Source organism: Allobosea sp. (genome assembly GCF_035999205.1).
Lineage (GTDB): Bacteria > Pseudomonadota > Alphaproteobacteria > Rhizobiales > Beijerinckiaceae > Allobosea.
Window position 1 is genome coordinate 1 of record NZ_DASYHA010000018.1, and the last position, 112,652, is coordinate 112,652.

At 67.8% G+C, this 112,652-nt stretch carries 105 protein-coding genes and 1 tRNA gene (1 of these 106 running past the window's edge); 48 read left to right on the forward strand and 58 right to left on the reverse strand.

Annotated elements, in window-relative coordinates:
- From VGN82_RS06055 to rimP, 7 genes are all read right to left on the reverse strand, one after another.
- Window positions 1-1,344, reverse strand: a 1,344-nt coding sequence (locus VGN82_RS06055; protein WP_327526100.1) for a hypothetical protein, incomplete at its 3' end; no start/stop codon positions are given.
- A gap of 154 nt (window positions 1,345-1,498) precedes the next feature.
- Complete coding sequence (truB, locus tag VGN82_RS06060) at window positions 1,499-2,446, reverse strand: tRNA pseudouridine(55) synthase TruB (RefSeq protein WP_327526101.1); 948 nt, start codon at window positions 2,444-2,446, stop codon at window positions 1,499-1,501.
- Window positions 2,439-2,867 (reverse strand): 30S ribosome-binding factor RbfA, encoded by a 429-nt coding sequence (rbfA, locus tag VGN82_RS06065; protein WP_327526102.1) that lies wholly within the window; start codon window positions 2,865-2,867, stop codon window positions 2,439-2,441. The genes truB and rbfA overlap by 8 nt, the downstream gene beginning before the upstream one ends.
- Before the next feature lie 157 nt (window positions 2,868-3,024).
- Window positions 3,025-5,877 (reverse strand): translation initiation factor IF-2, encoded by a 2,853-nt coding sequence (gene infB / locus VGN82_RS06070; protein WP_327526103.1) that lies wholly within the window; start codon window positions 5,875-5,877, stop codon window positions 3,025-3,027.
- Window positions 5,874-6,641, reverse strand: coding sequence for an RNA-binding protein (locus tag VGN82_RS06075; RefSeq protein ID WP_327526104.1), 768 nt, complete (start codon window positions 6,639-6,641; stop codon window positions 5,874-5,876). Before VGN82_RS06075 ends, infB begins: the two co-directional genes overlap by 4 nt.
- 20 nt (window positions 6,642-6,661) lie before the next feature.
- Complete coding sequence (gene nusA, locus VGN82_RS06080) at window positions 6,662-8,263, reverse strand: transcription termination factor NusA (protein WP_327526105.1); 1,602 nt, start codon at window positions 8,261-8,263, stop codon at window positions 6,662-6,664.
- A gap of 5 nt (window positions 8,264-8,268) precedes the next feature.
- The gene (gene rimP / locus VGN82_RS06085) at window positions 8,269-8,955 is read right to left on the reverse strand and encodes a ribosome maturation factor RimP (RefSeq protein WP_327526107.1); all 687 of its coding nucleotides are present in this window, start codon (window positions 8,953-8,955) and stop codon (window positions 8,269-8,271) included.
- Between the two features lie 340 nt (window positions 8,956-9,295).
- Between rimP and VGN82_RS06090 the strand changes: the two genes are divergently transcribed.
- The gene (locus tag VGN82_RS06090) at window positions 9,296-10,384 is read left to right on the forward strand and encodes a DUF2336 domain-containing protein (RefSeq protein ID WP_327526108.1); all 1,089 of its coding nucleotides are present in this window, start codon (window positions 9,296-9,298) and stop codon (window positions 10,382-10,384) included.
- Here the strand turns inward: VGN82_RS06090 and trmB are convergent.
- The 22 genes from trmB to VGN82_RS06200 all read right to left on the reverse strand — a co-directional run bounded on the left by trmB (window position 10,359) and on the right by VGN82_RS06200 (window position 33,224).
- Complete coding sequence (gene trmB / locus VGN82_RS06095) at window positions 10,359-11,051, reverse strand: tRNA (guanine(46)-N(7))-methyltransferase TrmB (RefSeq protein ID WP_327526109.1); 693 nt, start codon at window positions 11,049-11,051, stop codon at window positions 10,359-10,361. The genes VGN82_RS06090 and trmB overlap by 26 nt on opposite strands.
- Window positions 11,052-11,215: 164 nt before the next feature.
- The gene (gene metK / locus VGN82_RS06100) at window positions 11,216-12,421 is read right to left on the reverse strand and encodes a methionine adenosyltransferase (RefSeq protein WP_327526110.1); all 1,206 of its coding nucleotides are present in this window, start codon (window positions 12,419-12,421) and stop codon (window positions 11,216-11,218) included.
- A gap of 163 nt (window positions 12,422-12,584) precedes the next feature.
- Window positions 12,585-12,998, reverse strand: coding sequence for a helix-turn-helix domain-containing protein (locus VGN82_RS06105; protein WP_327526111.1), 414 nt, complete (start codon window positions 12,996-12,998; stop codon window positions 12,585-12,587).
- Between the two features lie 109 nt (window positions 12,999-13,107).
- The gene (gene lnt / locus VGN82_RS06110) at window positions 13,108-14,703 is read right to left on the reverse strand and encodes an apolipoprotein N-acyltransferase (protein WP_327526112.1); all 1,596 of its coding nucleotides are present in this window, start codon (window positions 14,701-14,703) and stop codon (window positions 13,108-13,110) included.
- Window positions 14,703-15,674, reverse strand: a complete 972-nt coding sequence (locus VGN82_RS06115; RefSeq protein WP_327526113.1) for a hemolysin family protein — start codon at window positions 15,672-15,674, stop codon at window positions 14,703-14,705. The genes lnt and VGN82_RS06115 overlap by 1 nt, the downstream gene beginning before the upstream one ends.
- A complete protein-coding gene (gene ybeY, locus VGN82_RS06120; RefSeq protein ID WP_327526114.1) occupies window positions 15,671-16,285 on the reverse strand; it encodes an rRNA maturation RNase YbeY in 615 nt (204 codons plus the stop codon). The genes VGN82_RS06115 and ybeY overlap by 4 nt, the downstream gene beginning before the upstream one ends.
- A complete protein-coding gene (locus VGN82_RS06125) occupies window positions 16,282-17,379 on the reverse strand; it encodes a PhoH family protein (protein ID WP_327526468.1) in 1,098 nt (365 codons plus the stop codon). The genes ybeY and VGN82_RS06125 overlap by 4 nt, the downstream gene beginning before the upstream one ends.
- A gap of 228 nt (window positions 17,380-17,607) precedes the next feature.
- Entirely contained in the window at window positions 17,608-19,023 is a 1,416-nt protein-coding gene (gene miaB, locus VGN82_RS06130) for a tRNA (N6-isopentenyl adenosine(37)-C2)-methylthiotransferase MiaB (RefSeq protein ID WP_327526469.1), read from the reverse strand.
- A 135-nt stretch (window positions 19,024-19,158) separates the two neighbouring features.
- Window positions 19,159-19,977, reverse strand: a complete 819-nt coding sequence (locus tag VGN82_RS06135; RefSeq protein WP_327526115.1) for a lysophospholipid acyltransferase family protein — start codon at window positions 19,975-19,977, stop codon at window positions 19,159-19,161.
- A gap of 16 nt (window positions 19,978-19,993) precedes the next feature.
- Window positions 19,994-20,491 (reverse strand): GNAT family N-acetyltransferase, encoded by a 498-nt coding sequence (locus VGN82_RS06140; RefSeq protein ID WP_327526116.1) that lies wholly within the window; start codon window positions 20,489-20,491, stop codon window positions 19,994-19,996.
- A gap of 129 nt (window positions 20,492-20,620) precedes the next feature.
- On the reverse strand, window positions 20,621-21,304 hold the full coding sequence (gene tsaB / locus VGN82_RS06145; RefSeq protein ID WP_327526117.1) for a tRNA (adenosine(37)-N6)-threonylcarbamoyltransferase complex dimerization subunit type 1 TsaB: 684 nt from the start codon (window positions 21,302-21,304) through the stop codon (window positions 20,621-20,623).
- 36 nt (window positions 21,305-21,340) lie between these two features.
- The gene (locus VGN82_RS06150; protein ID WP_327526118.1) at window positions 21,341-21,901 is read right to left on the reverse strand and encodes a NifU family protein; all 561 of its coding nucleotides are present in this window, start codon (window positions 21,899-21,901) and stop codon (window positions 21,341-21,343) included.
- Window positions 21,902-22,016: 115 nt separating this feature from the next.
- Window positions 22,017-22,511, reverse strand: a complete 495-nt coding sequence (locus tag VGN82_RS06155) for a universal stress protein (RefSeq protein ID WP_327526119.1) — start codon at window positions 22,509-22,511, stop codon at window positions 22,017-22,019.
- A 106-nt stretch (window positions 22,512-22,617) separates the two neighbouring features.
- Window positions 22,618-23,667 (reverse strand): tryptophan--tRNA ligase, encoded by a 1,050-nt coding sequence (gene trpS / locus VGN82_RS06160; RefSeq protein WP_327526120.1) that lies wholly within the window; start codon window positions 23,665-23,667, stop codon window positions 22,618-22,620.
- Window positions 23,668-23,715: 48 nt separating this feature from the next.
- On the reverse strand, window positions 23,716-25,323 hold the full coding sequence (gene murJ / locus VGN82_RS06165) for a murein biosynthesis integral membrane protein MurJ (protein ID WP_327526121.1): 1,608 nt from the start codon (window positions 25,321-25,323) through the stop codon (window positions 23,716-23,718).
- Window positions 25,320-26,630 carry an ATP-dependent protease ATPase subunit HslU gene (hslU, locus tag VGN82_RS06170; protein WP_327526122.1) on the reverse strand — a complete coding sequence of 437 codons (1,311 nt, stop codon included), beginning with the start codon at window positions 26,628-26,630 and terminating at the stop codon, window positions 25,320-25,322. The genes murJ and hslU overlap by 4 nt, the downstream gene beginning before the upstream one ends.
- 47 nt (window positions 26,631-26,677) lie before the next feature.
- Complete coding sequence (locus tag VGN82_RS06175) at window positions 26,678-27,763, reverse strand: hypothetical protein (protein WP_327526123.1); 1,086 nt, start codon at window positions 27,761-27,763, stop codon at window positions 26,678-26,680.
- Window positions 27,760-28,329 carry an ATP-dependent protease subunit HslV gene (gene hslV, locus VGN82_RS06180; protein WP_327526124.1) on the reverse strand — a complete coding sequence of 190 codons (570 nt, stop codon included), beginning with the start codon at window positions 28,327-28,329 and terminating at the stop codon, window positions 27,760-27,762. Before hslV ends, VGN82_RS06175 begins: the two co-directional genes overlap by 4 nt.
- Window positions 28,330-28,455: 126 nt before the next feature.
- A complete protein-coding gene (gene hemA, locus VGN82_RS06185) occupies window positions 28,456-29,667 on the reverse strand; it encodes a 5-aminolevulinate synthase (protein WP_327526125.1) in 1,212 nt (403 codons plus the stop codon).
- An 86-nt stretch (window positions 29,668-29,753) separates the two neighbouring features.
- Complete coding sequence (locus VGN82_RS06190; protein WP_327526126.1) at window positions 29,754-31,013, reverse strand: allantoate amidohydrolase; 1,260 nt, start codon at window positions 31,011-31,013, stop codon at window positions 29,754-29,756.
- A 70-nt stretch (window positions 31,014-31,083) separates the two neighbouring features.
- Window positions 31,084-31,830 carry an SDR family NAD(P)-dependent oxidoreductase gene (locus tag VGN82_RS06195; protein ID WP_327526127.1) on the reverse strand — a complete coding sequence of 249 codons (747 nt, stop codon included), beginning with the start codon at window positions 31,828-31,830 and terminating at the stop codon, window positions 31,084-31,086.
- Between the two features lie 122 nt (window positions 31,831-31,952).
- Window positions 31,953-33,224: a lipopolysaccharide biosynthesis protein gene (locus VGN82_RS06200; RefSeq protein WP_327526128.1), complete on the reverse strand. Its 1,272-nt coding sequence runs from the start codon at window positions 33,222-33,224 to the stop codon at window positions 31,953-31,955.
- Between the two features lie 212 nt (window positions 33,225-33,436).
- Here VGN82_RS06200 and VGN82_RS06205 point away from each other — a divergent pair, with 212 nt between their 5' ends.
- Window positions 33,437-35,818, forward strand: a complete 2,382-nt coding sequence (locus tag VGN82_RS06205; protein ID WP_327526129.1) for an exopolysaccharide transport family protein — start codon at window positions 33,437-33,439, stop codon at window positions 35,816-35,818.
- Between the two features lie 27 nt (window positions 35,819-35,845).
- On the opposite strand, the gene VGN82_RS06210 is transcribed toward VGN82_RS06205, so the two are convergent.
- Window positions 35,846-36,964: an AbrB family transcriptional regulator gene (locus VGN82_RS06210; protein ID WP_327526130.1), complete on the reverse strand. Its 1,119-nt coding sequence runs from the start codon at window positions 36,962-36,964 to the stop codon at window positions 35,846-35,848.
- A 331-nt stretch (window positions 36,965-37,295) separates the two neighbouring features.
- Between VGN82_RS06210 and VGN82_RS06215 the strand changes: the two genes are divergently transcribed.
- The 6 genes from VGN82_RS06215 to VGN82_RS06240 all read left to right on the forward strand — a co-directional run bounded on the left by VGN82_RS06215 (window position 37,296) and on the right by VGN82_RS06240 (window position 43,457).
- Window positions 37,296-38,375, forward strand: a complete 1,080-nt coding sequence (locus VGN82_RS06215) for a DMT family transporter (RefSeq protein ID WP_327526131.1) — start codon at window positions 37,296-37,298, stop codon at window positions 38,373-38,375.
- Window positions 38,376-38,493: 118 nt separating this feature from the next.
- Window positions 38,494-39,537, forward strand: a complete 1,044-nt coding sequence (locus VGN82_RS06220; protein WP_327526132.1) for a GMP reductase — start codon at window positions 38,494-38,496, stop codon at window positions 39,535-39,537.
- A gap of 3 nt (window positions 39,538-39,540) precedes the next feature.
- Entirely contained in the window at window positions 39,541-39,930 is a 390-nt protein-coding gene (locus VGN82_RS06225; protein ID WP_327526133.1) for a VOC family protein, read from the forward strand.
- Window positions 39,931-40,021: 91 nt separating this feature from the next.
- Window positions 40,022-41,053: an amino acid ABC transporter substrate-binding protein gene (locus tag VGN82_RS06230; RefSeq protein WP_327526134.1), complete on the forward strand. Its 1,032-nt coding sequence runs from the start codon at window positions 40,022-40,024 to the stop codon at window positions 41,051-41,053.
- 194 nt (window positions 41,054-41,247) lie between these two features.
- Window positions 41,248-42,411, forward strand: a complete 1,164-nt coding sequence (locus VGN82_RS06235; protein ID WP_327526135.1) for an amino acid ABC transporter permease — start codon at window positions 41,248-41,250, stop codon at window positions 42,409-42,411.
- Window positions 42,408-43,457, forward strand: coding sequence for an amino acid ABC transporter permease (locus VGN82_RS06240; RefSeq protein WP_327526136.1), 1,050 nt, complete (start codon window positions 42,408-42,410; stop codon window positions 43,455-43,457). The genes VGN82_RS06235 and VGN82_RS06240 overlap by 4 nt, the downstream gene beginning before the upstream one ends.
- 66 nt (window positions 43,458-43,523) lie before the next feature.
- Here VGN82_RS06240 and VGN82_RS06245 read toward each other — a convergent pair whose 3' ends face one another.
- A complete protein-coding gene (locus VGN82_RS06245; RefSeq protein ID WP_327526470.1) occupies window positions 43,524-44,084 on the reverse strand; it encodes a GcrA family cell cycle regulator in 561 nt (186 codons plus the stop codon).
- A gap of 545 nt (window positions 44,085-44,629) precedes the next feature.
- Between VGN82_RS06245 and VGN82_RS06250 the strand changes: the two genes are divergently transcribed.
- The 4 genes from VGN82_RS06250 to VGN82_RS06265 are packed head-to-tail and all read left to right on the forward strand — an operon-like array spanning window position 44,630 to window position 48,563.
- Entirely contained in the window at window positions 44,630-45,850 is a 1,221-nt protein-coding gene (locus tag VGN82_RS06250) for an aspartate aminotransferase family protein (RefSeq protein WP_327526137.1), read from the forward strand.
- A 35-nt stretch (window positions 45,851-45,885) separates the two neighbouring features.
- Window positions 45,886-46,806: an ornithine carbamoyltransferase gene (gene argF, locus VGN82_RS06255; RefSeq protein WP_327526138.1), complete on the forward strand. Its 921-nt coding sequence runs from the start codon at window positions 45,886-45,888 to the stop codon at window positions 46,804-46,806.
- Entirely contained in the window at window positions 46,806-47,813 is a 1,008-nt protein-coding gene (locus VGN82_RS06260) for an Hsp33 family molecular chaperone (protein ID WP_327526139.1), read from the forward strand. Before argF ends, VGN82_RS06260 begins: the two co-directional genes overlap by 1 nt.
- Window positions 47,814-47,843: 30 nt before the next feature.
- Entirely contained in the window at window positions 47,844-48,563 is a 720-nt protein-coding gene (locus VGN82_RS06265) for an HAD family hydrolase (protein WP_327526140.1), read from the forward strand.
- A gap of 22 nt (window positions 48,564-48,585) precedes the next feature.
- On the opposite strand, the gene argE is transcribed toward VGN82_RS06265, so the two are convergent.
- Together argE and apaG are read right to left on the reverse strand one after the other, a co-directional pair.
- A complete protein-coding gene (gene argE, locus VGN82_RS06270) occupies window positions 48,586-49,761 on the reverse strand; it encodes an acetylornithine deacetylase (protein ID WP_327526141.1) in 1,176 nt (391 codons plus the stop codon).
- Window positions 49,758-50,150 carry a Co2+/Mg2+ efflux protein ApaG gene (apaG, locus tag VGN82_RS06275; RefSeq protein ID WP_327526142.1) on the reverse strand — a complete coding sequence of 131 codons (393 nt, stop codon included), beginning with the start codon at window positions 50,148-50,150 and terminating at the stop codon, window positions 49,758-49,760. The genes argE and apaG overlap by 4 nt, the downstream gene beginning before the upstream one ends.
- A gap of 227 nt (window positions 50,151-50,377) precedes the next feature.
- Here apaG and VGN82_RS06280 point away from each other — a divergent pair, with 227 nt between their 5' ends.
- Together VGN82_RS06280 and VGN82_RS06285 are read left to right on the forward strand one after the other, a co-directional pair.
- Window positions 50,378-51,466 (forward strand): 2'-deoxycytidine 5'-triphosphate deaminase, encoded by a 1,089-nt coding sequence (locus VGN82_RS06280; RefSeq protein ID WP_327526143.1) that lies wholly within the window; start codon window positions 50,378-50,380, stop codon window positions 51,464-51,466.
- Between the two features lie 104 nt (window positions 51,467-51,570).
- Window positions 51,571-51,645 (forward strand) — tRNA-Gly (locus VGN82_RS06285).
- Between the two features lie 69 nt (window positions 51,646-51,714).
- Here the strand turns inward: VGN82_RS06285 and VGN82_RS06290 are convergent.
- From VGN82_RS06290 to VGN82_RS06335, 10 genes are all read right to left on the reverse strand, one after another.
- On the reverse strand, window positions 51,715-52,917 hold the full coding sequence (locus VGN82_RS06290; protein WP_327526471.1) for a BaiN/RdsA family NAD(P)/FAD-dependent oxidoreductase: 1,203 nt from the start codon (window positions 52,915-52,917) through the stop codon (window positions 51,715-51,717).
- 135 nt (window positions 52,918-53,052) lie between these two features.
- Window positions 53,053-54,036, reverse strand: coding sequence for a substrate-binding domain-containing protein (locus tag VGN82_RS06295; protein WP_327526144.1), 984 nt, complete (start codon window positions 54,034-54,036; stop codon window positions 53,053-53,055).
- Window positions 54,033-55,802: a thiamine pyrophosphate-binding protein gene (locus tag VGN82_RS06300; protein WP_327526145.1), complete on the reverse strand. Its 1,770-nt coding sequence runs from the start codon at window positions 55,800-55,802 to the stop codon at window positions 54,033-54,035. Before VGN82_RS06300 ends, VGN82_RS06295 begins: the two co-directional genes overlap by 4 nt.
- A gap of 67 nt (window positions 55,803-55,869) precedes the next feature.
- Window positions 55,870-57,369 (reverse strand): tripartite tricarboxylate transporter permease, encoded by a 1,500-nt coding sequence (locus tag VGN82_RS06305; RefSeq protein WP_327526146.1) that lies wholly within the window; start codon window positions 57,367-57,369, stop codon window positions 55,870-55,872.
- A 7-nt stretch (window positions 57,370-57,376) separates the two neighbouring features.
- Complete coding sequence (locus VGN82_RS06310) at window positions 57,377-57,874, reverse strand: tripartite tricarboxylate transporter TctB family protein (RefSeq protein ID WP_327526147.1); 498 nt, start codon at window positions 57,872-57,874, stop codon at window positions 57,377-57,379.
- A 55-nt stretch (window positions 57,875-57,929) separates the two neighbouring features.
- The gene (locus VGN82_RS06315; protein ID WP_327526148.1) at window positions 57,930-58,901 is read right to left on the reverse strand and encodes a tripartite tricarboxylate transporter substrate-binding protein; all 972 of its coding nucleotides are present in this window, start codon (window positions 58,899-58,901) and stop codon (window positions 57,930-57,932) included.
- A gap of 89 nt (window positions 58,902-58,990) precedes the next feature.
- Window positions 58,991-60,517: an aldehyde dehydrogenase family protein gene (locus tag VGN82_RS06320; RefSeq protein ID WP_327526149.1), complete on the reverse strand. Its 1,527-nt coding sequence runs from the start codon at window positions 60,515-60,517 to the stop codon at window positions 58,991-58,993.
- A gap of 148 nt (window positions 60,518-60,665) precedes the next feature.
- Window positions 60,666-61,568 carry an NAD(P)-dependent oxidoreductase gene (locus VGN82_RS06325; protein WP_327526150.1) on the reverse strand — a complete coding sequence of 301 codons (903 nt, stop codon included), beginning with the start codon at window positions 61,566-61,568 and terminating at the stop codon, window positions 60,666-60,668.
- A 39-nt stretch (window positions 61,569-61,607) separates the two neighbouring features.
- Window positions 61,608-62,216 (reverse strand): malonic semialdehyde reductase, encoded by a 609-nt coding sequence (locus VGN82_RS06330; RefSeq protein WP_327526151.1) that lies wholly within the window; start codon window positions 62,214-62,216, stop codon window positions 61,608-61,610.
- 99 nt (window positions 62,217-62,315) lie between these two features.
- Window positions 62,316-63,296, reverse strand: a complete 981-nt coding sequence (locus VGN82_RS06335; protein ID WP_327526152.1) for a LysR substrate-binding domain-containing protein — start codon at window positions 63,294-63,296, stop codon at window positions 62,316-62,318.
- A gap of 221 nt (window positions 63,297-63,517) precedes the next feature.
- Between VGN82_RS06335 and VGN82_RS06340 the strand changes: the two genes are divergently transcribed.
- The 12 genes from VGN82_RS06340 (at window position 63,518) to VGN82_RS06395 (ending at window position 74,815) form a co-directional block, all read left to right on the forward strand.
- Entirely contained in the window at window positions 63,518-64,423 is a 906-nt protein-coding gene (locus tag VGN82_RS06340; RefSeq protein ID WP_327526153.1) for a LysR family transcriptional regulator, read from the forward strand.
- Window positions 64,424-64,602: 179 nt separating this feature from the next.
- Window positions 64,603-65,586: a Bug family tripartite tricarboxylate transporter substrate binding protein gene (locus VGN82_RS06345; protein ID WP_327526154.1), complete on the forward strand. Its 984-nt coding sequence runs from the start codon at window positions 64,603-64,605 to the stop codon at window positions 65,584-65,586.
- A gap of 4 nt (window positions 65,587-65,590) precedes the next feature.
- Window positions 65,591-66,700 (forward strand): 4-oxalomesaconate tautomerase, encoded by a 1,110-nt coding sequence (locus tag VGN82_RS06350; RefSeq protein WP_327526155.1) that lies wholly within the window; start codon window positions 65,591-65,593, stop codon window positions 66,698-66,700.
- A 27-nt stretch (window positions 66,701-66,727) separates the two neighbouring features.
- Entirely contained in the window at window positions 66,728-67,453 is a 726-nt protein-coding gene (locus tag VGN82_RS06355) for a PIG-L deacetylase family protein (protein ID WP_327526156.1), read from the forward strand.
- Window positions 67,450-68,133, forward strand: coding sequence for a 4-carboxy-4-hydroxy-2-oxoadipate aldolase/oxaloacetate decarboxylase (locus tag VGN82_RS06360; RefSeq protein WP_327526157.1), 684 nt, complete (start codon window positions 67,450-67,452; stop codon window positions 68,131-68,133). Before VGN82_RS06355 ends, VGN82_RS06360 begins: the two co-directional genes overlap by 4 nt.
- A gap of 49 nt (window positions 68,134-68,182) precedes the next feature.
- Entirely contained in the window at window positions 68,183-69,358 is a 1,176-nt protein-coding gene (locus VGN82_RS06365) for an ABC transporter substrate-binding protein (protein ID WP_327526158.1), read from the forward strand.
- Between the two features lie 34 nt (window positions 69,359-69,392).
- Window positions 69,393-70,250 carry a branched-chain amino acid ABC transporter permease gene (locus VGN82_RS06370; RefSeq protein WP_327526159.1) on the forward strand — a complete coding sequence of 286 codons (858 nt, stop codon included), beginning with the start codon at window positions 69,393-69,395 and terminating at the stop codon, window positions 70,248-70,250.
- The gene (locus tag VGN82_RS06375; RefSeq protein ID WP_327526160.1) at window positions 70,247-71,254 is read left to right on the forward strand and encodes a branched-chain amino acid ABC transporter permease; all 1,008 of its coding nucleotides are present in this window, start codon (window positions 70,247-70,249) and stop codon (window positions 71,252-71,254) included. The genes VGN82_RS06370 and VGN82_RS06375 overlap by 4 nt, the downstream gene beginning before the upstream one ends.
- Window positions 71,251-72,003, forward strand: coding sequence for an ABC transporter ATP-binding protein (locus tag VGN82_RS06380; RefSeq protein WP_327526161.1), 753 nt, complete (start codon window positions 71,251-71,253; stop codon window positions 72,001-72,003). The genes VGN82_RS06375 and VGN82_RS06380 overlap by 4 nt, the downstream gene beginning before the upstream one ends.
- Window positions 71,996-72,721 carry an ABC transporter ATP-binding protein gene (locus VGN82_RS06385; protein ID WP_327526162.1) on the forward strand — a complete coding sequence of 242 codons (726 nt, stop codon included), beginning with the start codon at window positions 71,996-71,998 and terminating at the stop codon, window positions 72,719-72,721. Before VGN82_RS06380 ends, VGN82_RS06385 begins: the two co-directional genes overlap by 8 nt.
- Before the next feature lie 22 nt (window positions 72,722-72,743).
- On the forward strand, window positions 72,744-73,853 hold the full coding sequence (locus VGN82_RS06390) for a 5-methyltetrahydropteroyltriglutamate--homocysteine S-methyltransferase (RefSeq protein WP_327526163.1): 1,110 nt from the start codon (window positions 72,744-72,746) through the stop codon (window positions 73,851-73,853).
- On the forward strand, window positions 73,850-74,815 hold the full coding sequence (locus VGN82_RS06395) for a catechol 2,3-dioxygenase (RefSeq protein ID WP_327526164.1): 966 nt from the start codon (window positions 73,850-73,852) through the stop codon (window positions 74,813-74,815). Before VGN82_RS06390 ends, VGN82_RS06395 begins: the two co-directional genes overlap by 4 nt.
- A gap of 28 nt (window positions 74,816-74,843) precedes the next feature.
- Here VGN82_RS06395 and VGN82_RS06400 read toward each other — a convergent pair whose 3' ends face one another.
- The 3 genes from VGN82_RS06400 to VGN82_RS06410 all read right to left on the reverse strand — a co-directional run bounded on the left by VGN82_RS06400 (window position 74,844) and on the right by VGN82_RS06410 (window position 77,611).
- Window positions 74,844-76,538: an AMP-binding protein gene (locus VGN82_RS06400; RefSeq protein WP_327526165.1), complete on the reverse strand. Its 1,695-nt coding sequence runs from the start codon at window positions 76,536-76,538 to the stop codon at window positions 74,844-74,846.
- Window positions 76,539-76,734: 196 nt separating this feature from the next.
- Window positions 76,735-77,271 carry a general stress protein gene (locus VGN82_RS06405; RefSeq protein WP_327526166.1) on the reverse strand — a complete coding sequence of 179 codons (537 nt, stop codon included), beginning with the start codon at window positions 77,269-77,271 and terminating at the stop codon, window positions 76,735-76,737.
- Window positions 77,272-77,311: 40 nt separating this feature from the next.
- Complete coding sequence (locus VGN82_RS06410) at window positions 77,312-77,611, reverse strand: PepSY domain-containing protein (RefSeq protein ID WP_327526167.1); 300 nt, start codon at window positions 77,609-77,611, stop codon at window positions 77,312-77,314.
- 177 nt (window positions 77,612-77,788) lie between these two features.
- On the opposite strand from VGN82_RS06410, the gene VGN82_RS06415 reads away from it, so the two are divergent.
- Together VGN82_RS06415 and VGN82_RS06420 are read left to right on the forward strand one after the other, a co-directional pair.
- Window positions 77,789-77,980 carry a hypothetical protein gene (locus VGN82_RS06415; RefSeq protein ID WP_327526168.1) on the forward strand — a complete coding sequence of 64 codons (192 nt, stop codon included), beginning with the start codon at window positions 77,789-77,791 and terminating at the stop codon, window positions 77,978-77,980.
- Between the two features lie 43 nt (window positions 77,981-78,023).
- The gene (locus VGN82_RS06420) at window positions 78,024-78,620 is read left to right on the forward strand and encodes an SCO family protein (protein WP_327526472.1); all 597 of its coding nucleotides are present in this window, start codon (window positions 78,024-78,026) and stop codon (window positions 78,618-78,620) included.
- On the opposite strand, the gene VGN82_RS06425 is transcribed toward VGN82_RS06420, so the two are convergent.
- The 3 genes from VGN82_RS06425 to VGN82_RS06435 form a co-directional block, all read right to left on the reverse strand.
- Window positions 78,611-80,470, reverse strand: coding sequence for a glycosyltransferase (locus VGN82_RS06425; protein WP_327526169.1), 1,860 nt, complete (start codon window positions 80,468-80,470; stop codon window positions 78,611-78,613). The genes VGN82_RS06420 and VGN82_RS06425 overlap by 10 nt on opposite strands.
- Window positions 80,471-80,624: 154 nt before the next feature.
- A complete protein-coding gene (trpB, locus tag VGN82_RS06430; RefSeq protein ID WP_327526170.1) occupies window positions 80,625-81,872 on the reverse strand; it encodes a tryptophan synthase subunit beta in 1,248 nt (415 codons plus the stop codon).
- Window positions 81,869-82,555, reverse strand: coding sequence for a phosphoribosylanthranilate isomerase (locus VGN82_RS06435; RefSeq protein WP_327526171.1), 687 nt, complete (start codon window positions 82,553-82,555; stop codon window positions 81,869-81,871). Before VGN82_RS06435 ends, trpB begins: the two co-directional genes overlap by 4 nt.
- A 114-nt stretch (window positions 82,556-82,669) precedes the next feature.
- On the opposite strand from VGN82_RS06435, the gene VGN82_RS06440 reads away from it, so the two are divergent.
- The 3 genes from VGN82_RS06440 to VGN82_RS06450 all read left to right on the forward strand — a co-directional run bounded on the left by VGN82_RS06440 (window position 82,670) and on the right by VGN82_RS06450 (window position 86,629).
- On the forward strand, window positions 82,670-83,971 hold the full coding sequence (locus VGN82_RS06440) for a TAXI family TRAP transporter solute-binding subunit (RefSeq protein ID WP_327526172.1): 1,302 nt from the start codon (window positions 82,670-82,672) through the stop codon (window positions 83,969-83,971).
- Window positions 83,972-84,221: 250 nt separating this feature from the next.
- Window positions 84,222-86,045: a translational GTPase TypA gene (typA, locus tag VGN82_RS06445; RefSeq protein WP_327526473.1), complete on the forward strand. Its 1,824-nt coding sequence runs from the start codon at window positions 84,222-84,224 to the stop codon at window positions 86,043-86,045.
- A gap of 35 nt (window positions 86,046-86,080) precedes the next feature.
- On the forward strand, window positions 86,081-86,629 hold the full coding sequence (locus VGN82_RS06450; RefSeq protein ID WP_327526173.1) for an ATP-binding protein: 549 nt from the start codon (window positions 86,081-86,083) through the stop codon (window positions 86,627-86,629).
- Between the two features lie 22 nt (window positions 86,630-86,651).
- On the opposite strand, the gene VGN82_RS06455 is transcribed toward VGN82_RS06450, so the two are convergent.
- Complete coding sequence (locus tag VGN82_RS06455; protein ID WP_327526174.1) at window positions 86,652-87,491, reverse strand: universal stress protein; 840 nt, start codon at window positions 87,489-87,491, stop codon at window positions 86,652-86,654.
- 135 nt (window positions 87,492-87,626) lie between these two features.
- On the opposite strand from VGN82_RS06455, the gene VGN82_RS06460 reads away from it, so the two are divergent.
- From VGN82_RS06460 to VGN82_RS06495, 8 genes are all read left to right on the forward strand, one after another.
- The gene (locus VGN82_RS06460) at window positions 87,627-88,031 is read left to right on the forward strand and encodes a hypothetical protein (protein ID WP_327526176.1); all 405 of its coding nucleotides are present in this window, start codon (window positions 87,627-87,629) and stop codon (window positions 88,029-88,031) included.
- Between the two features lie 39 nt (window positions 88,032-88,070).
- A complete protein-coding gene (locus VGN82_RS06465; RefSeq protein WP_327526177.1) occupies window positions 88,071-88,916 on the forward strand; it encodes a universal stress protein in 846 nt (281 codons plus the stop codon).
- A 107-nt stretch (window positions 88,917-89,023) separates the two neighbouring features.
- The gene (locus tag VGN82_RS06470) at window positions 89,024-89,956 is read left to right on the forward strand and encodes an aldo/keto reductase (protein WP_327526178.1); all 933 of its coding nucleotides are present in this window, start codon (window positions 89,024-89,026) and stop codon (window positions 89,954-89,956) included.
- Window positions 89,957-90,148: 192 nt separating this feature from the next.
- Window positions 90,149-93,190, forward strand: coding sequence for a DNA polymerase I (polA, locus tag VGN82_RS06475; RefSeq protein WP_327526179.1), 3,042 nt, complete (start codon window positions 90,149-90,151; stop codon window positions 93,188-93,190).
- A gap of 96 nt (window positions 93,191-93,286) precedes the next feature.
- The gene (locus tag VGN82_RS06480) at window positions 93,287-94,423 is read left to right on the forward strand and encodes an AI-2E family transporter (RefSeq protein ID WP_327526180.1); all 1,137 of its coding nucleotides are present in this window, start codon (window positions 93,287-93,289) and stop codon (window positions 94,421-94,423) included.
- A 135-nt stretch (window positions 94,424-94,558) separates the two neighbouring features.
- Window positions 94,559-94,921: a DUF883 C-terminal domain-containing protein gene (locus VGN82_RS06485; RefSeq protein ID WP_327526181.1), complete on the forward strand. Its 363-nt coding sequence runs from the start codon at window positions 94,559-94,561 to the stop codon at window positions 94,919-94,921.
- A 4-nt stretch (window positions 94,922-94,925) separates the two neighbouring features.
- Window positions 94,926-95,378 (forward strand): hypothetical protein, encoded by a 453-nt coding sequence (locus VGN82_RS06490; RefSeq protein ID WP_327526182.1) that lies wholly within the window; start codon window positions 94,926-94,928, stop codon window positions 95,376-95,378.
- 102 nt (window positions 95,379-95,480) lie between these two features.
- Complete coding sequence (locus VGN82_RS06495) at window positions 95,481-96,851, forward strand: sensor histidine kinase (protein WP_327526183.1); 1,371 nt, start codon at window positions 95,481-95,483, stop codon at window positions 96,849-96,851.
- Window positions 96,852-96,934: 83 nt separating this feature from the next.
- On the opposite strand, the gene VGN82_RS06500 is transcribed toward VGN82_RS06495, so the two are convergent.
- The 6 genes from VGN82_RS06500 to VGN82_RS06525 form a co-directional block, all read right to left on the reverse strand.
- Window positions 96,935-97,399 carry a GNAT family N-acetyltransferase gene (locus VGN82_RS06500; RefSeq protein WP_327526184.1) on the reverse strand — a complete coding sequence of 155 codons (465 nt, stop codon included), beginning with the start codon at window positions 97,397-97,399 and terminating at the stop codon, window positions 96,935-96,937.
- Complete coding sequence (gene cysK / locus VGN82_RS06505; protein WP_327526185.1) at window positions 97,396-98,382, reverse strand: cysteine synthase A; 987 nt, start codon at window positions 98,380-98,382, stop codon at window positions 97,396-97,398. Before cysK ends, VGN82_RS06500 begins: the two co-directional genes overlap by 4 nt.
- Window positions 98,383-98,478: 96 nt before the next feature.
- Window positions 98,479-98,931: an RrF2 family transcriptional regulator gene (locus VGN82_RS06510; RefSeq protein WP_327526186.1), complete on the reverse strand. Its 453-nt coding sequence runs from the start codon at window positions 98,929-98,931 to the stop codon at window positions 98,479-98,481.
- The gene (gene dut, locus VGN82_RS06515; protein WP_327526187.1) at window positions 98,928-99,437 is read right to left on the reverse strand and encodes a dUTP diphosphatase; all 510 of its coding nucleotides are present in this window, start codon (window positions 99,435-99,437) and stop codon (window positions 98,928-98,930) included. The genes VGN82_RS06510 and dut overlap by 4 nt, the downstream gene beginning before the upstream one ends.
- A complete protein-coding gene (locus tag VGN82_RS06520; RefSeq protein ID WP_327526188.1) occupies window positions 99,434-100,711 on the reverse strand; it encodes a phosphopantothenoylcysteine decarboxylase domain-containing protein in 1,278 nt (425 codons plus the stop codon). The genes dut and VGN82_RS06520 overlap by 4 nt, the downstream gene beginning before the upstream one ends.
- 122 nt (window positions 100,712-100,833) lie before the next feature.
- Window positions 100,834-102,288, reverse strand: coding sequence for an AMP nucleosidase (locus tag VGN82_RS06525; RefSeq protein WP_327526189.1), 1,455 nt, complete (start codon window positions 102,286-102,288; stop codon window positions 100,834-100,836).
- A 179-nt stretch (window positions 102,289-102,467) separates the two neighbouring features.
- Between VGN82_RS06525 and VGN82_RS06530 the strand changes: the two genes are divergently transcribed.
- The 3 genes from VGN82_RS06530 to VGN82_RS06540 are packed head-to-tail and all read left to right on the forward strand — an operon-like array spanning window position 102,468 to window position 104,001.
- Window positions 102,468-103,022 carry an SRPBCC family protein gene (locus VGN82_RS06530; RefSeq protein WP_327526190.1) on the forward strand — a complete coding sequence of 185 codons (555 nt, stop codon included), beginning with the start codon at window positions 102,468-102,470 and terminating at the stop codon, window positions 103,020-103,022.
- A gap of 38 nt (window positions 103,023-103,060) precedes the next feature.
- The gene (locus VGN82_RS06535; RefSeq protein WP_327526191.1) at window positions 103,061-103,540 is read left to right on the forward strand and encodes a DUF1579 domain-containing protein; all 480 of its coding nucleotides are present in this window, start codon (window positions 103,061-103,063) and stop codon (window positions 103,538-103,540) included.
- Window positions 103,541-103,569: 29 nt separating this feature from the next.
- Window positions 103,570-104,001: a VOC family protein gene (locus tag VGN82_RS06540; RefSeq protein WP_327526192.1), complete on the forward strand. Its 432-nt coding sequence runs from the start codon at window positions 103,570-103,572 to the stop codon at window positions 103,999-104,001.
- 174 nt (window positions 104,002-104,175) lie between these two features.
- Here the strand turns inward: VGN82_RS06540 and ubiB are convergent, their stop codons facing one another.
- Both ubiB and ubiE read right to left on the reverse strand, forming a co-directional pair.
- Window positions 104,176-105,732 carry a 2-polyprenylphenol 6-hydroxylase gene (gene ubiB, locus VGN82_RS06545; RefSeq protein ID WP_327526193.1) on the reverse strand — a complete coding sequence of 519 codons (1,557 nt, stop codon included), beginning with the start codon at window positions 105,730-105,732 and terminating at the stop codon, window positions 104,176-104,178.
- A 16-nt stretch (window positions 105,733-105,748) separates the two neighbouring features.
- A complete protein-coding gene (gene ubiE / locus VGN82_RS06550) occupies window positions 105,749-106,510 on the reverse strand; it encodes a bifunctional demethylmenaquinone methyltransferase/2-methoxy-6-polyprenyl-1,4-benzoquinol methylase UbiE (protein WP_327526194.1) in 762 nt (253 codons plus the stop codon).
- A 114-nt stretch (window positions 106,511-106,624) separates the two neighbouring features.
- On the opposite strand from ubiE, the gene mutM reads away from it, so the two are divergent.
- The 6 genes from mutM to dnaN all read left to right on the forward strand — a co-directional run.
- The gene (gene mutM, locus VGN82_RS06555; protein WP_327526195.1) at window positions 106,625-107,527 is read left to right on the forward strand and encodes a bifunctional DNA-formamidopyrimidine glycosylase/DNA-(apurinic or apyrimidinic site) lyase; all 903 of its coding nucleotides are present in this window, start codon (window positions 106,625-106,627) and stop codon (window positions 107,525-107,527) included.
- Between the two features lie 95 nt (window positions 107,528-107,622).
- The gene (locus VGN82_RS06560; RefSeq protein ID WP_327526196.1) at window positions 107,623-108,396 is read left to right on the forward strand and encodes an enoyl-CoA hydratase; all 774 of its coding nucleotides are present in this window, start codon (window positions 107,623-107,625) and stop codon (window positions 108,394-108,396) included.
- Window positions 108,397-108,445: 49 nt separating this feature from the next.
- A complete protein-coding gene (locus VGN82_RS06565; protein WP_414644227.1) occupies window positions 108,446-109,435 on the forward strand; it encodes a threo-3-hydroxy-L-aspartate ammonia-lyase in 990 nt (329 codons plus the stop codon).
- 181 nt (window positions 109,436-109,616) lie between these two features.
- Window positions 109,617-109,883, forward strand: coding sequence for a 30S ribosomal protein S20 (gene rpsT / locus VGN82_RS06570; RefSeq protein WP_327526198.1), 267 nt, complete (start codon window positions 109,617-109,619; stop codon window positions 109,881-109,883).
- An 844-nt stretch (window positions 109,884-110,727) separates the two neighbouring features.
- Complete coding sequence (gene dnaA / locus VGN82_RS06575) at window positions 110,728-112,191, forward strand: chromosomal replication initiator protein DnaA (protein ID WP_327526199.1); 1,464 nt, start codon at window positions 110,728-110,730, stop codon at window positions 112,189-112,191.
- A 181-nt stretch (window positions 112,192-112,372) separates the two neighbouring features.
- Window positions 112,373-112,652, forward strand: the start of a protein-coding gene (gene dnaN, locus VGN82_RS06580; protein WP_327526200.1) for a DNA polymerase III subunit beta. The gene runs 836 nt beyond the window's last position; only the first 280 of its 1,116 coding nucleotides appear in the window; the start codon lies at window positions 112,373-112,375; its stop codon lies off the right edge, out of view.

The window sequence follows — 112,652 nt, forward strand, 5'->3', positions numbered from 1 at the left end:
GCGCTGCATCTGCTCGTCGGCCTCGTCGATCTTCAATCGCGCCGAGAAATCTCCCGCCGCCGCAGCCGCCACCACCTCGCCGACATCCGAGACCACCGCCTCCATCGACTGCGCCCGCGCCAGACGCGCCGCAGCGGCGGCGCGTTCCTGCTCCTCGAGCGCCCGGACGCGCAGCAGGTTGGCCTGGAAATCGTCGAGCGCATGGCTGATGGCATCGACCTCGACCATGCCGACCTTGGCCGGGATCTTGGCGTCTTCGGCGCCGCTGAGCATCAGCCCGACCGAGTTGGCGAGCTGGCCGAGCGGCCGGACCACGCCGCGGTGGAACAGCGTCACCACGCCGATGACGACGCCCGTCACCACGAGGATCGCGAGGACCGCGAGCGCGAGCCGCCACCCGGCAATCGAAAGATCCTCGTCGATCTCGACCCTGGCCTGTTCGAAGGCAGCGTCACGCATCTGCAGGATCGTCGCGAGCGACTTCTGGGTCCAGGCGCGCCAGTCGACGAGGCTCATCCCGGCCGGCTTGCCGTCGCGCGCCGCTTCGTACATCGCGCTGTAGGTCTTGCTCTCCTCGTCGCGGAAGCCCGTCTTGACGGCCTCGACGGCAGCACGGAGCTGCGCGGTGGGCTGCGTCTGGGCCAGAGCCTGGTCGACCAGCAGCCAGAGCTGCTCGACGCGCCCGCTGAGCCGGTTGACCTGCGATACCGCCTCCGGCGCGAGCTTCGTGCCGCTGCCGACATACTGGGTGAAATGCACCGAGCGGCTGCCGGCTGCCTCGCGCACCGTTGTGGCGAGCTCGCCCAGCGTGACGGTGTTGCTGAGGTCGGGGTTGAGGCTGCCGATGGTCGCGCCGATCCGGCGCTGCAGGGCGGATTGCTCTGTCAGGAGGGCAAGCACCGTGTTGCTGAAGACCTGCGCGGCCTTGGGATCGCGCTGGGCGAGCGGCTTGGCGCTCTCGGCTTTGGCAGCCTGGCGGGCGTCGGCCATGCGCTGGCCAAAACCGTTGACATGCGTCGCCACATTGGGAAGCGCGAAGAGCGAAGTCCCGGCGACGTCCTTGCGCATCTGCGCGATGCGGGCGTCGGTATCCTGGGCCGCTGCGGCCGCCGCAGCGGCGAGCTTGCCGTCCGGATCCTCCGCCAGGATCAGCTGGGTGATGGCGCCGCGCTCGATCGCGCCGCGCTCGATCACGCGGCTGGTGCTCTCGGAAGCCATGACGAGGTTGCGCGCCTCGCGCGCCGTCGAAAGCGCCTGCATCTGCGTGTAGGCGAAGTAACCGCTGGCGAGGATCGCGGCGCCGCCGGCCGCGATGGTGCAGATCAGAAAATGCGTGACGCGCATGGCATCATGTCCCTCACGGCCGCCGCCGATAATCCGGCATGCAAGCCATGCCGCATGCCGGCGGCGAGACCGAGGAGATGCTGGAGCGTTGTCAGGAAGACATAACGAGCTGCCGTTAACGCGAACTTTCAAATCGGCCGCGAAGCCGCGGAAATCACAGGTTGAACACCCGGTGCGGCACGAATTCGCCCTGCTCGATGCTGCCCGTGGCGATCAGGATGCCTCCTGAGGTTGCATAGACGGCCTGGCTCTCGACAGGCGCGTCGCGCCCGCGCAGGAGGACGCTCTGGCCGCGCTTCAACCGGGCCGCCGCATCGCGATGGACCGGCAGTTCCGGGATCAGCGACAGTGCCGCCTTGACCGGCAGCAGAGCGGCGGCTGCGCTCTCGGCACTCTCGCGCAAGGTTTCGACGCTGGCCGCGTCCGCGACGCTGAAGGGTCCGACGCGGGTGCGCCGGAGATGGGCGACATGGCCGAGGCAGCCCAGCGCGATGCCGAGATCGCGGGCGATGGCCCGGACATAGGTGCCCTTGCCGCATTCGGCTTCGAAGGTTGTGGTGGCGCCGTCATGCGAGACGATCCGCAGCGCGTCGATCTCGACGGGCCTGGCCTCCAGAACGACCTCCTCGCCCTCGCGGGCGAGATCATAGGCGCGCTCGCCGGCGATCTTGATGGCCGAGAACTTCGGCGGCACCTGGCTGATCGTGCCGGTGAAGCGCGGCAGCAGCGCCGCGATCGCGGCCTCTTCCGGGCGGGCATCGGAGGTGGCGATGACCTTGCCCTCGGTGTCGTCGGTATCGGTCTGCGTGCCCCAGGCGACCGTGAACTGATAGGCCTTGCGGCCATCCATGACGAAAGGCACGGTCTTGGTCGCCTCGCCCAGCGCGATCGGCAGCAGGCCGGAAGCGAGCGGATCGAGCGTGCCGGCATGTCCGGCCTTCTTCGCGGAGAAGGCGCGCTTGACCACGGCGACCGCATGGGTCGAGGTCATGCCGACAGGCTTGTCCAGCACGATCCAGCCATGGACGTCGCGCTTCTTCGGCCGTGGCGCGAAGCCCTGCCCCTGCGGCTCAAGAACGTTCGGGGAAGTGGGTTCAGTCATCGTCCTGGTCGTCCGGCTGGATCCGCAGCGGCTGCTTCAGGATGTCCTGGCGCACCTTGTCGGAATAGAGGATGGCGTCGACGCGCTCGGCCTCGGCGAAGCTCTCATCCTGGAGAAAGCGGATGTCGGGCGCGAATTTCAGGTTCACGCGATGGGCGATCTCGCCGCGGATATAGCGCTTGTGGTCGTTCAGCGCCTTGAGCACGGGCTTCGCGTCGGCGCCGCCGAGCGGCATGATGAAGCAGGTCGCAAGCTTCAGATCCGTCGAGAGACGGACCTCAGGCACGGTGATGACGTGCTTGGCCAGGACCTCGTCATGGATGTCGCCACGCGCGAGCATGTCCGCGAGCGCGTGTCGGATGACCTCGCCGATGCGCAGCTGCCGCTGCGACGGGCCGGATGGTTTGGACGGTCTTGCCATGGTTCTCGTTCTCCGGGATCGGACCGGAACAAACGTCATGATCGGGCCTGGCCCGATCATCTCTCGCAGGATGAGGCGCCTTGGACAGCGCTCTGTTCACGACGGGATGGCCGGGGCGAGCCCGGCCATGACGCGCTGGTTATGAAAAGCGATCGCCTTACAGCGTGCGCTTGATTTCCTCGACGCGGTAGCACTCGATCACGTCGCCGACACGCATGTCCTGGTAGTTCTCGAAGGACATGCCGCATTCCTGGCCGGCCACCACTTCCTTGGCGTCGTCCTTGAAGCGCTTGAGCTGGGCGAGCTTGCCTTCGTGAACCACGACGCCGTCGCGGATCAGGCGGACATTGGCGCCGCGCTCGATCGTGCCGTCGGTGACGCGGCAGCCGGCGATCTTGCCGACCTTCGAGACCGCGAAGATCTCGAGGATCTGCGCATTGCCGAGCATGGTCTCGCGCAGCGTCGGGGCGAGCAGGCCCGACATCGCCGCCTTCACGTCATCCATCAGGTTGTAGATGATGTTGTAGTAGCGGATTTCGACGCCGGCCCGTTCGGCTGCCTCGCGCGCTTCCTTGTGGGCGCGCACGTTGAAACCGATCACGGCTGCGCCCGAAGCCTGGGCGAGCGTGATGTCCGACTCGGTGATGGCACCGACGCCCGACTGCAGGACACGCGCCCGAACCTCGTCGTTGCCGACCTTCTCGAGCGAGCCCACGATGGCTTCGACGGAGCCCTGCACGTCACCCTTGATGACGAGCGGGAACTCCTTGCGGCCGGCACCTTCCTTGAGCTCGCGCATCATCTCGGCGAGCGAACGGCCGGCGCCCGAGGACGCGCCGCGGGCAGCCAGGCGGTCGCGCCGCTGACGCTCGCGATAATCTGTGATCTCGCGGGCGCGCGCCTCGGATTCGACGACCGCGACGCGGTCGCCGGCCTCGGGTGTGCCGTTGAAGCCGAGGACCTCGACCGGCATGGAGGGCGGCGCCTCCTTGATCTGCGCGCCGGTGTCGCCGATGAGGGCGCGCACGCGGCCCCATTCGGCGCCCGCCACGACGATGTCGCCGGTGCGCAGCGTGCCGCGCTGGACCAGCACGGTCGCGACCGGACCCCGGCCACGGTCGAGCTTGGCCTCGATCACGGTGCCTTCGGCGGCGCGGTCGGGATTGGCCTTCAGGTCGAGCAGTTCGGCCTGCAGCGCGATCGCCTCGAGCAGCTTGTCGAGGTTCTTGCGCGTCTTGGCGGAGACCTCGATCTCCAGCGTCTCGCCGCCGAGCGACTCGACCTGGATCTCGTATTGCAGCAGCTCGGAGCGGACCCGGTCCGGATTCGCGTCGGACTTGTCGATCTTGTTGATCGCCACGATCAGCGGCACGTTGGCCGCCTTGGCGTGGTTGATGGCCTCGACCGTCTGCGGCATGACGCCGTCATCGGCCGCGACGACCAGCACGACGACGTCCGTCACCTTGGCGCCACGGGCGCGCATCGCCGTGAAGGCGGCGTGGCCGGGCGTGTCGATGAAGGTCACCTTGGACCCGGACGGCGTCGTCACCTGATAGGCGCCGATATGCTGTGTGATGCCGCCAGCCTCGCCCGAGACCACATGGGTCTGGCGGATCGCGTCGAGCAGCGAGGTCTTGCCGTGGTCGACATGGCCCATGATGGTCACGACCGGCGGCCGCGGCAGCAGGGTCTCGTCGGTATCCGGCGTATCGAACAGGCCTTCCTCGACGTCCGATTCCGCCACGCGCTTGACGGTGTGGCCCATTTCCTCGGCCACGAGCTGTGCGGTGTCGGCGTCGATCACGTCGGTGATCTTGTGCATCGCGCCCTGCTTCATCAGCAGGCGGATGACGTCGACGCCCCGCTCGGTCATGCGGTTGGCGAGTTCCTGGATGGTGATCGTCTCGGGGATGATCACCTCGCGCATCACGCGCTCCTTGGCGACGTCCGAGGCACGGTGCCCGGTCATGCGCTGGACGCGGCGACGGAAGGCCGCAACAGAACGGGTGCGCTCCTCGTCGCCGCCGGTGGCGTTCGACAGCGTCAGGCGACCGCGCGGCTTTTCGCCAGCCTTGGGAACCTTGGGCGCGGGAACCGGCGCGCCACGCGGCGGGCCGCCGGCGCCGCCGCCCGGGCGGCGGAAAGCGGGCCTTGCCTCGCCGTCGTCAGGCCGGCTGCGCGGCGTGGCGGCGGAAGGCGCCTGGCGCGTCGGGCGACTAACGGCGGGCTCGGCCGGAGCAGAGGCATCGACACGCGGGGGGCGGGGAGAATCGAGACGCGGAGGCCGCGAGTCGAGACGCGGCGGGCGCGCGCCGACATCGCGCATCGGGCTGCGCGGGGCGAAATCCGGGCGCGGGCCCGAGGGCGCCGGGCGCGGAGCCGGGGAATAGGTCGGTGCCGGAGCCGGCGTCGGTGCCGCGCTGCGCTCGGGCTGCTGAGGCGCAGGCGTAGGTTCGCGCGGCGGCTGCGGCGGGCGGGCAGCCTGCGGCTCGTCCACACGCTGACGCGCGGCGCTTTCGGCACGACGCTTGCGCTCTTCCTCCTGGCGGCGACGCTCTTCTTCCTCGCGCTGGCGGGCAAGGGCCGCCTCGCGCTCCTGCCGCTCACGCTCCGCGGCGAGGGCACGCTGGCGCGCCTCGTCCTCGGCGACGCGGCGGGCCTCGGCCTCGCTGCTGCGGGCATCGGCGAGGGCGCGCTGGCGGGCGTCCTTCTCATCCTCGGAAAGCGTGCGGAGCAGCATGCCCGAGGCGGGCCGCGACGGGGGTGTCGGGGCGGGCGGAGCCGGGCGCGGGGCTGACTGCTGGACCTGCGGCGCCGGAGCGCGGGCGGCCGGCTGATCCTTGACCTCGGGGCCGGCGACACGCCGCTTGACCTCGACGACGACCTGCTTGGAGCGCCCATGCGAGAAGCTCTGCCGGACAGTGCTCTGCTCGACAGGACGCTTCAACGTCAGGGTCTTCGGGGGGCTGACGGTCAAAGTCTTGTCGCCCGGGGTCTTGGTATCGCTCATTCTGTGTTCGGTCCTGCCGCGTTCGGTCCAGCCGGTTCGGTCGTTCGTTGGTCTACGGAATCGTCGTCTGCGGAGCCGGCGCTGGTCGGCTCCTCCGGGTGGATTGCGCCGGCATCGCCCGTCCGGTAGCGAACGAGCCGACGCCAGCGGGAGAGGAAACCCTCGGCCGCCGGTCCCGGAGCAAGCGCCGCATGTATCACATGTGCGCGCCCCAACGCCAATTCCAAATCTTCGCCCGAGAAGATTGCCACGACGGGCACTCTTCTCGGCTTCAGGCCAGCCTCCTCGCGGGCGAGTTCCACCCGCCGCAGGGCCTGTCCGATCTTGCGGCGGCCATCCTCGGCGCCGTCACTGGCCTCGATCACCGCCGCGCAACGCCCTGAGCCGATCACCGCCTCGACCTTGGCGAAGCCGGCCTGGACCAGCCCCGCCTTGTTCGACATGGCGAGCGCCTGGCGGGCGTCCGTCAACATCAAGGCGTCGATCATAGCAACCAAATCGGGCGGTACGACGACCTTGGTCTTGAGCGAGCGCTCGAAGGCCCGGCGCTTGATCGCTTCAGCGACGATCGCGGCGCTGAGGCTGACCCAGACGCCACGTCCCGGCAGCTTGCGCCGCAGATCCGGCACGAGGGCCCCGTCGGGGCCGACGACGAACCGTATCAGCTCGTCGGGAGACCGCACGGTCCTCGTGACGACGCAGCTCCGCTCCGGACCATCCCTACGATCCAGACGCCTCTCGCGCCCGCCTTGCGCCGCGGCCATTTTCACCGCCGGCGCCCGGCTCAGGCCTCGGCCGCCTCGCCTTCGGCGGCTTCAGCCTCGTCAGCCTCCTCGGCGGGAGCCTCGATCCAGCCAGCCTGGACGCGGGCGGCCATGATGATCGCCTCCGCATCCTGACGCGACAGGTCGAAACCATCGAGATAGCCGGAATGACGGGTGGTCTCGCCATCCTTGCGCTCGGTCCAGCCGACGAGGTCGTCCGTGGCGCAGCCGGCGAGATCCTCGACCGTCTTCACGTCGTTCTCGCCAAGCGACACCATCATGGAAGTGGTGATGCCAGCGACATCGCGCAAGGCGTCCTCGACGCCGAGCGCACGGCGCTTCTCGTCGAACTCGGCCTCGACGGCCGCCAGGTAGTCCTGCGCGCGCGACTGGATCTCGGCGCCGGTGTCCTCGTCGAAGCCCTCGATCGAGGCGAGCTCGGAGGGGTCGACATAGGCGACCTCCTCGACCGTGCGGAAGCCTTCCGACGCCAGCAGCTGGCCGACCGTCTCGTCGACGTTCAGCGCATTCATGAAGATCTCGGTGCGGGCGACGAATTCCTTCTGGCGACGCTCCGATTCCTCGGCCTCGGTCAGGATGTCGATGTCCCAGCCGGTGAGCTGCGAGGCGAGGCGCACGTTCTGGCCGCGTCGGCCGATGGCGAGCGAGAGCTGCTCGTCGGGGACCACGACCTCGATCTTGTCGGCGTCCTCGTCGAGCACGACCTTGGCGACTTCCGCTGGCTGCAGCGCGTTGACGACGAAGGTCGCAATGTCCGGCGACCACGGGATGATGTCGATCTTCTCGCCCTGCAGTTCGCCGACGACGGCCTGCACGCGCGAACCCCTCATGCCGACGCAGGCGCCGACCGGGTCGATCGAGGAATCGCGGCTGATCACCGCGATCTTGGCGCGCGAGCCCGGATCGCGGGCGACCGCCTTCACCTCGACGATGCCGTCGTAGATCTCCGGCACTTCCTGGCCGAACAGCTTCGACATGAACTGCGGATGCGTGCGCGACAGGAAGATCTGCGGGCCGCGCGGCTCGCGGCGCACGTCGTAGACATAGGCGCGGGCGCGGTCGCCGACCTTGAAGGTCTCGCGCGGAATCATCTCGTCGCGGCGGATGATGGCTTCGCCACGGCCGAGATCGACGAAGACATTGCCGTATTCGACTCGCTTGACCGCGCCGTTGACGATCTCGCCGATGCGATCCTTGTACTCGTCATACTGCCGGTCGCGCTCGGCCTCGCGCACCTTCTGCACGATGACCTGCTTGGCCGACTGGGCGGCGATGCGGCCGAAATCGAAGGGCGGAAGCGGATCGGCGATGACATCGCCGACCTGGGCGGCGGGGTTGTGGCGCTTGGCTTCGTCGACGGTGATCTCGACGGCACCGTTCTCGACCTGGTCGACCACCTGAAGGTGCCGGGCGAGCCTGAGTTCGCCGGTCTTGGTGTTGATTTCGGCGTGAACGTCCGTCTCGGCGCCGTAGCGCGAGCGGGCAGCCTTGGCGATAGCATCCTGCATCGCATCGACGACGATCTGCCGGTCGATGGACTTCTCGCGGGCGACCGCGTCGGCGATCTGCAGCAGTTCGAGCCTGTTGGCGCTGACGACCATGACGCTCACTCCTCTTCGGTTGATTCTGGCGGAGTTTGTCCGCGGATCTTGTCGGGACGTGGCCCCAGCGATTTCTTTTTGCCCTTGGGCGGCTCGGCGATCTCGTCGGCGGCCGGCATCTCGGGCGGCAGCCCGGCTTTGCCGCGACGCAGCGATTCGGTGACGAGCGCGTCGGTCAGCACGAGGCGGGCATCGGCGATCATGTTCATGGGAATCGCGACGTCGCGCTCTTCCTCTGTCTTGGCATCGTCGCGCGCGAGCAGGGCGTTGCCGCCCTCGACACCACGCAGGATGCCGCGAAAGCGCTTGCGTCCGTTGACCGGAGCCTCGGTGTCGATCTTGGCGAGATGGCCGGCCCAGCGGGCGAAATCGCCAGCGCGCACCAGCGGCCGGTCGATTCCCGGCGACGAGATTTCGAGATGGTAGGCAGCCTGGATCGGGTCATCGACGTCGAGCGCCGGCGAGACCGCCTGGCTGACCTCTTCGCAACCCTCGACGGTCATCGTGCCGTCGGGTCGCTCGGCCATGATCTGGACGGTGCAGCCGTTCTGGCCGGTCACACGCACGCGCACCAGCCGATAGCCGAGATCGACGATCGCGGGTTCGATGATTGCGGCCACGCGCGCGGCGACGCCGCTTTCGACGACCAGGCGCCTGTCGTTGTCGTGGTCCGTCGCTGTCGGTTCGTTCATACTCGGGCTGCCTGCCTGTAAGCCGGACGGTGTCCGGCCGACCGAAGGGTTGGCGCATGGCACCGTCCAGGACAGGCCGCTGAAGGGCAGCCGCGTGCCGGCGTCATGCTCCAGCCCCGGCCGGGCTGCGGCCAATAAAAAAGAGCGGGCCTTCCGGCCCGCTCTTGATCATCGGCTGATACCGAAACCAGAGCTGTTGGCTGCTATTTAGTCCGCATCGGCGGCGCATGCAAGCGTCCTCGACCGGCCTGACCAAAGGGCAGGATTTTCGCTGGCCGCTAACCCGATGGTCATCCTTCTGCGCGATGGTGCGTGGCTGTGCGCCGAGTGGGGTCGAGGTATGAGTTCTGTCAGTACGCTGTTGCGCGATCTCGAGACGACGATGCTGCGCGGCTCGACCGACGAACGCACCCAGATTCTGTCGCGCCTGACCGATCTCTTTCTGAGCTCGGCCTCGGTCATGGACGAAGACCAGGTCGGCATTTTCGACGTCGTCATCGGCCGGCTCTCGCGTGCGATCGAGCTGCGCGCCCGCATCGAGCTGTCGGAACGGCTCGCTCCCGTCCCCAACGCGCCGACTGGTGTCGTGCGCCAGCTTGCGCTCGACGAGATCGCGGTTGCGCGCCCTGTCCTGGTCGGGTCGAAACGGCTGAGCGACCAGGATCTCGTCGCGATCTCGGCCGCCAAGGGGCGCGATCACATGCTCGCCATTACGGAGCGGCCCAATCTCGGCGAGCCGGTCACCGATTTCCTGATCCTGCGCGGCGGCCGGGTCGTCACGCATGCGATCGCGGCCAACCATACGGCCCGCTTCTCGCGGCACGGCATGGGCGTGCTCGTGATGCGCGCCGTCCAGGACGATGCGTTGCAGACGGCGCTCGGGGCCAGGCAGGACATTCCTGCCGAGCTTGCCGAGCAGCTCATGGTCGCCGCCAAGAATTCCGCCCGCCGCCGTCTCACGGCGAGCCTCGAGCCGTCGCTGGCCGGTGCCGTTGCCGGCGCCATCGAGCGCGGCGCGCAGGCCGTCGCCGCGGAGGCGCGGGTCGATGGCGATCTCGGCGCGGTCAACGAGGCGTTGGTCGAGGTCAACCGGCTTCACGAGGCCGGCGAGCTCACCGAGAGCAGTGTCGCCCGGTTTGCTACGGATGGCGCGACCGAGCATGCGATCTGTGCGGTCGCGGTTCTGGCCCAGCTCGGCCTGCCGGCGGCGGAGCAGATCGTCCTGGGCACCGATCGCGACGCGGTGTTGCTGGTGGCGCGAGGCCTTGGCTGGTCGTGGGAGACCACGTCGGCCCTCATCGGCTTGCGCAAGGACTTCGGCAAGTCAGCGCCGGCGGTCGAGCGCGCCCGACAGCATTTCCGCAACCTGGCGCAGCCCACGGCGCAGCGTGTCCTTGGCTTCCTCAGGATGCGCGACGCACAGCAGTGAGATAGCTCGGTATCCGCCCCGCCTTGACGGCCTTGGCCTCGTAGCGCGTGCGGATCCAGCCGGGATAGGGCTGGCGCCAGTCGTCGGCGCGCGCATCCGTCCAGTCGAAATCATCAGAGCGCGCCAGCCGCGCCAGGGTCCAGCCGACATAGTCGTCGATGTCGCTGGCGAAGCGGAAGCGTCCGCCCGGCCGCAGGGTCCGGGCGAAAAGCGCCAGCGTCCGGTCGGAGACGAAGCGGCGCTTGCGTTGGCGCCGCTTCGGCCAGGGATCGGGATAGAGCAGGTCGATCGCGTCGAGCGACCCCGCCGGCAGCCGCGGCAGCATCAGGGCAGCGTCGCCGTCCCAGATCCGGATATTGGTCAGGCCCTCGCGCTCGATCACGGCGAGCAGCTTCGCCATGCCGTTGATGAAGGGCTCGACGCCGATGAAGCCGATCTGCGGGCTTTCGCGCATGCGGCTGAGCAGGTGTTCGCCGCCGCCGAAGCCGATCTCGAGCCGCACGGCCGTCACCGCCTGGGGAAACAGCGCGCCGAGATCGGCAATCTCGCCCTCGGGCAGGCGCAGCCGCGGCAAGACGGTGTCGATCATCACGCTCTGGCCATCGCGCAGGGCCTTGCCCTTGCGCCGGCCGAAGAAGGCGCGGTCGGGATCGTAGTCGTTCGTCATGAGCGGTCTTCTGAACTGGTGGCGTCTCGATGCACGCGAACGGTCATCCCGGGTCAGCACTTCGCTGCGTCCGGGCTGACGGCGCGTCGATGAAGCCTGTAGCACAAAGAAAAAGGCCGGAGCGATCCGCTCCGGCCTGATCGGGTTACCCCAGAGCGTAAAGCTCAGGCGGCGGCCTTCTTGAGCGCGTCGACCAGATCGGTCTTCTCCCAGGAGAAGCTGCCGTCACGGCCGGCCTTGCGACCGAAATGGCCATAGGCGGCCGACTTGGCGTAGATCGGCTTGTTGAGGTTGAGGTGGGTGCGGATGCCGCGCGGCGTCAGATCCATCACCTCGCCGAGAACCTTCTCGAGCTTGGCTTCGTCGACCTTGCCCGTGCCGTGCAGGTCGACATAGATCGACAGCGGCTTGGCGACGCCGATGGCATAGGAGAGCTGGATCGTGCAGCGATCGGCGAGCTTCGCAGCCACGACGTTCTTGGCGAGATAGCGCGCCGCATAGGCGGCCGAACGGTCGACCTTGGTCGGGTCCTTGCCCGAGAACGCGCCGCCACCATGCGGAGCCGCGCCGCCATAGGTGTCGACGATGATCTTGCGGCCGGTCAGGCCGGCGTCGCCATCGGGGCCGCCGATCACGAACTTGCCGGTCGGGTTGACGTGCCAGACCGTGTCCTTCGAGATCCAGCCTTCCGGCAGGGTCGAGCGGATATAGGGCTCGACGATCTTGCGGACGTCGGCCGAGGACAGGCCCTCGTCGGTGTGCTGCGTCGAGAGAACGATCTGGGTCACGCCGACCGGCTTGCCGTTCTCGTACTTGACCGTGACCTGGCTCTTGGCGTCCGGGCCGAGCTTGGCGGCGCCGCCTTCCTTGGCGTGGCGGGCCTTGGCCAGCACTTCCAGGATCTTGTGCGAATAGTAGATCGGCGCCGGCATCAGCTCCGGCGTCTCGCGGCAGGCATAGCCGAACATGATGCCCTGGTCGCCCGCGCCTTCGTCCTTGTTGCCGGAGGCGTCGACGCCCTGGGCGATGTCGGCCGACTGGGCGTGCAGAAGCACGTCGATCTTGCACTTCTTCCAGTGGAAGCCGTCCTGCTCGTAGCCGATCGCCTTGATCGCCTTGCGCGCGGCCGACTTGACCTTGCTCTTCATCGCCTTCTCGTCGAGCGAGGTGCGAACCTCGCCGGCGATCACGACGCGGTTGGTCGTCGCCAGCGTCTCGCAGGCGACACGGACCTGGGCCGCATCCATGCCGGCCTTGGCGGCTTCCTTGAAGAACAGGTCCACGACCTCGTCCGAGATCCGGTCGCAGATCTTGTCGGGATGGCCTTCGCCGACGGATTCACTGGTGAAGAGGTAGTTCTGGCGTGACACGGTCAGGCAGCCCTTTTGCAGGGGTGAGACGGGTGACCAGCTCGGAAAAGGGGCCGATCGATGAAAGCGGCGATCCTCTTTGCAGCGGATGCGTTCGCCGTCAAGCACGACAATCCGTTTATCGGGAGTTTCGTTCGTCAGGACGAACAAGTGTTGCGCGAAATCACGCGATTCCGGCATCTTCCTCGGCAAGGGACTCGACGAGGTCGATGATCCGGCGCCTGACCTTGCCGTTCTTGATGCGAACGAAGGCCTTGGTCAGCTGGACGCCTTCGCTGCTCGACATGAAGTCGGAGACATAGGCGCTGGAGGCGGAATCGGAGAAGCCGCCGGTGGGCATGTCTCCGGTCGGGGCGCCCTCGAAGAAGAACGAGACGGGCACGTCGAGCATCTTGGCGATCTGCTGCAGCCGGCTGGCGCTGATGCGGTTCGAGCCCTTCTCGTATTTCTGCACCTGCTGGAAGGTCAGTCCGAGCGCATCCCCGAGCTTCTCCTGGCTCACGCCTGCGAGCATGCGGCGCATGCGCACGCGGCTGCCGACATGGCGGTCGATCGGGTTCGGGACTTTCTTCAGCATGGACGACAGCCTCGGCTCTTCTCGCCGCCCTCCGGATGGTTGATCTTCCAGAGCGGCGTAGTCAATTGGTTTAAGACGTACCCCTTCGGCGAACAAGTTCCAAATGGGATCAGTGGCGGCGCAGCAGCCACGACAGAAGCAAGAATCCTGCAAGCAGCGCTGCATAGATCAGGTTGCCGAATTGCGCGTAAATCGTGGCGGGCCCGGCACGTGGCAGGCCGGCATCGAGGACGCCTTGCGTGCCGAGAGGCAGGCTGGCGACGATCCGGCCATAGCCGTCCGTGACCGCCGAGATGCCGGTATTGGCGACGCGCACCAGCGGCAGGCCCTCTTCGATCGCCCGCAGTCGCGCCTGGGCGAAATGCTGGTAGGGGCCGCTGGTCTGGCCGAACCAGCCATCATTGGTCAGGTTGAGCATGAAGCCTGCTCGCGGCCCCTGCGGCATGACCTCGCCCGGGAAGATCACCTCGTAGCAGATCAGCGGCGCGGCCGGCGGCAGGCCGCGGATAGCGAGCGGAGTTCGGCGCGTACCGGCGGCAAATCCGCCCGGAACCGACACGAACTCCGACAGGCCGAGGCTGCGGATCAGAGTCTCGAGCATCGGCGGCAGGTACTCGCCGAACGGCACCAGATGCACCTTGTCGTAGCTCGAGACGATGGCGCCCTCGTCGTCCACGATCTGGATCGAGTTGAAGATCGGTGGCCGGCTCTCGCCGGGAAGCATTTCGCCGGCCCGCGCCGCGCCCGTGATCAGCGTTGTGTTAGGCGGCAGCAGCGCCGCGATGCGCGAGAGCGCCTGTGGGGTGCGCCCGAGCAGGAACGGGAATGCCGATTCCGGCCAGATCAGATGGGTGACGGCCTGCACGCCGGGCGTCGCCGGGCTCGTCGCGCGGTCGCTCAGCGTTAGATACTGGTTCAGGATCGCCTCGCCGTTGCGGGCGTTGAACTTGGCGTCCTGCGGCAGGTTCGGCTGCATCAGCCGCAGCTTGACGCCGGCGACCAGCGGTGCGGGCCCGGCCGGCATGCGCCAGTGGCCGAAGCCGACCAGCCCCGCTAGGACGAGCAGCGCCACGGCCGGGGCGCGCCAGCGCCCGGCGCCGGCTTCCGCCGTTCCCAGCGTCGCCGGTGCGGCGCCGATTGCGATCGCGACCAGCGTCAGGCCATAAAGCCCGGCGATCGAGGCGAACTGCGCGATCTGGGCCTGCCCCGCCAGCATCATGCCGTAGACGTTCCAGGGAAAGCCGGTCAGGACATGGCCGCGCAGCCATTCGCTGAGCGAGAGCACGATCGCCAGGATGAGGATGCGCCCCGCCCCCGCCGGCCAGGCAAGGCGGGCGCAGCCGAAGGCCAGCGCCGGGAAGAAGGCGAGGAATGCCGGCAACGCCACGACCCCGAGCGGCATCGCCCAGGCGAACTTGTCGGCCTCGACCAGGAAGGCCGCGCCCAGCCACCAGAGCCCGGCCAAGAAGAAGCCGAAGCCCCACCACCAGCCGACCATGGCGGCGGCGCGGAAGCGACCGGCTGTGCTCTTTCCCACTGCTCCGTCGATCAGCCAGACCGCGATCGTCATCGGCACCACGATCAGCGGCCAGAGGTCGAGCGGCGGCAAGGCGAGCGCGCCGCTCGCGCCTGCCGCGAGCGCGATCAATCGCTTGCGCCAGCCCCAGGCGAGGATGACGCTGTCGGCCAGCATCGCGAAACGCATCAGGCAGGCTCCGCCGGAGGCTCGGATGCGGCGGGCAGGCTGTGACGGATACTCAGGCGCTTCACGCGCCGCGGGTCGGCCTCGATGATCTCGAAGCTGAGACCTTCGGGGCCTTCGATGATCTCGCCTTGTGCCGGCACATGGCCGGCGAGCGTCACGATCAGCCCGCCCAGCGTATCGACATCCTCGGCGATCTGGGTTTCGGACAGGTCGATTCCGGTCGCTTCCTTCAACTCCAGGAGCGTGGCGCGTGCGTCGGCCGTGAAGCTGCCCTCGCCGTCCGGGGTGATCGTCGGCGCTTCCTCGAGATCGTGCTCGTCCTCGATGTCGCCGACGACGATCTCGATCAGGTCCTCGATCGTGACGAGCCCGTCCGTGCCGCCATATTCGTCGATGACGAGCGCGATATGCGTTCGTGTCGCCTGCATCCGCACCAGCAGGTCGACCGCCGGCATCGAGGGCGGCACGTAGAGGACCGGGCGCAGGATCTTGGTCTCCGCCAGCGTCGCCGTCAGATCGACGGCCGAGAGGTCGTGGAGGGCGGCCTCGGAGAGGCCCGCGGTCGGCTCCATCCTGGCCTCGCCGGCAATGAATTCGAGGAAGTCGCGGATATGGATCATGCCGCGCGGGTCATCGAGCGAATCGTCGAAGACCGGCAGCCGCGAATGCCCGGCGGTCCGGAACAGTGCCAGAAGCTCGTCGAGCGTGGCATCGGCCGGAACCGCGATGATGTCGGCGCGCGGAACCATGACGTCGCCGACGCGGCGCTCGCGCAGGCTCAGCACGTTGGAGAGCATGGCGCGCTCCTGCGCGCTCAGATCGGCGAGCTGGTCGCTGTCCTGGGCCAGCGCTTCAGTGATGTCCTCGCGGATGGTGCCGCCGCCGCGCAGGCCGAGCCTGTCGAGGAACTGGCTGAGCCAATGGGAAAGGCCGCGCCCGGCGGCCTCGGTCTGTCGACTGTCGTCGCTCATGATCTTGGGGGATGGTCCGGAGTTGCGGCTTGCGGAGAAGGTAGGGAAGGGTCGTGGGGACGCGCGATCAGCTCGCCGCCGGCATAGGGGTCGGCGATGCCGAGCCGGGCGAGGGCTGCGACCTCGAGCCCTTCCATGCGCTGCGCTTCCGCCTCGGTCTCGTGATCCTCGCCGAGCAGGTGCAGCAGGCCGTGGATGACGAGATGGCTGAAATGGTCGGTGAGGCTCTTGCCCTCGGCCTGGGCCTCGCGCTCCACCGTCTCAAACGCGATCACGATGTCGCCCAGCACAGGGCTCATGGCGATCCGTTCCGGCGGCGCGGCGGGAAAGGAGAGCACATTGGTCGCCTTGTCGAAGCCGCGCCAGTCGCGGTTGACGACGCGGATGCGCTTGTCGTCGGTCAGCAGCAGGCTGAGTTCGGCGCCGTCGCAGGGCTGGGCCGGCGCGACGGCCAATGCGGCCTGGGTGGCTTGCTGCGCAAGCGCGCGCAGGCTCGCGAGGTTGCCGAGCGCGCGCCACTGGCGAGATTGCGCCCGCAGCGCGATGGCAAGGCTGGGAGTCGGGGTCTCGGGGCGCGGCGCCGGACGCCGCGCGCGAGGTCGATCGGTCATCGCGGGCGCTCCCGCGACAGGGTCCGCCGCAGGCCTTCGGTCTCGCTCTCGATCGGAGCCTCGGGCACGGCGGCGCGCATCCGCTCCTCACGCTCCTCGCGCTCGCGGCGGGACGCGTTCTCATAGGCCATGACGATGCGACGGACGAGGTCGTGGCGCACGACGTCGCCCTCCTCGAACTTGGCATAGCCGACGCCCTCGACGCCGGACAGAAGCTTCACGGCCTCGATCAGCCCCGAGCGCTGGCCCGGCGGCAGGTCGATCTGCGAGGGGTCGCCGGTAATGATCATGCGCGAGCCCTCGCCGAGGCGGGTCAGGAACATCTTCATCTGGACCGAGGTCGCGTTCTGCGCCTCGTCGAGCAGCACGACGGCATTGGTTAGGGTCCGGCCGCGCATGAAGGCGAGCGGCGCGATCTCGATCATGCCGGTCTGCAGGGCGCGCTCGACATGGCGCGCCTCCATGAAGTCGTTGAGGGCGTCGTAGATTGGCCTGAGATAGGGGTCGACCTTCTCGCGCATGTCGCCGGGCAGGAAGCCGAGCCGTTCGCCGGCCTCCACCGCCGGGCGAGACAGGATCATCCGCTCGACCACGCCCTGCTCGATCAACGAGACGGCATGCCCGACGGCGAGCCAGGTCTTGCCGGTGCCGGCCGGGCCTTCGGCAAGCACCAGTTCGTTGCGCTTGAGCTGGCGCAGATAGGCGTCCTGCGCAGCGTTGCGGGCCCGCACGGGGCCGCGCTTGCGCGTCACGATCGCGTCAAAGGATGCCTTGCCTGCATCGGCCGCCGGGAACAGCGAGCGCTGGACATTGCTCTCCTCGATCGCGCCGTCGACCTCGCCCAGCGTCACCGAGGCGCCGGCCTTGGCCCGGGTATAGAGCGTCTTCAGCACGCGCCCGGCCTGTTCGGCGGTTTCGCGCGGTCCCTTGATCGTGGCGTGGTTGCCGTTCGGGCTGATCACGACGCCGAGCCGGCGCTCGAGATGCGCCAGGTTCTGGTCGTAATGCCCGAAGACGAGGCTCGCCAGACGATTGTCGTCGAAGGAGAGCAGAACCTCGGTCGCCGGCAACCCGTCACGGGTAAGGACTTCCATCTGCGCGGAGGCGAGCTCGCGCCGCGTTCCGCGTTCCGGTCTCGGATTCGTCGAGTCAGCCTGTGCCAAAAGCGTCGTCTCCCTGGCGCCTGTTCCGGCCGGACAGGAGCGTGAGGCCGGGTCGTCTAGCGGAATCGTCGTCGTTATCAGCAGTCGCGCGGGTTTCAGCCTGATGACAGGCCGTCACGGGCGCGTCGGGCGAGATCGCATCGGGTGCATGGGCTGCGCTCAAGCGGCCAACTCCTTCGAGGAAGCCGGCCTTGCGGAGGTTTCCGGCGTCGAAGGTCTCTGTACGGGCTCGTTCGGCGCCCCGGCCTTGCGGCCGAAGAGCGAGTTGGAACCCGCCCGCTCGATCACCACCTGCACCCTGTCGCCGATCTGATTCGCCTCCGTCTCGATCTGCACAGCCTGAAGGTAGGGCGACTTTCCCGCAAGCTGTCCGGGGTGGCGCCCGGCTCGTTCCAGCAGGACCTCGACGGTGCGCCCGACCATAGCATGGTTGAACGCCTGGCGGTGATGCTCGATGCGCGCCTGCAGCCGCTGCAGCCGCTCGTCCATCACGGCGGCCGGAACCTGCTGGCCGAGATCCGCGGCAGGCGTGCCCGGGCGCGGCGAATATTTGAAGGAATAGCTCGAGGCGAAGCCGATCTCGTCCACAAGGGCGACCGTATCCTCGAAATCGGCGTCGCTCTCGCCGGGGAAGCCGACGATGAAATCCGAGGACAGCGCGATGTCCGGCCGTGCCGCACGGATCCGCTCGATCAGGCGGCGGTATTCGTCGCCCGTGTGCTTGCGATTCATCGCCGCGAGAATGCGATCCGATCCGGCCTGCACCGGCAGATGCAGGAACGGCATCACCTGCGGCAGGTCGCGATGGGCGGCGATCAGATCGTCGTCCATGTCGCGCGGATGGCTCGTCGTATAACGGATGCGGTGGATGCCCGGCACCTCGGCGACGCGGTACATCAGCCGGGCCAGGCCCCAAATTCGGCCATCGGGCCCCTCGCCATGATAGGCATTGACGTTCTGGCCAATCAGCGTGACGTCCTGTACGCCGGCTGCCGCGAGCCGCTCGATCTCGGCCATGACCTGAGCCACCGGCCGCGAGAATTCGGCGCCGCGCGTATAGGGCACGACGCAGAAGGCGCAGAACTTGTCGCAACCCTCCTGCACCGTGACGAAGGCCGAGATGCCGCGCTGGCGGATCGCCTGCGGGCGCGGCGCCGGCAGATGGCCGAACTTGTCGTCGATGGGCAGGTCGGTATCGACGGTGCGGCGGGTTTTCGCCTGCTCCAGCAACTCCGGCAGGCGGTGATAGGCCTGCGGGCCGACGACGAGGTCGACCGCTGGCTGGCGGCGCTGAATCTCGGCGCCTTCCGCCTGCGCGACGCAGCCGGCGACGATGATGCGGGTATCCTGGCCCTCGGCCTTCTGGGCGTTCTTGATGTCGCGCAGCTTGCCAAGCTCGGTATAGACCTTCTGCACCGCGCGATCGCGGATATGGCAGGTGTTGAGCAGGATCAGGTCGGCGCCTTCGGGCGTCGCGGTTTCCTCGAAGCCCTGTTCGCCCAGGATGTCGGCCATGCGCTGGCCGTCATAGACGTTCATCTGGCAGCCGAAGGACTTGATGTGGACTTTCTTCATCGCGCCGGGTCTGATCTCCAAACCGTCTCCTTACTCCGGATCGCCGCCTGAGGAAACGCCCGGCAGGCTGATCCTTCGATCAAGCCGGGCTCTTCGACCAAGCAATGGCTGGGCCAAGCGCGTGCCTGGCGGGCCTCAGGCCAGCGGCCGACCGCTCACCGTCTCCTGGCGGGCCTTGCGGATGGCGGCCTCGGCCAGTCGTGTCGCCGCCTTGCGCGAGGTCTTCCGGCCCATCGCGATTGGCTCGCCCCAAACCAGCTCGACATCGATCGCCCCCATGGCGAGCACTGTCTTGAGATGGGGAGCGAGTTCGGTATCGCCATACCAGGCGAGGGTGCTGCGCTCGAACCGTCCGCCGGCCATGCCGTGGAAACCCGTATAGCTGATCGTGAGCGGGTAGATCGCGATGTCGGCTTCGCCATCCGCCTCCGCCGCGCCCTTGCCGAGGGCCTCATGGGCCGCTCCCAGCAGCGATGAGCGCAACGGCAGGAGGCGCGTGCCGTCGCCGGTGGTGCCCTCGGCGAAGAGCACGACGGCTTGCCCGTCGGTCAGGCGCGCCCCCATCTGCTGGGCGACCTCGGCGGTTGCGGACCGGCGCGAGCGGTCGATGAAGACGGTGCGCTGCAGGCTCGCGAGGAAGCCGATCACGGGCCAGCCGGAGACCTCGCTCTTGGCGACGAAGCAGACCGGCCTCTCCGCGCCGAGGACGGAGATGTCCAGCCAGGAGACGTGGTTCGCGACGATCAGGCCGCTGCTGCCCGGCGGCGGCGGCGCGCCCCGCACCTGCCGGCGTACGCCGAGGCAGCGGCAGGTGAGGCGGTGAAACAGGAGCGGGAGCATCGCGCTGCGCGAGGGCAGCAGGCGCATCACCAGGAGTTGTGCCGGCACCAGCGCGAGCGTTCCCAGCGCCAGCAAGGACAGGCGCAGGATCGCGCCGGGAGCGAGCCCCTTCACGAGTGCGGAACTCCGCTCACGCCAGATCGAGCCTCATCGCGACGGCCGTCGCACGGCTGCCGTCGGGCTTGGGATAGTAGCCCTTGCGCCGGCCGACCTCGCGGAAGCCGAGATGCCGGTAGAGCCGCTCGGCCGCGACATTGCCCTCCTCGACCTCGAGAAAGACCTGCGCTGCGCCACCGCCGGCGAGCCGCGACAGATGGGCGCCGAGCAGGCTCGCCGCCAGCCCATTGCGGCGATGGCCGGGCGCGATCACGATCGAGAGGATCTCGGCCTCGTCGGCCGCCTGGCGCGACATCACGAAGCCCGCCGGCTGTGATGCCTGGCCGGGAAAGACGCCGTCCGCCCTGACGCTTGCATCCGCCAGCAGGGCCGCGCATTCGCCGGGCTCCCAACCGCGTGCGAACCCGCCCTGGCTGTGCAGCGCGGCGACGTCGCGCGCATGACGCGCGTCGAGATGGCCGGTCCGCACCGGGCGGGCTTGGGGGTGCAGCAGTCGCCTGAGCCAGTCCATGGCGCTTGATGGCACAGCGGCGCCGGCTGGCAAATCCCCCGGGCCAATTTCGCGCGGCGGGGCCGGGCCCAGGTCAGGAGAATGCACCAAAACGATGACTTCGAGCTGCCGTGACCCACACGCCGCGAATCAGCGGCGCGGCAGCCGGGCGCGGTCCTGCGGCGTCGTCTCGGGCGCCTTGAGGTAGAGAGGGCGCGGCGGCGCGGATGCCGGATCGGCGATCATGCCGAGTCGCGCCACCCAGGTCACATCCGGCGCACGGGCATCGTCGATGACCAGCGCGTCGAGGCCGATCGCCCAGGCCTCGTTGGCGACTGCGAGCGCGGCCGATCCGACCAGGCTGACCGGGCCGGCGCCAATGGCGCGGGCAGCATCGCGATAGCTGACCTGGCGCAGGGCGACGATCTGCCGACCCTCCGAGCTCAGCGCCTGGAACCAGACCTGGCCGTGCTTGGCATCAAGCGCGGCGGCAATCACGCGGCCGCTTTCGCGCCCGACCAGCGGCGCCGCGCAGGCGGCGACCGTGGTGACGCCGACCGCGGGGATGTTCGCGGTCAGCGCTATGGCGCGTGCCGCGCTGACGCCGACCCGCAGACCCGTATAGCTGCCGGGGCCGACCGTGACGGCGACGCGATCGAGTGACGAGAAGCCGCCTTCGACCGCGTTCATGACGCGCTCGATCAGCGGCATCAGAGCCTCGGCATGGCCACGCTCCATCGCGACCTGCTCGATCGCGAGCGGCTCGGGCATGCCGGCTTCCAGCACGCAGGCGGAGCAGGCGCCGAGCGCGGTGTCGATCGCGAGGATGCGCATCGGCGGCGGGTCTCTATCCGTTGGAGGCGATCGGGCTCAGACGGCCTCGACCTCGCGCACATCCGGCAGGAAGTGGCGCAGCAGGTTCTGGATGCCGTGCTTCAAGGTCGCGGTCGAGGACGGGCAGCCGGAGCAGGAGCCCTTCATCGCGAGGTAGACGGTGCCGTCCTTGAAGCCACGGAAGGTGATGTCGCCGCCATCGCCGGCCACCGCCGGACGGATGCGCGTTTCCAGCAGATCCTTGATCGTCTCGACCGTCTGGGCGTCCTCGGGCGCGAAGAACTCGCCCTCCTCGATGACGTCGGCGCGCGAGCCGTCCGACAGCACCGGCGCGCCCGACATGAAATGCTCCATGATCGCGCCGAGAATCGCGGGCTTCAGATGGGGCCACTCGCCGCCCGATTTGGTCACGGTGATGAAGTCCGAACCGAGGAAGACACCGGAGACGCCGGAGACGCCGAACAGGCGCTGTGCCAGCGGCGAGCGCTCTGCCTGATCGGCATCGCGCAGTTCGAGGGTTCCTTCCGGCATGACGGCGCGGCCGGGCAGGAACTTCAGGGTGGCGGGATTGGGTGTCGCTTCGGTCTGGATGAACATCGTGGAATCTCCGGTCCCGGACGGTTCAAGGCCGCCGTTACAGTCTTCGATATAGGCGTCCGCGTGGAATCATTCCAGCGCCAACGCGCGCCGCCGGGTCCGCGCCTGAGCGCGCTCACGCCAAGGCGTCGATTTCCTCGTCTTCCAGGAACCCCGGCACGATCGCGACCGGAATCGGGAAGGTGCCGGCGGATTTGCCGGCGAGCGCGCTGACCAGCGGGCCGGGCCCCTCGCGCCCCGTGCCGGCCGCCAGCACGAGCAGCGAGATGTCCTCATCGGTCTCGATCAGCTTGACGACCTCGTCGGCCTTGTCGCCGGTGCGCACGACCCGCTCCGGCTCGAGCCCGGCGAGGCTTCGCACGGCCGCGGCCGCGGCTTCGACCAGCTTCTCGGCTTCGGCCTCGGCTTCCGCCTGCATGACCTCGCCGACGCCGAGCCAGGTCTCATGCTCCGGTGGGGTCACCACGCTGAGCAGCACCATCGCAGCGCCGACGCGCGCGCAGCGCCGGGCGGCGAAGCGAATGGCCTTGGCGCATTCGGTGCTCTCGTCCACCACCGCGAGAAATTTCGGGCGATGGCCCGTTTCATAGGACCGCCGTCGCTTCACCATGTCGTCTGCCCTGCCGCCGCCTCAGGAGCGCGCATCGTGGCCTGCGCCGCAACGTCAGCGCAAGTCCGCCTCGTCATGGTCATTGCGCGTCCGCAAGCAAGATTGATCACGTGCGCGAGACGAAGCCCACGATGTCCTTTACGTCGCGGATGATCGGTGCCGCGATCGCTTCGGCGCGGCCGGCTCCGTCGCCGAGGATCTTGTCGATGTGGCTGACATCGGCGAGCAGGCGGCGCATCTCGCCAGCAATCGGGCTGAGCTTGGCGACCGCGAGATCGACCAGCGCGCCCTTGAAGCCGGAGAACTGGCCGCCGCCGAACTGGCTGAGAACCTGCGCCTTGGTCTGGCCGTTGAGTCCGGCATAGATGCCCACCAGGTTTTCCGCCTCGGGCCGCCCTTCCAACCCCTTCTCCTCGGACGGCAGGGCTTCCGGATCGGTCTTGGCCTTGCGAATCTTGGTGGCGATCGTCTCGGCGTCGTCGGTCAGGTTGATGCGCGAATAGTCGGACGGATCCGACTTCGACATCTTCTTGGTGCCGTCGCGCAGGCTCATCACGCGCGGGGCCGGGCCCTGCGTCATCGGTTCGGGCAGCGGGAAGTAGCCGAGATCGCCGGTGCCGAGATCGCGCTCGGCGATCTGCGCCGCGAAGTCGTTGTTGAACTTCTGGGCGATGTCGCGGGTCAGCTCGAGATGCTGCTTCTGGTCCTCGCCGACGGGCACATGCGTCGCCTTGTAGAGCAGGATGTCGGCCGCCATCAGGCTCGGATAGGCATAGAGCCCGAGCGAGGCGTTCTCCCTGTCCTTGCCGGCCTTCTCCTTGAACTGGGTCATGCGGTTCATCCAGCCCAGCCGCACGACGCAGTTGGTGATCCAGGCGAGTTCGGCATGGCCGGAGACCTGGCTCTGGTTGAAGATGATGCTCTTCTTCGTGTCGATGCCGGCGGCGACGTAGGCCGCCGTGACCTCGCGGATCGAGCGCTTCAGGTCGGCCGGATCCTGCCACATCGTGATCGCGTGCATGTCGACGACGCAGTAGATGCACTCATGCGTGTCCTGCATCGCCACCCAGTTGGTCAGCGCGCCGAGATAATTGCCGAGATGCAGCGTCGAGGTCGGCTGCATGCCTGAGAAGACGCGCTGGTGAAAACTCGCCATCGGGGCGCTCCGTCGTCACGAACGGGGAAGGGAAGGGGGGCTTCTGGCTCAACCCCGCCGCTTGCGCAAGGGGTGGGCGTGCAGCCAGGCGAGCGGGCTTGGCAGCCGGAGCACGCCGAAGGCGCCCAGAAGCCAGCCCGCCGCGCCGTAGGCCGCAAGCCCGCCACCGCACAGGATAGCCAGCGCCAGCATCCTGCGGAGCGCGGTCTGGTCCGGCATCAACCAGCCGTCGAGAGCCTGTCCGAGTCCGGCAAGTGCCGCGAGCATGATGCCGCTGGCCAGCATGGCCGCTGCGACGGGGCGCAGCGCATCGGCGCGGGGCCGCCACAGCCCCTCGCGCGCCAGCATGGCCCCGAGCAGCGCCGCCTGCACGGCGAAGGCGAGGCTCGCCGCCAGCGCCGCCATCTGGGCCGCATGGCCGTTGCGTGCGAGCAGGAAACCGGCGCCGCCCGCCGCCACCACCGCGAGACCGCTGCCGATCAGCGGCAGTCTCGGCCTCTGCCGGGCGAAATAGATCTGTCCGAACACCTTTGCGACGACGGCGAAGGGCAGGCCGAGGGCGAGCGCCGATAAGGCCGCGGCAGTTCGCTCGCGGTCCTCCGCGCCGAAGCGGCCATGTTCGAACAGCACGGAAACGATCGGATCGGCCAGGGCGAGGAGCGCCGTAGCGGCTGGTAATGCGAGCGCCAGCCCCAGCGCCAGCGACCGCCCCAGCATCGCGTCCTGTTCGGCGGCCCTGGCTGCCGCCATCTCGGACAGCACCACCGTGCCCATCGCCACGCCGACGAAGCCGAGCGGAAGCTGGAAGACGCGGTCGGCATAGTAGAGCGCTGCCACGGATCCGGGTTCGGTCGAGGCGATCTGCGTCGCGATCAACAGCACGAGTTGCGCGCTCGAGGCAGCCAGCAGGGTGGCGCCGCCGGTCGCGACGAGGCGCGTCATCTCCGGCGACCAGCGCAAGCTCGGCTGCGGCAGCCCGATGCGGCGCAGGGCGAAGAGTATGAGCGCCAGATGCGCGATGCCCGTGGCGCTGACCGCCAGCGCCTGCCATTGCGCGGCCAACGCCGCCTCGCTGCCCTGAAGCAGTTGCACGCCGAGGATCGCGATCAGGATCGCATTCATCAGCGCCGGCGCCAGGGCAGCCATCGCGAAGCGCCGCTCGGCATTAAGCAGTGCGGCGAGCATGGCGGCGACCGTGGTCAGCAGCAGGAAGGGCAGCATGAGCCTGGTGTATTGCGCCGCCAGCGCTAGGGTCTGCGGCTCTTCCGCGAAGCCGCCGGCCAATCCGAGCACGACCCAGGGGGCGAACAGTTCGCCGAGCCCGACCAGAACCAGCAACAGCAGGGCGAGATGCCCGACCGCCTCTCCGGTGAAGCGACGAGCGGCTCCATTCCCGTGCTCCTGCTTGATGGCGAGATAAAGTGGCACGAATGGCGCGTTCAGCCCGCCTTCGCCGAGCACGCGCCGCACCAGATTGGGCAGGCGCAAAGCAGCCAGGAAAGCGTCCGCCACCGGGCCGGCGCCGAGCAGTCGTGCGATGAGCACGTCGCGCGCGAAGCCCAGCAGCCGCGACAGGATCGTGGCTGCGCCGACGATGAGGGAATCGCGGGCGAGGCGGGATTTTTCCGGCGCAGGGTCGGCCGGAGCCTGCCTCACAGGATGAACCGGCTCAGATCGGCATTCTTGGCGAGATCGCCGATGCGGGACTGCACATAGGGCGCGTCGATCGTCACCACCTCGCCCGATCTGTCGGGGGCCGTGAACGAGATCTCGTCGAGGATCCGCTCGATCACCGTCTGCAGGCGTCGCGCGCCGATATTCTCGACGGTGGAGTTCACGTCGACGGCGATGCGCGCGATGGCATCGATGGCATCGGGTGTGAAGGCGACCGTGACCTCCTCGGTCGCCATCAGCGCCACGGTCTGCTTGATCAGGCTGGCTTCGGTCTCGGTCAGGATGCGCTTGAAATCCTCCACGTCGAGCGGTGACAGCTCGACGCGGATCGGCAGGCGCCCCTGCAGTTCCGGCAGCAGGTCGGACGGTCGCGAGACGTGGAAGGCGCCCGACGCGATGAAGAGGATGTGGTCGCTCTTCACTGCACCGTGCTTGGTGGCGACGGTCGTGCCCTCGATCAGCGGCAGGAGGTCGCGCTGCACGCCTTCGCGCGAGACATCGGCGCCGCCCTTGCCCTCGCGGGCGCAGATCTTGTCGATCTCGTCGAGGAAGACGATGCCGTTGTTCTCGACTTCCCGGATCGCCGCCTGCACGATCGCCTCCTGGTCGATCAGCTTGTCGCTCTCCTCGGTCAGGAGCGGGCCATAGGCGTCCTTGACCAGAATGCGCCGCGGCTTGCCCTTCTGGCCGAAGGCCTTGCCGAACATGTCCGAGAGATTGATCGCGCCGATCGAGGCGCCGGGCATGCCGGGAACCTCGAACATCGGCGCGGTGGCGCCGCCGCCCGCTGCGATCTCGATCTCGATTTCCTTCTCGTCGAGTTCGTTGGCCCTGAGCTTCCTGCGGAACGAATCGCGGGTCGCCGGGCTCGCGGTCGCGCCGACCAGCGCATCGAGCACGCGCTCCTCGGCGGCGACATGAGCCTTCGCCTGCACATCCTTGCGGCGGTTCTCGCGCACCAGCCCGATCGCGATCTCGACGAGGTCGCGCACGATCGATTCGACGTCGCGGCCGACATAGCCGACCTCGGTGAACTTCGTCGCCTCGACCTTGAGGAAGGGCGCGTTGGCGAGTTTGGCAAGGCGTCGCGCGATCTCGGTCTTGCCGCAGCCGGTCGGGCCGATCATCAGGATGTTTTTCGGCGAGACCTCCTCGCGCAGCGGCCCGTCGAGCTGCTGGCGCCGCCAGCGGTTGCGCAGAGCGATCGCGACGGCGCGCTTGGCGTCGTTCTGGCCGACGATGAAGCGGTCGAGTTCGGAGACGATCTCGCGGGGGGAGAAACTGGTCATGGGGTCAGAACTTCCTGAAACATGGGTCGCCGGCCGGAGCCGGCGGGTCAGGCCGGGGTCGCGTCGATCGGAGGCAGCCTGTCGCGCCAGCGCCCGAGCGGCAGCGCCGGCAGCAGCGCGCGACGCAAGCTCCGCCAGCCGACCGAGAGCGCCAGCACCAGCACCGCCAGCCCAAGCAGCGCCAACGGCAGGCTCAGATCGGTCGAAACGCTCTGCGAGATCAGATAGGCGACGGCGATGCCGGCATAGCTCAACGCCGAGACGAGCAGCGCACGCCGGTCGATGACGAGCGCGACGACGCCGAGCAGGGCGAAGACGCCGAGAATGATCAGCGATGTCGCGGTACTGAAGCTGCCGGCCGCGCTCACCATGCCCCTGAAGATGGGATGCACGATGAGTCCGGCCGACAGCAGGTGGAGCCAGAATGCGGCATCGGAGCGTCGGGTCACACGTTCCGGGTCACGCATGTCGATGCGCAGCGCCAGAACGAAGACGGAAAGGCCGCAGAGCAGCAGGATCAGGTTGAGATAATCCTGTGCCGGCCCGGGTGCGGTCGCCGAGATCAGGGCCAGCAGCGCGCCGATGCCGCCGCCTGCCGCCAGCGCGATGTCGATGGGCACGCGAAAGCGCCAGTGATGCAGCAGCGCCGCCACCGTGAAGGCGATGGCGGCAGGGACCCAGCCGCCATAGAGAAAGGCCGGGAGCGCCCGGTCGCTCGTCAGTTGCGCCACCAGCAGGGCGGCGGCGGCACAGAACATCGCCGCCAGCAGGATCGAAGGCAAAGCGAGACGCATGCGCCGCGCGAAGATTTCGCTCAGGCCCCAGGCTGCCAGCAGCGCGATGACGGAAAACGCATCGCCAAACCCGACGACGCGGGACAGGCCCAGAAGAGCGCCGGCGAGCAGGCCGACGCCGATCGCGACGAAGACGTCGTTGAAGCCGCCGATCAGCCGGAATCGTTCGTCGTCCGGGTCGACCACGAGCCGGTCATCCGCAAGGACGCTCTCCCCCAGACGCGGCGGAGACGCCCGCGCTGCGAGCCGCAGCCGCGCCAGATGCGCGATCCGCACCGCCTGGGCCTGGTCGATGATGCCCTCGGCGACGGCGGCCTGGAGATCCTCCTCGGCGATCATGCGGTCTCCAGCGTCTCGATGACGAGGCTGTGGTTGGTGTAGACGCAGATGTCGCCGGCGATCTTCATCGCCTTGCGCACGATCGCTTCTGGATCGGCCTCGACATCGATCAGCGCGCGGGCCGCCGAAAGCGCGTAGTTGCCGCCCGAGCCGATCGCCATGACGGAGCCGTGCTCGCTGGCTTCCGGCTCCAGCACGTCGCCGGTGCCGGAAATCAGCAGCGAGACCTCCTTGTCGGCGACGAGCAGCATGGCTTCGAGCCGGCGCAGATAGCGGTCGGTCCGCCAGTCCTTGGCGAGCTCGACGCAGGCGCGCAGCAATTGCGTCGGATATTGTTCGAGCTTGGCCTCCAGCCGCTCGAACAGGGTGAAGGCATCGGCGGTCGCGCCGGCAAAGCCGGCGATCACCGCGCCCTTGGCGAGGCGGCGCACCTTCCTGGCATTGCCCTTCATGATGGTCTGGCCGAGCGAGACCTGGCCGTCGCCGCCGATCACGACCCGCCCGCCCTTGCGCACCATCAGGATGGTGGTCGCGTGCATTACGGGGGCGTTGCTGGTGTCGGACATGGCGAATCGGGCTCGGATGTTCGTTCGGCGGGAGCCGCCAACATGTTCAGCCCGGCGCGCCGTATCAAGGGGCGCGGGCCGGGCCGATTGCCCGACAACGAGGGATTCACGTGAAACGCGACGGCCTCAGGCCGCGCGCTTCAGCCCCACGCGTCCCCAGATCGCCGTCAGGCCATCGACGAGGTGTGCGATATCGGCGTCGGAATGCAGCGGCGACGGCGTGATCCGCAGCCGTTCCGTGCCGCGCGGCACGGTCGGGTAGTTGATCGGCTGGACATAGATGTCGAAGCGCTCGAGCAGCTGGTCGCTGACCGCCTTGCACAGCACGGGGTCGCCGACCATCACCGGCACGATATGGCTGGGATTGGCCAGATGCGGGATGCCGGCGGCATCGAGGCGCCGGCGCAGGGTCGCGACCCGGTCCTGATGGCGCTCGCGCTCGACCGTGCTCTGCTTGAGATGGCGGATCGCGGCGAGCGCGCCGGCCGCCACCGGCGGAGGCAGCGAACTCGAGAAGATGAAGCCCGAGGCAAAGCTGCGGACATAATCGCAGAGGGCCGCCGACCCTGCGATATAGCCGCCCATCACGCCGAAGGCCTTGGCCAGCGTCCCCTCGATCAGCGTCAGGCGCGAAGTCAGGCCGTCGCGCTCGCTGACGCCGCCACCGCGCGGGCCGTAGAGTCCGACCGCATGGACCTCGTCGATATAGGTCATTGCGCCGAATTCGTCGGCGATGTCGCAGAAGGTCTCGATCGGCGCGATGTCGCCATCCATCGAATAAACCGACTCGAAGGCGATCAGCTTGGGCCGGGCCGGATCGATGGCCTTGAGCTTGCGGCGCAGGTCGTCGGGATCGTTATGCGCGAAGATGTGCCGCTCGGCCCGCGAATGCCGGATGCCCTCGATCATCGAGGCGTGATTGAGCGCATCCGTCAGCACGACGCAGCCGGGAAGCCGCGATGCCAGCGTCCCGAGCGAGGCCCAGTTCGACATGTAGCCGGAGTTGAACAGGAGCGCAGCTTCCTTGCCGTGCAAATCGGCGAGCTCCTGCTCCAGCAGGACGTGATAGTGATTGGTGCCGCCGATGTTGCGGGTGCCTCCCGCGCCCGCGCCGCAAGCGTCGAGGGCTTCGTGCATCGCCGCCAGCACGGCCGGATGCTGGCCCATGCCAAGATAGTCGTTCGAGCACCAGACGGTGATTTCGCGTGGGCCGCGCTCGCCGTGATGGGTCGCGCGCGGGAACTGGCCGGCCTTGCGCTCGAGATCGGCGAAGACGCGGTAGCGGCCTTCGCGGCGCAAGCCGTCGAGCTCGTTGCGGAAGAATGTCTCGTAATCCATCGCCAGCCTCCTGCGGCGCGCGCTTTCTAAGCTTACGGCCAAGCAGGGAAAATGGCACGCGGTGTCGCGCCCCGGTTTGATCCGGATCAGCCCTCGCGCCGGGCCAACTCCAGGATCGCCTCGAGCAGGACCCGGATGGCGATGCCGGCATCGGCCTCGGTCATGTTTTCCAGCGGCGAATGGCTGATGCCCTTCTCGTTGCGCACGAAGAGCATCGCGGCGGGGCAGATCGCCGCCATCGCCATCGCGTCATGGCCGGCGCCCGAGGGCAGGCGGCGCGGGCTCGGATTGGCGCCCATGCGCGCGACGCCGATGCTGAGCGCGTCCTGCAGGCCGGGATCCATCGGCACGGCCGCGGCCCTCGCATAGATGTTGATCGAAAGCCCGACGCCGCGTCGTGCTGCGATCTCGGCGAAACGGGACTGGACTGCCGCCTCCATCTTCGCGAGCGTCTCGTTCGAGGGGCAGCGGAAGTCGATCGTGAACTCGACCGCGCCGGGCACGACATTGGTCGCGCCGGGATTGACCTGGAACACGCCGACCGTACCGACGCCCTGCTCATGCCCTGCTGCGATCGCTTCCAGCGCCAGTGCCATCTCGGCGCTCGCGGTCAGCGCATCCTTGCGCAGGTGCATCGGCACGGTCCCGGCATGGCCGGCCTCGCCGGTCACCCGGACGCGGGCGCGCCTTTGCGCGTTGATCGCGGTGACGATGCCGACAGGCTCGTTCTCGACCTCGAGCACCGGCCCCTGCTCGATATGCAGCTCGAGATAGGCCTTGATCGAGCCCGGCTTGCGCGCCAGCCCGGCGATGCCAGAGGGATCGCCGCCGAAGGCGACGAGCGCGTCGGCCAGGCGCGTCCCCTCGGCGTCGCGCGCATCCAGCCAGGCCGGCTCGTAGTCGCCGGCAAGCGCTCCGGACGTCGAGAGATGGGTCGGGAAGCGGACGTTCTCCTCGTCACCGAAGGCCACGACCTCGAGCGCGAAGGGCAGCACGATCCCGGCGTCGCGCAGGGCCTGCGCCGCCAGGATGCCGGCGACGACGCCGAGATTGCCGTCGAAGCGACCGCCATCCTTCACCGTGTCGATATGGGATGCGATCATCACGCAGGGACCGCCCGGCACGGGGCCTTCGCGGCGGCCCTGCACCGAGCCGGCGGCATCGATGAAGGCGGTGAGCCCCGCGACCTCCATTGCCCCCTTGGTCCATTCCGCGGCCTGTCGATGCGCCGGCGAGAGATAGAGCCGCGTCAGCTTGCCCGGCTCGTCGGTGAAGCGATTGAGACCCTCGAGCGCAGCGAAGGCACGCGCGCCGAGCACGGCAGCGGAGGGAAGCGATTGGGTCATGGGTCGACTTTGAAGCTTGCTGCGCAGGATTTGAAGCCGGGTCGCGGATCGCGACCCGGAGAAGTGAGGCTCAATAGGTCGCGCGGCCGCCCGAAAGGTCGAACACGCCGCCGGTCGTGAAGCTGTTCTCGGCCGAGGCGAGGAAGGCGACCATCGAGGCGACCTCGTCGGGCAGGAGGAAGCGCCCGCGCGGAATCTTGGCCAGCATGTAGCCGATATGCTCCTCGCTCATCTGGTCGAAAATGCGGGTGCGGGCGGCGGCCGGCGTGATGCAGTTGACCGCGATGTCCTGCGTCGCCAGTTCCTTGCCGAGCGACTTGGTCAACGCGATCACCGCCGCCTTCGAGGCCGAATAGGCCGAGGCGTTGGGGTTGCCCTCCTTGCCGGCGATCGAGGCGACCAGCACGAGCCGCCCGTAGTTGCGCTTGATCATGCCGGGCACCACCGCCTGGCAGCAATGCAGCGTGCCGTCGACGTTGAGCCGCATCACGCGCGCCCATTCGTCGAGCGGATACTCCCAGGTCTTGTGGTTGGCGCCGGCGATGCCGGCGCTGGTGACGAGGATGTCGATGCTGCCCTGCTTCGCCTCCAGCGCGGCGGCGGCGGCGTTCACCGCCTTCGCGTCGGTGACGTCGATGCCGAGCCCGGTCGCGCCGTGGCCGATCTCGGCTGCGGTCTTGGCGGCAAGCGCAGCGTCGAGGTCCCAGATCGCGACCGCGGCGCCGCTGGCGGCGAAGCGTTCCGCGACGGCGCGGCCGATGCCCTGCGCCCCCCCGGTGACGATGGCGGTTCTTCCCTGAAGATCGATCTGGTTCATTGTCGGCCCCTGACGCGTTGGACCGGCACCCTAGAGGGTGTCGGGGAAGATGGACAAGGTTTGGGACCTGTGTGCCGTGCCGATGCGTCACGCCCTGGGCGCGGCGGTTACGGCCCGGCGGTTCAGCGGGAGGCGGCCCGCCCCTGGTGCAAGGAGGGGCGCGGCACCGATGCCTGCACCAGCAGCCGGTAGGTGACGGCGGCCGAAAGCACATAGACCAGCCCGAAGACCAGGTTGAGCCAGGGTGCCCAGGCGTCGGCGGCTGCGAAGCGGGTCATCACCCAGGACAGCAGCGCCGCCTTGAGAAGGGCGATCGCGCAGAGCAGCGAAATGCGCGCGCCGGTGCGTTCACGCGCATAGAGCAGCTCGGCATGATACTCGACGAGGTTGCGGAAGGCCGGCACCAGCAGCATGGGTGCGAACAGATAGGCCGCTTCCGAAACGTTGCGGCCGAGCAGGCCCGGGAAGGGTACCAGGGCCAGGATCACGGCCGCAAGGCCGGCGACCGAGACTGCCGCGATGCCGAGCTCGACCATGGCCAGCCTCGCCGGCCCGCCGGTGAAGCCGCGCTCTTTCATGATCTTTTGGACCAGCATCTGGTTGAAGCTGCGCACCGGCATGGCGGTGAGGTCGATGACGCGCATCGCGATCGTGTAGAGGCCCGCCGTTCGTTCGCCCGCCAGCGCCAGCATCAGCAATTTGTCGAGCTCCGCCTGGACGTAGAACACGATCTCGGCGGCGCCGGCATAGACGGCATCGGCCATGCGCCTCGGATACAGCCGCCTGTCGAACCGCAGCCGCAGCGGCGGCAGGAAGAAGGCCAGCGCCACGACGAGCCCCGCCAGCGTTGCTGCGAGATAGGCCCAGGCCCAGACCTCAAGGCTGCGCTGCCCGAAACCGGCGAACAGCAGTGCCGCAAGCGTTCGCAGCGCCGAACCGATGATGACGAGCATCGCCGCCTGCCGGAAGCGCCGCAGGCCGTTGTTGACGATGGCGACGACCTCGACCAGCCGCCAGCACAGGGCCTCGGCCACCAGGATCATCGCGAAGGGCAGGGCCGCGAGCCGATCCGCGAACAGCACGAGGTAGGAGACTGCCGCGGCAAGCCCGATCACGGGCAGGGAGAGCAGGCCGAGCCCGACGAACCCGCCGAGATAGGCGCCGAGCAGGCGCGGTTTCACGGTCGCGATCCGATAGACCGGCGAGACGAAGCCGAAGGCGAGCAGGCGCGACAGGATCAGCCCTGTCGCCGAGGCGGTGGCGAACAGACCGAATTCGCCGAGGGTCAACGTATTCGCAACGATGAGGAAGTAGACAAGGGAGATGACGAGCCGGCCGGCAGAGCCGCTCAGGATGGTGAGGTAGGCGAGGATGGCGGCGCGGTCTGGCAGCATGGGGTCCGTTCTTGCGTCGCGGCTCTCGCGTCACGGGCTGGCCCGGAGCGTGCCTGCCCCGTGTCGCCTGTCGTCATCTTCTAGCCGAGAGGCGTTGAGCGACCCTAAACGAAACGGAACCGTGTCTGCCCACGCGACCGCCTGAACCGGACCGAGACGATCATGCCCGTGCCGCGACGGATCCGTCGCGCCGGCGGGCGAGGACTTGAAGAGTGAAGCGTAGCGTCATGTTCACCACCGAGACCGCTGCCAGCGAGCCGGAACAGAGGCAGGAGCGCCGCGAGCGGCGCGCCGAGCCCGTTGCGGCGCCGGCCGGAATGGCGCTGCTGACCGATCCCGCCTGGCTCTTCCGGACCTTGTGGGCGCGCAAGGGCCTGATCGTGCTGACGACGATCCTTGGCGCGGTTCTCGCGGCATTCGCGAGCCTGCTGGTGCCGCCGAGATATGTTTCGACGGCGCAGCTCTTCATCGACCCGCGCGATCTGCGCGTGCTTCAGAACGAGGTTTCGCCCAACGCCGGCGGCGGCGATCCGACCTCGATCACCAGCTATCTGGAAAGTCAGGCTCGCATCATCGCCTCCGACAGCATCAAGTCGCGCGTCGTCGAGAGCGAGGGGCTGGACAAGGATCCGGAGTTCGGCGGCGAGGCGGCGCGCACTGGCCTGTCCGCACTTCTCGCCGATCTTCTTCCGGGCAAGGGCGCGTCCTCGCATGACGGCATGCTCTATGCGTTGGCTGCACTCGACAAGAACGTTTCGGTCCGGCGCGGCGAGCGCACCTTCGTCATCGACATCGCCGTCACGGCGCGCGAGGCGGCCAAGGCCGCCCGCATCGCCAACGCGCTGGCCAATGCCTATCTCGAAAACCAGGCTTCGGTCCGTGCCGATGCTGCCCAGCGTGCCACGGTCGCGCTCACGGCCCGGCTGGAAGAGCTGCGCAACCGCCTGCGCGTCGCCGAGGAGAAGGCCGAGCGCTACAAGGAAGCCAACAACATCGTCGGCGTCGGCGCCGGCAGGTCGATCGCCGAGGAACAGCTCGCGCTCAACAATGCCCAGCTCGTCGCGGTGCGCACGCGTCTCACCGAGGCGCGCGCGAAATACGATCAGATCCAGGCGGCCCGTCCCGCAGGCATCGAGTCCGGGGCGATCCCCGAGGCGGTCGCCTCCAACACGATGACGGCACTGCGCGCCCAGCTCGGCGCGGCGTTGGCCAGGGAGGCCGATCTTCTCGCCTCGCTGGGTGCCCGCCATCCGGCCCTGGCCGCGGCGCAGGCCCAGACCCGCGACGCGCGCCGCCAGATCGCGGACGAGTTGTCGCGCATCGCGCGCTCGGCCAAGGTCGAGCTCGACCGCGCCTTGGAGGCCGAGCGCCAGATCGCGCGCCGGGTCGAGCAGCTCACCACGAGCCAGTATGCGGCCAGTCGCGCCTCGGTCGAGTTGCGCGAGCTCGAGCGCGAGGTCGAGTCTTCGCGCGTCGTCTACGATGCCTTCCTGCGCCGCGCCCGCGAGACCGGCGAGCTCGCCGGCATCGACACCACCAATGCCCGCATCATCAGTTCCGCGATGCCGCCCCTCGAAAAGAGCGGGGTCAGCCGCCGGACGATCGTGATGCTGGGCGGCATCGCCGGTGGCGGCACGGGTGTCGCTCTCGCGCTGGGGCTGGCGCTTTTCGGCGTTGCGCGTCGCCGCCAGCCGGAGCGCGAGCAGATCGAGCGCCCCGGCAACCCCGCGCCCGCCGCTGCGCCAGATGCGGTCCCGGCGCCGGCCGGACAGATCGTGCCGGTGATGCCGAAGGTGAGCGCGGCCGCGCCCGCTCCCGCAAAGCCCGGCTGGCGGCGCTTCGTCGCAATCCAGGGCGGGCAGGCGATGCGGGCGCCCGAGATGCTTCGGGCGGAGGCTGCGCCGCTCCTGGCGACCCTGCCGGCCGTACGGCACCGCCGCTGGCGGCGCAATGATGGCGAGACGCGTTCGGTCTTCCAGGCCAAGGCGCATCTCGTCGACGTCATCGACAAACCCAATGCCGGCTTCGCCAAGGCGGTCCGGACGGGACGCAATGCACTCGCCGCGCAGGCGCCCGGCACGGGCCACCGACGCATCCTCGTGCTGGGCCTGCATCCGCGGTCCGGCGCTTCGACATTGGCGCTGAATCTGGCGCTCGATGCTGCGCTCGCTGGTCTTCCGGCGATGCTGGTCGATGCCGGCAGCGGCGACGACAGCCTGACCCGGGTCTTTGCGCCCGATGCCGGCGCTGGGCTTTACGAGATCGCGACGGGCGCGGTCGGGCTGGTGCGCGCAGCATTGCAGGATGAGGGCACCGGGCTGTTCTTCCTGCCGCGCGTCGGGAACGCCGATCTGGTCTCTCCGGTCCAGATCGAGAGCGGCTTCCTCGACAAGGCCCGCCGCTTCGGGCCGATCGTCATCGATGGCGGGCCGATCGACTCGGACACGCTGGCGCAGCGCTTTGCCGATGTCGCCGACGACATCGTCCTGATCCTCCGCGAAGGCGAGATCGGCGAGGGAGACCTGGCCCGCGCCAATGCGGCGCTCGGCAGCAACGCGGCCAAGCTGCGCGGCTTCGTCGTCAACGAGGCCTGATCGAGGCGCGCCGGCCGCCGCCCGGCATCACTCGTCCTGTTGCGTGTCGACCGCCTTGCGACGGCCGATGAGCAATCCGAAGAGCGGCCCGGCCGTGACCATCACCAGGAAGACGCGGATGATGTGGTGCGCCGCCACGAACGCGACCTCGGTGTGCAGCGCAAGCGCGATCAGGCTCATCTCGGCGAGGCCGCCCGGCGAATAGGCCAGGATCAGCGGCACGTTGCCGTGGACCGAGACCTTGGTCACCAGCCAAGCGAAGCCGAGCGTGAGCGAGAGCAGGATCACGGTGGAGCCGACCGAAAGCGCGAGCACACGCAGGATGCTGCGCGGCGCCGTGCCGACGAAACGGCAGCCGATGGTGATGCCGAGGATCAGCTGCGCTGCGTTGACGATCTCGAACGGGGGCACTGAATCGCTGAGGCCGGAGACATGGACGATGGCGCTGACCAGCATCGGTCCGAGCAGGAACTTGGCCGGCAGCCGCAGAAAATGGCCGAGGATGATCCCCGCGATGCCGCAGGCTAGCAGGATCAGTTCGGCCGAGAGCGGTGTCTGGAACAGCGAGGGCCCGGCGACGCGGTTCCCGCCGATCGGAACGCCGCCGATCCATTGCACGATGAAGGGCAGTGTCATCACCACCAGCAGGATACGGGCGGAATGGATCAGCGCGATGATGTTCGCATTGCCGCCCTTCTCCTCGCCGAGCGTGACCATCTCGACCAGCCCGCCCGGCATGCCGGCGAAGAAGGCGGTGACCGGGTCGAAACCGGCGACCTTGCGGAAATAGCCGACGCAGGCGATGGCACAGGCCAGCATGAACAGCACCAGGCCGAGCAATGTCGGCAGCCAGTTCGGCAGCTGTGCCACGACGTCGGGCTTGAAGCCCGCGCCCAGCATGACGCCGATCACCATCGTCATCGGCGGGCGGATCACCGGCGGCGCGGCGACGGGCCAGCGCAGCAGGGCTGCCGCCGTGCAAACCACCATCGAGCCCAGCATCCAGGGCAGCGGCAGTCTTGCCTGGGCGAAGAGCCAGCCGCCCGCGCCGCCGAGCAGGAGCGCCAGGGCGAAACGCCCGTAAGGGAAGCGTGCCGGCCCCAGCCCCCGGACGCCGTCGAGGAAATCGGACAGAAGCTCCCGCATCAGCGCAGAACCGCGGCGCAACGGCCCGGCGCGGCAGCGCGGGGGGCAGTGCCCGCGCGCATGGGGCGGAAAGGCGAGATCGTCATGCCGTCAGCTACTCGATTGGCTTGCCGGATGCACCGGCCGTCGCGGTCTCCTAGACCGCGTGGACGGCGCCGCAAAGTCCCGCATGGGCATGGCTCGCCTGCCCTCCCGGCGTGGCACTGGCCCAGCCAGCACAACCCGGCCATGTCCGGCCGTCTCTGGTGCGGATCGCCGGTTTCCTCGATCAATTCCAGACAGGGACGGGAACAGGCTGGGCGTCGAAGCCTCCGGCCGATGGTCGAGATCGATGAGCGAAGAACGGCAGACCGGGCGGCAGGGTCGCGCGGCCGATACGGATGGCGTGGCCGAAGCGGAGGCTCCGCCGCGCTTGTCAGAGCCGTTGGCCGAAGTTGTGCTCGTTGCCCCGCCGTCGCGGCCGCCCGCCGACGGGCTCGAAGAATCCGACGAGAGCGCAGGGCCCGATCATCGGCGCCTGCGCAGGTGGTGGACCAATGCCAGCCCCAATCTGCGCGGCTCGCTCTACATGTTTTCGGCGCTGCTGGTCTATGCGGTGATGGTCGGCGCCATCAAGCATGTCGGCAATGCCATTCCGCTGGTCCAGATCCTGCTGATCCGCCAGATCATCATGAGCCTGATCATCATCGCCTTTGCCGGCGGCAGCCTGCGCCCGATGCTGCGGACCAGACGGCCGGGGCTGCAGGTCGCGCGCGGCATCCTCACGCTGATCGCGATGCTCTGCGGCTTCACGGCGGTGATCCGGATCCCGCTCGCCGAGGCCACGGCGATCGGCTTCAGCCAGGTTCTCTTCGTCACGGTCGCCGCCGTCATCGTCCTCAAGGAGCAGGTCGACGGCAGGCGCTGGGCGGCGACCATCATCGGCTTCATCGGTGTCCTCGTCATGCTTCGGCCGACGAGCGAGGGTCTCGACACCTTTGCGCTGCTGGCGGTTGCCGGCGCCGTGTTCAACGCGGCGATCACCGTCAGCGTGCGGATGCTGGCGGCGACCGAGCGCACGGACACGATCCTGATCTGGCAGGGCATCGTGCTGATCACCACGCTGGCCCTGCCGGCTTGGCTCTGGTGGGTGCCGCTCGATGCCACGCAGTGGTTCTGGCTGATCGTCCTCAGCCTGTTCGGGACGGCCGGCCAGTGGCTGATCACCCGAGCCTATCAGGTCGGCGAGGCGGCGGCCCTGGCGCCGCTCGAGTTCAGCCGGCTGATCCTGGCGAGCTTCACCGGCTTCATCTTCTTCGCCGAGATACCCGCGCTGACCACCTGGATAGGCGCGGCGATCGTCATCGGCGCGACGCTCTACACTATCCGCAAGAACGCTCGTCCCTTCCCGCGCGAGCCGTCCTCGGCTTGACCGGGCTGCAGAGGCCTGATTGCCCCGCCGGCCCGGCTGCGGTTATGAATCGGCGCACGCATCCCTTCCCGCCCCTTGGCCCGCGCGTGCCGCAAGCCAGCCGCGAAGGTCCCGAACCATGCGCATCGAGAACGACCCCAAGCTCGATTTCCGCGACGTCCTGATCCGCCCCAAGCGCTCGACTCTGGGCAGCCGTGCCGAGGTCGATGTCCACCGCTCCTTCCGCTTCGCCCATACCGGCAAGGACTGGACCGGCTTCCCGCTGATCGCGGCGAACATGGATGTCGTCGGCACCATGGCGATGGCGCGCGCCCTGCTCCGCCATGGCGCGATGGTGGCGCTGCACAAGCACTACGGCGCCGACGAGCTCATCGCCTTCTTTCGCGAGCCGGATTCCGCCAACGCCTTCTATTCGCTGGGCACGACGCAGGCGGACCACGACAAGCTGGCCCTCGTGCACGCCCAGTCACCGATCACGAAGATCTGCCTCGACGTTGCCAACGGCTACACCGAGAAGTTCGTCGACACGGTCAAGGCGACGCGGGCCGAGTACCCCCATGCCACGATCATGGCCGGTAACGTCGTCACCGGCGACATGACCGAGGCGCTGATCCTGGCCGGTGCCGACATCGTCAAGGTCGGCATTGGGCCGGGCTCGGTCTGCACCACCCGCAAGATGACTGGCGTCGGCTATCCGCAGCTTTCCGCGATCATCGAATGCGCCGATGCGGCGCATGGGCTGAAGGGGCTGGTCTGCGGCGATGGCGGAGTCACGGTTCCGGGCGACCTCGCCAAGGGCTATGGCGCCGGCGCCGATTTCATGATGCTCGGCGGCATGCTCGCCGGCCATGACGAATGCGAGGGTGACATCCGCTATGAGGAGCGCGGTGGCGAGAAGGTGCCCGTCGGAATGACCTTCTACGGCATGTCGTCGGACACGGCGATGAAGCGCTATTCGGGCGGCGTCGCGAAGTATCGCGCCTCCGAGGGCAAGACCGTCGAGGTGCCCTATCGCGGCCCGGTCGAGGGCACGATGCAGGAGCTGATGGGCGGGGTGCGCTCGGCCATGACTTACATCGGCGCGGTTCGCCTCAAGGAAATGGCCAAGCGCACCACCTTCATCATGGTTGGCAGCCAGCTCAACACGGTGTTCGGGGGATAGACCTTGCAGGCTGGTGTGTGCGCGGTTCTGGTCCATGTCGCCGACATGGACGCAGGCCTGTCGTGGTATCGAAACGCATTTCCTGACGCGGTGCTCGAGGTCAGCTACCCGTCCGGCTTTGTGTTTCTGAGAATCGGCGCGACCCAGCTCGAAATCGTCCCCGCCGACGCGAAGGTCGGCAGCGGCGCTGCCGGCTCGGTCGTCTACTGGTGGGTGGATGACTTTGCGAGGTCCCTCACCGGGCTGAAGTCCGCTGGCGCGGTCCTTTACCGGGGGCCGTTGGAAATCGACGGCAAACTCTGGATGTGCCAGCTGCGCGATCCATGGGGCAACTGCATCGGCATCAGGGGGCCGCTTGCCGCGAATCCGTCGGATGTCGGCTCTGCCACTTGAGCGAGATCGACCCGCTACCGCTCGCGGCGCGTCTGTTGCATAGTCGCGCCCGCAACACGGAGAGCCGACGACGGCTCCGGGGAGAACGGACATGAAGACCACGATTCTGACGGCGGCTGCGATGCTCGCCATGGGCACCGCGCTGGCGAGCGCCCAGCAACTGGCCCCGAGCCCGACGCTCGACGCGGTCAAGGCCCGCGGGCACATCGAATGCGGCGTCCATCTCGGCCTGCCGGGCTTCTCCTTCGCCGACGACAAGGGAGAATGGACCGGGCTCGACGTCGATTACTGCAAGGCGCTCGCCGCCGCGGTGCTCGGCGACGCAAAGAAGGTCAAGTTCACGCCGACCTCGGTGCAGCAGCGCTGGCCGATCCTGCAGTCCGGCCAGGTCGACCTGCTCTCGCGCAATTCGACCATCACCTTCTCGCGCAACGCCTCGCTCGGCCTGAACTTCCAGGGCATCAATTTCTACGAGGGCCAGACCTTCATCGTCCGCAAGGCGACCAACGCCAAGACCGCTGCCGATCTCGACGGCGCCTCGGTTTGCGTCGCCGCCGGCTCGACCGAGGAGAAGAATGCCTCCGACTGGTTCGCGGAGCGCAACCTCAAGGTCACGATCACCAATTTCCAGAAGAACGACGACGCCATCGCCGCCTATGACGCCGGCCGTTGCGACGCCTACACCGCCGGTGTCGGCGCGCTCGCCGGCCAGCGCGCCAAGCTCAAGGTTCCCGGCGACCACGTCATCCTGACGCAGCCGATCTCGAACGACCCCCAGGGGCCGGTGACGCGCTGGGGCGACGAGCGCTGGCAGCTGATCGTGCGCTGGGTGCTGAACGGCACGATCGCGGCCGAAATGCTCGGCGTGACCGCGGCCAATGTCGATCAGATGAAGGCCAGCTCGAAGAACTCGGAAGTCCGCCGCCTGCTCGGCGCCGAGGGCAATTTCGGCGCCCTGATGGGGCTCTCGAACGACTGGATGTACAACGTCATCAAGCAGGTCGGGAACTATGGCGAGAGCTTCGAGCGCACCGTCGGCATGGGTTCGCCGCTGAAGCTCGAGCGCGGCCAGAACCAGCTCTGGACCAAGGGCGGGCTGCTCTTCACGCCGCCCTTCCAGTGAGAGCAGGGCGGGCCGCCCGCCTCTGATCGCCAGTCCGCATGAACCGTGCGTCATCCCGGACAAGCGGTAGCGCCGCGCAGATCCGGGATCCATCGTAGAGTACGATGCCCTGCGATGGATTCCGGCGCGCCGCTTTCCCGCGGCCGGGGTGACGACGCGGTTCTCGTGATCTTCCCGAACTCGTGGCTGACCTCGTGACCAGAGCCCTCGCCCTCCTCAACGACAAGCGCGTCCGCGACTGGCTCTACCAGATCGCGCTCGTGCTCGGCCTTGTGGCCCTGACCGTCTTCTTCGTGCGCAACGCCTCGGAGAACATGGTCAAGGCCGGCATCGCCTCCGGCTTCGATTTCCTCTGGCGCAATTCGGGCATCGACGTGCCCTTCGTCCTGACCGGCTACACCCGCGCCGACACGATCCTCAGCCTGTTCTGGACCGGCGTCGCCAACACGATGCTGGTGACCGTCGTGGCGATCGTGCTCGCGACCGCGCTGGGCTTCGTCGTCGGCATTGCGCGCTTGTCCTCGCATTGGCTGCTCTCGACGATCGCGGGCGCCTATATCGAGTTCGTCCGCAACATCCCGCTGCTGTTCTTCGTGCTGTTCTGGTATTTCGGCGTCATCGCCGCCCTGCCCGCCCCGCGCGACAGCCTCGGCATCTTCGGGATCGCCTTCCTCAACAACCGCGGGCTGACCATCCCGCTGCCGGACGCGCCGGGCAACTTCCGCTGGGCGCTGCTGGCGATCCTGGTCTCCTGGTTCGCGCAGTGGCTGGTTACCCGCTGGGCGCGCCGTCGCAAGGAGCGCACCGGCCAGGATGCGCCCGTGCTGGCGATCGGCCTCGTGCTGATCCTGATTGTGCCGGCGCTGGCCGTCGCCTGGGCCAGCCTCGCGACGCGCTGGGACATTCCGGTCCTGCGCGGCTTCAATTATCGCGGCGGCTTCGTCGTGATCCCGGAATTCGTGGCGTTGCTCGCGGCACTGGTGACCTACACCGCGGGCTTCATCGCCGAGATCGTGCGCGGCGGCATCCAGGCGGTGCCTCATGGCCAGATCGAGGCCGCCTCGGCGCTCGGCCTGCGTCCCCGCCGGATTCTGACCCTCGTCACCATTCCGCAGGCGCTGCGCGTGATGATCCCGCCGCTGACCAACCAGTATCTCAACGTGCTGAAGAACTCGTCCTTCGGCGCGGCGATCGCCTATCCCGACGTGGTCAGCCTGTTCATGGGCTCGGCGCTCAACAACACCGGGCAGGCGATCGAGATCATCGCGATGACGCTGGCGGTGTATCTTGTCATCGGCCTTGCCGTCTCCGCCTTCATGAACTGGTATAATGCCAGGATCGCGCTGGTGACCCGATGAGTGCCGCCACCTTCCCCCTCTGGCGCCGGCGCCTCTTCGGCACGCCCGCCACCGGCGTCGTGACGATCCTTCTGGGTCTCCTGCTCGCCTGGATCGCCATCCCGATCATCCGCTGGGCCCTCATCGACGCGACCTGGACCGGCACGACCCGGGCCGATTGCGCCGCGGGAGGCGCCTGCTGGGTCTTCGTCAAGGCCCGTTTCGGCCAGTTCATGTACGGGCTCTATCCCGTCGACCAGCGCTGGCGGGCTGACCTGGCCGGATTCCTCTTTGTTCTGGGCGTCGCGGCGGTCGTGCTGGTGTCGCCGCGTCTGCGGCTCAAGGCGGCGATCGCCGTGCTCCTGATCCTGCCGCCGCTCGGCATCTGGCTGCTCTCGGGCGGCTTCGGCCTGCGCTACATCGAGACGCGCGAATGGGGCGGGCTGATGCTGACCCTGTTCATCTCGGTCTATGCCAGCTTGATCGCGATCCCGCTCGGCATCCTGCTGGCGCTCGGCCGGCAATCGGAGCTGCGCGTCATCCGGCTGATCAGCGTGCTGTTCATCGAATTCTGGCGCGGCGTGCCGATCATCGCGGTGATCTTCCTCGCCTCGCTGCTGCTGCCGCTGATCCTGCCGGGCGGCATCGGCATCGACCGGCTCGCCCGCGCGGTGATCGGGCTCGGCCTCGTCATCGCCGCCTATATGGCGGAGGCCGTGCGTGGCGGCCTCCAGGCCCTGCCATCGGGGCAGCGTGAAGCGGCGACCGCGCTGGGGCTGACCTATTGGAAGGCGACGGGGCTCATCATCCTGCCGCAGGCCCTGCGCATTTCGCTGCCGGCGATGACCAACGAGTTCATCGCGCTGGTCAAGAACACCACGCTCGTGCTGGTGGTCTCGATCCTCGATCTGCTCGGCATCGCGCAGGCCTCGCTGGCGGATCCGAACTGGGTCGGCATGAGCATGGAGGCCTATGCCTTCTCGGGCTCGATCTACTGGCTGATCTGCTTCGCGCTCTCGCGCTGGAGCCGGCATCTCGAGACGCTCGGCCGGCGCCAGCATCGGTGAGCCTAGGCTTGCACGAAAAAAGCCGGCCTCGCGGCCGGCTTTTGACGATCGGTCAGGCTGCTTGCCTCAGGCCCGTGCGACCTTGCTGCGATCGCGACGGCGATCTGCAGCCGGCTGATAGGCGATGCGGGCGTGGTAACCGCAATAGGGCATGCCGGTCTGGGACCTAGCGCCGCAGAAGCGGAACTCGGGGGTCGTCGGATCGCCCATCGGCCAGCGGCACATGTATTCGCGCAGATCCATGATCGTGACCCGCTCGGAGAACGGGATCACCACGTCCTCGGACGGCATCGGCTCCTGCTCGGCTTCGGCCTCAGCTTCTGGAGAATATTGCGGGGCGAGCGCGTTGGCACCGCGCGTCATCCCCTGGGTCGCGCCCGGGCCGCCGCTCATCGGATGGCTCGGCGAGCGGGTCGGGGTCTTACGAGGGGTGGAGGTGCGGGGCGTGCTGGCGGCAGCGGGATTCTTGGCGCGGCCCGACAAGCCCAGGCGATGCACTTTCCCGATCACGGCGTTGCGCGTCACGTTGCCGAGCTCGGCCGCGATCTGGCTGGCGCTCAGGCCGTCGCTCCAGAGCTTCTTCAGAAGCTCGACGCGTTCTTCCGTCCATGCTCCGGCTTCGTTCATCGGGCTCACCTGTCTTCTCCGGCCGGCTCTTGGCGGAGCCGTCCTAGGGGCGGATCATGGCGGAATCCGATACCGGCGGCGTCCGTCGCTAAACGGAAGCCGTTACAGCCGAAACTGACGGTACAGGGGTCGCCGCACGAGATGTCGTATCTGACAGGGGCGACCATACAAGATGCCCGGACTCGGCCACAAGAGTCGGCGAATCCGAAATCGCCTTTTCCCCAGAGCTTTCATCAATCGCGCGTCAAGCGAATCCTTTCGGCAACACTCCCGCCCCGGCATGGAATTGACAGGGGCGGCGCCCTTTTGCATAGTTGTTGACGTATCGCCGCCGCCCTTCCGGGCGGCGCTTATGTTTGCGGATCAGGGCCTTCCACGATGCGGATGACGGCGCGACGAGAAGTCGGAAGCTGGCTGCGACGATAGCGTCGTCGCCCGGTCGCATTCGGCTGTGCAGCTAGGAGCTGCCGTCGCCCCGCCCGGACCACCGTTTTCAGTCCAGCGCCAATCCGTTCTCCTGTCGCCCGTCGCGAGGATCGCATCCCATGGCCTCTGCCCCCGTTTCCGCTTCCCAATCCGTCCTGCTTCCGACCTATGCCCGCGCTCCCGTCGCTTTCGAGCGCGGTGAGGGGCCCTGGGCGATCACCGCCGACGGCACGCGCTATCTCGATTTCGGCGCCGGCATCGCCGTCAACGCGCTCGGCCATGCCCATCCGCATCTGGTCAAGGCCTTGACCGAGCAGGCCGGCAAGATCTGGCACACCTCGAACCTCTACACGATGCCGGAGGGCGAGAGGCTGGCGCGCCGGCTCTGCGAGGCGACCTTTGCCGATCGCGCCTTCTTCACCAATTCTGGCGCCGAGGCGAATGAGTGCGCCATCAAGATGGCGCGCAAGTACCACGCTGCGAAAGGCCATCCGGAGCGCTACCGGATCATTACCTTCGAGGGCGCCTTCCATGGCCGCACGCTGGCGACGATCGCCGCCGGCGGGCAGCAGAAATACATCGACGGCTTCGGCCCCAAGGTCGACGGCTTCGACCAGGTGCCTTTCGACGACGAGGCTGCGCTGAAGGCCGCGATCGGCCCCGAGACCGCAGCCCTGATGGTCGAACCGATCCAGGGCGAGGGCGGGCTGCGCCCGGCCACGGCGCGCTTCCTGCGGCTGCTGCGCGAGCTTTGCGACGAGCATGGCCTGATGCTGATCTTCGACGAGATCCAGACCGGCGTCGGCCGCACCGGCAAGTTCTTTGCATATGAGCTGTCGGGCGTGGCGCCCGACATCATGTCGGTTGCCAAGGGCATCGGCGGCGGCTTCCCGATGGGCGTCTGCCTTGCCACCGAGGAGGCGGCTTCGGGCATGACACTGGGCACGCACGGCACCACCTTCGGCGGCAATCCGCTCGCCATGGCCGTCGGCAACGCGGTGCTGGATGTCATCCTCGCGCCGGGCTTCCTCGATCATGTCGCGCAAACGGCGCTGCGCCTGAAGCAGTCGCTCGCCGAGCTCAAGGACAAGCATCCGAAGGTGATCGCCGAGATCCGCGGCGAGGGGCTGATGCTCGGCCTCAAGCTGAATACGCCGAACACCGACTTCGTCGCCGAGGCGCGGGCCGCAGGCCTGCTCGTCGTGGCTGCCGGCGACAATGTCGTGCGCCTGCTGCCCCCCCTGATCATCGGCGATGCGGAAGTGGCGGACGCCGTCGCGCGCCTCGATCGTGCCGCCGGCGCTGTCGAGGCGACACTGAACCGGCCCGCGGCCGAATAGCACCGATCCATTCCATAGAAGCGAAGGAAGCGCCCGTGACGCGCCATTTCCTCGATCTTTCCGATTTCTCCGCGACCGAGCTGCGCGCCATCCTGCGTGCCGGCGAGGAGATCAAATCGCGCCGTCGCACGCCGGATGCCGCCTCCGACCGCCTGCTCGAAGGCAAGGTCATCGCGATGATCTTCGAGCAGCCCTCGCTGCGCACCCGCGTCTCCTTCGATGTCGGCATCCGCGAGCTCGGCGGCTCGCCGATGATGGTCGCCGGGCATGAGATCGAACTCGGCGAGCGCGAGACCATTGCGGATACGGCCCGCGTGCTCTCGCGCTATGTCGATGCGATCATGATCCGCATCCTCGATCACGATTCGCTGGTCGAGATGGCGCGACATGCCACGGTTCCGGTGATCAACGGTCTGACCAAGCGCCAGCACCCCTGCCAGGTCATGGCCGACGTCATGACCTTCCAGGAACGCAAGGGCCCGATCCAGGGCAAGCGCATCGCCTGGACCGGCGACACCAACAACGTACTGACCTCCTGGGTCCATGCCGCCGGCCGGCTCGATTTCGAGCTCGCCATCGCGACGCCGGAAGAGCTGGCGCCGCCGCCGGCGCTGATCGACTGGGCCAGGAAGCAGGGCGCGAAGCTGTCGCTGACCAACCGGCCCGAGGCCGCGGTCGAAGGCGCCGATTGCGTCATCACCGATTGCTGGGTCTCGATGGGCGACGAGGAAGGCACGCGCCACAACCTGCTGCGGCCCTACCAGGTCGATGAGCGTCTGCTCGGCCGCGCCGAGAAGGACGCGATCTTCATGCATTGCCTGCCCGCCAGTCGCGGCGAGGAGGTCACCGATGCGGTGATGGACGGGCCGCAATCGGCGGTGTTCGACGAGGCCGAGAACCGTCTGCATGCGCAGAAGGGCATCCTCGCCTGGTGCTTCGGCAGGGTCGCAGCCTGATGGCCGATCTGGAAAATGGTGCGACGAGCGCAGCCCTCGACGATCGGGTGGTGCCGTTCACCGTGCCCGATCTCGACGTGCGCGGCCGCGTCGTCCGGCTCGGAGCATCGATCGACACCATTCTGGCTCGTCACGGCTATCCCGAGGCCGTTTCGCGCGTGCTCGGCGAGGCTGCGGCGCTGACGGTCCTGCTCGGCACCGCGCTGAAATTCGAGGGCCGCTTCCAGCTCCAGACCAAGAGCGACGGACCGATCTCGATGATGGTCGTCGATTTCAACGCACCTGACGTCTATCGCGCCGTCGCCCATTTCGACGAGGCCGCCCTCGCCCAGGCCGTCGCCGAAGGCAAGGTCAGCACCGGCGAGCTGCTCGGCGAAGGGCACCTCGCCATGACCGTCGACCAGGGCTCGGCCACGACGCGATACCAGGGCGTGGTGGCGCTGACCCGGCAGAGCCTTGAAGAAGCCGCGCATCAGTATTTCCGCCAGTCCGAGCAGATTCCGAGCCGGATTCGCCTCGGTGTCGGCTCGATCGTCACCGGCGAGGGCCGGCAATGGCGCGCCGGTGGGCTGCTCGTGCAGTTCATGCCGCATTCCGTCGATCGCCTGCGCGCCGCTGACATCCACCCCGGCGACGCCCCGGAGGGCCACGAGATCCTGACCAGTCCGGATCCTGATGGCGTCAGCGACGATGCCTGGGCCGAGGCCCGCTCGCTGGTCGAGACGGTCGAGGACCACGAGCTGCTTGATCCATTGCTGGAAAGCGAGCGCCTGCTCTACCGGCTGTTCCATGAGCGTGGCGCCCGCGTCTTCGAGCCGGTCCTGGTGCATGAGGACTGCCGCTGCTCGCGTGAGCGCGTGCTCGGCATGCTGCGCGGCTTCTCGGCCGATGATCGCCAGGCGATGGTGGCCGACGACGGCACGCTCGCGATCACCTGCGAATTCTGTTCGCGGCGCTATGTCTTTGCGGCGACCGAGGTCGAGGCGGGCCTTTCCGCAGGCGCCTGATCAGGCTCTGGCCGGCAATCCGAGGATGGCATGGGGCGCAGTCTCACCACGATCGGCTTCGATGCCGACGACACGCTCTGGCAGAACGAGCAGTTCTTCCGCCTGACCGAGGAGCGCTTCGTTGATCTGCTTGGCGCCCATGGCGAGGCGGCCGAGATTTCCGGCCGACTGCTCGATGCCGAGCGCCGCAACCTCGCCTTCTACGGCTTCGGCATCAAGGGCTTCGTGCTCTCGATGATCGAGACTGCGATCGAGATCACGAAGGGCGAGGTCAAGGCCTCGGTGATCGCCGAGATCCTCGCCGCCGGCCGCGAGATGGTCGCGCACCCCGTCGAGACGCTGCCTCAGGCGCGCGAGACGCTGGCAACGCTTGCCGCGGACTACAGGCTGGTGCTGATCACCAAGGGCGATCTCTTCGACCAGGAGCGCAAGCTCGCGCAATCGGGGCTCGGAGACCTCTTCGATGCCGTTGAGATTGTCAGCGACAAGACCGAACCGGTCTATCGCCGCATTTTCGCGCACCACGGTGACGGGCCTGAGCGCTCGATGATGGTCGGCAACTCGCTCAAATCGGACATCCTGCCGGCGCTCGCAGCAGGCTCATGGGCGGTTCACATTCCGCATGAGCTGACCTGGGTGCTCGAGCACGCCGAGGAACCAGCCGGCCATGCGCGCTACCGGCGGATCGCCCGCCTCTCGGCGCTCGACGAGCTGGTGCGGCTGATCGAGGCGGAAGCGGCCGCCCGCTGAGGCGCCGCTCCCGGCATCGGTCTCAGCTTCGGCATTCCGCCATCAGCTTGCGCATGAAGGCCTCGCCGGCGGCGAATTGCTCCAGCGTGATGTACTCGTCGGGCTGATGCGCCTGGTCGATCGAGCCCGGCCCGCAGACGATCGTCGGCAGCCCGGCGCGCTGGAAATGCCCCGCCTCGGTCGCATAGGCGACGGCGATGGTGCGGTTGCGCCCGGCAAGCCGCATGACCAGCGTCTCGGCTTCCGAGCCCGGATCGGGCGCGAGGCCAGGAACATCCGAGCTCATCACCGTCTCGATCGTGGCCGAGGGCGCGGTCTTGCGCATCCGTGCGAGCACCTCCTGTGACAGCGCGGCGAAGCGGACCGGCACATCCTCCGGGTCGGAGCCCGGCAGGGTGCGGACCTCCCAGGACAGGTCGCAGCGGTCTGCCAGGATGTTACGGGCGATGCCGCCATGGAACTTGCCGACATGCACGGTGTCATAGGGCGGGTCGAAGCGGCCGCTGTCGTCCGGTTTCGCCTCGCGCTCGTCGGCGAAGGCGACGAGGCCGGCCGAGAGCCTGATGCCGCCATGGACGGCGCTTGCCCCGAGATGCGGCTTCGACGAATGCGCGGGCACGCCGGTGATCGTCGTGAAGAAGGTGCGGATGCCCTTGTGCGCGTCGGCCAGTTCGAGCGAGGTCGGCTCACCGACGATGACGGCGCGCGGTTTCGGCAGGTCCTTCCCCATCCGGGCGATGCCGTCGACGACGCCGAGGCAGGTGACCTCCTCATCATAGGAGAAGAACAGATGGATCGGCGTCTTGAGATCGGCCGCCAGGAAATCCGGCACCAGGGCGAGCGCCAGCGCGATGAAGCCCTTCATGTCGACGGCGCCGCGGCCATAGGCCTTCCCGTCCTCGACATGCAGCGTGAACGGATCGCGGCTCCAGGCCTGGCCCTCGACCGGCACGACATCGGTATGTCCCGACAGCAGAACGCCGCCGCGGTCCTGCGGGCCGATCGTGGCGAACAGCGCGGCCTTGTCGCCGGTGGCATTGGGGATGCGGACCGAGGAGACGCCCCACCCCGCCAGATAGTCTTCCACGAAGGCGATCAGCGGCAGGTTGGATTTGTGGCTCACCGTATCGAAGGCGACGAGCTTGGCGAGCATGTCGAGCGGCGCGTAGCGCTGCCCTGTCGGCGAATTGGCAGTCAATGCAGGACCTTCTTCACATAAGGGGAATCGAGAGGAAACAGCGGGACCTCGACATCAAAGATCGTGCCGTCCTCGCCGAGCATGGCGTAGAAGCCGCGCATCGCGCCGTCGGGTGTCATCAGCGGGCAGCCGGAAGTGTAGCTGTAGCTTTCGCCTGGGCGCAGCACCGGCTGCTGGCCGACGACGCCGTCGCCGCGCACCTCATGGACTTCGCCATGGCCGTCGGTGATGAACCAGTGGCGGCTCATCAGCTGGACCGTGCGAGCCGAGAGATTGAGGATCTCGATCGTGTAGGCCCAGAAATAGCGACCCTGCGCAGGCGAGGACTCGCCCTCCATGAAGCTCGGCGCGGCCGTCACGCGCACGCCATGCGTCTCCGCTTGATACATCGCGACGACTCCGTCCCTGACGTGTCCGTCCTCCCGCCCGGATGCCTTGTTAGATCGTCGGGCCTGAAAGGGGAATGCGGTTTTCAGACATACGAGGCGGCGGGGCAGGCCGGCTTGCACGATTCTCGCGTGGACAACCCCTGGTCGGCAGTATGCATGGCCTGCCCGATGCTTGGCCTTTGCCCAAGGCTTCGATAGCTGTAGCCGATTGTTCCCGCGGATTTCGCATGCTGCCCTTCAAGCCCGGTATTCAGCCAGACAGCTGCATTCGCGCCTTCATCGAAGGCGGGGCGATCAGGCTCGCCCATCCGCCGGCCGACGGCCAGATCCAGCCGGCCAGCCTGGACCTGCGCCTCGGCGAGAAGGCGTATCGCGTTCGCGCCAGCTTTCTGCCCGGACCGGAGCGCACGGTCCGCCAGCGCCTCGACGAGCTCGCGCTGCACGAGATCGACCTCAGCAAGGGCGCGGTCCTCGAGACCGACTGCGTCTATGTCGCGGAGCTGATGGAGGGCCTCGCGCTGCCGGCGGGCCTGCGCGCGGCCGCCAACCCCAAGAGCTCGACCGGGCGGCTCGACGTCTTCACCCGTGTCATCACCGATCGCTCGCGCGAGTTCGACCTGATCGAGGACGGCTATGAAGGCCCGCTCTTCATCGAGATCTCGCCGCGCACCTTCCCGGTGCTGGTGCGGTCAGGCTCGCGGCTTTCGCAGATCCGCTTTCGCGCCGGAGAAACGAAGCTCGACGACCGGGCCCTGGGCGAGCTGCACCAGCGTGAGACGCTCGTCAGCGCTGCCGATCCCTCTTTCCAGAGCGGCGTCGCCGTCAGTGTCGACCTGTCAGGCTTCGACGGGCTCATCGGCTATCGCGGCAAGCACCACACCGCCCTGATCGATGTCGACCGCGTCGGCGCCTATCGTGCCTCCGAGTTCTGGGAGCCGATCCACGCCGACGGCTCGCGCTCGATGATTCTCGACCCCGGCCAGTTCTACATCCTCGCCTCCAAGGAGGCGGTCCATGTCCCGCCGGACTACGCCGCCGAGATGACGCCTTTCGACGCGCTCGTCGGCGAGTTCCGCGTGCATTACGCCGGCTTCTTCGACCCCGGTTTCGGCCATAGCGCGGCCGGCGGCCAAGGCGCGCGCGCCGTGCTTGAGGTTCGCTCGCGAGATGTGCCCTTCATCATCGAGGACGGCCAGATCGTCGGCCGGCTGGTCTATGAGGCGATGGCGGCTCGTCCCGCGGCTCTCTATGGCGCCGGCCTGAAGTCGAACTATCAGGGCCAGGCGCTCAAGCTCTCGAAGCATTTCAAGGACTGAGCCCGGCGCTTGCTCACGCCGCGCGATTCCCGGATGACACCCGCCGCGCGACCCGCTATGAACGGCCTGCTTCGGCTACGCGCGATAGGCGGCACCGGACGCATGCGGGCGTAGTTCAGTGGTAGAACGTCAGCTTCCCAAGCTGAATGTCGTCGGTTCGATCCCGATCGCCCGCTCCATCTTTTCAAAGCACACGTCAGCTGCCCGGGAAATCCAAGCCGTTCGCGGTTGAAATCGGCACGTGGCTCTCACCCGGCGCGTTCGGCGATGGCGGTTCCCGCCGCCCAGCCTGACGACCACGCCCATTGGAAATTGTAGCCGCCGAGCCAGCCCGTGACGTCGACCACTTCACCGATGAAGTAGAGGCCGTCGACCGCTGTAGCCGCCATCGTCCGCGAGTTCAGGCCGGCCGTATCGACACCACCGAGCGTCACCTCCGCGGTCCGGTAGCCCTCCGATCCGATTGGCGTGACCTCCCAGCGCTGGAGGGTGGAAGCGATCGCCGTGAGCTTCTTGTCGCTGGCATCGCCGATCGGCCCGGCCCAGCCATGGGCATCCGCCAGATAGGCCGCCAGCCGCTTCGGCAGGATATCGCCAAGCACGTTGCCGATGCTGCGGCGACCGTTCTCCTGCCGCGACGCCCGCAACCGCGCGAAGATGTCCTGTGCGGGCTCGAACGTGATCCTGATCGGGTCCTTCTCGCGCCAATACGAGGAGATCTGCAGGATGGCGGGCCCGGAAAGTCCGCGATGCGTGAACAGCAGCGCCTCGTCGAACGAGGTCTTGCCGCAGGAGACGCGCGCATCCGCGGCGACGCCGGCAATCTCGCGAAACCCGGCGAGAAGATCCTCCCCGAAAGCCAGCGGCACCAGGGCCGGGCGTGTCTCCGTCACCGCCAGGCCAAACTGGCCGGCGATCTGGTAGCCGAGGCTGGTCGCTCCCATCTTCGGGATGGACTTTCCACCGGATGCCACGACGAAATGTCGGCACCGGATTGGGGCTGCGCCATCGCCGCCAAGCGTGACGGCAAAGCCGTCTTCGATCCGCTCGAGGCTTTCGAGCGTGGTTCTGAGGCGCAAATCGCATGCGACGCGCGCCATCTCGTTGAGCAGCATCGCGATGACATCCTTGGCGGAATGGTCGCAGAAGAGCTGCCCGAGCGTCTTCTCGTGATAGGCGATGCCGTGCTTCTCGATCAGCGCGACGAAATCATGCTGGGTGTAGCGGCCAAGCGCGGATTTGGCGAAATGCGGGTTGCTCGAAAGGAAGTTGCGCGCGCTCGTTCCGATATTGGTGAAGTTGCAGCGACCGCCGCCGGAGATGCGGATCTTCTCGCCGGGAGCGGTGGCGTGATCGACGACGAGAACGCGTCCGCCGCGCGAGGCGGCATGGATCGCGCACATCATTCCGGCGGCGCCGGCGCCCAGGATGACAGTGTCGAAATGCTCGATCGGCATGGAATGCGGCTAGCCCCGGAACAGCCCTGACGTCCGTAGCGCGGCATCTCGGACCCCGTCGCGCTAGGCTCGGCTTCGGGTAGATGATCCGCAGGCATCCATCAACCGAGGCGATCGGCGCGACCGGCGTCAGAGCGGGAAGATCTCCTCAACCGAAAGCTGCCTCTCCGTGATTCCCTGCTCCCAGGAATAGCGCGCCATGGCCTCGATGGCCCGGCGGTTCGTCGCGGTGCCATAGGCCCAGTAATCCCTCCCCATCACGGCTTGCGTCTCGCGAAGCGCGCTCTCCTGCCAGGGCAGCATCGCCGTGTCATAGGCGAATTGATGCAGCTCATGGGCGGCGAAGGCCTTCGCCTTCTCGAAGGCCTCGGTCAGGGCGGTTGGCAGGCGGGGATGCCGCTCCAGCACGTCGTTGCGGATGCCGATCAGGTGCATGAGCGGGAACAGTCCGGTCTTGCGGAAGTAGGCCTTTTCGGCGGCCGGCACGTCGTCGAAGAGCCGCCGGATCGCCGGATGGCCCTGGGCGAAGGCTTCCGGCGCGCGCGGCGCGATGATCGCGTCCAGCTTTCCCGCCAGCAGCCAGTCCCACAGCGTCTCGCCGGCGGGCAGGCGCGTCGTCTTGAAGCGCTCGGGCAGCGTGACCGGCACCTTCTCCTCGCGGCCGGGGGCATCGATTCCGCCGATGATCCAGTGGATCGCGTCGGATGCGACGCCATACTCGTCCGAGAGCAGGCCGCGCACCCAGACATTGGCGGTGAGCTGATATTCCGGCACGCCGACGCGCCGCCCGATGAGATCCTCGGGCTTGGTGATCCCGGCATCGGTCCGGACATAGAGCGCGCTGTGGCGAAACTTCCGTGAGACGAACAGCGGCAGGCCGACATAGCGGCTGTCTCCGCGCGAGCGCAGTAGCAGATAGGTGCTCAGCGACATCTCGGTGATGTCGAACTCGCCGCCGAGCATGCCGCGCAGGAAAACCTGTTCGGGCGGCAGCACCGACCAGTCGAGCGAAAATCCCTCCGGCCGGATCAGGCCGGCGATCAGCGGCCAGGTCCGGTCATAGGCGCCGCAGCCGACGCTGAGCCGGGGTTCCGAGGTAGCGGGCGTGCTCATTTGTCGGAGTATCCCGGCACGATCAGCGCATCGATGATGTAGCGGCCACCGCCGGCGACGATCGCCGCGCCGCGCTCCAGTTCGGCGTGGAGTTCGTCGACGGAGCGCACCGGGCTGCCGCCCTCGAAGCCCTGCGCGCGCGCCAGCCCGATGATGTCCGGCGGCGGATCGTCGAGGCGCTGGCCGATCCACTTGTTCTCGACGGGGCGCGAGCGCGCCTTCGCCATGCGCTCCTGATGGACCTCGTCGTTGAAGTAGGAGCGGTTGTTGGCGACGATCAGCATCATCGGCACGCGGTCGCGCGACGCCGTCCACAGCGCGTTGACGCCCATCAGATAATCGCCGTCGCCGATCACGCCGATGGTCATCCGGCCGGAATCGCGCAGCGCGATCGCCGCCCCGATCGTGTGGCCGGGTCCGGTGCCGACAGCGCCGCCGCCATCCTTGCCGAGGAAGTCGAGCGGCGTGCGGAAACGGCAGGCCGAGCGCGGCCAGCCGAATGAAAGCCTTGCGAAGGTGACGTGGCGTCCCTCGGCGAAGGCGGCGACTGTGAAGGCGAGCTGTTCGGAGTTGAAGATCGCCGCGCGGTCGGGGCCGGCGGCAGCCGACACGGTCCAGTGCTCAGCAGGGGCGATGATCGGCTCTGCCTCGGGCCAGTCGCCGGCCGCTGTCACAGCTTCGAGCAATTGACCGACGAAGCGGTCGGGGTCGGCAGCGATCCTAACGTCGACGGCGGCGACCGCCTGGTGATCCATGCTCCAGCCATTGGCGACATGGCCGTCGAGCGAGCAGTGGATGATCGGCGTCGCCAGCGGCACCTGCGTCTGTGAGGCGCCGCAACGTGCGCTGAGGAAACCGGCGAGGTCGTGCCAGTCGAGGCTGACGATGGCGTCGGCAGACTTTAGCAAAGCGATCTCCGCCTCGTTCGGCCGCTCGCCGACCGGGGCCAGACCATGCAAAGGATGCTCGGTCGGGAAGCCCGGCGCGTTGTGTGTCGTCGTCAGCACGGTCGCACCGAGCGCCTCGGCGAGCGCGATGCGGCGGTCCCAGTCGCCGGAGTCGCGCGAGACGCGGCCGATCAGCAGGACAGGCGCGCGCGCGCCGCGCAGCACGTCGAGGACGCGCTGCAGATCCTCGGCCGGTGCCGCCGCCGGACGCGGCGGGCGGAAGCGGGCGACATCGGGGACATGGACCTCGCGGTCGAGCTCGGTCTCCTGCATCTCGGCGTCGAGGCAGACATAGACAGGCCCCATAGGCAGGGTTCGTGCGATCTGGTCGGCGCGCAGGACGGATTCGACGGCGGCCTCCGCCGAGGCCGGCTGGTCGTCCCATTTCGTGTAGGGACGCACCAGCGCGCCCTGGTCGCGGGCGGTATGGATCCAGTCGATCCAGGGTCGGCGGCGATGCGCATCGACGGGCCCCGTCGCGCCGATGATCAGCATCGGCCGGCGGTCGCACCAGGCGTTGAAGATCGTCATCGTCGCGTGCATCAGCCCGACATTGGAGTGCAGGATCACCGCCATCGGCTCCTGCGCAACGCGCGAGAATCCATCGGCAATCGCGACGGCGTGCTCCTCGTGCAGGCAGACGATCATCGCCGGATCATGATTGCCGAGATGGTTGACCAGGCTGTCATGCAGCCCCCGGAAGCTGGCCCCGGGGACGAGCGCGACATGGCGGTAGCCCAGCGCCCTGATCGTTTCGGCGACGACGTCGCTGCCCCAGCGACGCTCGGCCGGCGCCTTCGTATCCGCTTGCTCGTTCATGGTGTCGTCCGTCTTTGGAGGGCGCCCGGCGTCGCTTCGCGCGGCCGGCGGGCTGTTCGCCCGGATGTCATTCGGTGAAGACCTCGTCGCGGCCCTTGCGGATCGCGGGCAGCACGCCGACGACCAGCATTGCGACAGCGATGACGATGAAGGCGGCGGCGATTGGGCGTTCGAGGAAGGTCATCGGATTGCCGCGCGAGATCATCAGCGCCTGGCGGAGGTTCTCCTCCATCATCCGGCCGAGCACGAAGCCGAGTGTCAGGGGCGCCGGCTCGAAGCCGAACTTGGTCAGGCCGTAGCCGAAGATGGCCAGCGCAGCCATGATCAGGATGTCGGCCGGCTCGCTATTGATCGAGTAGACCCCGATGCAGCAGAAGATCACGATGCCGACGAACATCAGCCGGTAGGGCACCTGCAGTAGCTTCACCCAGAGACCGACCAGAGGCAGGTTGATCACCAGCAGCATCAGGTTGCCCATCCACATCGAGGCGATCAGGCCCCAGAACAGGTCGGGCATCTTGGTCATGATCTGCGGGCCGGGCACGATGCCGTGGATCGTCATCGCGCCGACCATCAGCGCCATCACCGCATTGGGCGGGATGCCGAGCGTCAGCAGCGGGATGAAGGAGGTCTGTGCGCCGGCGTTGTTGGCCGATTCAGGCCCGGCCACGCCTTCGATCGCACCGTTTCCGAACCGCTTGGGGTCGGCCGCCAGCTTCTTCTCGAGCGTATAGGAGGCGTAGGGAGCCAGGACCGCGCCATTGCCGGGCAGGATGCCGAGCACCGAGCCGAGCGCGGTGCCGCGCAGGATCGGGTTGATCGAGGTCCGCATCTCCGCGCGGCCGGGCAGGAGGTTGCCGATCGGCGCCTCCTTCACCTTGCGCGCCTCGCCATGTTCCAGGCTGCGGAAGACCTCGGCGATGCCGAACAGGCCCATGCCGAGCAGGGCCACCTCGATGCCGTCGGCGAGCCAGGTGGCGCCGAAGGTCAGGCGCAGCTGGCCGGTCGTCAGGTCAGGTCCGACGGCGGAGAGAAGCACCCCGACCAGGATCATGATCACCGCCTTCAGCACCGAGCCGCGTGCCAGCAGCACGGCGAAGGCGAGGCCGGTCAGCATCAGCGCGAAGTACTCGGCCGGTCCGAACACCAGCGCGACCGACGCCAGCGGGCCGGCGAGTGCCGCGATCACGAGGGTCGCGATCGTTCCGGCGATGAAGGAGCCGATCGCGGAGATGCCGAGCGCCACGCCGGCGCGGCCCTGGCGGGCCATCTCATGGCCGTCGATCGCGGTCACCACGGCGCTGGATTCGCCGGGGATGTTGAGCAGGATCGAGGCCGTCGAGCCGCCATACTGCGCGCCGTAGTAGATGCCGGCGAGCATGATCAGCGCGGCCGTCGGGTCTAGCCCGAAGGTCAGCGGCAGCAGGATCGCGATCGTCGCGATCGGCCCGATGCCGGGCAGCACGCCGATCAGCGTGCCGAGCATGCAGCCGGCAAAGCACAGCGCGATGTTGACGGGCGAGAGCGCGATCGCTGCGCCATGCCCGAGATTGGAGATCAGATCCATCGGCCCCTCAGAAATTGAGCGAAAGCGCCGGGATCACCAGCATTGGCAAAGGCTGGTTCAGCGTGAACCGGAACAGCAATGCGCAGGCCAGCGTCATCACCACCGCGAAGATGACGAGCTCGCGCGGGCGGACTTCGCGGGAGCCGAACCCGGCCACCAGCATCGCCAGCGGGGCCGCGACGAGGAAGCCGGGTTGGCGGATCGTGCCGGCGAAGATGACGAGGGCGGCGATGATGAAGAGCGGCCCGCGCAGATGCCAGCGCTCGAGCGCGTCGCCCTCCTGGATCGCGCTGAGTCCGACCAGCACAGCGCCGCCTATCCCGATGGCGACCGCGGTCCAGCGCGGCAGCATCGCCGGGCCCATCGTCCGCATCGTACCCTGCGACAGCCCACTCAGCATCCAGACGACGAAGGCGGAGGCGGCGACAAGGATCAGGCCGGCGACGAGATTCTGCGGCGAGCGCAGCCGCAGGCCGCCGGGACGAGCGTCATTCGTCGGTGTCATGTCCGTTTCTCCATGGCCGACCCGCCGGTCCGCCCTGCGGTTTCGACCTGGAGGCTCACTCGACGGTCGCGCCGACGGTCCGGACCATCTCGCCCCATTTGGAGACCTCGTCCTTGAGATAGGCTGAGGTCTCCGGGACCGACCGGTTCTGGATCTGGTAGCCCATGCCCAGCAGCTTGCTGCGGTTGGCCGGATCCGCCAGCATCTCGCCGATCGCGGCATTCAGCGCCTCGACGATTGCCGGCGGGGTCTTGGCGGGCGCCAGCACCGCCACCCAGGATTCGGCGACGAAGGGGAAGCCGGCTTCGGTGTAGGTCGGCACGTCCGGCATCGCCGCGACGCGGCTTTGGCTGGCTACGGCGAGGCCCTTCAGCTTGCCCTCCTGCACCTGCGGGATGATGCCGAAGGACGAGGCGACCATATCGACCTGGTTGCCGAGCGCCGCCTGCACCGAGAGGGCGCCGCCACGGAAGGGGATATGCGTCGCCGGCGTCTTGGCGATCACCTTGAGGAAGTACTCGGCCGCGAGATGCGAGCCCGAACCGACGCCGGCGGTCGCGAAGTTGATGTCGTTGCCCTTGGCCCAGGCGAGGTATTCCTTGAGCGTGCCGGGCTTCGACGGGTGCGTCGCGATCGTCTCGGGTGAGGAGACCGAGATCGACACCGGCACCAGCTGGTCGAGCGAATAGTCGCGCTTCTTGTAGAGCGTCTCGTTGATCGCGATCGCGGTCGATGTCACCAGCAGGGTCAGCCCGTCCGGCTTGGCGCCGGCCACCTGCGCGGCGCCGGTATTGCCGCCGGCACCCGCCTTGTTCTCGACGGTGACGGCCTTGCCCCATTTCTCGTTGAGCTTCTGGCCGATGATGCGTGCGAAGGAATCGACGAAGCCCCCCGGCGCGAAGGCGACGATCAGGGTGATGCGGTCCGGCGGATAGGCCGGCGCCTGCGCGGCGAGCGGGCCGGCGGTTGCCGACAGGAGCAGAGCCGCGCCGGCGAGGCGCGCGAGCGAAGGGCGGATGGCGGCCATCTTTTGTCTCTCCCTGGGATGTTGCTTGGCGCCGGCTCTCTTCTCGGAGCCTTGGCATGGGGCTTGTCGAGCGGGCTTCGGGCCCGCGCTCAGCTGCGCGCGGGCCGCTTCAGATTGACGTGGATGTGCTTTTCCTGGGTGTAGCTGAGGAGTTCCTCGATGCACTCCTCGCGCCCGATGCCGGACTGCTTGTAGCCGCCGAAGGGTGTGCCGAGAAAATGCCTGGAAACCTCGTTGATCCAGACGAAGCCGGCCTCGACCTCGCCGGCCAGGCGGTGCGCGTCGCGGACGTCATTCGTCCAGATCGAGCAGGTCAGGCCGTATTCGACGCGGTTGACGGTGGCGAGCATGCTGGCCTCGTCCGTCCAGCGGAAGACGGCGAGCACGGGGCCGAAGACCTCCTCGCGGGCAAGGCGCATCTCGGGCGTGACGCCGGTGAAGACGGTCGGCTCGACGAAATGGCCCTTGGCGAGAGCGGGGTCCGACGGGCGCCCGCCGCCGCAGAGCAGCGTCGCGCCCTCCGCCTTGGTGTCGGCGATGAAGCTCATGACCTTGGCGAGCTGGGTCTCGCTGATGATGGCGCCCATGGTCGTGGCGTCATCGCTCGGATCGCCCGGTTTGAAGTGCTTCACCCGCTCGGCGATGCGCGCGACGACGGCGTCGTGGATCGCGTCATGAATGAAGGCGCGGCTGGTCGAGCCGCAGGATTGCCCGCACCAGGTGAAGTTCATGCCGGCGACGACGGCGGCGGCGACTTCATCCGGGTCCGCATCGGCGAGAGCGACGAGCGCGTTCTTGCCGCCGAGCTCGAGCAGGACGGGCTTGATCGTGTCGGCGCCGGCCTTCATCACGGCGCGCCCGGCCTGGACGCTGCCGATCAGCGAGATCATCGCGACGTCGGGGTGCGCCGCCAGCGCCGCGCCGGCATCGCGCCCGCCTGGCAGGACGCTGAACACGCCCGGCGGCAGCAGGCCCTCGATGAGTTCGGCGAAGCGCAGCGAGCTCAGCGGGGCCTGATCCGGCGGCTTGACGATGACGGTGTTGCCCGCCGCCAGCGGCGCCGCGGACTTGGCCGCGCAGAACATGAAGGGGTGGTTGAAGGGGATGATGCGCCCGATCACGCCGCGTGGCTCGCGCACCGAGAAATTGACGGAGTCGCGCCCCAGCGGCACCGAGTGCCCCTTCATCTCGGTCACCAGCCCGGCGAAGAAGTCGAGCTGCGCCGCGGCATTGGCGACGTCGCCTTCCATCTCGTGCACGGGATTGCCGCCGTCGATGGCGTCGATCAGCGCGAGCTCGCGGGCATTGGCGCGGACGATCTGGGCGATGCGGCGCAGGATCTTGGCGCGTTCGGCCGGCGCGACCTGCTTCCAGACGCGATAGGCGCGGCGGGCGGCCGCGACCGCGGCATCGACATCGGCCGGGCCGGCCTGGGCGACGATGCCGAGCGAGGCGCCAGTCGCGGGATTGGTCAAGGCGAGGCTGCCGCCGGCGAGCGGCTCGCGCCAGGCGCCGTCGATGTAGAGCGAGCGATGGCCCGGCAGGACGCTCATCTTGTCCAGGGGCCTGGGGCGCTGCGCCACGGTCCCGCTCTCGGCCGTCATCGTTTCACTCATCGCCTGCCTCCCTGCCGGGTTGCGGCGGCTCGGACGCTCGATAGCGCCCGGTGGCCCGCGCCGGCTCTGATTCTTCCATTCTGGCTAAAGGCTTTGCGCGGACCGGTCTTCTGCGCGTCCGGCGCTCAATGTATAACTTTGGCGACTATCAGCTCGCGCGAGCCTGTGCCGCCAGGGCATCCGCCACGAGGTCGAGCAGCGTAAAGCCGTCATTGGGGTCGCCGGGCAGCCCGAGCGCACCAAGGCGCTCCTGCTGGAGGACCGTGCCTTCTGTCACCGCCGGATCGACGCCGAGTTCCCGCAGCGTTGCGGCGACCTCGCGCATCTCGGCGGCGCGCCTGGTGCCATGCTGGAGCATGCGGCTGACATTGTAGGGAACGAGCTTCGGCCAATCGAGGCCCGGATAGCTGCCCTTGAGCGAGTCGAGGATCACCGCGTCGACGCCGGCGGCGCGGGCCGCCATGAAGCACTCATAGCTCAGCGCCTCCAGCCCCTTCACCATGACGCTGCGGACCATCTTGATGATCGTCGCCGAGCCGATCTCGGAGCCGGCCTGCTTCAGGGCCATGCCGAAGGGCGAGAACATCTCCACGAACGCAGCCGCGTCGTCGCCGGCGACCAGGCAGGGAGTCTCGTGGCGGCGCGGATGGACCGGCGCCATGATCGCGAGGTCGACATAGCGTCTGCCCGGGCCGAGCGCCGCTGCGGCCTCGCGCTTGCGGCCGGGCGAGACGGAGTTGACGTCGACGAAGATCTGGCCGGGCGCGAGATGGGCTGACGCGGCACGAGCCGCGTCGAGGCTGGAGGCCGCTGTCACCGCGCAGAACACGAAATCGGCACCCGACAGCGCCGAAGGCAGGTCGGCAGCGAGCCTGACGCCCAGCTTTTGTGCGGGTCCTGCGACCCGCGCCGGATCGGGCGCGATGTCGAAGGCCGAGATCTCGGCGATGCCGGCCTCGAGCAGCCCGCCGGCAAAAGCCTGTCCGGCTTCGCCGAAACCGATGAAGCACAGCCTCGGCGGATTGCTCCGGGCATTTGTCTGCATGTCCATGACGGACCTCCTTGCCGGGGCCTGGTCGCCCGGCCTCGTTCAGAGAATCTGGCAGGTCTCGTCGAAGCCGAAGCGGGCGCCGCGCGGCTTCAGGCTGGCAGGGTCGCCATGGCCTATATTGACGAGGAAGTTCGACTTCACCCGTCCGTCCGGGAAGAACTCCTCGTCGACGACATCGTGCAGGAAGCCCGACATCGGCCCGCAATCGAGCCCGAGCGCGCGCGCCGCCATGATCAGATAGGCGCCCTGCAGGGTCGCGTTGCGGAAGGCTGCGCGCAAGGCGAGGTCGGGGTCGGCGAGATAGCCGGCGCGCTTGTCGACCGCATGCGGCGCGAGCTTCTCGAGATGGTCGAAGAAGCGCATGTCGATGCCGAGGATCGCCGTGACCGGCGCCGCCATGGTCTTGTCGACATTACCGGGTTTCAAGCCGCGTCGCAGCCGCTCCTTGGCCTCGGGCGAGACCACGAAGACGATGCGCTGCGGGTTGATGTTGCTGCTCGTCGGCGGCATCCGGGCGAGTTCGTGCAGAGCGCGCAACTGTTCTTCCGGCACCGGGTGGGGAAGCCAGCCGTAATAGGTCCTCGCCTCGCGGAACAGCAGATCGAGGCAGGCGTCGGAGACGCCCTGGCGGGCAATGGTCTGGAGCATGGTCGGCAGCCTGCAAGCGGATACGGAGGCTCACGCTAGCGGCGACGGGCGGGCAGGTCTTCGCGGCCTTGCCGGGATTAGCTATAAGCCCTGGGAATATCAGGCCGTCTCCGCCATGACCGGCGCACCGCCATCCTCGTCGAGCAATCCGCTCGCCCGCAGCTCGCGCAAATGGGCGCGCAGGGCGGCCAGCAACGCGGCGATGGAGGGAGGCCGGCGGCGGTGTCGCAGTGTGATGATCCCGGCCGGACGGCGGCCGGAACTCAGAGAGACAGGCACGACGCCGGCGGTGCCGCGGCCGAGGTCGCCGGCCAGCATCAACCGCGGCAGCACCGTGACGAAATCGCTGGTCAGCACGAGCTCCCGGATGAAGGAGATCGATGTCGAGCGCAGTAGCGAGGACGGCATCGACAGGCCGCTCGAGGCGATCACGCTGTCGACCTCCTGGCCGAGTCGCTGTTCCAGTGAGGGCAGCACCAGCCCGAAAGCGGCGATCGCCGCCGCGTCGGGCGGCGCGCCGCCGAGCAGGGGGTGGCCGGCGCGCGCCAGCATCGAGATCGGCTCGTGATAGATCGTCTCGCGCTGCACGTCGTGGTCGGTCTCCAGCTCGTAGAGCCGGCCGACGATGAGGTCGAGCCTGCCGCTTTCCAGTTCTGGCATCAGCTCGGCGGTCCGCCCCTGCACGATCCGGACGTTGAGCTCGGGATTGGTGACTTTAAGCCTCCCGAGCGTCGACGGCAGCACGCTCGAGGCTGCCGTCGGCAGCGCGCCGATGATCAAGGTTCCCGCCTGGCCCTGTTCGATCTGGATCATGTCGTCGGCCAGCCGCTCGACCAGAGACATCATCGCCATGCCACGCTCGACCACGGCCCGGCCGAATTGGTTGATCATCACGCCGCGCGCCATCCGGTCGAAGATCGGATGCCCGACGATCTCCTCGACATCCTGCACCGCCTTGGAGACCGCTGGCTGCGTGATGCTCAGCTTGTGCGAGGCCGCCAGAAAGCTGCCCTGCTCGGCGACGGCGAGGACGATTTCGATCTGCCGCAGCTTCAGCCGCGCATTGAGTCGCGATCTCATGATGGCGTCCACCCTGCCGGCACTGTCCGGCGCGGCAGACCATAGGCCGACCCATGAGCCCAGCGCGAGAGGGCCGGCGCATCGGGCGGGCGCTGTCGGCGCAAGGTCGAGGTTGCGGAAGCAAGCCCTTGCGTCTCATGTGTGGGGCCCACTCCCTCTCTCATGGCGTCGCCGAAACCGACACCCGAAGGGCGAGGTGGGCCGCTGGGAGGCGAAGCATCATGAGAATCGACGTCCTCGGCTTGCAGGCCTTCGTGAGCATTGCCGAACGTGGCAGCTTCCACGCCGCCGCCTCGCATCTCAACCTCTCGCAGACGGCCCTGAGCCACCGCATCCGCAAGCTCGAGGAAGCGCTGGCAACGCCGCTCTTGCTGCGCACGACACGCAAGGTCTCGCTGACGCCGGCCGGCGTCGCCCTGCTGCCACGCGCCAAGCGAACCTTCGACGATCTTGGCAGCGCGCTCGAGGAACTCCGCCTCGGCGCAAGCGACGCCAATGAGCGCGTCGTGGTCGGCTGCCTGCCGACCATCGCGACCCGCTGCATGCCGGCGGTGATCTCCGAATTCGTCCGGAGGCATCCAGGCGTCCAGGTGAAGGTCCACGACAATTCGGCCTCGGAGATCGCCGACAAGGTACAGTCCGGCGAAGCCGAGTTCGGCGTCACCATTGTTTCCGCCAATCGCTGGGACCTTGATCTGCAGCCTGTGGTGAAGGAGAGCTTTGTGCTCGTTTGCCCGCGGGATTGGCCGCTGGCGACGTCGACGTCGCTGACCTGGTCGCAACTGCAGGATCTGCCGCTCGTGCGCATCAGCGCCGAGACCGGCAATCGCATCCTGATCGACGATGCACTCGGATCGCGGCGCGAGATGCTGAACTGGCGCTACGAGGTCCAGCGCGTCATCACCGCCGTCAGCTTCGTGCGAGCGGGGATCGGCTGCACCATCGTGCCCCAGCTCGCGCTCGACCTCGTCTCTGCCAACGACCTCGTGGCGATCCCGCTGCGTTCGCCGACCGTTTCGCGCACCGTCGGCATCATCACCCGCAAGGGACTTCCACTCAGGCCCGCAGCCTGCGAGATGCTCGACCTCGTCATCCGCTCTCTCAAGGGCGAGACTCTGGAAGTTTGATTTATTCCTGCACGAATCTCATCAATCGCTGCAATCAACTCATTTGATCACACAATCATTCGTCGCCATCGTCGCGGGCAATGGCGGCGCGTCCTCGACGGGCGCTGCGTCCGGCCGGCATCTCGGATGGGAGCCGCCGGCATTTCGCCTTATGGGCTGGCAGCAGAGGGGACGCTGCGATGATGAACAGACGCAATGTCCTGACAGGACTGGGCGCGGCCGGCGTCGCGCTGCCGAGCCGCGTCCTGGCCCAGCCCGCCTGGCCGACGCAGGTCATCCGCATCGTCGTGCCGTTCACGCCGGGCGGCAGCACCGATCTGCTGGCGCGGATGATCGCGGCCAAGCTGGAGCAGGCGATTCCCGGCAAGGGTTTCGTGATCGAGAACCGGCCGGGCGCCGGCGGCATGACCGCGGCCGGACAGGTCGCGAAGTCGGAGCCCGACGGCCACACGCTGATGATGGGCCATATCGGCACGCTCGCCTTCGCGCCCTCGCTCTATCCCAATGTGCCCTATGATCCGCTCAAGGACTTCCAGCCGGTCGCGCTTGTGGCGCTGGTGCCGAACATCCTCGCGATCAACCCGACGCTGCCGGCCAGGACGCTCGGCGAGTTCATCGCCTATGCCAAGGCGAATCCCGGCAAGTTGAACTACAGCTCGGGTGGCCAGGGCAGCGCGGCCCATATCGCCAGCGCCTATCTCGCCTATCGCGCCGGGATCGAGGCAGTGCATGTGCCCTATCGAGGTACGGCGCCCTCGGTGAACGACCTCGTCGCCGGCAATGTCCAGTTCACGCTGACCGGCGGCCCCGCCGTGCTGCCTCTGGCTGAAGGCGGGCAACTCAGGGCGCTCGGCGTCGCCAGCCGCGCGCGCGTTGGCTTCGCACCGGACCTGCCGACGCTCGTCGAAGGCGGTCTGGCTGATTTCGAGGCGGTGCAATGGTATGGTCTGGTCGCGCCGGCGCGCACACCCCGCGCGATCGTCGACCGGCTGAACCGCGAAATCAACGCGCTGCTCGGCCAGTCCGAGTTCGCCGCGGCGCTTGCCCGCGACGGCGCCATCGCACGGCCGGAATCCCCGGATGGCTTCGGCCAGTTGATCAGCTCGGAACTGGTGCTCTGGCGCGACGTCATCACGCGCGCCGGCATCAAGGCGACGGAGTGAGTCGATGGGCCAGATCGCCGTTCCCTGCATGCTAATCCGCGGCGGCACCTCCAAGGGCGCGTACTTCTTGCGCGATGACCTCCCGGCCGACACGGCTGCGCGCGACGCCTTCCTGCTCGCGGTGATGGGCTCTCCCGACAAGCGACAGGTCGACGGGCTCGGCGGGGCGCATCCGCTGACCAGCAAGGTCGCCATCGTCTCGCGATCGAGCGAGCCGGGTTGCGATGTCGACTTTCTGTTCGCCCAGGTCGGCATCGAGACGGGAACCGTCGATACGACGCCGAACTGCGGCAACATTCTTGCCGGCATCGGCCCCTTTGCCCTTGCGCGCGGGCTGGTGGCGGCGTCGGGCGCCTGTACGATCGTCCGGGTCCGCACGCTCAACACCGGCACCATCGCCGATCTGGTCATGGAGACCGGCGACGGGCAGGCCTCCGTCGATGGCGAGGCCCGCATCGATGGCGTGCCGGGAACATCCGCGCCGATCGCGATCAGCTTTCTGGGCACCGAAGGCTCGGTCTGCGGCGCCTTGCTGCCGACCGGCAACGCTGTGGACATGGTCGACGGCGTGCCCTGTACGCTGATCGACAATGGCATGCCGGTCATCGTCCTGCGCGCCGCCGATGTCGGCCGTACCGGGTACGAGCCGCGCGAGGCGCTCGACAAGGATGCCGAACTCAAGGCCCGGATCGAGCGCATCCGGCTTGCGGCCGGCCCGCTGATGAATCTGGGCGACGTCACGGCTAAGGTCGTGCCGAAGATCGCGCTCGTCGCACCGCCGCAGGCCGGCGGCGCGATCTGCACGCGCAGCTTCATCCCGCATGAATGCCATGCCTCGATCGGCGTCTTCGCCGCGGTCACGGTCGCAACGGCGGCTGCGCTGCCCGGTTCGCCGGCGGCCTCTGTCGTCGACATGCCGATGGGGCACGAACGCACCATCTCGGTCGAGCACCCGACGGGGGAGTTCACCGTCGCCCTGACGATCGGCGGCACAGCCGAGCGCCCGGTCGTCGAACGCGCGGGGCTGCTGCGCACCGCCCGCATCCTGATGGATGGGCAGGCCTATGTGCCGGCCCGCGTCTTCGCTTCGGGGCGGCTTCGCGCCGCCGAATGAGTCTGAGCTAGAGAGGATCCTGAGCCCATGTCGAGCCTGCCGAAGACAGGTCTGGTGATTACGGCGCATCCGGGCGATTTCGTCTGGCGCGCCGGCGGCGCGATCGCGCTGCATGCGAAGCGCGGCTTTCGCGTGAAGATCCTCTGCCTGTCCTATGGCGAGCGCGGCGAAAGCCAGTTCGCCTGGAAGAAGGCAGGCGTCAGGATGGAGGACGTCAAGGCGCAGCGCCGGGACGAGGCGGAGCAGGCTGCGGCCGTGCTTGGTGCCGAGATCGAGTTCATGGATGCCGGCGACTATCCGCTGCGGACGACCGAGGCGATGCTCGACCGGGCGATCGACATCTTCCACGAGTTGAACCCCAGATTCGTGCTGACGCATGCGCTGGAGGACCCCTACAATGTTGACCATCCCGAGGCGACGCGCTTCGCTCAGGAGGCGCGGATCATCGCCCAGGCGGCCGGCCACAAGCCCGACCCGGAACGCGCCTATGCCGCGCCGCCGGTCTTCCTGTTCGAGCCGCACCAGCCCGAGCAGTGCAACTTCAAGCCCAACGTCATCCTGAACATCGACGAGGTCTGGGAGGCGAAGCGCAAGGCCTTCGAGATTCTCGCCGCCCAGAAGCATCTCTGGGAATACTACACCCGCGTGGCGCTGAACCGCGGCATGCAGGGCGGCCGCAACTCCGGCAAGGCCATGACCTATGGCGAGGCCTATCAGCGGCTGTTCCCCGAAGCGCTGGAGACCTTGGCATGAACCCCGTCGTCATCCGTACCGACAAGCGTGCGGCCGCGCCCGACATCGCGGCCCTGGCCGAGGTCGGCGTCTCCACCAGCCATGAGGCGATGGGCCGGGTCGGGCTGATGAAGCCCTATATGCGGCCGATCTATGCCGGCGCCCAGATCGCCGGTAGCGCCGTCACGGTCCTCGCCCAGCCAGGCGACAACTGGATGATCCATGTCGCGATCGAGCAGGTGAAGCCCGGCGACGTGCTCGTCGTCGCCTGCACCACCGACAACACCGACGGCATGTTCGGTGACCTCCTCGCCACCTCGCTGAAGGCGCGCGGCGGCATCGGCCTCGTCATCGATGCCGGCGTGCGCGACGTGCGCGTCCTTACCGAGATGGGCTTTCCGGTCTGGTCGCGCGCGATCTCGGCCAAGGGCACGGTCAAGGCGACGCTGGGCTCGGTCAATGTCCCGGTCGTCTGTGCCGGGGCGCTCGTCCATCCCGGCGACGTGGTCGTCGCCGACGATGACGGCGTCGTGGTCGTGCCGCGCCTGGAGGCGGCGGCGGTCGCCGCGACCGCCCGCAAGCGCGAGGCGCTGGAGGACGAGAAGCGCCGGCGTCTCGCCTCTGGCGAACTCGGGCTGGACATGTACGCTATGCGCGAAGGCCTCGCCAAAGCAGGCCTCGTCTATCGCGATGACGATTGACACCAAGAACAGGCCTCGCAGAAGGCCGCAGCAGGGGAAGGAACGGCAAATGACGGCTCGCAGGACAATTCTCGGTGGCATGCTGGGGCTGGCGCTTGCCGGCTCGACGAGCGGCTTCGCGCTGGCGCAGGAGGCGGTGAAGGTCGGGCTGATCCTGCCGATGACGGGACCCTTCGCCTCGACCGGCCGGCAGATCGATGCCGCCGTGAAGCTGTTTCTCGCCAAGGAGGGCGCCGTCCATGGCGGCCGCAAGATCGAGGTCATACTCAAGGACGACACGGGCAATGCCGACACGACGCGGCGCCTGGCGCAGGAACTCGTCGTCAATGACAAGGTCGCGGTGCTCGCCGGCTTTGGCCTGACGCCGCTCGCCATGGCTACGGCGCCGATCGCGACGCAGGCGAAGGTGCCGCAGATCGTCATGGCGGCGGCAACGGCTTCGATCACCGAAGCCTCGCCCTATATCGCGCGCACCTCCTTCACCCTGCCGCAGGCATCCGAGCCGATGGCCGACTGGGCCTGGGCGAACGGCATCAAGAAGGTCTTCACGGTGGTCACCGACTATGGGCCGGGCATCGACGCCGAGACCTCCTTCGCCAACAAGTTCAAGACGGCCGGTGGCACGGTCGAGAGCGTGCGCGTGCCGCTGCGCAATCCGGACTTCGCGCCCTTCCTGCAGCGCGTCTCGGAAGCCAAGCCTGACGCGCTCTTCGTCTTCGTGCCCTCGGGCGTCGGCGCGCAGTTCATGAAGCAGTTCGTCGAGCGCGGCCTCGACAAGGCTGGCGTCAAGCTGATCGGCCCCGGCGATGTGGTCGATGACGATATCCTCGAAGGCATCGGCGAGGTCGCGCAGGGCGCCATCACCACGCACCACTACTCCGCGGCCCATGACAGTCCTGCCAACAAGGCCTTCGTCGAGGCCTTCCAGAAGGCCAATCCCGGCATGCGGCCGAACTTCATGGCCGTCGGGGGCTATGACGGCATGGCGCTCATCGCCAAGGCGCTCGAGGCGACCAAGGGCGACACCAGCGGCGACAAGCTGATCGCAGCGATGAAGGGCGCCGGCTGGGAGAGCGTGCGCGGACCGATCAAGATCGACCCCGACACCCGCGACATCATCCAGAACATCTATGTCCGCAAGACGCAGAAGGTCGGCTCCGAGCTCCACAATGTCGAGTTCGCGACGATCAAGGACGTCAAGGATCCGGTGAAGGCCCGCAAGTGAGGGGCGGCACGCCGCTCCGACTGGACAGACACGCATGTTGACCATTCTGTTCGACGGCATCGCCTACGGGATGGTGCTGTTCGTCCTCGGCTGCGGGCTTTCCGTGACGATGGGGTTGATGAACTTCGTCAACCTCGCGCATGGCGCCTTCGCGATGCTCGGCGGCTATGTCGCCGTGCTCGCGATGCAGCGGCTCGGCCTGCCCTTCCTGGCGAGTCTGCCGCTCGCCTTCCTCGCGACGGCGCTGGTCGGCATCGTGCTGGAGCGGTTGGTCTACCGGCCGATGTACGCCAAGAGCCATCTCGACCAGGTGATGTTCTCGATCGGGCTGGTCTTCATGGCGGTGGCCGGCACCGACTGGCTGATGGGCTCGACGCAGCAATTCGTCCGGCTGCCAGCCTGGCTGCAGGGACGCTTCGAGATCGCCGGCATCGGCATCGGCCGCTATCGTCTCTTCGTCATTGCCATCTGCGGGTTCCTCGCCATCTCGCTGCAATGGGGCTTCACCCGCACGCGCTTCGGCAGCCGGCTGCGCGCCGCGGTCGACGATGCGCGCGTGGCGCGTGGCCTCGGAATTCCCGTCAACCGGCTCTTCGCGCTGACCTTCGCGCTGGGCTGCGGCCTCGCGGGGCTGGGCGGGGCGCTCGGCGTCGAACTGATGGGTCTCGATCCCAGCTTTCCGTTGAAGTTCATGATCTACTTCCTGATCGTCGTCACCGTCGGCGGCACCTCCAGCATCACCGGCCCCTTTTTCGCTGCGATGCTGCTCGGCGTCGCCGACGTGGTTGGCAAATATCTCGTGCCGCAGGTCGGAGCTTTCATCATCTACGCGCTGATGGTCGCGCTCCTGATCACCCGGCCGCACGGTCTCTTCGCGAGGGCGCGGGCATGAGAGCCGAAACCATCGAGGCCCGTGTCCGACAGGCGCTCTATGCCGGCCGGCGCTGGCATCCGGCGGAGATCGCATTCTGGCTGCTCGCCTTCGCGGCCTACCTGCTGTTCCCGCGCAACCTGCTGCTGCTCAACGAGATCGCGATCCTCGCCCTCTTCGCGCTCTCGCTCGACCTGATCCTCGGCTATGCCGGCATCGTCTCGCTGGGGCATGCGGCCTTCCTCGGCATGGGCGCCTATGCCGCCGGGCTCTTCGCCAAGCATGTCGGTGCCGATCCGCTCGCGGGTCTGGCGGTCGGCATGGGTGCGGCGGGGCTGCTCGGGCTCCTCACCAGCCCGCTCGTTCTGCGCGGCACCGACCTGACCCGGCTCATGATCACACTCGGCGTCGCGCTCATCCTCTACGAGCTGGCGAATTCCTTCGGCTCGCTGACCGGCGGCGCCGACGGGCTGCAGGGCATCATGATGGGGCCGATCCTCGGCCTGTTCGAGTTCGATATCTTCGGCCGCACCGCCTATCTCTATTCGCTGAGCGTGCTGTTCGTGCTGTTCCTGGCGGCGAGGCGGGTGACGAATTCGCCTTTCGGTCTCAGCCTGCGCGCCATTCGCGACAACCCGCTGCGGGCCTCGGCTTCGGGCGTGCCGAATGGCCGGCGCCTCGCCGCCGCCTACACGCTTGCGGCCGCCTATGCCGGCGCAGCCGGCGCGCTGCTCGCCCAGACAACACAGTTTGTTTCGCTCGACGTCCTCGATTTCCACCGTTCGGCGGACTTGATGCTGGTGCTGATCATCGGCGGCGCCGGCTATCTCTATGGCGGCCTCATCGGAGCCATCGCCTTCAAGCTGCTGCAGGACGTGATCGCGACCCTCACGCCGCAATACTGGATGTTCTGGATCGGCCTCTTCCTGGTGCTGTTCGTGCTCGGCGGGCGCGAGATCATCCACGGTGCGGTCCAGAAGGCGGCGGCGCGCTTCGCCCGGCTCGGCAGGGGAGTAGGCCGATGAACGCGGTGCTCCGGACCTTCGACCTGTGCAAGAGCTTCGGCGGCATCACCGCGACCGACCATGTCGACTTCTCCCTCGAGAAGGGCGCGCGCCATGCGCTGATCGGGCCGAACGGTGCCGGCAAGACCACCTTCGTCAATCAGCTCACCGGGGTGCTGAAGCCCAGCTCGGGACACATCGAACTGATGGGCGAGGACATCACGAGACTGCCGCGCGAGGAGCGGGTGAGGCGCGGCCTCGCCCGCACCTTCCAGATCAACCAGCTCTTCGCGACGATGACGCCGCTCGAGATGATCGCGCTCGTCACCACCGAGCGGCTCGGCCGCGGCAGCCATCCCTTCCGCGCGCTCGATGCGGACGCCGACCTCGTCGCGCAGACCGCAGATATCCTGACGCGCTTCAAGCTCGACGACATCACGGACCGCCAGATCGCGACGCTGCCCTATGGCAAGCAGCGCCAGATCGAGATCGCCGCCGCCTTTGCCGCGCAGCCCTCGGTTCTGCTGCTCGACGAACCGGCAGCCGGCGTGCCGGAAGCCGAGCGCCGCGAACTGATGGAGACCGTGGACTCGCTGCCGAAGGACGTCTCGGTGCTTCTGATCGAGCATGACATGGATCTCGTCTTCCGCTTCGCCACCCGCATCACCGTGCTCGTCAACGGACGGGTTTTGGCAGAAGGTACGCCCGACGAGATGGCGCATGATCCGGCCGTCCGCGCGGCTTATCTCGGCGAGGCCGCCCATGTCTGATGCACGCACGCCTGAGCTGCTGACCATCGAGAAGCTGAGTGCCGGCTATGGCGAGGCTGTGGTGCTGTTCGACGTCGATCTCGTTCTCGCGCCCGGGCGTTCGCTCGCGCTGCTCGGCCGCAACGGCGTCGGCAAGACGACGCTGGTCAACAGCATCATCGGCGTCACGCGGCGCCATGGCGGGCGGATCACGCTCGCCGGGCGCGACCTGACGAATGCCTCGCCGGAGCAGAGGGCGCATGCCGGCATCGGCTGGGTGCCGCAGGAGCGCAACATCTTCAAGTCGCTGACGGTGCTGGAGAACCTGACGGCCGTCGCGCTTCCCGGCCCCTGGGACGCGGCTCGCGTCTTCCGGATGTTCCCGCGTCTGGCCGAACGCAAGGGCAATCTCGGCAACCAGCTATCGGGTGGCGAGCAGCAGATGCTGGCGATCGGCCGGGCGCTGATGCTCAACCCGAAGCTGCTGCTGCTCGACGAGCCGACCGAGGGGCTGGCGCCGATCATCGTCGAGGAATTGCTGAAGGCGCTGAAGGCGCTGTTCCGCGAGGAAGGGCTCGCCGCCATCGTCATCGAGCAGCACGCTCGCAAGATCCTCACGCTGACGGACGATGCGATCGTGCTCGAGCGCGGCCGCGTGGTGCTGGCCGAGCGCAGCGAGACGCTGCTCGCCGAGCCGCAGCGCCTCGAACATCATCTCGGCCTTGCCGCCGCAGCCTGACAAGAAAACGGGAGGAGATCGCATGACCAGGAGACAGAAGCCGCCGTTCCGCGGCGACATGGTCGGCAGCCTGCTGCGCAGCGCGCCGGTCAAGGAGGCGCGCGCCAAGGTCGCCGCCGGCGAGATGACCCAGGCCGAGTTGGCGAAGGTCGAGGACGAGGAGATCCGCAAGCTCGTCAGGAAGCAGGAGGAGATCGGCCTTCAGGCGGTGACCGACGGCGAGTATCGCCGCGCCTTCTGGCATTTCGATTTCCTCGACGGCCTGACCGGCGTCACCACCTACGAGACCGACGCAGGCATCCAGTTCAAGGGCGTCGCCACCAAGGGGCACGGCATCCGTGTCACCGGGAAGCTCGACTTTCCCGATGACCATCCGCATCTGGCGCATTTCAGGTTCCTGGCCTCGGTGACGAGCCGCGTCCCGAAATTGACGATCCCCAGCCCTTCCATGCTGCACTACCGCGGCGGGCGGAAGGCGATCGACGCCAGCGCCTATTACCGGATGGAGGACTACTACGAGGATCTGGGCAAGGCCTACGCCAAGGCGATCAAGGCCTTCTACGACGCGGGTTGCCGCTATCTGCAGCTTGACGACACCAGCCTGTCCTATTTCTGCGATCCCGAGCAGCGCCAGATGCTGGCCGAGCGTGGCGACGATCCCGACAAGCTGATCTTCCTCTATCGCGACGTGCTCAACGCCGCGCTGAAGGCCAAGCCCGCCGACATGCAGATCACCACCCACACCTGCCGCGGCAACTTCAAGTCGACCTTCATCGCCTCCGGCGGCTACGAGCCGGTCGCGGACATGGTCTTCAATCAGATCGACGTCGACGGCTACTTCATGGAGTGGGACGACGACCGCTCCGGCGGCTTCGAGCCGCTGCGCTTCCTGCCCAAGGGCGACAAACAGGTCGTGCTCGGCCTCGTCACCTCCAAATTCGGTGCGATCGAGAGCAAGGACAATCTTAAGCGCCGGATCGAGGAGGCAGCGAAATATGCGCCGCTCGAACAACTCTGCCTCTCGCCGCAATGCGGCTTCGCCTCCACCGAGGAGGGCAATGTGCTGGCCGAGGAGGAGCAATGGGCGAAGCTCTCGCGCATCCTCGACGTCGCGAAGGAGGTCTGGGGATGAGCAGCGAACCGATCCACGATATCGCCCATCTGGCCCATGTCGAGCTGCTGACCGACAAGCCGCAGGAGAGCCTCGACTTCTTCGTGAACGTCTATGGCCTGACCGAGAGCGGGCGCGAGGGCAACAGCGTCTATCTGCGCGCCTGGGACGACTATGAGTTCCACACGCTGAAGCTCACCGCTGCCGACACCACCGGCATCGGCCATGTCGCCTACCGCGCCACGAGCGAGGCGGCGCTTCTGCGCCGCATCGCCGCGATCGAGGCACTCGGCGCCGGCATCGGCTGGGTCGAGGGCGATCTCGGCCATGGCCGCGCCTATCGCTTCCGCGACCCGGACGACCACGTTTTCGAGATCTATTTCGACACCAACAAATACGTCGCCCCGCCGCATGAGAAGCCGGCGCTGAAAAACCAGCCGCAGCGCAACCATTCCCGTGGCTGTGCCGTGCGGCGGCTCGACCATCTCAATCTGCTCGCGCGCGATGTCGGCGTAATCCGCGACTTCATGCCGAAGGCGCTGGGCAGCCGGGTGACGGAGCAGATCGTCCTGGATTCAGGAGAGGTCGGCGGCTGCTGGTTCACCGTCAACAACAAGAGCTACGACATCGCCTATACCCGCGACTACACCGGCAGCACCGGTCGCTTCCACCATGTCACCTATGCGGTGGACCAGCGCGAGCATGTGCTGGAGGCGGCCGACATCTTCCTCGAGAACGGCGTCCACATCGAAACCGGTCCGCACAAGCACGCCGTACAGCAGACCTTCTTCCTCTACGTCTACGAGCCGGCCGGAAACCGCGTCGAGATCGCCAATGCCGGCGCGCGCCTGATCCTCGATCCCGACTGGGAGACCGTGACCTGGACCGAGACGGAGCGGAAGAAGGGGCAGGCCTGGGGGCTCAAGACGATCGAGAGCTTCCACACCCACGGCACCCCGCCGGTCGCGGCGAAGCCGGTCTGACCGGTTGACCGCGAGGCTGCGCGGCCGCTCACAGCAGCGCGCGCAGCTCCTCCTTCTTGACCTTGCCGGTCGCGGTCATCGGCAGGGTGGCGACGAGCCGGATCTCCGGCACCTTGTAGGCGGCCATGCGTTCGCGGCACCAGGCGGTGAGCGCCGCCGCGTCCAGCCTGGCGGCGTCCTCGGCGAGCGCGATGAAGGCGACGGGGACCTGCCCGCGCTCGCTGTCCTCGCGCCCGATGACGCCCGATCCCGCGATGGCGGGGTGCTGGCCTAGCATTGCCTCGATCTCGGCCGGGAACACGCTCATCCCCTTGACCTTGAGCATCTCCTTGCGGCGGCCGAGGAAGTGCAGGTAGCCCTGCTCGTCGATCACGCCGATGTCGCCAGTGTGCAGGAAGCCGTTCCGGATCGACTCGGCCGTCGCCTCGGGCTTGTTCCAGTAGCCCTTGAACAGCGAGGGCGTGCGCACGCAGAGCTCGCCGGTCTCGCCGAGCGGCATCAGGGCGCCGCTGTCGAAATCGCAGATCTTGAAGTCGGTGCCGGGCACCGGCAATCCGACGAAGACCGGTTGCGACAACAGGTCGAAATCCTCCTGCTGCATCCCGATGGTGAAGCTGTCCATCGTGTGGGTCTCGGTCATCCCCCAGGCGGCCTCGATCATCTCGGCGCCGGTCAGTGCCCGCCAGCGCGCGCGGAAGTCGGGGTTCAGCTTCTTCACGAAGGACGAGACCCGAACCTTCCGCAGCGAGCTCAGGTCGAAGGCGCTCGCCTGCGGATGCTCGAGGATCTCGACCGTGTTGTCGACGAGCAGATAGGCGAAGCTCGCCTTGTAGCGCTCGACCGCGGTCATGAAGCCCACGGCGTCCCAACGCGCCATCAGCACGACGGTCGCGCCGGCGACCATCGGGAAGAGCAGTCCCGTATCCTCGCCCGCGATCCAGAAGATCGGTACGAAATTGACGACGACATCCTCGGGCGAGAGCGCGAAGCTCGCGGCCAGGCTGGTGCCGGCCGTGTAGAGCATGTCGCGCTGGGTGTGGATGCAGCCTTTCGGCATGCCGGTGGTGCCGCCGGTATAGTTCAGCGCGGCCACGGCATCGAGATCGGGCACGAGAGCGGGCGCGGATGCCGTCACTTGCGCCAATGCCGGCAGCAGGTCGATCGCGTCGTCGCAGGCGATCCTCGGCTGGAGCAGGGCCGGCGGCACGGGAATGCTGGGCACATTCGGGAGCATCTCGGCGAAGCTCGTGACGAAGACGGTCTCGACCGGCGTTTGGCCGCGGACCTGGCGCAGCAGCGGCATCAGGCTGTCCAGGCAGACGATGATCTTGGCACCGGTGTCGTTCAGCTCATAGGCGAGCTCGGCCTCGCGAAAGAGCGGGTTCACCGGCACATGCACGGCGCCGAGCTTGAGGATGGCGAAGAAGGCCAGCATGAATTGCGGGCTATTGGGCAAGAACACGGCAACGCGGTCACCGGGTCGAACGCCATGCTTGTGCAAAAGCGACGCGAAGCGCTCGCTCAGATCGTCCAGCTCGCTGTAGCTGACCTCGCGTCCGTAGAAGATGCAGGCCGGCTTGGTGGGCTGTCGCCTGGCCCATTCGCGCAGATGCTCGCTGATTGCGATTTCGCCCAGCGGGTAATGCGGCTGGCGGGCGATGCCCGGGGGCCATGCCGCGCTCTGCAGATCCCGAAGGCGGGCGAAATAGGTCGCTTCAGTCATCGTCATCGTCGGGTAGGCCCGCTGCTGCAGGGTGCCGCGGCGATCGCGACCCCAACGAGGCAGCCTATCGGGTGCGTGCCCTGACGCAAGGTCGTCGGCCCTGCCCTTCGCATCGCGACCCTGCCGGAGCCCTACCCTTTAGACCAACAGCCTCCGGGGCGGGCCCCGGAGGCTGTTGTTTTCGAGGCTGCCGGTCTCAGACGAGCGGCACCTTGTACGGATCGGCCCTCTCGTCGAACCGGGTCCAGCCTTCGCGGCGATACTCGGCCGTGCGCGTGTCGCGATCGATCGGCGTGGCGCCGTCCATGATCGCCTCGACCTCGGCGGCGTGGGCATCGGGGGCCTTCACGGAGACGACGGTGCCGCCGCGACGCACGGTTTCGGCATGGTAATGCGCTTCGCCCTCGTCGACGCCGGCGCTGGTGAACGAGCCCACGAGACCGCCAGCGGCAGCGCCGGCGACCGCACCAGCGGCGGTCGAGGCGAGCCAACCCGCCGCGACGACCGGGCCGATGCCGGGGATCGCAAGCATGCCGAGGCCGGCGAGCAGGCCGGCGGCACCGCCGACGCCGGCACCGATGCCGGCGCCCTCGGCGGCGTTGCTCTCCTTGGTGCGCTCATCGTGGCCGATCACGCTGATATCGGATGACGAGATGCCGGCAGCTTCCAGATTCTCGACGACGGCAGCCGCGGTTTCGTAGCTGTCATAGGAACGGGTGATGATGCGGGTCATTTGGGACCTCCAGAATGCAGGCAGACAGAAGAGGACGAAGTCAGTTGCGGGTGATGTTGCCGCGATAATCGACGGAGACGTTGACCTTGGCGCCGGCATTCATCGCCGAGCCCTTCCAGACCCCGTTCTCGTCCTTCTTGAGGGCCGTGACGTTGGAATAGCCGTTGGCTTCGAGCCGGCTCTTGGCCTGGCCTTCGGTGAAGCTGTTGGCGCCCGGCAAGGGCGCGTTCTTGTCGGCCTCCCCCTTGGGCGCCGGCATGGGCGAGGTCGTCGCGGTCTGTGCCAAGGCGCCGAGGGATGTCACTGAGGCGATCATCGTTGCGAGAAGCAGCTTCTTCATGGTCGTTCTCCAAGGGCTGGCGGCGCTGGCCGCTGTTGCCCAAAGAAACGGCACCCGGCTCGGATCGGTTCCGGAAATAAAAGACGATGAGAGGACGGAACTTCCGAGATCGATCGCATTTCGCCTGCGTCACGAACACCGCTTCCGACCGGAGCGGCGGGCGTTTATGTTGGCGCCATGACACAGGCTCACCATAGCCAGCCCGAGGACAGCGCCGCAGCCGTCGCAGCGGGGCCGTCGCGTCTCGGTATCGCGCTGCTCGCCGGCGGCGCGCTCACCCTGGTGCTGGCCGGCCTGCTGCTCTGGTGGCGCGAGGGCGATCGCCTCTTCACCGACGGCCTCATCGCCGCCATCGTCGCCTGTTTCTGAGAGCGTCAGCTGCCAGCGCCCGGGCTTCGGGGCGCAAACCAGGATCCTTCCCGTGAACCGCCGTCTCGTCCTGCCCCTCGTCGTCTTCCTCGCCGGCGCATTGGCGCTCGCCGCCGCCGCGATCCTGACCTTCTCGCCCAGCCGGCAGGGGCAGTCTGGCACGGCGAGCGTCGGGGGCCCGTTCTCGCTCACCACGCAGGATGGCAAGACACTGACGGACAAGGATCTGCGCGGTGCCCCCTTCCTGGTCTTCTTCGGCTTCGCCCACTGCCCCGACATCTGCCCGACCAAGCTGTTCGAGATTTCCGAGGTGTTGCGGGCGGCCGGCCCGAAGGGCGAGAAGCTGCGCGCGCTGTTCGTGACCGTCGATCCCGAGCGCGACACGCCCGAGGTGATGAAGAGCTATCTCGGCTCCTTCGACCCGCGCATCATCGGCTTGAGCGGTGACCGGCCGGCGATCGATGCCATGATCAAGGCCTATCGCGCCTATGCCCGCAAGGTGCCGACCAAGGACAGCGACTACACCATGGACCATACGGCGCTGGTCTATCTGATGGCGAAGGACGGCAGCTTTGTCGGCGCCTTCAATATCGAGCAGCCGCCGGCTCAGGCGGCGCAGGAGTGGCTGCGTCACCTGTAGGGCGGCTCGGGAGCGGCAAGGGGCGCGCGCTGGCGCGCCAGGCCATGCGTCGTCTTGTTCCACGCAAAGCGGCGTGCCCGATACTCGTAGAGCGCCATCCAGGCGGCGATGCAGACGAGGCCGTAGTAGAACGGCAGCAGCGGCAGGAACAGCAGCAATCGGGGGGCGCGGCGTCGCAACGCGCCGATGGCCGGCGGCAGGAACAGGGCGATCACGCCGAGTGTCCAGACCGTCACCGCTACCGCCGAGGTCAGGTTGCTGAAGGCGCCAGTCGGCGACAGCAGCGAGCCCTCGCGAAGGGCGATGAACGTCGCGGCGGCGAAGGCCGGATAGACCAGCGCGGTCGCGACGGTGCCTAGGCCGAGCGAGAGGAAAGCGAGCGTGGCCGGCAGGCCGGCTTCGTGCAGCGTTCGGATGGGCGCACGCGAATGCGTCACCAGCGTCTGCATGTAGCCCTTGATCCAGCGCGAGCGCTGCCTCAGCCAGGCAGGCAGCGTCAGTGGCGCCTCCTCGCGCGTGTCGGACGGCAGGTCGCCCATGCGGTAGCCCGACCGGACGAGGCGCACGCCGAGATCGGCGTCCTCCGTCACGTTCCAGGCGTCCCAGCCGCCGATCGCCCGCAGCGCCTGCGTGCGGAAATGGTTCGAGGTGCCGCCCAGCATAATCGGCAGCCCGGAGCGCAGCAGCCCGGGGTTCAGCACCTCGAACAGCCCGGCATATTCCAGCGCGAACAGCGCCGGCAGCCATCCCTCATCCGCATGGTCGATCACGAGCCTCGCCTGCAGGCAGGCAAGCTCGTCAGGCGCTCGCAGGAAGCGGGCTGCCGCCATGCGCAATTGCTGCGGATCGGGAATGTCCTCCGCATCGAAGATCGTGAACAGCGCGCCCCGTGCTTCGAGCAGGGCAAGGTTGAGTGCCCGCGGCTTGGTTCGGGGCGGGCCGGGCGGCACGACGGTGACGCTGACATGGGGCGGCAGGGCGATCTGGGCGAGCGCCGTCCGCATGCCGGTGTCGTCGGCTTCTACGAGCAGGCGGATGTCGAGCTTGGCGACAGGATAGTCGAGCGCCGCCAGGGCCGCCAGGAGCTGGAGGAGCACCGCCTCCTCGCGGTGGAGCGGCACCGCGACGGTATAGACCGGCAACCGCGCATCATCGACGCGCCAGCGATGCTCCTGCCATAGGTCCGGCGCGGGCCGCTCGATCGCGGCAGCCAGCCGCAACAGGATCAGGCCGAGGAACACTGGCCCGAGCAGCGATGCGATGCCGAAGAATGTCTCCAGCGGCGCGACGACCCCGCCGATCGCGGCACTTGCAGCTCCAAGCGCCACGGCAATGCGCTGCCCGCGTGTCGCGCCGGTGCGGGCGCTGTCACGGCCGAGCCCGGCCTCATCGAGATCGGCGACCCGGCGGGCCAGCGTGGCGCCGTTGGCGCGGCGCAGCGCGTCGCCGAACCGACGCGGCGTGACGATGGCGATGTCGTCGCGCTGGCGCGGTCCCGCCTCCAGCATCCGGCGCAGCGCCGGTCCTTCGGGGGCCAGCACGAAGCGCAGGCGTCGCGACGCCTCGCCGGCGGCCGGCGCGATGCCGCCGCGCAGGATCGCAGCATGGTCGCCGCCGGACATGAGATCGAACTCGCCGGTATGGAAGGGCAGGCCGAGCTCGGCGGCGAGGGCGCGGTAGAAGCCGTCCTCGTCGATCAGCCCGCGGGCAAGCACATCTCGCGCCGGCTCGGTGCCGCGTCGGCCGGCCTGCTGCGCGACCAGCGCAAGCGCGGCAGACGCCACGCCATGGCGCGCGAGAAAAGCGATCTCGACCGGCAGACCGGTAGGGGCCTGCGCGCATCCGTCCATCCGGCTGTCGTTACCGCCGCCCCCCAATGGCCCGGTCCCGCCCCACGCAACGACGCGCCGGGAAGGGCCCGGCCACATGACCTATGGTCACTTCTTTGCGGCGAAGAGTCGAGAGGTACTGATCGCGGGCTGTGGGGGCAGCGATGCCCGGCGGTCAGACCCCGCCGAGGATCTCCGCGACTTGCGGGATGTCCTTGTCGCCGCGACCCGAGAGGTTGACCACCATCAGATGGTCCTGCGGCTTCTGGGGAGCGAGATCGGCGACGCGGGCGAGCGCATGGGCGGATTCGAGCGCCGGGATGATGCCTTCCAGCTTCGAGATCAGCTGGAATGCTTCCAGCGCCTCGTCGTCGGTCGCCGAGATGTAGTTCGCGCGGCCGGTCTCGTGCAGCCAGGAATGCTCCGGGCCGATGCCGGGATAGTCGAGCCCGGCCGAGATCGAATGCGCATCCTTGATCTGGCCGTCCTCGTCCATCAGCAGATAGGTCCGGTTGCCGTGCAGGACGCCGGGCTTCCCGCCGGTCAGCGAGGCCGCGTGCAGGCCGGACGGAATGCCATGGCCGGCTGCCTCGACGCCGTAGATCTCGACGGAAGGATCGTCGAGGAAGGGATGGAACAGGCCCATCGCGTTCGAGCCGCCGCCGATGCAGGCGACCAGCGAATCCGGCAGGCGCCCTTCGAGCTCCAGCATCTGCGCGCGCGTCTCGTTGCCGATCACGCACTGGAAATCGCGAACCATAGCGGGGTAGGGATGCGGGCCGGCGACCGTCCCGATGCAGTAGAACGTCGTCGCGACATTGGTGACCCAGTCGCGCAGGGCCTCGTTCATCGCATCCTTCAGCGTCTTGGTGCCGGACTCGACCGGCACCACGGTCGCCCCGAGCATCTTCATCCGGAAGACGTTGGGCGCCTGCCGGGCGACGTCGACGGCGCCCATATAGACGATGCATTCCAGCCCGTAGCGGGCGCAGAGGGTGGCGGTGGCGACGCCGTGCTGGCCGGCACCCGTCTCGGCGATGATGCGCTTCTTGCCCATGCGCCGTGCCAGCAGGATCTGGCCGAGCACATTGTTCACCTTGTGCGAACCGGTGTGGTTCAGCTCCTCGCGCTTCAGGTAGATCTTGGCGCCGCCCGGCTGGCCGGCGGCGGCCGCCTTGCTGCGGAAGTGTTCGGTCAGGCGCTCGGCGAAATAGAGCGGCGAGGGGCGGCCGACATAATGCTTCAGCCCATTGGCGGTCTCGGCGTGATAGGCCGGGTCCGCCTTCGCGGCCTCATAGGCCTGTTCCAGCTCGAGGATCAGCGGCATCAGCGTTTCGGCGACGAAGCGGCCTCCGAACATGCCGAAGCGGCCGTTCTCGTCGGGGCCGTTGCGGTAGGTGTTGGGGGTCTGGGGCGCGTTCATGTCCGGCCTGCCTCTGTTGTCGCTGTCGCGGCGGCGCGTGCCGCTGCGACGAAATCCCTGATCCGGCCGCTGTCCTTGATGCCGGGCGCACTCTCGACACCGGAGGAGACGTCGACGCCCCACGGCCGCACGATGGTGATCGCCTGGCCGACATTCGCCGGATCGAGCCCGCCCGATAGCATGAAGCCCAAAGCGGGGTCGAGCGCGGCCAGCAGGCTCCAGTCGAAGACTTTGCCATGCCCGCCCGGATAGGCCGCGCCCTTGGGCGGCTTGGCATCGAGCAGGATGCGGTCCGCGACATCGCGATAGGCCGCGACCTCGGCGAGATCATCGGCGCTGGCGATGCCGAGTGCCTTCATCACGGGCAGGCCTGTCGCGGCCTTGATTTCGCGGATTTGGGCCGGCGTCTCCGCGCCGTGCAGCTGCAGCCAGTCGGGGCGCAGCGTCTTGGCCAGTTCGACCGCCCGCGCCATGTCCCAATCGACGATGAGCGCGACGATCTGCGCGCGGCTCCGGGCCATCGCGGCCAGTTCGGTGGCGCGTTCGAGCGTGACATAGCGCGGGCTCTTCGGATGGAAGTTGAGGCCGATCATGTCGGCTCCCGCGTCCAGGGCCGCGCGTAGCGTCTCCGGCGTCGAGAGGCCGCAGATCTTGACCGCCAGGGGAGAACTCGATGCTGACATGGCCTCGCCTTAGCACGAAGGTGATCGGCGCCGCACTTGCGACATGATGGCAGACAAAGCAATGCTGATCGTCGAGGCAACGGGCCAGAGCGGCGGCAGAGCGGGCAGATTCAATTGTTCGGCAGGGGACGGCGCCGTTTCACGATCCTGGCGGGGCTGCTGGCGATGTCCGGCATCACCGCGGCAATCTTCTATGTCGTCAGCCAGCCGCGGACGCTGCGCCTCGCCGTCGGCCCGCTCGGTTCCGAGGATGCCCGTATGGCTGCGGGCTTCGTGCAGGGGCTGAACCGCGAGAAATCGCAGATCCGTCTCCGGCTCATCCTCACCGAAGGCTCGGAAGAAAGTGCCCGCAAGGTCGATGGCGGCGACGCCGAGCTCGCGATCGTCCGCCCCGACATCGCCCTGCCGGCCAAGGCCGACACGGCCCTGATCACGCGCCGTTCCTTTCCCTTCCTGATCACGGACAAGGACAGCGCGATCGGCCGTATCGCCGATCTGCGCGGCCGCAAGGTCGGGGTGGTGCGCAATCCCGCCGGCAACGTCGCGCTGCTGAAGCTCGTTCTGGCGCAGTACGAGGTCGATCCCAATGAGGTGACGATCGTCGGGCTGACGCCCGACGAGATCGTCCCGGCGGCGAAGGAGCGGCGGATCGACGCCTTCTTCTCGATCACCGCCGTCGGTGCCCGTGCCAGCGGCGACGCATCCGGCCGCCTGCGCTCGGCCTGGGGCGAGGATCCCGTGCTGATCCCGGTCCGCGAGGCTGATGCCCTTTCTGCGCGGGTCCGCACCATCGAGACCGGCGAGATCGTCAGGGGCGCGCTTGGGGGCGATCCGCCGCGTCCGTCGGAGAATCTGCCGACGATCGCGATCACTTCGCGGCTCGTCGCCTCTCAGGATCTGGACGAGGACGTCGTCGGCAGTCTCGTCAGCGCCCTGCTCGGGCTGCGTGTGACGCTCGCTGCAGAGTTGCCGCAGATCCAGGGGCTGGAAACGCCGGCTACCGACAAGGATGCGCCGCTGCCGGTCCATGCCGGAGCCGCTGCCTTCATCGACGGCGAGCAGAAGACCTTCTTCGAGCGCTATGGCGACTGGTTCTATCTCGGCGTGATGGGGATGTCCCTGCTCGGCACCGGCGCCGCCGGTCTTCTCGGGCGCGAAAGCGCGGCGCGGCGCAAGCGGGCGATGATGGGGCTCGACCGCCTGCTCGCGCTCCTGCCCACGATCCGCAGCACCTCGGACATCGAGACGCTCGATCGCTGCCGGGCCGAGGCCGATGCGATCCTGCTGGAGGTGCTCGGCGATTTCGGCCAGGGCGATCTCGATTCATCCGCCGTGGCGGCTTATCGCCTCGTTTTCGATCAGGTCAGCCGCGCCGTGATCGAGGCGCGCATCCGGGCCACGACGGCACAAAGCTGAAGTTCTGGACCGATATCCGGCGCGGCCACACGCTGCGGACCGGTTCCTGGAGCTATTCCGGCCAAGCGAGCCTGCCTCCGCCGGCTATCGCCGTTCACCCTGCGGCAGGCAAAATCGACCGCCACGGTTGCCGAAACGGTCGCCAAGGTTTATGTGCGGCGCAGCGAAATCCAGATTCTCGAAACTAGGGCTGCGCCGACGGGGCTTCGATCCTCGCCGGCTTGTGGCCATGAAAAAGGCCCCGACCCGCATGTCCATGCGCAATATCGCCATCATCGCCCACGTCGACCACGGCAAGACCACGCTCGTCGACAAGCTGCTGCAGCAGTCGGGCACGTACCGCGACAACCAGCGCGTCATCGAGCGCGTGATGGACTCCAACGACCTGGAGAAGGAGCGCGGCATCACGATTCTGGCCAAGGCGACCTCGGTCGTCTGGAAGGACACGCGCATCAACATCGTCGACACCCCCGGCCACGCCGATTTCGGCGGCGAGGTCGAGCGCATCCTCAACATGGTCGACTCGGCCATCGTGCTGGTCGATGCGGCCGAGGGCCCGATGCCGCAGACCAAGTTCGTGGTCTCCAAGGCGTTGAAGCTCGGCCTGCGCCCGATCGTGGCGATCAACAAGGTCGACAAGCCCGACGCCCGCGTCCAGGAGGTCATCAACGAGGTCTTCGATCTCTTCGCCGCGCTCGACGCGACCGACGAGCAGCTCGATTTCCCGATCCTCTACGGTTCGGGCAAGCAGGGCTGGATGGCGCATGATCCCGCTGGCCCGCAGGACCAGGGCCTGGCGCCGATGTACGACCTCATCCTCTCGCATGTGCCGGAGCCCAAGGTCGAGGAAGGTCCGTTCCGCATGATCGGGACGCTGCTCGAGGCCAACCCCTATCTCGGCCGCATCATCACCGGCCGCGTCACCTCGGGCTCGGCCAAGCCGAACCAGTCGATCAAGGTGCTCTCGGGCGACGGCTCGACGGTCGAGACTGGCCGCATCACCAAGATCCTCGCCTTCCGCGGCCTCGAGCGCCAGCCGATCGAGGAGGCCGTCGCCGGCGACATCGTCTCGATCGCGGGCCTGGTGAAGGGCTCCGTCGCCGACACCTTCTGCGACCCCTCGGTCACCGAGCCGATCGAGGCCCAGCCGATCGACCCGCCGACGGTCTCGATGACCTTCATGGTGAATGACTCGCCGCTGGCCGGCACCGAGGGCGACAAGGTCACGACCCGCGTCATCCGCGACCGCCTGTTCAAGGAGGCCGAGGGCAATGTCGCGCTGAAGATCGAGGAAGCCTCCGACAAGGACAGCTACATCGTCTCCGGCCGTGGCGAATTGCAGCTTGCGATCCTGATCGAGACGATGCGTCGCGAGGGCTTCGAACTCGGCGTCTCGCGCCCGCGCGTCGTGCTGAAGCGCGACGAGTCGGGCCAGCTCCTGGAGCCGATCGAGGAGGTCATCATCGACGTCGACGAGGAGCATTCCGGCGTCGTCGTGCAGAAGATGTCCGAGCGCAAGGCCGACATGCTGGAGATGCGGCCGTCCGGCGGCAACCGCCTGCGCCTGATGTTCCACGCTCCGACCCGCGGCCTGATCGGCTATCAGGGCGAACTGCTGACCGACACGCGCGGCACGGCGATCATGAACCGCCTGTTCCACGACTATCTCCCCTACAAGGGCGAGATCGGCGGCCGCCGCAACGGCGTGCTGATCGCGATGGAGACCGGCGAGGCCGTGGCCTATGCGCTGTGGAACCTCGAGGATCGCGGCCCGATGATGATCGAGCCCGGCTGGAAGGTCTATCAGGGCATGATCGTCGGCGAGCACACCCGCGAGAACGATCTCGAGGTGAACGTGCTCAAGGGCAAGAAGCTCACCAACATTCGCACGACGTCGAAGGACGAGGCGGTTCGTCTGACCCCGCCGATCCGCATGACGCTGGAGCGTTCGCTGGCCTGGATCGACGACGACGAGCTGGTCGAGGTGACGCCGAAGTCGATCCGACTGCGCAAGGCCGTGCTCGACCCGAACGAGCGCAAGCGCTCGCAGAAGATGAAGCAGGAAGTGGCCTGATCGCCACCCTGGTTGGCACTCCCGTCGAGATCTTGTTGATCACCGGCCCGGCCGGTGTCGGCAAGTCGACTCTGTGCTGGGAAATGGGCGGTCTGCTGGCTGCGGCCGGCATCGCCCATGCTGCGATCGAGACGGACGAGCTCGATCGCGTCTTCCCGAAGCCCAACGCCGAGGCGCTGGCAACTCTGGCGCCCGGCGCGCGCGATGTCAGCCAGCTCAATCTGGCTGCGCTCTGGAGCACCTATCGCGCGCTCGGGCACCAGCGCCTGCTGATGTCCGGCGTCATGCTCCATGTCGATTTCGACAAGCGCTGGATCCTCGCCGCCATCCCCGATGCGCAGATCACCGTCGTGCGCCTGCGCGCCAGCGACGAGTCTTTGCTGGCACGCCTCGACCAACGGGAACAGGGGGCTGGTCGCGCAGGCCAGATCGAACGCAGCCTGCGGCAGTCACGCAGGATGCGCGATGAGCGGGGCGACGGTTTTCTCCTCATCGACACCGATCAGCGGTCGTCGGCAGAGCTGGCACGCGCCGTTCTGGCACAAAGCGGCTGGCTGAACGCGGCAGACGAGGCCCCGGGCTGATGCCTCCCTGACCGGCTTCCGATCAGTGGCTCATCAGGATCGGCAGGGTGCTGTCCTTGAGCAGCGACTGCGTCACGCCGCCGAGCAGCCATTCTCGCAAGCGTGAATGCTTGTAGGCTCCACAGACCACGAGATCGGCACCGAAGCTCGTCGCCGCGTGCCTGATCTCGCCGGCGACGTCTGGCTGCGTCAGCGCCACGTTGCGCACCGTGACCGCGATGCCGTGCCTCGCCAGGTGAGGCGCCAGATCGGCGCCCGCGATCGAGGTCGAGAGATCCTTCTCGCCGCTGATGGAAAGGATCTCGACCTCGTCGGCCTCATCCAGGAAGGGCATGGCGTCGCCGACCGCGCGCGCGGCGGCGGCGCTGCCGTCCCAGGCGATCAGGACCCGCTTCGCCGAGAAGGTCTCGCAGCTCGGCGGGACGATCAGTACCGGGCGCCCGCTCTCGAACAGCACGGCCTCGATCATGCCGCGGTCGCGCTGCACAGGGTCCTTCTCCATGTCGAGGATTGCGAGATCGTGGACCCGCGCATAGGCCAGCAGCCTGTCGCAGAGGTTGGCGTAGACCAGCGTCGGCGTCTCGACCGTGGTGGTGACGCCGGCGAGATCGGCGCTGCTTTTCGCCTTCTCCGCGAAGGCTTCGGCGAGCGCCTCGATCCGGCGGTTTTCGGTCGCGACCAACTCGGCGCCGAACGCTCCGACCAGCGAAGCCGGAATGGCGTAGCGCATCGAGGCGGCCTGCAGCGTCAGATGCGCGTCGGCCTGCTGCGACAGCGACAGCGCGTAGGCAAGGGCGGAACTCTTCTCGCCGCGCCCCTCTTCGGTGAAGGCGACGAGAACGCTCTTGATCGATTTGAGCATGGCTCAACTCCTCGTGTAAAATCGGCGCCCCGCAGTGTGCCTGAAGACGCCGCCGCCATGTTGCGCTGGATCAATCTGTCTGTCGCGGATCGGTGGAAGACTGCGTCCAAGGACGATCCTTCAGGAGGGGCTCCGATGCTCCAGCGCATTTCACTGCATCTCGGCCGCACCGCCTCGTACCCCGAGGGCAATAGTCGCGACGGTTACGAGATCACCGCACCGCTCGATGCCGAGGGGCGCCTCGTCGCCAGCGAATGGCACGGCGTGCGTGACAGATGCAGGGTGCGGCGCTTTCGCCCGGGCGAACCCGACCGCCATGGCTGGCTCCTGCACCGTGCGGGCGGCGAAGGCGGGGCAAGCTGGGGCATCGACTATGATGACGCTTCCCCCGACGACGACGAGGTCGGCTACAAGCTCGATCGTCATCGCTTCACGCTCGGCGAATACGTCTCGATTCGCGAGCAGGACGGCGATTTCCAGCCCTACAGGGTCGTCGCCATCCGCCCGGCCGGGACGTCCGAGCCAGCCGGCACCCGCTGAGCGGCCCGCAGCAATCCAGAGCCTGACGGAGGTCGTGCCATGTCGTCGATCCGCCCCTCTGCCGAGACTCCGCGCTATGGCGGCGTCCTCGTCCCCGTTCATCTCGGCGCAGGCGCGGAGGCGACGGTCCGCTTCGCCGCCCGCCTCGCCCGGGAGCTGTCCTGCCGGTTGATTGGCACCGGGGGGGACGAGGTCGAGTTGCCCTATTTCGGCGATGGAACGGGCATCGTCGATGCGGTTCTCGTCGAGAATGCGCGCGTTGTCGTGCAGGAGGATCTCGCCAAGGCCGAGGCTCTGTTCCGTCGCGTTGCGGCCGGCGCGGATCTGGTCTGGCGTTGCGCGGTCGAGCAGCCGCGCAGTCTTGTGCTGACGCAGGCCCGCGCCGCCGATCTGGTGATCCTTGCCCGCCAGGGGCCGGATGACGAGGCTCTGGGCCGCATGGGCGTGGCGCCCGGCGACATCGTCCTGGAGCTCGGGCGGCCGGTCCTCGTGGTTCCGCCTGGCGTCGAGACGCTGGCGGCAAGGAGTGTCGTTGTGGCGTGGAAGGATACGCGCGAGGCCCGTCGCGCCGTCCGGGACGCATTGCCCTTCCTGGCGCGTGCCGAATTGGTCAGCGTGTTCACGGTCGGGGCCGATGATGGTGACCACCCGGCGCAGGAGGTCTGCGGCTATCTCGCCCAGCACGGTATCGCGGCTCGTGCCGTGCAGCGGCCCGACCGCGGCGAGTATGTCGTCGACGAGATTGCGGAACTCGTGCGCCAGCAGAGTGCGGATCTGATCGTCGCCGGTGCCTATGGCCACAGCCGCATGCGCGAATGGATCTTCGGCGGCGTCACGCAGGACCTGATCGAGACCACGCCGGTCTGTTGCCTGCTCTCGCACTGAAGGCGGGTCTGCCCTGCGCGAGGCGCAGCTTCGACCGCCGCGCATCGTGGTTGCGGCGGGGCGGCGGCTCTGATCCTGTGTGGCCCTTCCGCAGAAGGACCACATCCATGCAGTTCCGCAATCTCGGCCGCTCGGGCCTGCGCGTTTCGCTCGTCGGCCTCGGCTGCAACAATTTCGGCGGCCGCATCGATGACGAGGCCGCCGCCAAGGTCATCGATGCCGCGATCGAGCACGGCATCACCCTGTTCGACACGGCCGACATCTATGGCGAGAAGGGCGGTTCCGAGACGGCGCTGGGCCGGTTTCTCGGCGCCCGCCGCAAGGACATCGTGCTCGCCTCGAAGTTCGGCATGAAGATGTTCCATGGCGGCGAGGGCGGCTCGCGCCGCTACATCATGGGCGCGGTCGAGGAATCGCTGACCCGGCTCAAGACCGACTGGATCGACCTTTACCAGTTTCACAAGCCCGACCGGCTGACCCCGATCGACGAGACCCTGCGCGCGCTCGAGGATCTCGTTCGGCAGGGCAAGGTCCGCTATATCGGCTGCTCCAACATGCCGGGCTGGCAGATTGCTGATGCGCAATGGACTGCACGCGACCTCGGGATCGGCGGTTTCGCCTCGGCGCAGGACGAATACAGCCTGCTCAAGCGCGGTGCGGAAGCGGACCTGATCCCGGCCATCGGCCATTTCGGCATGGGTCTCCTGCCCTATTTCCCGCTCGCCAACGGTGCGCTCACCGGAAAGTACAAGCGCAACGCCCCGATGCCGGACGGCGCGCGCCTGACGAAGCTGCCGGAACGCGCCGGCCAGATCTTCAGCGACGAGAATTGGACGAAGATCGAGGCGCTGGAGGCATTCTGCGCGGCGCGCGGCAAGACGCTGGTGGAACTGGCCTTCTCCTGGCTCGCCGCCCAGCCGGTCGTCTCCAGCGTCATCGCCGGCGCCACCAAGCCCGAGCAGATCGCCGCCAACGTCAAGGCGGCCGAATGGGCGCTGACGGCCGAGGAGTTGGCTGAGATCGACCGGGTCACGAAGTAGGGGTGGCGTCAGTCTCGGGCCGCGCATGGCGCGGGCCCGGGAATCTCCTGCCGGAGGAGGCCTCCAAGCCTCCTTGTTCCGAGATGCCCGGGTCTGGCCCGAGCATGACGCCTGTTCGATCCTGACAGCTTCTTACGAATCGCGGCATTCACCCGATGGACCGCTTTGCGCGGCCCGCTTATGGTCCGCGCCATGAGCGAGACAGCCCAGAAGACCGCAGCCCCCGCCCTGAAGCCCGGCGACCATCTCTTTCTGGTCGACGGCTCGAACTTCATCTTCCGGGCCTATTTCCAGTCGATCAACCAGGACCGGAAATACAACGCCCGCTCGGACGGTTTGCCTTCGGGCGCCGTCCGGCTGTTCGCGACCAAGCTGTTCCAATTCGTGCGCGACGGCGTGCTCGGGGTCAGGCCGACGCATCTGGCGATCGTCTTCGACAAGTCGGAGAACTCGTTCCGCAAGGCGATCTACCCGGCCTACAAGGGCAACCGCTCCGATCCGCCGCCCGATCTCATCCCGCAATTCCCGCTGATGCGCGAGGCGGTCAGGGCCTTCGGGCTCCTGCCGGTCGAGCAGGATGTCTACGAGGCCGACGACCTGATCGCGACCTATGCGAAGCAGGCCCGCGAGGCCGGCGCCGAGGTGTTGATCGTCTCGGCGGACAAGGACCTGATGCAGCTCGTGCGGCCGGGCGTCGCCATGTACGACCCGGCATCCGGCGACCAGAAGAAGGGCGCGGGCTTCCGGGCCGAGCGCCGTATCGGCGAGCCCGAGGTCGTCGAGTATTTCGGTGTGACGCCGGACAAGGTCACCGACGTGCAGGCACTGGCTGGCGACGCGACCGACAATGTGCCGGGCGCTCCCGGCATCGGCATCAAGACCGCGGCCCAGCTCATCGGTGAATATGGCGATCTCGAAACGCTGCTGGCACGTGCCGGCGAGATCAAGCAGCCCAAGCGCCGCGAGACGCTGACCAATCCCGAGGTCGTTGAGAAGGTCCGGATCTCGCACAAGCTCGTCACGCTGGTCGATGATGTGAAGGTCGAGACGCCGCTCGCGGATCTGACGCTCGGCCAGCCCGACCCGGCCCGGCTGATCGCCTTCCTCAAGGCGATGGAGTTCACCACCATCACCAAGCGCGTGGCTGAGGCCTATGAGGCCGATGTCGCGGCGATCGATCCCGACGAGGCTTTGGCACCGGGCGGCAGCCGCGCGGCCGAGCTCAAGGCGCTCTATGCCGGCGCTGATGCCAGCGACGCGCCCGCAGCACTCTCGGAAGCGGCGAGTGCGCCTGTCACGCAGCCGGTTGCGGCGGCGGCCAATGGCGACGGCTGGCTGAAGCCGGCCGATCTCGCTGCCAGCCGCAAGAACGCGGCGCTCGGCCAGAAGATCGACCTCACGGCCTATGAATGCGTCCGCGATCTCGATGCGCTCAAGCGCTGGATCGGCTGGGCCTACGAGGCCGGTCAGCTCGCGATCGACACCGAGACCAGCGCCATTGACCCGATGCAGGCCGATCTCGTCGGCATCTCGATGGCGGTCGCGCCGGGCCGGGCCTGCTACATCCCTCTGCAGCATCGCGGCGGCAGCGATCTCTTCGGCGGCGGCATGGTCGAGGGCCAGGTCCCGCTGGCCGAGGCGCTGGCGGCACTGAAGCCCCTGCTCGCCGACCCCGGCGTGCTGAAGATCGGCCAGAACCTCAAATACGATCTCGTCCTGCTGAAGCGCTACGGCATCGAGGTCGCGCCGATCGACGACACCATGCTGGTCTCCTACGCGCTCGATGCCGGCAGCAACAGCCATGGCATGGACAAGCTCTCCGAGCTGCATCTCGGCCATGAGACGATCACCTTCGGGCAGGTCGCCGGCACCGGCAAGGCGCAGGTCACCTTTGACAAGGTCGCGCTCGACAAGGCGACGGACTACGCTGCCGAGGATGCCGACGTGACCTTGCGGCTCTGGCAGGTCCTGAAGCCGCGCCTGGCGGCTGAGGGCCGCACCACGGTCTACGAGACGCTGGAGCGTCCGCTGGTCGGCGTCCTCGCCCGCATGGAGGCGCGCGGCATCGCCATCGACCGGCAGATCCTGTCGCGGCTCTCGGGCGAGTTCGCCCAGTCACTGGCGCGGCTCGAGGACGAGATCTACGAGCTTGCCGGCGAGAAATTCACCATCGGCAGCCCCAAGCAGCTCGGCGACATCCTGTTCGGCAAGATGGGCCTCGAAGGCGCCAAGAAGACAGCGACTGGGCAATGGGCGACCGGCGCCGGCGTGCTCGAGGAGCTGGCGGAGAAGGGCCATCCGCTGCCTTCGAAGATCCTCGACTGGCGTCAGCTCGCCAAGCTCAAATCGACCTACACCGACTCGCTGCCGGCCTATGTGAACCCGCAGACCAGCCGGGTTCACACGTCCTATGCGCTGGCGGCGACGACGACGGGCCGGCTCTCGTCATCGGAACCGAACCTGCAGAACATCCCGATCCGGACCGAGGCAGGGCGCAAGATCAGGACGGCCTTCATCCCCGAGCCGGGCTACAAGCTGGTTTCGGCCGACTACAGCCAGATCGAGCTGCGGCTCCTTGCCCATATCGCTGAAATTCCGCAGCTCCGGCAGGCCTTCGCCGACGGTATCGACATCCATGCGATGACGGCCTCCGAGATGTTCGGCGTTCCCGTGCAGGGCATGCCGAGCGAGGTCCGCCGTCGCGCCAAGGCGATCAATTTCGGCATCATCTACGGCATCTCGGCCTTCGGCCTGGCGAACCAGCTCGGCATCGGTCGCGAGGAAGCCAGCGCCTATATCCGCAAATATTTCGAGCGCTTCCCCGGCATCCGCGACTACATGGACCAGACCAAGACCTTCGTGCGCGCCAACGGTCATGTCGAAACGATCTTCGGGCGCATCTGCCATTTCCCGGCGGTGGCCTCTAAGAATCCGTCCGAGCGCGCCTTCGTCGAGCGTCAGGCGATCAACGCGCCGATCCAGGGTTCGGCCGCCGACATCATCCGGCGCGCCATGATCCGGATGGAGGATGCGCTGGCGGCGGCGCGGCTTGATGTCCGGATGCTGCTGCAGGTCCATGACGAGCTGGTGTTCGAGGTGCCTGACGATCAGGTCGAGGCGGCCCTGCCGGTGATCGAGAAGGTCATGGTCGAGGCGCCGCATCCGGCGGTTCAGCTCAGGGTGCCGTTGGCGGTCGAGGCCCGCGCGGCCGGAAACTGGGACGAGGCGCATTGAGCGGAGGCTGCCCGCGACGGAACCTTCGCCGATAGCCCAACGTTGTCGTTGTGGACGCGCCGGGGGGCGCGGTGCGCGCGCGTTGGAACCAAGGCCATGCTCAATTCATCCGCCTGGAAGCCTTTTCCGCGCTATATGGCGGAACCTGAGGTCGAGGAGGCCGGCGCCGATATCACGCCCCGCGAACATGACCTCATCGTCCGCTATGCGATCATCGGCATCTTCGTCATCCTCGCGACCGCGACGCTCTACCTGACCAAGGTGATCGCGTTGCCGATCACGGCCGGAGTCATCTTCGGGCTCGTGCTGGGCCCGGCCGTCGACTGGCTCGTGCGTCGCAACGTGCCGCAGCATCTCGCGGCTGCGATCATCGTGCTGCTTTTTCTCGGCATGATCCTGGCTGCGATCACCGTTCTGGCTGTGCCCGTGGCCGGCTGGAGCGACCAGGCTCCCGGAATGATGACGGCTGCCAAGGCCAAGCTCGCAGGTATCTTCGTCGTCCTGGACGAAGCCAAGCAGGCGATCGGCGCGATGATGGGCAAGAGTGGCGCCGAGCTCAGCGTTTCCCAGGGCAATCCGCTTGTCGACATCGCGATGACCTCATCGACCGCTGCCGGCGGCCTCCTGATCTTCGTCGCGACGGTCTATTTCTGGCTGGCGACGCGCCGCCACCTCAAGGCTCGCGCCTTGCGGCTTTGCCTCGGTCGCGGCGCGCGGAAATCGGCAGGATCCTTCTTCCAGGAGATCGAAACGCGGGTGGCGCGCTATTTTGGCCTGGTGACTCTGATCAACCTCGGCATGGGCGTCCTGACGCTGACGATCGCCTGGCTGGCCGGCCTGCCCTTCCCGCTCTTCTGGGGCGCGCTCGCCTTCCTGCTGAACTACCTCGCCTTCATCGGGCCGATCATCGTCACGGTGATGCTCTTCCTGGCGGCGCTGATCGATGCGCCCTTCCTGGTGACGGCGATCTGGCCGGCCGCGGCCTATTTCGTGCTGCACCTGATCGAGGGCAATGCGGTGACGCCGGTCTTCGTGGGCAGGAGCCTGACGGTCTCGCCCTTCCTGGTCTTCATCGGCTTCATCTTCTGGCTCTGGCTCTGGGGGCCGGTCGGTGCGGTGCTCTCGACTCCGATCCTGCTCGTCGCCATGGTGGCGCAGGAGGAATTCGCCCGCTATCGCGCGGCGCAGGCCGAGGAGCAAGGTCTCGAACAGGTTGAGGCGAAAGCAGCCTGAACCTTGGAGGGAACCCATGTCGGCGGCGCGCGTTGGCCGGTAAGGCTCGGCCGGCCTTTTACTTCGTCCGGCGGGGCAACGTTTTTGGGATCCGTTCAACCGACATCGATCTACGCAGAGGATGGGACAAGCGACATGGCCACCACCACCACTTCCGCCAAGCGTCAGGCTGCGGCTGCCGTCAAGCGCGCCAAGGACGAGGCCGTCGCCGGCGGCGAGGAGATTGCCGCCGAGGCGCGCAAGACCGCAAGCCGCGCCAGGCGCGAGGTGGACGAGATCGAGGCCAGCCTCGCGCGGGGGGCTGACGATCTGGTCGCGACCGTCAGCGAACGCCTGCGCTCGGTCGGCGTCGATACCGACCGCATGGTCGATGTCGCCAAGGAGCAGGCCACCGACCTCCAGCGCCTGATCGAGGAGGAAATCCGCGAGCGCCCGCTGCGGGCGCTGGGGCTGGCGGCTGCCGTCGGCCTCTTCGTCGGCTTCCTGTCGGCGCGCTGATCCGATGCTGGGGGGAATCGGAGCGTTTCTCGCATCGGAGATTTCCGGAGCAGTCAGGCGGAACGTCACTGTCTATGCCTTGTTCGGGCTCGCGGCTCTGCTGGTATTGTGTGCCGGCGGCTATGCGCTGAATGCGTTGCACACGGTCCTGGCGCTGCGCTACGGCGCGGCCGAGGCGAGCCTGTTCATCGCCGGAGGGCTGCTGGTCGCCGGGCTTCTGGCCTTCGGCATCGGGCTCTACGTCAAGAACAAGCGGCGCCCACCCCGCCCACTGGCGACGACCGCGCTGGCAGCGGCTCCGATCGCCGCACCGATCGCCGCCAAGCTCGTGGGTGCGGGCCTCGGATCACGAAAAGGCTGGCGCTATGCGGCTCTCGGGGGCGTCGTCCTGCTCGGCGCGCTCCTCGGGCGGCAGTTCTTCAGCGGCAGCGATGCTGACGACGAGGACGAGGCATGAGCGGGCGCGAGCGCCTGCCGGGCTGGCCTTGGCCAGGCCCAAATCGTCGCTGCCTGTCATTTAACATAGGGATTATGGCTGCCGTCCTGTAACAGGGTAGCCATGGCAGTTCAGGTGAGGCCCCGCTCGCGCTTTCTGATCCCGATGATCCCCGCCCTCCGGGCGCGCCTGCGTTCGGCGACGGTCACGGTCATCGCGATCGCTGTCGTCGCGGTGTCGGTGCTGCTGGCGGCGTGGATCAATCTCCAGGCCCAGAACACCGCCGAGCGCGTCTCCCGTGCCATTGCCATTCGCGAGAGCGCCGAGCGCTTCCTGGGTCATCTGCGCGATGCCGAGACGGGGCAGCGCGGCTACATGCTCACAGGTACCGCGAGCTATCTCGTCCCCTTCACGAACGGGCGCAGCGCCGTCATTCCAGCACTGGAGACGCTCGAACGGCTCGTCGAGCACGACCCGGTGCAGAAAAAGCGCGTCGCCGACCTGCGCGAGCATGTCGAGCGCAAGCTCGAGGAACTCGATGCGACGGTCGGGCTCGCCCGTGACGGTCGCAAGGACGCGGCGCTCGCCGTGATGCGCGACGGCAGGGGCATTGGCGCCATGGATGCGTTGCGCGACGGCATCCAGCAGGTCCAGCTGGCCGAGAACATCCGCCTCGTCTCGCTGAACCGCAATGAGGAGCGCCGCCGGCTGTGGGCGAGCATCGGCATCGTCGTGGCGTTGGCGGGTCTCGCCTTCGCCGCGCGGCAGCAATTGCGCACCCGTCAGCGCCGCAGCATCTCGCTGGCGGAGAGCAATGCCGAACTCGAACAGATCGTCGGCGAGCGGACGCAGGAGCTCGAGAATGAGCGCCTGCGCATCGAGGCCCTGCTTCGCGACGTCAATCACCGCGTCGGCAACAACCTCGCCATGGTCTCCGCGCTGCTCAACGTCCAGAGCCGCCAGAGCCGCGAGCCGGCGGTGCGGACTGCGCTCCAGCAGGCGCAGTCGCGCATCCAGGCCATCGCCGCAGGCCAGCGTCGTCTGCGGCTGGACCTCGACACCGACGAGATCGATGCAAGGCCCTATATGGAGGATCTGCTGGCCGAGATCGGCAAGGCCGCCGAGGGCCGACCGATCGAGGTCGCGCTCGCGATGGACGCGATCCGCCTGCCCGGGCGTGATGCGGTGTCCTTCGTGGTCATCGTCAACGAGCTGGTGACGAACGCGATCAAGCACGCGTTCCCCAACGGGATCGCGGGCAAGATCGTCATCCGTTTCGCCGAGACGGTTCAGGACGGAGAACCCGCACTGGCCTTGTCGGTGGAAGATGACGGTGTTGGCATGCCCGCCGAGATCGAGACCAAGGGCCTCGGGCAGACGGTGATCGCGAGCCTGCTCCGAAGCATGCAGGCGACGATGACATCAGCCCCGCTCGATGCATCCGCGAGCCGTCCCGGCACCTGCGTCACGCTGATCTTTCCCAAGCGGGACTGAAGCCGGCGGCGGTTCGGGAGCAGGCTGATCTTTCTCGGGAAGCCCGGGATTGACCCGCGCTTCCATCGAAACGAAGCACGCTCTCAGGGCTCGTCGCTCCGCATGAGCAGATGCGTGCGCGCCGCGCTGTCGATCTCGCGGACGAAGCCTTGCGCTTCCCAGAAGCTGGCCGCGCCGGCATCCGCTGCGCGCAGGGAGAGGCGGCCGGCAATCGCGAAACCCTGCTGGATCAAGGCCGTCGCCAGGATGCGCCCGATGCCCGACCGGCGCACCGCCTGCCGGACATAGACATGGCGGATGCGGGCGAGATCAGGCGCGGAGTCGTAAGGATCGGCCGTCAGCCCGCCCAGCGCGACCAACCCGCCGCCGCGAAAAGCGGCTAGCATCATCGGCAGCTCCGCGCCTCCGGAATAGCGTCCCTGCGCGATCTCGTCGGCCAGTCGATCGAGAAAGTCGTAACCCTCCGCTGCCGCCTCCCGCCGAAGGGTTTCGAAACCCTCCGGCGGATCGTCGAGAACGCGGCAGAGCTGGGGCAATGGCTCCGTCACAGCCCTTCGAACAGGGCGCTGGAGATGTAGCGCTCGGCGAAGGAGGGGATGATCACCACGATCGTCTTGCCGGCGTTCTCGGGGCGCGCGCCGACCTCCAGGGCTGCAGCGATGGCCGCGCCCGACGAGATGCCGGCGGGGATGCCCTCCTTCTTCGCCAGCGCCCGCGAGGTCTCGAAGGAGGTCTGGTTGCCGACGGTGACGACCTCGTCGATCACCGAGCGGTCGAGGATGCCCGGCACGAAGCCGGCTCCGATGCCCTGGATCTTGTGCGGGCCGGGCGCGCCGCCGGACAGCACCGGCGAATCCTCCGGCTCGACCGCGATGATCTTCACGCCCGGCTTCCTGGCCTTCAGGACCTGGCCGACGCCGGTGATCGTGCCGCCGGTGCCGACGCCCGCGATGAAGATGTCGACCTTGCCGTCGGTATCATTCCAGATCTCCTCAGCCGTGGTCTTGCGGTGGATCTCGGGATTGTGCGGATTCTCGAACTGCTGCGGGATGATCGCGCCGGCGATCTCGTTCTTCAGCTCCTCGGCCTTGGCGACGGCTCCGCGCATGCCGCCGGGGCCGGGCGTCAGCACGAGTTCGGCGCCGAGCAGCGCCAGCATCTTGCGGCGCTCCAGCGACATCGTCTCCGGCATGACCAGGATCAGGCGGTAGCCGCGAGCGGCCGCCACGAATGCGAGGGCGATGCCGGTGTTGCCCGAGGTCGGCTCGATCAGCGTGCCGCCCGGCTTCAGGGCGCCCGAGGCTTCCAGCGCGTCGATCATGTTGACGCCGATCCGGTCCTTGACGCTGGAGATCGGGTTGAAGAATTCGAGCTTGGCCAGGATCGTCGCCTTGACGCCGCGCTCGGCGGGCAGGCGGTTGAGTTTGACGAGAGGCGTATCGCCGATCGTGTCCGTGATCGATTCGTAGATCCGGCCCCGGCCGGGCGTCTTCACCGGTTCGGTATCGAGCTTGCGCGCTGCCTCGGTCATGAAATGCTCCTTGACGCTTCGGTTTCAAACCGTCGATTGGGCAGGCAGGCTAGCTCAATTCACATGACGTGTCGATGAATTGAAACAAATCACATTTCATATCGTGAAATCGACGTCCGCGCGCGCGGCGCCGAACACGGCCTCGTCTTGGGCGCGCTGGCAGAGCTCCTCGACCGTGATGCCGTCGAGAGCTTCCAGGAAGGCCTGCGAGGCGCGCAGGACCTCGGGCCCGACGACTTCGTCGATGAGGCGGGAATGCGGCGTCGGCCCGAGCCCATCCTCGGCGGCCTCCTGCATGGCGGCGCGCGCGATATCGCCGGCGGTGATCCTGCGCCGTTCCCGGGCCAGCTCGTAGCCGCCGCGCGGGCCACGCACACCCTTGAGGATTCCGACCCTGACCAGCGCCTGAAGCAGCGTCTCGAGATGGCGCGGCGGCAAGTCGTGGCGCGCCGCCAGAAGCTTGGCCGCGACCGGCGACGGCCTTGCATGCAGGGCGATGTCGACCACCGCCGCGATGGCGAGCTGGCTGCGGCGGGAGAGCAGGATCACGCGAGCGCTCCCTTGACGGCGCTTGTCGCGGCGTCGGGGCCCGCATCCGAGATACCGGTCGAGCCGAAGCCGCCCGCCCCGCGCCCGGTCTGGTCGAGCGCCGTGACTTCGACCGTGATCGCGCGCGTGACGGGCGCGATCACGAGCTGGGCGATGCGGTCGCCTCGGCGGATCGCAAAGGCGGTGTCGCCATGATTGATCAGGATGACCTTGACCTCGCCCCGGTAGTCGCTGTCGACGGTGCCCGGCGCGTTCAGCACGGTGACGCCATGCTTGGCGGCGAGTCCGGAGCGCGGCCTGACCTGCGCTTCGAAACCTCCAGGCAGCTGCAGGGCGAGGCCGGTCGGCACCAGGGTCCGTGCCCCCGGCGCCAGTTCGAGCGCCTCGCCATCGCTGATCGCGGCGCGCAGGTCCATGCCCGCGGCGCCTGCACTCTCATAGGCCGGCAGCGGCAGCCCGGCGCCATGCGGCAGGCGGAGGAACGCGATGCTGACCACGCCGCTCACGCCTCGACTCGCGCCGCGGCAAGCCGTGCGATATGCGCGACGAGACGGGTCGCAACCTCCTGCTTGGCGAGCGTCGGCCAGCTTTCGACTGCGTCGCGTGTCACCAGATGCACGGTATTGGCGTCGCCGCCCATCACCCCGGTGCCGCCGACATCGTTGGCGACGATCAGGTCGCAGCCCTTCCGGGCCAGCTTCGCCTGCGCATAGGCGACGACATTCTCGGTCTCGGCGGCAAAGCCGACGACGAGATCGGGCCGGCCGCTTTGCCGATGCGCGATGGTGGCGAGGATATCGGGGTTCTCGACGAGGCTCAGAGGCGGCAGGGCGCTGCCATCCTTCTTCAGCTTCTCGGGGGCTTCGTCCGCCACGCGCCAATCGGCGACGGCAGCGGTGAAGATCGCGATCGCGGCCGGCAAGGCGGCCTCGACGGCCGCCAGCATTTCGCGTGCCGATTCGACATGCACAGTCTCGACACCGGCCGGATCAGGCAGGTTGACCGGGCCCGAGACCAGCGTCACGCGCGCTCCGGCGGCCGCAGCCGCTGCGGCGATGGCGTGACCCTGCTTTCCCGAGGAACGGTTGGCGATGTAGCGCACGGGGTCGATCGCCTCATGCGTCGGGCCCGAGGTCACCAGCACATGCCGGCCGGCGAGCGGGCCGGATGCGTTCGCCGCGCCGCCCGGCAGGCGTCCCAGGAAACCGATGGCCCGCTGCTGCGCCGTGGCCTCGCCGGCGAGCGCGAGTTCGATCGCGGCCAGCAGCTCCGCCGGCTCCGCCATACGCCCCGGCCCGTTCTCGCCGCGCTCGGCCATGGCGCCGGAATTGGGGCCGACCACGAGCACGCCGTCCTTCTCGAGCTGCGCCATGTTCCGGCGCGTCGCCGGATGCTGCCACATCCGCGGGTTCATCGCGGGCGCGATCAGGACGCGCTTGTCGGTGGCGAGCAGCGCCGTCGAGGCGAGGTCGTTGGCGAGGCCGGTCGCCATCTTGGCGATCAGGTCAGCGGTCGCGGGCGCCACGACCAGGAGGTCGGTCGAGCGCGACAGCGCGATATGGCCGATATCGGCCTCATCGGTCAGCGAGAACAGGTCGGTGAAGCAGCGCTCGCCGCACAGCGTCCCGACCGAGAGCGGCGTGACGAATTCCTCGCCCGCCTTGGTCAGGATCGCACGCGTGGCGATGCCGCGATCCTTCAGCCGGCGGATCAGCTCCAGGCACTTATAGGCGGCGATGCCGCCACCGATGATCAGGAGAATGGAACGGGAAGGAGGCAATGGCGGCGGTTCCTAGCCTTGGTCGGCTGGTGTCGTAGCATTGGGCATGGGGCACGGGAACCCTTTCCCCTTGGGCGGCGCAGCGGCTTGACGTTGCGGCCGCGCCCGGGGCGCCCTTGGCTTCACCGGAACGGCGGCTCGTCGAAGCTCCTGAGCTTGCGCGAATGGATCGTTGAGCCCGCCTCCTTCAGCTTCTCCAGCGCGGCGAGCCCGATCTTGAGATGCTCGCTGACGGCGCGCTCATAGAAGGCATTGGCCGCGCCAGGCAGCTTGATCTCGCCATGGAGGGGCTTGTCGGAGACGCAGAGCAGCGTGCCATAGGGCACGCGCAGCCTGTAGCCCTGCGCCGCGATAGTGCCGGATTCCATGTCGACCGCGATGGCGCGCGAAAGGTTGATGCGCCGCCGCTCCTTGGTCCAGCGCAGCTCCCAGTTGCGGTCGTCCTGCGTCACCACGGTGCCGGTGCGCAGGCGGTTCTTCAGGCGCTCGCCCTGCTCGCCGGTGACTTCGGCGGCGGCTTGCTGGAGCGCGACCTGCACCTCGGCCAGTGCCGGGATCGGCACCTCGGGCGGAACCACGTCATCAAGGATGCCGTCCTGCCTGAGATAGGCATGGGCGAGCACATAGTCGCCGATGATCTGGGTCTGCCGCAGGCCGCCGCAATGGCCGACCATCAGCCAGCAATTCGGTCTCAGCACCGCGAGATGATCGGTGATGTTCTTGGCGTTGGAGGGGCCGACGCCGATATTGACCAGCGTGACGCCCTCGCCGTTTTCGCGGATCAGGTGGTAGGCCGGCATCTGGAAGCGGTGCCAGGGCGCCGACATCACGCGCTCGGCGGCGCTGACGTCGATGCCGTCGCGTTCGATCCGAACCCCGCCCGGCGTGACCAGCGCCAGCGCCGTGCCGGCCTCGATCTCCGCCAGCGCCAGCCGCACGAACTGGTCGACATAGCGGTGGTAGTTGGTCAGCAGCACCCAGGGCTGCACCGCGCGCCAGTCGGTGCCGGTGTAGTGGACGAGCCGGCGCAGCGAATAATCGACCCGCACCGCGTCGAAGAGCGAGAGCGGGCGCGGCTCACCCTCGACGATGTCGAATGTGCCGTCGGCGACTTCGTCGCCGACGAGCGACAGCAGAGGTGTCGGAAAATGGCGCGCCAGTTCGGTCGCCGTGACCTTGCCGCGCCCGAGTTCGTCGCCGCCGTCGAGCGCGTAGGGATAGGGGATCTCCTGCGGGCTGACCCCGGTCTCGATCGTCGCGCCATATTCCTCGACCAGCGGCTGAAGCTGGTCGAGTAGATAGGCGCGGAACTCGGCCGGCTGCGTCACCGTTGTCGAGTAGACGCCGGGAGTGGCGAATTTGGCGTAGCCACGCCGCGTCGCGGCCGGCAGCTTGGAGGGCTCGTAGGTGACGCGAAGCAGCGGGTAGCGATAGCGCGCCCGATCCTCCGCGGTCGGCGCCTGGCCGGTCTCGAAGAAGCGCTGCAGGTCGTCGCGTAGCGCCGTCCGGGCCTGGGCATAGAGCGCCTCGAGCCGGTCGATGGCGGCGGCGGGGGTGGCGGCGGTCTCGAACGTCATCGGCGGCTGCGTCCTTTCGTTCGGTCGAGCTTTAGCCGCGGGCCGTGCCGCGTGACAACTGCCAGCCTCTGACGCGGCCGCCGGGTTGACTGCCTGGCAGGCGCCCCTATACTAAACCGATAAGTTAAGTAATATTCCGGGCCGGCACGGCCAGAGCTCCATGGAACGAGGACACCATCATGCTGAAGACGGCCCTCATCAGCCTCGCCGGGCTCGTCGTCGTGGCGATCGCCATCGTGCTGGTCCTTGCCGCGACAAAGCCCGACACCTTCCAGGTGCAGCGTTCGATCGCGATCAATGCGCCGCCGGATCGGATCTATCCTCTGCTCGCCGACTTCAGGGCCTGGAGTGCCTGGTCGCCCTGGGAGAAGAAGGATCCGGCCATGAAGCGCAGCTTCAGCGGGGCGGAGAGCGGCGTCGGAGCGCGCTACGCCTGGGACGGCGACAAGAATGTCGGCCGCGGCAGCATGGAGATCGTCGAGGCGGCGCCCGCGAAGGTCGCGCTCAAGCTCGATTTCGTCGCGCCGTTCGAAGCCCATAACGACGCCGTCTTTATCCTGCAGCCTCGCGGCCAGGGAGCGACGGCCTCGACCCATGTGACCTGGACGATGACCGGGCCGACGCCGTTCCTGGGCAAGATCATCCATGTCTTCATGGACATGGACCGGATGGTCGGCGGCGATTTCGAAGCCGGGCTCGCTGCGATGAAGGCTGCGGCCGAGCGCCCGGCCTGAAGGACCCGAACGATCCATAACGACAGAGAGGAAAGCCCATGTTCGCAAAGCCGCAGAAGGAACACGACTGGCTGCAGCAGCTGGTCGGCGAATGGACGGCGGAGATGGACTGCGCGATGGGGCCCGACCAGCCTCGTCAGAAATCGAAGGGCAAGGAAACGGTGCGCTCGCTTGGCGGACTCTGGACGCTCGGCGAGGGTGAGGGCGAGATGCCCGACGGCACGACCGGCAAGACCTTGATGACGCTCGGCTTCGACCCCGCCAAGGGGCGTTTCGTCGGCAGCTTCGTCGGTTCGATGATGACGCATCAATGGCTTTATGACGGTGCGCTGGACGACAGCGGCAAGGTGCTTTCGCTCGACAGCGCGGGGCCCAGCATGACAGGCGACGGATCGATCATGCCCTATCGCGACGTCATCACCATCGTCGGACCCGGCCACCGCATCCTGTCCTCCTATACGCCCGACGGGAATGGCGGCTGGACCGAGTTCATGACCGCCCATTACCGCAAGCTCTGACCGTCGCCGGCCAGCGGAGGGATATTGCGATGAAGCTATCCACCTACCTGATGTTCGAGGGCAATTGCCGCGAGGCGTTCACGCTCTACCACGCCGTGCTTGGCGGCACGCTGACGGCGATGATGGATCATCGCGGCACGCCGGCCGAGGAGCATGTTCCGGAGGCCTGGAAGGACAAGATCCTGCATGCCTGCCTCGAGATCGAGGGCCAGATGCTGATGGCCTCCGATGCGCCGCCCGACCGAAGCGATGGCCCGATGCGCAGCGTCTCCGTTTCGGTCAACGTGCCCGAAATCGCCGAGGCCGAGCGGATCTTCGCTGGCCTGTCGGAGGGCGCGATGGTCCAGATGCCGATGGCGGAAACCTTCTGGTCGCCGCGCTTCGGCATGCTGCGCGACCGCTTCGGCACCAACTGGATGGTCGGAGCCGACATGCCGGCCGACAAGGCGAATTGCGGGTAGGCCTGCCGCGACGAGCCCCACACTGTGCTTCGTTTCGGCAGAAGCGGTTGTCATCCCGGACGGAGCGACACGGAGATCTGGGATCCATTCCGGAGCGCTAGTCGGTCAGGTTTCGGAACGGGTCCCGGGTCAAGCCCGGGACGACGGCGTGGTTCCGAGGGAAATGGGCATGCCTTACCCCAGCACCGCCCAGGCGATCAGCGCGGCGATGACCCAGAGCGCCCAATTGCCCCAGCGGTTGCGCTGGGCCTCGGCGCGCCCGATCGCCGCGACGCTGCGTTCGTCGAGCGAAAAGCCCTGGCGCGAGGCGTCTTCAAGCTGACCGAGCACGCGCTCGGCCCGGCCGATCGTCTCGGGCAAACGGGCGAGGCTCCCCAACAGCGAGCCGGCCCCGCGCCCTGCGTCCTGCAGCCGGCCGAGGGGCCCGAGATTCTGGGTGATCCACTCGCGCACGACCGGCTCGGCCGTCTTCCACATGTCGAGCTGGGGGTCGAGCGTGCGGGCGACGCCTTCGACCACCACCATCGTCTTCTGCAGCATCACGAGTTCGGTGCGGGTCACCATGTCGAACATGCCGGTGATCTCGAAGAGCAGGGTCAGCACCTTGGCCATCGAGATCTGGTCGGCGCTCTTGTCGTGGATCGGCTCTCCGACGGCGCGGATCGCCTGGGCGAAATCCTCGACCGCGTGATGGCCCGGTACATAGCCGGCTTCGAAGTGCACTTCGGCGACGCGACGATAGTCGCGCGTGATGAAGCCGAGCAGGATCTCCGCGAGGAAGCGCCGCTCCTTCAGGCCGAGCCGGCCCATGATGCCGCCATCGACCGCGACGAGGCGTCCCTGCGCATCGACGAACAGGTTCCCCGGATGCATGTCGGCATGGAAGAAGCCGTCGCGGATGGCGTGCTTCAGGAAGGACTGGATGACGTTGCGGCCGAGCGCCGGCAGGTCGTGGCCGGCGGCCCGCAGGCCCTCTATGTCGGAGAGGCGGATGCCGTCGATCCACTCATCGACCAGCATCTCGCGGGCGGTCAACTGCCAGTCGGGCTCCGGCACGCGGAAATCGGCGTCGGCCTTGGTGTTCTCGGCGAATTCGGAGAGCGCGGCGGCCTCGAGCCGCAGATCCATCTCCATCGTCACCGAGCGCGCCAGGGTTTCGACCACGCCGGTGAAGCGCAGGCGGCGAGCTTCCGCCGAGCGGCTTTCCGCCAGCTCCGCGCCAAAGCGCATCGCCCCGAGATCGCGATGGAAGCGGTCGCGGATACCGGGCCGCAGGATCTTGACCGCGACCTCGCGTCCGTCCTTCAGCCGGGCACGATGCACCTGCGCGATCGAGGCCGCGGCGACGGGCTCGCCGAAGCTCGCGAACAGCGCCTCGAGCGGTTGGCCATGCGCGGCCTCGATCGTGGCGCGCGCCTGCGCCATCGGGAAGGGCGGCATCCGGTCCTGCAGGGCCGAGAGGTCCTCGGCGATCTTCATGCCGACGACATCCGGTCGGGTCGCCAGGAACTGCCCGAATTTCACATAGGACGGCCCCAGCCGCGTCAACGCTGCTGCGAGCCGTGTCGCCGAGGTTCCGGCGCCGCGCCGTTCGATCAGCCGCCCGAGCCGGATCATGCCGCGAGCCAGCGGCGGCAGCACCGAAGGATCGACCAGCGCCAGCGCGCCCTCGCGTGCCAGCACGAAGCCCGTGCGGGCGGAACGAGCGAGATGGAAGAGCGATGAGATCATGCCGGTGCGCTGTGCATCACAGCTTCCAGCCCGAATGCAGCGCCACGACCCCGCCCGTCATTGGCGTGAACTTCGCCCGACGGAAGCCGGCGGCCTCGATCATCTGGGCGAAGGCCTGAGGCCGCGGAAATTTGCGGATCGATTCGACCAGATACTGGTAGGGCTCGGCCTCGCCCGTGACCAGGCGGCCCATCGGCGGGATCACGTTGAACGAATAGGCCTCATAGACCTTGTCGAGCAGCGGCACGTCGACATGGCTGAATTCGAGGCACAGGAAGCGCCCACCGCGCTTGAGGACGCGATGGGCCTCGGCCAGCGCCTTGTCGATGCGCGGCACGTTCCTGATGCCGAAGGCGATCGTGTAGCAGTCGAACCTGTTGTCGGGCAGGCCGAGCTCCTCGGCATTGCCTTGCACGAAGCGGATGCGCTCATCGTCGGGAAAGCGCTTGTCGGCTCGGTCGCGGCCGACGCTGAGCATCTCGGCATTGATGTCGAGCACGGTGACGTCGGTCTGCGGCCCGCCGGCCTCCAGCACCGAAAAGGCGACGTCGCCCGTGCCGCCGGCGACGTCGAGATGGTGAAAGGGACGGTCCTTGGCCGGGTTGATCGCGGTGAGAAGCGCGCTCTTCCAGGCCCGGTGCAGGCCTGCCGACATCAAGTCGTTCATCAGGTCATAGCGGCCTGCGACCTTATGGAAGACGTCATCGACCTTGGCCTGCTTCTCGGCCAGCTTCACGGTCTCGAAGCCGAAATGGGTGGTGTCGGAGGCTGCTGTCACGATCGGGCCGGCCTTGTGCAAATCTGTCTTGTCTTCAGCTGTGGCGATGAATAGCCAAACCAGCGGGGCTTGTCGCGGGCCCTCTCGACGCAGGCTTTACGAGAGAGTTTGAGGATGCCCGAACTTCCCGAGGTCGAAACCGTCAGGCGTGGGCTGGAGCCGGCTATGCTGGGCGAGACCTTCGCGCGCGTCGAGCAGAACCGGCCCGATCTCCGCTTCCCCTTGCCCGATCGCTTCGTCGAGCGCTTGACCGGTCGGCGCGTCGAGGCCCTGTCGCGCCGGGCCAAGTACTTGATCGCCGATCTCGACGACGGGCAGGCGCTGGTCATGCATCTCGGCATGAGCGGGCGCTTCGTCGTCGAGGCGCCGGGCACGCCGCCGGTCGAGCCGGGCGCCTACTATAATGAGATCGGCAGGCACCTGATCCACGACCATGTCGTGTTCCATCTCGGCTCGGGTGCGCGCGTCACCTACAATGACGTGCGCCGCTTCGGGTTCATGGATCTCGTGCCGCGATCGGAGCTCGCCGGCTCGAAGCATTTCGCCGGCATGGGCATCGAGCCGCTCGGCAACGAACTCTCGGGCGATACGCTGGCACGCCTCTTCGCCGGCAAGTTCGCGCCGCTCAAGGCCGCCCTGCTCGACCAGCGACTCGTGGCGGGACTCGGCAATATCTATGTCTGCGAGGCCCTGTTCCGGGCCGGGCTCCATCCGGAGGCCGAAGCTGGATCGATCGCGACGCCGACCGGTCGCCCGCGCCCCGTCGCGCATGATCTGGCGCGGATCATCCGTGAGGTGCTGGAGGAGGCGGTCGCCGCCGGGGGCTCGACGCTTCGCGACTTCGCCCATGCCGACGGCTCGCTCGGCTATTTCCAGCACCGCTTCAAGGTTTATGACCGCGAGGGCGAGGCGTGCCTCGCCCCCGGCTGCGGCGGGCTGGTGAAACGGCTGGTTCAGTCCGGCCGCTCGACCTTCTATTGCGAGAGCTGCCAGCCGCGCGCGACGAGGCGCGGCTAGCTCGTTGCGGCGCAGCTGGCCTTGCGCCGGCGCGCATGGACCGACGCCCGCCGCCCCTTTAAAGCTCTGCCGGAAGACAGTTCCGGGAGGCCGCCATGGCTTATGAGACCATCCTCGTCGAAACCAAGGGCAAGGTCGGCGTCATCACGCTGAACCGACCGCAGGCGCTGAATGCGCTCAACGGCCAGCTGATCGGCGAGATCAACGTCGCGCTCGACGGCTTCGAGAAGGATGCGAGCATCGGCTGCATCGTCCTGACCGGCTCGGAGAAGGCCTTCGCCGCCGGCGCCGACATCAAGGAGATGCAGTCGAGGACGTATCCTGAGACCTATCTCGACGACAAATTCGCCGATTGGGACCGCATCGGCATGCGCCGCAAGCCGATCATCGCCGGCGTTGCCGGCTTTGCGCTGGGCGGGGGCTGCGAGCTCGCCATGATGTGCGACTTCATCATCGCCGCAGACAATGCCAGGTTCGGCCAGCCGGAGATAAACCTCGGCGTCATTCCGGGCGCTGGCGGCACGCAGCGCCTGACCCGAGCGATCGGCAAGGCCAAGGCGATGGATCTTTGCCTGACCGGACGCATGATGGATGTGAACGAGGCCGAGCGCGCCGGTCTCGTCGCCCGCATCGTCCCGCTCGCCGACCTGATGACCGAGGTGATGAAGGCGGCCGACGCCATTGCCGCCAAGTCTCTGCCATCCGTGCTGATGGCCAAGGAGACGGTCAACCGCGCCTTCGAGGTCACGCTGGCCGAAGGCGTGCGCTTCGAGCGCCGCCTGTTCTCCTCGCTCTTCGCGACGCAGGACCAGAAGGAAGGCATGGCCGCCTTCGCCGAGAAGCGGAAGCCGGACTTCAAGAACAGCTGACGATCACCCCGGAAGCCTAGCGCCTGAAGAATCGAGACCTGCCATGAGCATGATCATCAAGAGCCCCGAGGGCCTTGTCCTGCCGAGCTACGCCGATGTCGAGACGGCGGCGGAACGCATCAGGGGCGTCGCCCATCACACGCCGGCGCTGACCTCGCGTACGGCGAACGCCCGCACCGGCGCCAATCTCGTCTTCAAGCCCGAGAACCTGCAGCGGATGGGCGCCTTCAAGTTCCGCGGCGGCTACAATGCCATCGCGGCGCTGTCGCCTGAGCAGAAGAACGCTGGCGTCGTCACCTACTCCTCCGGCAACCACGCCCAGGCAATCGCCTATGCCGGCAAGCTGCTCGGCGTGCCCACCACGATCATCATGCCGCTCGATGCGCCAGCCGCGAAGGTCGCGGCCACGCGCGGCTACGGCGCCGAGATCATCACCTATGATCGCTACACCCAGGATCGGCTCGCCATCGGCGCGGATCTGGCGGAGACGCGCGGCCTGTCGCTGATCCCGCCTTACGACCACCCGGATGTCATCGCCGGCCAGGGCACCGCGGCCAAGGAGCTGATCGAGGATGCCGGCCCGCTCGACATCCTGCTGGTCTGCCTCGGCGGTGGCGGGCTGCTCGCCGGCTGCGCGCTGGCGGCAAAGGCGCTCAACCCGACCTGCCGCGTCTTCGGTGTCGAGCCCGAGGCCGGCAATGATGGTCAGCAATCGCTGCGCTCAGGCAAGATCGTGAAGATCGCGGTGCCGAAGACCATTGCCGACGGGGCCCAGACGCCCTTCCTCGGCGACTACACCTTCCCGATCATCCAGGCTCTGGTCGAGGATATCGTCACCGTCAGCGACGAGGCCTTGGTCTCTGCGATGCGCTTCTTTGCCGAGCGGATGAAGCTCGTCGTCGAGCCGACCGGCTGCCTCGCCGCTGCCGCTGCCTTCACCGGCGCCGTGCCGGTCGAGGGCAAGCGCGTCGGCGTCATTATCAGCGGCGGCAATGTCGATCTGGCGAGCTATGCCCGTTTCCTCACCCCCGTCGGCTGAAAAGCGCAAGCGTGGTCGCGATTCCGCGTTGACGCCGGGCTAGGTTGAGACTATACGCCTCCCACTCGCGACGGCCCGCGAAAGCACAGGTCGTCGCTCACGCATTTCCACTACGGTAGCGGTCGGTGTCCGCCAGGCAAGATGCCAGGCGGCCGGACGCGATGAAGACGAGGACGTACCGATGGCCAATACGACGTCGGCCAAGAAGGCGACGCGCAAGATCGAGCGCCGCACCGAGGTCAACAAGGCGCGCCGCTCGCGGATGCGCACCTTCCTGCGCAAGGTCGAGGAGGCGATCGCCTCCGGGGACAAGGGCGCTGCCTCCGAGGCTCTGAAGGCTGCCCAGCCGGAAATCATGCGCGCTGCCCAGAAGGGTATCGTTCACAGGAACACCGCCTCGCGCAAAGTTTCGCGCCTCGCGCATCGGATCGGCGCTCTCGCCTCCTGATTGCAGTCCGCAGCTTGCTGCAGGACAACAAAAAAGCCCGGCCTCGTGCCGGGCTTTTTTGTTGTCTTCGAGCCGGCTTGTTGCAATTTTGCAACGGCGTTTTGGCGATCAGTTTTGACCCGCCGAGAGGGCGATTTCGCAATCTTTCCGCGGCGTTAAGGGGTTGACTCTCATCCGCGTTTCAGGGTCGCGAAACGGCGGACTCGCTCCGCGGGGCCGCGCAGGGAAAGCGCATATTTTTCAGGATCTTAGTGGGCAAAGCATTTCTCTTTGGGGAATCGTGGCGACTCTTGGGCACCCTGCCGAGGGGCTGGAAAAAAAAGATTCGGGCCGCCCGCGAACGCGCCTTCATGAAGAAAATCTTAAGTTCCCCAACCAATTGCGAGCCGGCTGCCGGTAGGTCGCGGGGGGCCTTGCGCGGGGCTGGTTCAGGGGGGGCGGACGAGGGGGTATTGCAGCCCGTCGAGAGCGCCCTGTAAGGTCTTTTTCAACGCCGGTCGGGCAGCGATGGCCGCACGGCATTTCCACAAGATTATCGGGTTTTGGCTCGCGACCAGGAGGTTGGAGGATGCGGCTCTTTGTCTTTCTGAGTTGAGATGAAGTGCGGTGTCGCCTTCCGGCGAGCCTTTCAAGCGTAATCGATCATATCGGACCGGGGAGCCGGCGAGCGTTCGCGTTCGTGGGAACCCTTGTTCATTGACCGGACAGAACGGTGCCGGTTCGGCGGTCTCATGCGAGGCCGTCGTCCCTGGGCGCGTGACTTTTTCAAGGAATGGGGCAGACGATGTTCGAACGGCGGCACATGAGCGAGGCGGTAGAAGTTGCGTCGGCATCGATCGTGACGATGGAACCCGCTGAGCTCTCCGCGCAGTCGGCGATGCAGGCCTCGCCCGTCGAGGCCTGGGACCGGGTGCGTCGTCGGCTGCGGGCCGAACTCGGCGAGGACGTGTTCTCGAGCTGGTTCGCTCGTGTCGAGCTTGGCGGCATCGTCGATGGCGTCGCCTATCTCACCGTGCCGACCCGTTTCCTCAAGAGTTGGCTCGAGGCGCACTATGCCGAGCGGCTGCGGGTCAACTGCATGGCCGAGCTGCCGGACCTCAATGGCATCATGCTCTCGGTCCGCCAGGTCGCCTCGCGCGATGCCGCGCAGGCCCCGGCGGAGGTCGTTCCGCTGCGCAGCCGGCCGGCGCCGGCCGCTCCTGCCGAGGTGAAGGCCGCTCCGGCCAGCGTTGCCCCCGCCGAGTCCAGCGAGCGCGATCTGGTCGACGCCTGCGGCACGCTGCTCGACCGCCGGATGAACTTCCAGGCCTTCATCGTCGGCAAATCCAACCAGCTCGCCTTTGCTGCGGCCGAGCGCATCGCGGCTGCGCCCGCCGGTACGGCGCCCTACAACCCGCTCTACATCCATGCCGGTGTCGGCCTCGGCAAGACGCACCTGCTCCAGGCGATCGCCCAGGAGGCCCGTGCCCAGGGCAAGCGCGTCGCCTACTTCACCGCGGACCGCTTCATGTACGGCTTCGTCGCCGCACTGAAGTCGCAGACCGCGCTCGCCTTCAAGGAGAAGCTGCGCGGCATCGACCTGCTCGTCGTCGACGACGTCCAGTTCATCCAGGGCAAGTCGATCCAGCAGGAGTTCGGCCACACGATCAACGCCCTGATCGATGCCGGTAAGCAGATCGTCGTCGCCGGCGACCGGCTCGCCAACGACCTCGAGGCTCTCGACGAGCGCATTCGCTCGCGCCTCGGCGGCGGGCTCGTGGTCGAGGTCGGCGATCTCGACGAGGCGCTGCGGGCCAAGATTCTGGCAGGCCGGCTCGAGGCACTTCACGCCGCCCATCCCAACTTCCACGTCAATCCCGACGTCGTGTCCTATGTCTCCCGTGTCGTCGCCACCAATGGGCGCGACCTGGACGGCGCCGCCAACCGGCTGCTCGCCCATGCCACCCTCTCCGGCCAGCCGGTGACGCTGGAGACGGCGGAGGCCGCGATCCGCGATCTCGTGCGGACCCGCGAGCCGCGCCGCGTCAAGATCGAGGACATCCAGAAGCTGGTCGCGACCCGCTACAATGTCAGCCGTGCCGACATCCTCTCCGAGCGCCGCACGGCCGCCGTGGTCAAGCCGCGCCAGATCGCGATGTATCTCTCCAAGGCGCTGACCCCGCGTTCCCTGCCGGAAATCGGCCGGCGCTTCGGTGGCCGCGATCACACCACGGTGCTGCATGCCGTGCGCAAGATCGAGAAGGCGATCACCGAGGACCGCCTGCTCCATGACGAAGTCGATCTGCTCAAGCGCATGCTGCAGGAGTGAGCGGGAAATGAGCGGCGGCGCGACCCCGGACCGGGGGGGGGGCGCCTGCCGCTGCGGCGTTTGGCTGTGATTTGAGGCGGCCGCCGCCCTTGCGCCGGCCGCTGGCCTCCGGCAATGTCGCGGGCCATTCCGCTGCCCGGGCATTCGCCGCGGGCGCCAGCACGCCAGAAGACTCAAAGACATGAAGGTCACTGTCGAACGTTCTACCCTGCTGAAGTCGCTGGGCCATGTTCATCGCGTCGTCGAGCGTCGCAATACGATCCCGATCCTGTCGAACCTGCTCCTGAGCGGAACCGAGGCCGGGCTGAAGCTCAAGGCGACGGATCTCGATATCGAGGTGGTCGAGACGGTCGCAGCCGATGTCCCCGAGCCCGGCGCCACCACCGTTCCGGCCCATACGCTCTACGACATCGTGCGCAAGCTGCCGGACGGCTCTCAAGTCTCGCTTGAGACCACTGGCG

What these genes read in the sequence shown, in the direction of transcription:
- truB (WP_327526101.1), bottom strand. Translation starts at nt 2,446, where the DNA reads ATGACTGAACCCACTTCCCCGAACGTTCTTGAGCCGCAGGGGCAGGGC.
- rbfA (WP_327526102.1), bottom strand. Translation starts at nt 2,867, where the DNA reads ATGGCAAGACCGTCCAAACCATCCGGCCCGTCGCAGCGGCAGCTGCGC.
- infB (WP_327526103.1), bottom strand. Translation starts at nt 5,877, where the DNA reads ATGAGCGATACCAAGACCCCGGGCGACAAGACTTTGACCGTCAGCCCC.
- VGN82_RS06075 (WP_327526104.1), bottom strand. Translation starts at nt 6,641, where the DNA reads ATGGCCGCGGCGCAAGGCGGGCGCGAGAGGCGTCTGGATCGTAGGGAT.
- nusA (WP_327526105.1), bottom strand. Translation starts at nt 8,263, where the DNA reads ATGGTCGTCAGCGCCAACAGGCTCGAACTGCTGCAGATCGCCGACGCG.
- rimP (WP_327526107.1), bottom strand. Translation starts at nt 8,955, where the DNA reads ATGAACGAACCGACAGCGACGGACCACGACAACGACAGGCGCCTGGTC.
- VGN82_RS06090 (WP_327526108.1), top strand. Translation starts at nt 9,296, where the DNA reads ATGAGTTCTGTCAGTACGCTGTTGCGCGATCTCGAGACGACGATGCTG.
- trmB (WP_327526109.1), bottom strand. Translation starts at nt 11,051, where the DNA reads ATGACGAACGACTACGATCCCGACCGCGCCTTCTTCGGCCGGCGCAAG.
- VGN82_RS06105 (WP_327526111.1), bottom strand. Translation starts at nt 12,998, where the DNA reads ATGCTGAAGAAAGTCCCGAACCCGATCGACCGCCATGTCGGCAGCCGC.
- lnt (WP_327526112.1), bottom strand. Translation starts at nt 14,703, where the DNA reads ATGCGTTTCGCGATGCTGGCCGACAGCGTCATCCTCGCCTGGGGCTGG.
- VGN82_RS06115 (WP_327526113.1), bottom strand. Translation starts at nt 15,674, where the DNA reads ATGAGCGACGACAGTCGACAGACCGAGGCCGCCGGGCGCGGCCTTTCC.
- ybeY (WP_327526114.1), bottom strand. Translation starts at nt 16,285, where the DNA reads ATGACCGATCGACCTCGCGCGCGGCGTCCGGCGCCGCGCCCCGAGACC.
- VGN82_RS06125 (WP_327526468.1), bottom strand. Translation starts at nt 17,379, where the DNA reads ATGGAAGTCCTTACCCGTGACGGGTTGCCGGCGACCGAGGTTCTGCTC.
- miaB (WP_327526469.1), bottom strand. Translation starts at nt 19,023, where the DNA reads ATGAAGAAAGTCCACATCAAGTCCTTCGGCTGCCAGATGAACGTCTAT.
- VGN82_RS06140 (WP_327526116.1), bottom strand. Translation starts at nt 20,491, where the DNA reads ATGGACTGGCTCAGGCGACTGCTGCACCCCCAAGCCCGCCCGGTGCGG.
- tsaB (WP_327526117.1), bottom strand. Translation starts at nt 21,304, where the DNA reads ATGCGCATCCTCGCGATCGACACCGCGCTCGGCGCCTGCTCCGCCTGC.
- VGN82_RS06150 (WP_327526118.1), bottom strand. Translation starts at nt 21,901, where the DNA reads ATGTTCATCCAGACCGAAGCGACACCCAATCCCGCCACCCTGAAGTTC.
- VGN82_RS06155 (WP_327526119.1), bottom strand. Translation starts at nt 22,511, where the DNA reads ATGGTGAAGCGACGGCGGTCCTATGAAACGGGCCATCGCCCGAAATTT.
- trpS (WP_327526120.1), bottom strand. Translation starts at nt 23,667, where the DNA reads ATGGCGAGTTTTCACCAGCGCGTCTTCTCAGGCATGCAGCCGACCTCG.
- hslU (WP_327526122.1), bottom strand. Translation starts at nt 26,630, where the DNA reads ATGACCAGTTTCTCCCCCCGCGAGATCGTCTCCGAACTCGACCGCTTC.
- VGN82_RS06175 (WP_327526123.1), bottom strand. Translation starts at nt 27,763, where the DNA reads ATGATCGCCGAGGAGGATCTCCAGGCCGCCGTCGCCGAGGGCATCATC.
- hslV (WP_327526124.1), bottom strand. Translation starts at nt 28,329, where the DNA reads ATGTCCGACACCAGCAACGCCCCCGTAATGCACGCGACCACCATCCTG.
- hemA (WP_327526125.1), bottom strand. Translation starts at nt 29,667, where the DNA reads ATGGATTACGAGACATTCTTCCGCAACGAGCTCGACGGCTTGCGCCGC.
- VGN82_RS06190 (WP_327526126.1), bottom strand. Translation starts at nt 31,013, where the DNA reads ATGACCCAATCGCTTCCCTCCGCTGCCGTGCTCGGCGCGCGTGCCTTC.
- VGN82_RS06195 (WP_327526127.1), bottom strand. Translation starts at nt 31,830, where the DNA reads ATGAACCAGATCGATCTTCAGGGAAGAACCGCCATCGTCACCGGGGGG.
- VGN82_RS06200 (WP_327526128.1), bottom strand. Translation starts at nt 33,224, where the DNA reads ATGCTGCCAGACCGCGCCGCCATCCTCGCCTACCTCACCATCCTGAGC.
- VGN82_RS06210 (WP_327526130.1), bottom strand. Translation starts at nt 36,964, where the DNA reads ATGCGGGAGCTTCTGTCCGATTTCCTCGACGGCGTCCGGGGGCTGGGG.
- VGN82_RS06215 (WP_327526131.1), top strand. Translation starts at nt 37,296, where the DNA reads ATGAGCGAAGAACGGCAGACCGGGCGGCAGGGTCGCGCGGCCGATACG.
- VGN82_RS06220 (WP_327526132.1), top strand. Translation starts at nt 38,494, where the DNA reads ATGCGCATCGAGAACGACCCCAAGCTCGATTTCCGCGACGTCCTGATC.
- VGN82_RS06230 (WP_327526134.1), top strand. Translation starts at nt 40,022, where the DNA reads ATGAAGACCACGATTCTGACGGCGGCTGCGATGCTCGCCATGGGCACC.
- VGN82_RS06240 (WP_327526136.1), top strand. Translation starts at nt 42,408, where the DNA reads ATGAGTGCCGCCACCTTCCCCCTCTGGCGCCGGCGCCTCTTCGGCACG.
- VGN82_RS06245 (WP_327526470.1), bottom strand. Translation starts at nt 44,084, where the DNA reads ATGAACGAAGCCGGAGCATGGACGGAAGAACGCGTCGAGCTTCTGAAG.
- VGN82_RS06250 (WP_327526137.1), top strand. Translation starts at nt 44,630, where the DNA reads ATGGCCTCTGCCCCCGTTTCCGCTTCCCAATCCGTCCTGCTTCCGACC.
- VGN82_RS06260 (WP_327526139.1), top strand. Translation starts at nt 46,806, where the DNA reads ATGGCCGATCTGGAAAATGGTGCGACGAGCGCAGCCCTCGACGATCGG.
- VGN82_RS06265 (WP_327526140.1), top strand. Translation starts at nt 47,844, where the DNA reads ATGGGGCGCAGTCTCACCACGATCGGCTTCGATGCCGACGACACGCTC.
- apaG (WP_327526142.1), bottom strand. Translation starts at nt 50,150, where the DNA reads ATGTATCAAGCGGAGACGCATGGCGTGCGCGTGACGGCCGCGCCGAGC.
- VGN82_RS06280 (WP_327526143.1), top strand. Translation starts at nt 50,378, where the DNA reads ATGCTGCCCTTCAAGCCCGGTATTCAGCCAGACAGCTGCATTCGCGCC.
- VGN82_RS06295 (WP_327526144.1), bottom strand. Translation starts at nt 54,036, where the DNA reads ATGAGCACGCCCGCTACCTCGGAACCCCGGCTCAGCGTCGGCTGCGGC.
- VGN82_RS06300 (WP_327526145.1), bottom strand. Translation starts at nt 55,802, where the DNA reads ATGAACGAGCAAGCGGATACGAAGGCGCCGGCCGAGCGTCGCTGGGGC.
- VGN82_RS06305 (WP_327526146.1), bottom strand. Translation starts at nt 57,369, where the DNA reads ATGGATCTGATCTCCAATCTCGGGCATGGCGCAGCGATCGCGCTCTCG.
- VGN82_RS06310 (WP_327526147.1), bottom strand. Translation starts at nt 57,874, where the DNA reads ATGACACCGACGAATGACGCTCGTCCCGGCGGCCTGCGGCTGCGCTCG.
- VGN82_RS06315 (WP_327526148.1), bottom strand. Translation starts at nt 58,901, where the DNA reads ATGGCCGCCATCCGCCCTTCGCTCGCGCGCCTCGCCGGCGCGGCTCTG.
- VGN82_RS06320 (WP_327526149.1), bottom strand. Translation starts at nt 60,517, where the DNA reads ATGAGTGAAACGATGACGGCCGAGAGCGGGACCGTGGCGCAGCGCCCC.
- VGN82_RS06325 (WP_327526150.1), bottom strand. Translation starts at nt 61,568, where the DNA reads ATGGACATGCAGACAAATGCCCGGAGCAATCCGCCGAGGCTGTGCTTC.
- VGN82_RS06330 (WP_327526151.1), bottom strand. Translation starts at nt 62,216, where the DNA reads ATGCTCCAGACCATTGCCCGCCAGGGCGTCTCCGACGCCTGCCTCGAT.
- VGN82_RS06335 (WP_327526152.1), bottom strand. Translation starts at nt 63,296, where the DNA reads ATGAGATCGCGACTCAATGCGCGGCTGAAGCTGCGGCAGATCGAAATC.
- VGN82_RS06340 (WP_327526153.1), top strand. Translation starts at nt 63,518, where the DNA reads ATGAGAATCGACGTCCTCGGCTTGCAGGCCTTCGTGAGCATTGCCGAA.
- VGN82_RS06345 (WP_327526154.1), top strand. Translation starts at nt 64,603, where the DNA reads ATGATGAACAGACGCAATGTCCTGACAGGACTGGGCGCGGCCGGCGTC.
- VGN82_RS06350 (WP_327526155.1), top strand. Translation starts at nt 65,591, where the DNA reads ATGGGCCAGATCGCCGTTCCCTGCATGCTAATCCGCGGCGGCACCTCC.
- VGN82_RS06355 (WP_327526156.1), top strand. Translation starts at nt 66,728, where the DNA reads ATGTCGAGCCTGCCGAAGACAGGTCTGGTGATTACGGCGCATCCGGGC.
- VGN82_RS06360 (WP_327526157.1), top strand. Translation starts at nt 67,450, where the DNA reads ATGAACCCCGTCGTCATCCGTACCGACAAGCGTGCGGCCGCGCCCGAC.
- VGN82_RS06365 (WP_327526158.1), top strand. Translation starts at nt 68,183, where the DNA reads ATGACGGCTCGCAGGACAATTCTCGGTGGCATGCTGGGGCTGGCGCTT.
- VGN82_RS06370 (WP_327526159.1), top strand. Translation starts at nt 69,393, where the DNA reads ATGTTGACCATTCTGTTCGACGGCATCGCCTACGGGATGGTGCTGTTC.
- VGN82_RS06375 (WP_327526160.1), top strand. Translation starts at nt 70,247, where the DNA reads ATGAGAGCCGAAACCATCGAGGCCCGTGTCCGACAGGCGCTCTATGCC.
- VGN82_RS06380 (WP_327526161.1), top strand. Translation starts at nt 71,251, where the DNA reads ATGAACGCGGTGCTCCGGACCTTCGACCTGTGCAAGAGCTTCGGCGGC.
- VGN82_RS06385 (WP_327526162.1), top strand. Translation starts at nt 71,996, where the DNA reads ATGTCTGATGCACGCACGCCTGAGCTGCTGACCATCGAGAAGCTGAGT.
- VGN82_RS06390 (WP_327526163.1), top strand. Translation starts at nt 72,744, where the DNA reads ATGACCAGGAGACAGAAGCCGCCGTTCCGCGGCGACATGGTCGGCAGC.
- VGN82_RS06395 (WP_327526164.1), top strand. Translation starts at nt 73,850, where the DNA reads ATGAGCAGCGAACCGATCCACGATATCGCCCATCTGGCCCATGTCGAG.
- VGN82_RS06400 (WP_327526165.1), bottom strand. Translation starts at nt 76,538, where the DNA reads ATGACTGAAGCGACCTATTTCGCCCGCCTTCGGGATCTGCAGAGCGCG.
- VGN82_RS06405 (WP_327526166.1), bottom strand. Translation starts at nt 77,271, where the DNA reads ATGACCCGCATCATCACCCGTTCCTATGACAGCTACGAAACCGCGGCT.
- VGN82_RS06410 (WP_327526167.1), bottom strand. Translation starts at nt 77,611, where the DNA reads ATGAAGAAGCTGCTTCTCGCAACGATGATCGCCTCAGTGACATCCCTC.
- VGN82_RS06415 (WP_327526168.1), top strand. Translation starts at nt 77,789, where the DNA reads ATGACACAGGCTCACCATAGCCAGCCCGAGGACAGCGCCGCAGCCGTC.
- VGN82_RS06425 (WP_327526169.1), bottom strand. Translation starts at nt 80,470, where the DNA reads ATGGACGGATGCGCGCAGGCCCCTACCGGTCTGCCGGTCGAGATCGCT.
- trpB (WP_327526170.1), bottom strand. Translation starts at nt 81,872, where the DNA reads ATGAACGCGCCCCAGACCCCCAACACCTACCGCAACGGCCCCGACGAG.
- VGN82_RS06435 (WP_327526171.1), bottom strand. Translation starts at nt 82,555, where the DNA reads ATGTCAGCATCGAGTTCTCCCCTGGCGGTCAAGATCTGCGGCCTCTCG.
- typA (WP_327526473.1), top strand. Translation starts at nt 84,222, where the DNA reads ATGTCCATGCGCAATATCGCCATCATCGCCCACGTCGACCACGGCAAG.
- VGN82_RS06455 (WP_327526174.1), bottom strand. Translation starts at nt 87,491, where the DNA reads ATGCTCAAATCGATCAAGAGCGTTCTCGTCGCCTTCACCGAAGAGGGG.
- VGN82_RS06460 (WP_327526176.1), top strand. Translation starts at nt 87,627, where the DNA reads ATGCTCCAGCGCATTTCACTGCATCTCGGCCGCACCGCCTCGTACCCC.
- VGN82_RS06465 (WP_327526177.1), top strand. Translation starts at nt 88,071, where the DNA reads ATGTCGTCGATCCGCCCCTCTGCCGAGACTCCGCGCTATGGCGGCGTC.
- VGN82_RS06470 (WP_327526178.1), top strand. Translation starts at nt 89,024, where the DNA reads ATGCAGTTCCGCAATCTCGGCCGCTCGGGCCTGCGCGTTTCGCTCGTC.
- polA (WP_327526179.1), top strand. Translation starts at nt 90,149, where the DNA reads ATGAGCGAGACAGCCCAGAAGACCGCAGCCCCCGCCCTGAAGCCCGGC.
- VGN82_RS06480 (WP_327526180.1), top strand. Translation starts at nt 93,287, where the DNA reads ATGCTCAATTCATCCGCCTGGAAGCCTTTTCCGCGCTATATGGCGGAA.
- VGN82_RS06485 (WP_327526181.1), top strand. Translation starts at nt 94,559, where the DNA reads ATGGCCACCACCACCACTTCCGCCAAGCGTCAGGCTGCGGCTGCCGTC.
- VGN82_RS06490 (WP_327526182.1), top strand. Translation starts at nt 94,926, where the DNA reads ATGCTGGGGGGAATCGGAGCGTTTCTCGCATCGGAGATTTCCGGAGCA.
- VGN82_RS06495 (WP_327526183.1), top strand. Translation starts at nt 95,481, where the DNA reads ATGGCAGTTCAGGTGAGGCCCCGCTCGCGCTTTCTGATCCCGATGATC.
- cysK (WP_327526185.1), bottom strand. Translation starts at nt 98,382, where the DNA reads ATGACCGAGGCAGCGCGCAAGCTCGATACCGAACCGGTGAAGACGCCC.
- VGN82_RS06525 (WP_327526189.1), bottom strand. Translation starts at nt 102,288, where the DNA reads ATGACGTTCGAGACCGCCGCCACCCCCGCCGCCGCCATCGACCGGCTC.
- VGN82_RS06530 (WP_327526190.1), top strand. Translation starts at nt 102,468, where the DNA reads ATGCTGAAGACGGCCCTCATCAGCCTCGCCGGGCTCGTCGTCGTGGCG.
- VGN82_RS06535 (WP_327526191.1), top strand. Translation starts at nt 103,061, where the DNA reads ATGTTCGCAAAGCCGCAGAAGGAACACGACTGGCTGCAGCAGCTGGTC.
- VGN82_RS06540 (WP_327526192.1), top strand. Translation starts at nt 103,570, where the DNA reads ATGAAGCTATCCACCTACCTGATGTTCGAGGGCAATTGCCGCGAGGCG.
- ubiB (WP_327526193.1), bottom strand. Translation starts at nt 105,732, where the DNA reads ATGATCTCATCGCTCTTCCATCTCGCTCGTTCCGCCCGCACGGGCTTC.
- mutM (WP_327526195.1), top strand. Translation starts at nt 106,625, where the DNA reads ATGCCCGAACTTCCCGAGGTCGAAACCGTCAGGCGTGGGCTGGAGCCG.
- VGN82_RS06560 (WP_327526196.1), top strand. Translation starts at nt 107,623, where the DNA reads ATGGCTTATGAGACCATCCTCGTCGAAACCAAGGGCAAGGTCGGCGTC.
- VGN82_RS06565 (WP_414644227.1), top strand. Translation starts at nt 108,446, where the DNA reads ATGATCATCAAGAGCCCCGAGGGCCTTGTCCTGCCGAGCTACGCCGAT.
- rpsT (WP_327526198.1), top strand. Translation starts at nt 109,617, where the DNA reads ATGGCCAATACGACGTCGGCCAAGAAGGCGACGCGCAAGATCGAGCGC.
- dnaA (WP_327526199.1), top strand. Translation starts at nt 110,728, where the DNA reads ATGGAACCCGCTGAGCTCTCCGCGCAGTCGGCGATGCAGGCCTCGCCC.